General features: G+C 68.3%; 110 protein-coding genes, 2 tRNA genes, 1 other RNA gene and 2 pseudogenes. 47 read left to right on the plus strand and 68 right to left on the minus strand.

Features of this window, described 5'->3' with window-relative positions:
• From LCL61_RS38020 to LCL61_RS38040, 5 genes are all read left to right on the plus strand, one after another.
• On the plus strand, window positions 1-955 hold a 955-nt coding region (locus LCL61_RS38020; RefSeq protein WP_340684211.1), incomplete at its 5' end, for a sugar ABC transporter permease.
• Window positions 952-1,782, plus strand: a complete 831-nt coding sequence (locus LCL61_RS38025; RefSeq protein WP_219145667.1) for a carbohydrate ABC transporter permease — start codon at window positions 952-954, stop codon at window positions 1,780-1,782. The genes LCL61_RS38020 and LCL61_RS38025, both read left to right, overlap by 4 nt.
• Window positions 1,783-1,785: 3 nt before the next feature.
• Window positions 1,786-3,228, plus strand: coding sequence for a glycoside hydrolase family 3 protein (locus LCL61_RS38030; RefSeq protein WP_340684212.1), 1,443 nt, complete (start codon window positions 1,786-1,788; stop codon window positions 3,226-3,228).
• Window positions 3,229-3,441: 213 nt separating this feature from the next.
• A complete protein-coding gene (locus LCL61_RS38035; protein WP_340684213.1) occupies window positions 3,442-5,361 on the plus strand; it encodes a translation factor GTPase family protein in 1,920 nt (639 codons plus the stop codon).
• Between the two features lie 16 nt (window positions 5,362-5,377).
• On the plus strand, window positions 5,378-6,340 hold the full coding sequence (locus LCL61_RS38040) for an LLM class flavin-dependent oxidoreductase (RefSeq protein ID WP_340684214.1): 963 nt from the start codon (window positions 5,378-5,380) through the stop codon (window positions 6,338-6,340).
• A gap of 2 nt (window positions 6,341-6,342) precedes the next feature.
• Here the strand turns inward: LCL61_RS38040 and LCL61_RS38045 are convergent, their stop codons facing one another.
• The 4 genes from LCL61_RS38045 to LCL61_RS38060 form a co-directional block, all read right to left on the minus strand.
• Complete coding sequence (locus LCL61_RS38045) at window positions 6,343-7,227, minus strand: NAD(P)-dependent oxidoreductase (RefSeq protein WP_340684215.1); 885 nt, start codon at window positions 7,225-7,227, stop codon at window positions 6,343-6,345.
• Between the two features lie 101 nt (window positions 7,228-7,328).
• Window positions 7,329-8,066 (minus strand): GNAT family N-acetyltransferase, encoded by a 738-nt coding sequence (locus LCL61_RS38050; RefSeq protein ID WP_340684216.1) that lies wholly within the window; start codon window positions 8,064-8,066, stop codon window positions 7,329-7,331.
• Window positions 8,067-8,120: 54 nt separating this feature from the next.
• Entirely contained in the window at window positions 8,121-9,215 is a 1,095-nt protein-coding gene (locus LCL61_RS38055) for a glycosyltransferase family 4 protein (RefSeq protein WP_340684217.1), read from the minus strand.
• 79 nt (window positions 9,216-9,294) lie between these two features.
• A complete protein-coding gene (locus tag LCL61_RS38060) occupies window positions 9,295-10,083 on the minus strand; it encodes an inositol monophosphatase family protein (protein WP_340684218.1) in 789 nt (262 codons plus the stop codon).
• Between the two features lie 18 nt (window positions 10,084-10,101).
• Here LCL61_RS38060 and LCL61_RS38065 point away from each other — a divergent pair, with 18 nt between their 5' ends.
• Window positions 10,102-10,797 carry a creatininase family protein gene (locus LCL61_RS38065; protein ID WP_340684219.1) on the plus strand — a complete coding sequence of 232 codons (696 nt, stop codon included), beginning with the start codon at window positions 10,102-10,104 and terminating at the stop codon, window positions 10,795-10,797.
• Here LCL61_RS38065 and ribA read toward each other — a convergent pair.
• Genes ribA through LCL61_RS38090 form a run of 5 tightly spaced genes read right to left on the minus strand, consistent with a single transcriptional unit; the run spans window position 10,753 to window position 15,621 of the window.
• A complete protein-coding gene (gene ribA, locus LCL61_RS38070) occupies window positions 10,753-12,345 on the minus strand; it encodes a GTP cyclohydrolase II (protein WP_340684220.1) in 1,593 nt (530 codons plus the stop codon). The genes LCL61_RS38065 and ribA overlap by 45 nt on opposite strands.
• Window positions 12,342-13,160, minus strand: coding sequence for an SAM-dependent methyltransferase (locus tag LCL61_RS38075; protein ID WP_340684221.1), 819 nt, complete (start codon window positions 13,158-13,160; stop codon window positions 12,342-12,344). Before LCL61_RS38075 ends, ribA begins: the two co-directional genes overlap by 4 nt.
• Complete coding sequence (locus LCL61_RS38080) at window positions 13,157-14,224, minus strand: glycosyltransferase family 4 protein (RefSeq protein WP_340684222.1); 1,068 nt, start codon at window positions 14,222-14,224, stop codon at window positions 13,157-13,159. Before LCL61_RS38080 ends, LCL61_RS38075 begins: the two co-directional genes overlap by 4 nt.
• Entirely contained in the window at window positions 14,221-14,619 is a 399-nt protein-coding gene (locus tag LCL61_RS38085; protein ID WP_340684223.1) for a 6-carboxytetrahydropterin synthase, read from the minus strand. Before LCL61_RS38085 ends, LCL61_RS38080 begins: the two co-directional genes overlap by 4 nt.
• 21 nt (window positions 14,620-14,640) lie before the next feature.
• Window positions 14,641-15,621: a dehydrogenase gene (locus LCL61_RS38090; RefSeq protein WP_340684224.1), complete on the minus strand. Its 981-nt coding sequence runs from the start codon at window positions 15,619-15,621 to the stop codon at window positions 14,641-14,643.
• 61 nt (window positions 15,622-15,682) lie between these two features.
• Here LCL61_RS38090 and LCL61_RS38095 point away from each other — a divergent pair, with 61 nt between their 5' ends.
• On the plus strand, window positions 15,683-16,378 hold the full coding sequence (locus LCL61_RS38095; protein ID WP_340684225.1) for a CDP-alcohol phosphatidyltransferase family protein: 696 nt from the start codon (window positions 15,683-15,685) through the stop codon (window positions 16,376-16,378).
• Here LCL61_RS38095 and LCL61_RS38100 read toward each other — a convergent pair whose 3' ends face one another.
• The 5 genes from LCL61_RS38100 to LCL61_RS38120 all read right to left on the minus strand — a co-directional run bounded on the left by LCL61_RS38100 (window position 16,379) and on the right by LCL61_RS38120 (window position 20,491).
• A complete protein-coding gene (locus LCL61_RS38100) occupies window positions 16,379-16,741 on the minus strand; it encodes a tautomerase family protein (RefSeq protein ID WP_340684226.1) in 363 nt (120 codons plus the stop codon). It lies immediately after the preceding gene.
• 1 nt (window position 16,742) lies between these two features.
• Window positions 16,743-17,306 (minus strand): TetR/AcrR family transcriptional regulator, encoded by a 564-nt coding sequence (locus LCL61_RS38105; protein ID WP_340684227.1) that lies wholly within the window; start codon window positions 17,304-17,306, stop codon window positions 16,743-16,745.
• A 162-nt stretch (window positions 17,307-17,468) separates the two neighbouring features.
• Window positions 17,469-18,050 (minus strand): Rv1733c family protein, encoded by a 582-nt coding sequence (locus LCL61_RS38110; protein WP_340684228.1) that lies wholly within the window; start codon window positions 18,048-18,050, stop codon window positions 17,469-17,471.
• A 119-nt stretch (window positions 18,051-18,169) separates the two neighbouring features.
• Window positions 18,170-18,919 carry an EAL domain-containing protein gene (locus LCL61_RS38115; protein ID WP_340688781.1) on the minus strand — a complete coding sequence of 250 codons (750 nt, stop codon included), beginning with the start codon at window positions 18,917-18,919 and terminating at the stop codon, window positions 18,170-18,172.
• Between the two features lie 18 nt (window positions 18,920-18,937).
• Complete coding sequence (locus LCL61_RS38120; RefSeq protein ID WP_340684229.1) at window positions 18,938-20,491, minus strand: diguanylate cyclase domain-containing protein; 1,554 nt, start codon at window positions 20,489-20,491, stop codon at window positions 18,938-18,940.
• 389 nt (window positions 20,492-20,880) lie between these two features.
• On the opposite strand from LCL61_RS38120, the gene LCL61_RS38125 reads away from it, so the two are divergent.
• The 3 genes from LCL61_RS38125 (at window position 20,881) to LCL61_RS38135 (ending at window position 23,489) form a co-directional block, all read left to right on the plus strand.
• Window positions 20,881-22,032: a beta-ketoacyl synthase N-terminal-like domain-containing protein gene (locus LCL61_RS38125; RefSeq protein WP_340684230.1), complete on the plus strand. Its 1,152-nt coding sequence runs from the start codon at window positions 20,881-20,883 to the stop codon at window positions 22,030-22,032.
• A 109-nt stretch (window positions 22,033-22,141) separates the two neighbouring features.
• Window positions 22,142-22,807, plus strand: coding sequence for a DUF998 domain-containing protein (locus LCL61_RS38130; protein WP_340684231.1), 666 nt, complete (start codon window positions 22,142-22,144; stop codon window positions 22,805-22,807).
• Between the two features lie 55 nt (window positions 22,808-22,862).
• Window positions 22,863-23,489 (plus strand): AAA family ATPase, encoded by a 627-nt coding sequence (locus LCL61_RS38135; protein WP_340684232.1) that lies wholly within the window; start codon window positions 22,863-22,865, stop codon window positions 23,487-23,489.
• A gap of 148 nt (window positions 23,490-23,637) precedes the next feature.
• Here the strand turns inward: LCL61_RS38135 and LCL61_RS38140 are convergent, their stop codons facing one another.
• The 5 genes from LCL61_RS38140 to LCL61_RS38160 all read right to left on the minus strand — a co-directional run bounded on the left by LCL61_RS38140 (window position 23,638) and on the right by LCL61_RS38160 (window position 29,486).
• A complete protein-coding gene (locus tag LCL61_RS38140) occupies window positions 23,638-24,792 on the minus strand; it encodes a 4-hydroxybenzoate 3-monooxygenase (RefSeq protein WP_340684233.1) in 1,155 nt (384 codons plus the stop codon).
• A gap of 72 nt (window positions 24,793-24,864) precedes the next feature.
• A complete protein-coding gene (locus LCL61_RS38145) occupies window positions 24,865-25,812 on the minus strand; it encodes an ATP-dependent DNA ligase (protein ID WP_340684234.1) in 948 nt (315 codons plus the stop codon).
• Between the two features lie 71 nt (window positions 25,813-25,883).
• On the minus strand, window positions 25,884-26,399 hold the full coding sequence (locus LCL61_RS38150; protein ID WP_340684235.1) for a lytic polysaccharide monooxygenase auxiliary activity family 9 protein: 516 nt from the start codon (window positions 26,397-26,399) through the stop codon (window positions 25,884-25,886).
• Between the two features lie 211 nt (window positions 26,400-26,610).
• Window positions 26,611-29,223 (minus strand): CHAT domain-containing protein, encoded by a 2,613-nt coding sequence (locus LCL61_RS38155; protein WP_340684236.1) that lies wholly within the window; start codon window positions 29,221-29,223, stop codon window positions 26,611-26,613.
• Between the two features lie 89 nt (window positions 29,224-29,312).
• Window positions 29,313-29,486 (minus strand): hypothetical protein, encoded by a 174-nt coding sequence (locus LCL61_RS38160; RefSeq protein WP_340684237.1) that lies wholly within the window; start codon window positions 29,484-29,486, stop codon window positions 29,313-29,315.
• A gap of 366 nt (window positions 29,487-29,852) precedes the next feature.
• Between LCL61_RS38160 and LCL61_RS38165 the strand changes: the two genes are divergently transcribed.
• Both LCL61_RS38165 and LCL61_RS38170 read left to right on the plus strand, forming a co-directional pair.
• A complete protein-coding gene (locus LCL61_RS38165; RefSeq protein ID WP_340684238.1) occupies window positions 29,853-30,485 on the plus strand; it encodes a hypothetical protein in 633 nt (210 codons plus the stop codon).
• A 10-nt stretch (window positions 30,486-30,495) separates the two neighbouring features.
• On the plus strand, window positions 30,496-30,816 hold the full coding sequence (locus LCL61_RS38170) for a hypothetical protein (protein WP_340684239.1): 321 nt from the start codon (window positions 30,496-30,498) through the stop codon (window positions 30,814-30,816).
• A gap of 58 nt (window positions 30,817-30,874) precedes the next feature.
• Here LCL61_RS38170 and LCL61_RS38175 read toward each other — a convergent pair whose 3' ends face one another.
• Window positions 30,875-31,333 (minus strand): hypothetical protein, encoded by a 459-nt coding sequence (locus LCL61_RS38175; RefSeq protein WP_340684240.1) that lies wholly within the window; start codon window positions 31,331-31,333, stop codon window positions 30,875-30,877.
• A 156-nt stretch (window positions 31,334-31,489) separates the two neighbouring features.
• Between LCL61_RS38175 and LCL61_RS38180 the strand changes: the two genes are divergently transcribed.
• Window positions 31,490-32,386 carry an ABC transporter ATP-binding protein gene (locus LCL61_RS38180; protein ID WP_340684241.1) on the plus strand — a complete coding sequence of 299 codons (897 nt, stop codon included), beginning with the start codon at window positions 31,490-31,492 and terminating at the stop codon, window positions 32,384-32,386.
• Window positions 32,376-33,200, plus strand: coding sequence for an ABC transporter permease (locus tag LCL61_RS38185; protein ID WP_340684242.1), 825 nt, complete (start codon window positions 32,376-32,378; stop codon window positions 33,198-33,200). Before LCL61_RS38180 ends, LCL61_RS38185 begins: the two co-directional genes overlap by 11 nt.
• A gap of 102 nt (window positions 33,201-33,302) precedes the next feature.
• On the opposite strand, the gene LCL61_RS38190 is transcribed toward LCL61_RS38185, so the two are convergent.
• The 3 genes from LCL61_RS38190 to LCL61_RS38200 form a co-directional block, all read right to left on the minus strand.
• Window positions 33,303-34,163 carry an aldo/keto reductase family oxidoreductase gene (locus tag LCL61_RS38190; protein WP_340684243.1) on the minus strand — a complete coding sequence of 287 codons (861 nt, stop codon included), beginning with the start codon at window positions 34,161-34,163 and terminating at the stop codon, window positions 33,303-33,305.
• An 86-nt stretch (window positions 34,164-34,249) separates the two neighbouring features.
• On the minus strand, window positions 34,250-34,927 hold the full coding sequence (locus LCL61_RS38195) for a TetR/AcrR family transcriptional regulator (protein WP_340684244.1): 678 nt from the start codon (window positions 34,925-34,927) through the stop codon (window positions 34,250-34,252).
• A gap of 20 nt (window positions 34,928-34,947) precedes the next feature.
• Window positions 34,948-35,361 carry a PGPGW domain-containing protein gene (locus tag LCL61_RS38200; protein ID WP_340684245.1) on the minus strand — a complete coding sequence of 138 codons (414 nt, stop codon included), beginning with the start codon at window positions 35,359-35,361 and terminating at the stop codon, window positions 34,948-34,950.
• A gap of 139 nt (window positions 35,362-35,500) precedes the next feature.
• Between LCL61_RS38200 and LCL61_RS38205 the strand changes: the two genes are divergently transcribed.
• Window positions 35,501-35,854 carry a YciI family protein gene (locus LCL61_RS38205; protein ID WP_340684246.1) on the plus strand — a complete coding sequence of 118 codons (354 nt, stop codon included), beginning with the start codon at window positions 35,501-35,503 and terminating at the stop codon, window positions 35,852-35,854.
• A gap of 170 nt (window positions 35,855-36,024) precedes the next feature.
• On the opposite strand, the gene LCL61_RS38210 is transcribed toward LCL61_RS38205, so the two are convergent.
• Window positions 36,025-36,606: an FMN reductase gene (locus LCL61_RS38210; protein WP_340684247.1), complete on the minus strand. Its 582-nt coding sequence runs from the start codon at window positions 36,604-36,606 to the stop codon at window positions 36,025-36,027.
• Window positions 36,603-37,679, minus strand: a complete 1,077-nt coding sequence (locus tag LCL61_RS38215; RefSeq protein ID WP_340684248.1) for an LLM class flavin-dependent oxidoreductase — start codon at window positions 37,677-37,679, stop codon at window positions 36,603-36,605. Before LCL61_RS38215 ends, LCL61_RS38210 begins: the two co-directional genes overlap by 4 nt.
• A 135-nt stretch (window positions 37,680-37,814) precedes the next feature.
• Between LCL61_RS38215 and LCL61_RS38220 the strand changes: the two genes are divergently transcribed.
• Complete coding sequence (locus tag LCL61_RS38220; protein ID WP_340684249.1) at window positions 37,815-39,239, plus strand: glycoside hydrolase family 76 protein; 1,425 nt, start codon at window positions 37,815-37,817, stop codon at window positions 39,237-39,239.
• Here the strand turns inward: LCL61_RS38220 and LCL61_RS38225 are convergent.
• Entirely contained in the window at window positions 39,223-40,116 is an 894-nt protein-coding gene (locus tag LCL61_RS38225) for a hypothetical protein (RefSeq protein ID WP_340684250.1), read from the minus strand. The two genes, LCL61_RS38220 and LCL61_RS38225, sit on opposite strands and share 17 nt — an antisense overlap.
• Window positions 40,117-40,393: 277 nt before the next feature.
• Between LCL61_RS38225 and LCL61_RS38230 the strand changes: the two genes are divergently transcribed.
• Both LCL61_RS38230 and LCL61_RS38235 read left to right on the plus strand, forming a co-directional pair.
• Window positions 40,394-42,445: a DNA topoisomerase IV subunit B gene (locus LCL61_RS38230; protein ID WP_340684251.1), complete on the plus strand. Its 2,052-nt coding sequence runs from the start codon at window positions 40,394-40,396 to the stop codon at window positions 42,443-42,445.
• Window positions 42,446-42,474: 29 nt separating this feature from the next.
• The gene (locus LCL61_RS38235; protein ID WP_340684252.1) at window positions 42,475-44,961 is read left to right on the plus strand and encodes a DNA topoisomerase (ATP-hydrolyzing); all 2,487 of its coding nucleotides are present in this window, start codon (window positions 42,475-42,477) and stop codon (window positions 44,959-44,961) included.
• Between the two features lie 219 nt (window positions 44,962-45,180).
• Here LCL61_RS38235 and LCL61_RS38240 read toward each other — a convergent pair whose 3' ends face one another.
• From LCL61_RS38240 to LCL61_RS38260, 5 genes are read right to left on the minus strand one after another with little or no spacing between them, the layout of a single operon-like run.
• On the minus strand, window positions 45,181-46,389 hold the full coding sequence (locus LCL61_RS38240; RefSeq protein ID WP_340684253.1) for an acyl-CoA dehydrogenase family protein: 1,209 nt from the start codon (window positions 46,387-46,389) through the stop codon (window positions 45,181-45,183).
• Window positions 46,386-47,255 carry an SDR family oxidoreductase gene (locus LCL61_RS38245; protein WP_340684254.1) on the minus strand — a complete coding sequence of 290 codons (870 nt, stop codon included), beginning with the start codon at window positions 47,253-47,255 and terminating at the stop codon, window positions 46,386-46,388. Before LCL61_RS38245 ends, LCL61_RS38240 begins: the two co-directional genes overlap by 4 nt.
• Window positions 47,256-47,266: 11 nt before the next feature.
• Window positions 47,267-48,109 (minus strand): MaoC/PaaZ C-terminal domain-containing protein, encoded by an 843-nt coding sequence (locus tag LCL61_RS38250; protein ID WP_340684255.1) that lies wholly within the window; start codon window positions 48,107-48,109, stop codon window positions 47,267-47,269.
• On the minus strand, window positions 48,106-48,537 hold the full coding sequence (locus tag LCL61_RS38255) for a type II toxin-antitoxin system Rv0910 family toxin (RefSeq protein WP_340684256.1): 432 nt from the start codon (window positions 48,535-48,537) through the stop codon (window positions 48,106-48,108). The genes LCL61_RS38250 and LCL61_RS38255 overlap by 4 nt, the downstream gene beginning before the upstream one ends.
• A 20-nt stretch (window positions 48,538-48,557) precedes the next feature.
• Window positions 48,558-49,751 (minus strand): lipid-transfer protein, encoded by a 1,194-nt coding sequence (locus LCL61_RS38260; protein ID WP_340684257.1) that lies wholly within the window; start codon window positions 49,749-49,751, stop codon window positions 48,558-48,560.
• 173 nt (window positions 49,752-49,924) lie between these two features.
• Here LCL61_RS38260 and LCL61_RS38265 point away from each other — a divergent pair, with 173 nt between their 5' ends.
• From LCL61_RS38265 to LCL61_RS38275, 3 genes are all read left to right on the plus strand, one after another.
• Window positions 49,925-50,872 (plus strand): hypothetical protein, encoded by a 948-nt coding sequence (locus LCL61_RS38265; RefSeq protein ID WP_340684258.1) that lies wholly within the window; start codon window positions 49,925-49,927, stop codon window positions 50,870-50,872.
• Window positions 50,873-50,881: 9 nt separating this feature from the next.
• Window positions 50,882-51,589, plus strand: a complete 708-nt coding sequence (locus LCL61_RS38270) for an RraA family protein (RefSeq protein ID WP_340684259.1) — start codon at window positions 50,882-50,884, stop codon at window positions 51,587-51,589.
• Window positions 51,590-51,783: 194 nt separating this feature from the next.
• Window positions 51,784-52,230, plus strand: a complete 447-nt coding sequence (locus LCL61_RS38275; RefSeq protein ID WP_340684260.1) for a DUF1772 domain-containing protein — start codon at window positions 51,784-51,786, stop codon at window positions 52,228-52,230.
• On the opposite strand, the gene LCL61_RS38280 is transcribed toward LCL61_RS38275, so the two are convergent.
• Window positions 52,181-53,002: a ThuA domain-containing protein gene (locus LCL61_RS38280; RefSeq protein WP_340684261.1), complete on the minus strand. Its 822-nt coding sequence runs from the start codon at window positions 53,000-53,002 to the stop codon at window positions 52,181-52,183. The genes LCL61_RS38275 and LCL61_RS38280 overlap by 50 nt on opposite strands.
• A gap of 125 nt (window positions 53,003-53,127) precedes the next feature.
• Between LCL61_RS38280 and LCL61_RS38285 the strand changes: the two genes are divergently transcribed.
• A complete protein-coding gene (locus LCL61_RS38285; RefSeq protein ID WP_340684262.1) occupies window positions 53,128-54,012 on the plus strand; it encodes a LysR family transcriptional regulator in 885 nt (294 codons plus the stop codon).
• Between the two features lie 301 nt (window positions 54,013-54,313).
• On the opposite strand, the gene LCL61_RS38290 is transcribed toward LCL61_RS38285, so the two are convergent.
• A complete protein-coding gene (locus LCL61_RS38290; RefSeq protein WP_340684263.1) occupies window positions 54,314-55,108 on the minus strand; it encodes a DsbA family protein in 795 nt (264 codons plus the stop codon).
• A 2-nt stretch (window positions 55,109-55,110) separates the two neighbouring features.
• Window positions 55,111-55,599 carry a MauE/DoxX family redox-associated membrane protein gene (locus LCL61_RS38295; RefSeq protein ID WP_340688782.1) on the minus strand — a complete coding sequence of 163 codons (489 nt, stop codon included), beginning with the start codon at window positions 55,597-55,599 and terminating at the stop codon, window positions 55,111-55,113.
• A gap of 91 nt (window positions 55,600-55,690) precedes the next feature.
• On the opposite strand from LCL61_RS38295, the gene LCL61_RS38300 reads away from it, so the two are divergent.
• Both LCL61_RS38300 and hrpB read left to right on the plus strand, forming a co-directional pair.
• Window positions 55,691-56,518 carry a glutamate ABC transporter substrate-binding protein gene (locus LCL61_RS38300; RefSeq protein ID WP_340684264.1) on the plus strand — a complete coding sequence of 276 codons (828 nt, stop codon included), beginning with the start codon at window positions 55,691-55,693 and terminating at the stop codon, window positions 56,516-56,518.
• Window positions 56,515-58,908 (plus strand): ATP-dependent helicase HrpB, encoded by a 2,394-nt coding sequence (gene hrpB / locus LCL61_RS38305; protein ID WP_340684265.1) that lies wholly within the window; start codon window positions 56,515-56,517, stop codon window positions 58,906-58,908. The genes LCL61_RS38300 and hrpB overlap by 4 nt, the downstream gene beginning before the upstream one ends.
• Here hrpB and LCL61_RS38310 read toward each other — a convergent pair.
• A complete protein-coding gene (locus LCL61_RS38310; protein ID WP_340684266.1) occupies window positions 58,893-59,681 on the minus strand; it encodes an ion transporter in 789 nt (262 codons plus the stop codon). The two genes, hrpB and LCL61_RS38310, sit on opposite strands and share 16 nt — an antisense overlap.
• Window positions 59,682-59,816: 135 nt before the next feature.
• On the opposite strand from LCL61_RS38310, the gene LCL61_RS38315 reads away from it, so the two are divergent.
• Genes LCL61_RS38315 through LCL61_RS38325 form a run of 3 tightly spaced genes read left to right on the plus strand, consistent with a single transcriptional unit; the run spans window position 59,817 to window position 62,508 of the window.
• Entirely contained in the window at window positions 59,817-60,734 is a 918-nt protein-coding gene (locus LCL61_RS38315) for an ABC transporter ATP-binding protein (protein ID WP_340684267.1), read from the plus strand.
• Window positions 60,731-61,765, plus strand: coding sequence for an acetylhydrolase (locus LCL61_RS38320; RefSeq protein WP_340684268.1), 1,035 nt, complete (start codon window positions 60,731-60,733; stop codon window positions 61,763-61,765). Before LCL61_RS38315 ends, LCL61_RS38320 begins: the two co-directional genes overlap by 4 nt.
• Window positions 61,762-62,508, plus strand: a complete 747-nt coding sequence (locus LCL61_RS38325; RefSeq protein WP_340684269.1) for an ABC transporter permease — start codon at window positions 61,762-61,764, stop codon at window positions 62,506-62,508. Before LCL61_RS38320 ends, LCL61_RS38325 begins: the two co-directional genes overlap by 4 nt.
• 357 nt (window positions 62,509-62,865) lie before the next feature.
• Here the strand turns inward: LCL61_RS38325 and LCL61_RS38330 are convergent, their stop codons facing one another.
• A complete protein-coding gene (locus LCL61_RS38330) occupies window positions 62,866-63,411 on the minus strand; it encodes a TetR/AcrR family transcriptional regulator (protein WP_340684270.1) in 546 nt (181 codons plus the stop codon).
• Between the two features lie 43 nt (window positions 63,412-63,454).
• Here LCL61_RS38330 and LCL61_RS38335 point away from each other — a divergent pair, with 43 nt between their 5' ends.
• Window positions 63,455-64,576 carry an FAD-dependent monooxygenase gene (locus LCL61_RS38335; RefSeq protein ID WP_340684271.1) on the plus strand — a complete coding sequence of 374 codons (1,122 nt, stop codon included), beginning with the start codon at window positions 63,455-63,457 and terminating at the stop codon, window positions 64,574-64,576.
• On the opposite strand, the gene LCL61_RS38340 is transcribed toward LCL61_RS38335, so the two are convergent.
• Together LCL61_RS38340 and LCL61_RS38345 are read right to left on the minus strand one after the other, a co-directional pair.
• Window positions 64,521-65,195, minus strand: coding sequence for a response regulator transcription factor (locus tag LCL61_RS38340; protein ID WP_340684272.1), 675 nt, complete (start codon window positions 65,193-65,195; stop codon window positions 64,521-64,523). The two genes, LCL61_RS38335 and LCL61_RS38340, sit on opposite strands and share 56 nt — an antisense overlap.
• On the minus strand, window positions 65,170-66,792 hold the full coding sequence (locus LCL61_RS38345; protein ID WP_340684273.1) for a sensor histidine kinase: 1,623 nt from the start codon (window positions 66,790-66,792) through the stop codon (window positions 65,170-65,172). Before LCL61_RS38345 ends, LCL61_RS38340 begins: the two co-directional genes overlap by 26 nt.
• A gap of 97 nt (window positions 66,793-66,889) precedes the next feature.
• Here LCL61_RS38345 and LCL61_RS38350 point away from each other — a divergent pair, with 97 nt between their 5' ends.
• Window positions 66,890-67,099, plus strand: coding sequence for a hypothetical protein (locus LCL61_RS38350; RefSeq protein WP_007034335.1), 210 nt, complete (start codon window positions 66,890-66,892; stop codon window positions 67,097-67,099).
• The gene (locus LCL61_RS38355) at window positions 67,096-67,854 is read left to right on the plus strand and encodes a hypothetical protein (protein ID WP_340684274.1); all 759 of its coding nucleotides are present in this window, start codon (window positions 67,096-67,098) and stop codon (window positions 67,852-67,854) included. Before LCL61_RS38350 ends, LCL61_RS38355 begins: the two co-directional genes overlap by 4 nt.
• Window positions 67,855-67,881: 27 nt before the next feature.
• Here the strand turns inward: LCL61_RS38355 and hutI are convergent, their stop codons facing one another.
• From hutI to hutH, 5 genes are read right to left on the minus strand one after another with little or no spacing between them, the layout of a single operon-like run.
• Window positions 67,882-69,048 carry an imidazolonepropionase gene (gene hutI / locus LCL61_RS38360; RefSeq protein ID WP_340684275.1) on the minus strand — a complete coding sequence of 389 codons (1,167 nt, stop codon included), beginning with the start codon at window positions 69,046-69,048 and terminating at the stop codon, window positions 67,882-67,884.
• Window positions 69,036-70,340: a formimidoylglutamate deiminase gene (locus LCL61_RS38365; RefSeq protein WP_340684276.1), complete on the minus strand. Its 1,305-nt coding sequence runs from the start codon at window positions 70,338-70,340 to the stop codon at window positions 69,036-69,038. The genes hutI and LCL61_RS38365 overlap by 13 nt, the downstream gene beginning before the upstream one ends.
• Entirely contained in the window at window positions 70,337-71,533 is a 1,197-nt protein-coding gene (locus tag LCL61_RS38370; protein WP_340684277.1) for an allantoate amidohydrolase, read from the minus strand. The genes LCL61_RS38365 and LCL61_RS38370 overlap by 4 nt, the downstream gene beginning before the upstream one ends.
• Complete coding sequence (hutU, locus tag LCL61_RS38375) at window positions 71,530-73,182, minus strand: urocanate hydratase (protein WP_340684278.1); 1,653 nt, start codon at window positions 73,180-73,182, stop codon at window positions 71,530-71,532. Before hutU ends, LCL61_RS38370 begins: the two co-directional genes overlap by 4 nt.
• Window positions 73,183-73,186: 4 nt before the next feature.
• Window positions 73,187-74,713, minus strand: a complete 1,527-nt coding sequence (gene hutH, locus LCL61_RS38380; protein ID WP_340684279.1) for a histidine ammonia-lyase — start codon at window positions 74,711-74,713, stop codon at window positions 73,187-73,189.
• 267 nt (window positions 74,714-74,980) lie between these two features.
• On the opposite strand from hutH, the gene LCL61_RS38385 reads away from it, so the two are divergent.
• On the plus strand, window positions 74,981-75,766 hold the full coding sequence (locus tag LCL61_RS38385; RefSeq protein WP_340684280.1) for an IclR family transcriptional regulator: 786 nt from the start codon (window positions 74,981-74,983) through the stop codon (window positions 75,764-75,766).
• On the opposite strand, the gene LCL61_RS38390 is transcribed toward LCL61_RS38385, so the two are convergent.
• From LCL61_RS38390 to ssrA, 3 genes are all read right to left on the minus strand, one after another.
• On the minus strand, window positions 75,754-75,969 hold the full coding sequence (locus LCL61_RS38390; RefSeq protein WP_125680489.1) for a hypothetical protein: 216 nt from the start codon (window positions 75,967-75,969) through the stop codon (window positions 75,754-75,756). The genes LCL61_RS38385 and LCL61_RS38390 overlap by 13 nt on opposite strands.
• A 135-nt stretch (window positions 75,970-76,104) precedes the next feature.
• The gene (locus tag LCL61_RS38395) at window positions 76,105-76,842 is read right to left on the minus strand and encodes an alpha/beta hydrolase (protein WP_340684281.1); all 738 of its coding nucleotides are present in this window, start codon (window positions 76,840-76,842) and stop codon (window positions 76,105-76,107) included.
• Window positions 76,843-76,998: 156 nt separating this feature from the next.
• Window positions 76,999-77,371, minus strand: a transfer-messenger RNA (tmRNA) gene (gene ssrA, locus LCL61_RS38400).
• Window positions 77,372-77,526: 155 nt separating this feature from the next.
• Here ssrA and LCL61_RS38405 point away from each other — a divergent pair.
• The 5 genes from LCL61_RS38405 to LCL61_RS38425 all read left to right on the plus strand — a co-directional run bounded on the left by LCL61_RS38405 (window position 77,527) and on the right by LCL61_RS38425 (window position 81,768).
• Entirely contained in the window at window positions 77,527-78,204 is a 678-nt protein-coding gene (locus LCL61_RS38405; protein ID WP_340684282.1) for a sensor domain-containing protein, read from the plus strand.
• Window positions 78,201-79,340, plus strand: a complete 1,140-nt coding sequence (locus LCL61_RS38410) for a sensor histidine kinase (protein ID WP_340684283.1) — start codon at window positions 78,201-78,203, stop codon at window positions 79,338-79,340. The genes LCL61_RS38405 and LCL61_RS38410 overlap by 4 nt, the downstream gene beginning before the upstream one ends.
• A gap of 52 nt (window positions 79,341-79,392) precedes the next feature.
• On the plus strand, window positions 79,393-80,034 hold the full coding sequence (locus tag LCL61_RS38415; protein ID WP_340684284.1) for a response regulator transcription factor: 642 nt from the start codon (window positions 79,393-79,395) through the stop codon (window positions 80,032-80,034).
• 81 nt (window positions 80,035-80,115) lie between these two features.
• Window positions 80,116-80,349 carry a hypothetical protein gene (locus LCL61_RS38420; RefSeq protein ID WP_340684285.1) on the plus strand — a complete coding sequence of 78 codons (234 nt, stop codon included), beginning with the start codon at window positions 80,116-80,118 and terminating at the stop codon, window positions 80,347-80,349.
• Window positions 80,350-80,442: 93 nt separating this feature from the next.
• Entirely contained in the window at window positions 80,443-81,768 is a 1,326-nt protein-coding gene (locus LCL61_RS38425; protein ID WP_340684286.1) for an acyltransferase, read from the plus strand.
• On the opposite strand, the gene LCL61_RS38430 is transcribed toward LCL61_RS38425, so the two are convergent.
• The 8 genes from LCL61_RS38430 to LCL61_RS38465 all read right to left on the minus strand — a co-directional run bounded on the left by LCL61_RS38430 (window position 81,758) and on the right by LCL61_RS38465 (window position 90,382).
• On the minus strand, window positions 81,758-82,654 hold the full coding sequence (locus LCL61_RS38430) for an amidohydrolase family protein (RefSeq protein WP_340684287.1): 897 nt from the start codon (window positions 82,652-82,654) through the stop codon (window positions 81,758-81,760). The genes LCL61_RS38425 and LCL61_RS38430 overlap by 11 nt on opposite strands.
• Window positions 82,651-83,133: an SsrA-binding protein SmpB gene (gene smpB / locus LCL61_RS38435; RefSeq protein WP_340684288.1), complete on the minus strand. Its 483-nt coding sequence runs from the start codon at window positions 83,131-83,133 to the stop codon at window positions 82,651-82,653. Before smpB ends, LCL61_RS38430 begins: the two co-directional genes overlap by 4 nt.
• 51 nt (window positions 83,134-83,184) lie before the next feature.
• The gene (ftsX, locus tag LCL61_RS38440) at window positions 83,185-84,078 is read right to left on the minus strand and encodes a permease-like cell division protein FtsX (RefSeq protein ID WP_340684289.1); all 894 of its coding nucleotides are present in this window, start codon (window positions 84,076-84,078) and stop codon (window positions 83,185-83,187) included.
• A 51-nt stretch (window positions 84,079-84,129) separates the two neighbouring features.
• Window positions 84,130-84,819: a cell division ATP-binding protein FtsE gene (gene ftsE, locus LCL61_RS38445; RefSeq protein WP_005168409.1), complete on the minus strand. Its 690-nt coding sequence runs from the start codon at window positions 84,817-84,819 to the stop codon at window positions 84,130-84,132.
• A gap of 135 nt (window positions 84,820-84,954) precedes the next feature.
• The gene (prfB, locus tag LCL61_RS38450) at window positions 84,955-86,058 is read right to left on the minus strand and encodes a peptide chain release factor 2 (RefSeq protein WP_219145734.1); all 1,104 of its coding nucleotides are present in this window, start codon (window positions 86,056-86,058) and stop codon (window positions 84,955-84,957) included.
• A gap of 66 nt (window positions 86,059-86,124) precedes the next feature.
• Window positions 86,125-86,625, minus strand: coding sequence for a PadR family transcriptional regulator (locus LCL61_RS38455; protein ID WP_034322153.1), 501 nt, complete (start codon window positions 86,623-86,625; stop codon window positions 86,125-86,127).
• 637 nt (window positions 86,626-87,262) lie between these two features.
• A tRNA-Met gene (locus tag LCL61_RS38460) sits at window positions 87,263-87,336 on the minus strand.
• 67 nt (window positions 87,337-87,403) lie between these two features.
• A complete protein-coding gene (locus LCL61_RS38465) occupies window positions 87,404-90,382 on the minus strand; it encodes a UPF0182 family protein (protein WP_340688783.1) in 2,979 nt (992 codons plus the stop codon).
• A gap of 174 nt (window positions 90,383-90,556) precedes the next feature.
• Here LCL61_RS38465 and LCL61_RS38470 point away from each other — a divergent pair, with 174 nt between their 5' ends.
• A complete protein-coding gene (locus LCL61_RS38470) occupies window positions 90,557-91,105 on the plus strand; it encodes a PPA1309 family protein (protein WP_340684290.1) in 549 nt (182 codons plus the stop codon).
• 127 nt (window positions 91,106-91,232) lie between these two features.
• Here the strand turns inward: LCL61_RS38470 and LCL61_RS38475 are convergent, their stop codons facing one another.
• Window positions 91,233-92,237: a YlbL family protein gene (locus tag LCL61_RS38475; protein WP_425342081.1), complete on the minus strand. Its 1,005-nt coding sequence runs from the start codon at window positions 92,235-92,237 to the stop codon at window positions 91,233-91,235.
• A 203-nt stretch (window positions 92,238-92,440) separates the two neighbouring features.
• On the opposite strand from LCL61_RS38475, the gene LCL61_RS38480 reads away from it, so the two are divergent.
• Window positions 92,441-93,790 carry a zinc-dependent metalloprotease gene (locus LCL61_RS38480; protein WP_340684292.1) on the plus strand — a complete coding sequence of 450 codons (1,350 nt, stop codon included), beginning with the start codon at window positions 92,441-92,443 and terminating at the stop codon, window positions 93,788-93,790.
• 6 nt (window positions 93,791-93,796) lie between these two features.
• Here LCL61_RS38480 and LCL61_RS38485 read toward each other — a convergent pair whose 3' ends face one another.
• Window positions 93,797-94,360 carry a M48 family metallopeptidase gene (locus tag LCL61_RS38485; protein WP_016331633.1) on the minus strand — a complete coding sequence of 188 codons (564 nt, stop codon included), beginning with the start codon at window positions 94,358-94,360 and terminating at the stop codon, window positions 93,797-93,799.
• A 163-nt stretch (window positions 94,361-94,523) separates the two neighbouring features.
• On the opposite strand from LCL61_RS38485, the gene LCL61_RS38490 reads away from it, so the two are divergent.
• The 3 genes from LCL61_RS38490 to LCL61_RS38500 all read left to right on the plus strand — a co-directional run bounded on the left by LCL61_RS38490 (window position 94,524) and on the right by LCL61_RS38500 (window position 98,030).
• Window positions 94,524-95,558 carry a hypothetical protein gene (locus LCL61_RS38490; RefSeq protein ID WP_340684293.1) on the plus strand — a complete coding sequence of 345 codons (1,035 nt, stop codon included), beginning with the start codon at window positions 94,524-94,526 and terminating at the stop codon, window positions 95,556-95,558.
• A 77-nt stretch (window positions 95,559-95,635) separates the two neighbouring features.
• Window positions 95,636-96,976 (plus strand): AarF/ABC1/UbiB kinase family protein, encoded by a 1,341-nt coding sequence (locus LCL61_RS38495; RefSeq protein ID WP_340684294.1) that lies wholly within the window; start codon window positions 95,636-95,638, stop codon window positions 96,974-96,976.
• Between the two features lie 142 nt (window positions 96,977-97,118).
• The gene (locus LCL61_RS38500) at window positions 97,119-98,030 is read left to right on the plus strand and encodes a hypothetical protein (RefSeq protein ID WP_340688784.1); all 912 of its coding nucleotides are present in this window, start codon (window positions 97,119-97,121) and stop codon (window positions 98,028-98,030) included.
• A 3-nt stretch (window positions 98,031-98,033) separates the two neighbouring features.
• Here the strand turns inward: LCL61_RS38500 and LCL61_RS38505 are convergent, their stop codons facing one another.
• Both LCL61_RS38505 and LCL61_RS38510 read right to left on the minus strand, forming a co-directional pair.
• On the minus strand, window positions 98,034-98,213 hold the full coding sequence (locus tag LCL61_RS38505) for a hypothetical protein (protein WP_219145742.1): 180 nt from the start codon (window positions 98,211-98,213) through the stop codon (window positions 98,034-98,036).
• A complete protein-coding gene (locus LCL61_RS38510) occupies window positions 98,210-99,079 on the minus strand; it encodes a class I SAM-dependent methyltransferase (RefSeq protein ID WP_340684295.1) in 870 nt (289 codons plus the stop codon). The genes LCL61_RS38505 and LCL61_RS38510 overlap by 4 nt, the downstream gene beginning before the upstream one ends.
• A gap of 432 nt (window positions 99,080-99,511) precedes the next feature.
• On the opposite strand from LCL61_RS38510, the pseudogene LCL61_RS42765 reads away from it, so the two are divergent.
• Both LCL61_RS42765 and LCL61_RS38520 read left to right on the plus strand, forming a co-directional pair.
• Window positions 99,512-99,604 (plus strand): annotated as a pseudogene (locus LCL61_RS42765) (ATP-binding cassette domain-containing protein); the annotation flags it as partial.
• A gap of 58 nt (window positions 99,605-99,662) precedes the next feature.
• The gene (locus LCL61_RS38520; RefSeq protein WP_340684297.1) at window positions 99,663-100,616 is read left to right on the plus strand and encodes a hypothetical protein; all 954 of its coding nucleotides are present in this window, start codon (window positions 99,663-99,665) and stop codon (window positions 100,614-100,616) included.
• A gap of 52 nt (window positions 100,617-100,668) precedes the next feature.
• On the opposite strand, the gene LCL61_RS38525 is transcribed toward LCL61_RS38520, so the two are convergent.
• Window positions 100,669-101,154: an RDD family protein gene (locus LCL61_RS38525; protein WP_340684298.1), complete on the minus strand. Its 486-nt coding sequence runs from the start codon at window positions 101,152-101,154 to the stop codon at window positions 100,669-100,671.
• A gap of 172 nt (window positions 101,155-101,326) precedes the next feature.
• On the opposite strand from LCL61_RS38525, the gene glnA reads away from it, so the two are divergent.
• Complete coding sequence (gene glnA / locus LCL61_RS38530) at window positions 101,327-102,751, plus strand: type I glutamate--ammonia ligase (protein WP_007033879.1); 1,425 nt, start codon at window positions 101,327-101,329, stop codon at window positions 102,749-102,751.
• An 89-nt stretch (window positions 102,752-102,840) separates the two neighbouring features.
• On the opposite strand, the gene LCL61_RS38535 is transcribed toward glnA, so the two are convergent.
• The 5 genes from LCL61_RS38535 to LCL61_RS38555 form a co-directional block, all read right to left on the minus strand.
• Window positions 102,841-103,275, minus strand: coding sequence for an acyl-CoA thioesterase (locus tag LCL61_RS38535; protein WP_340684299.1), 435 nt, complete (start codon window positions 103,273-103,275; stop codon window positions 102,841-102,843).
• Window positions 103,276-103,402: 127 nt separating this feature from the next.
• Window positions 103,403-106,375, minus strand: coding sequence for a bifunctional [glutamine synthetase] adenylyltransferase/[glutamine synthetase]-adenylyl-L-tyrosine phosphorylase (locus LCL61_RS38540; RefSeq protein WP_340684300.1), 2,973 nt, complete (start codon window positions 106,373-106,375; stop codon window positions 103,403-103,405).
• Window positions 106,376-106,480: 105 nt separating this feature from the next.
• Entirely contained in the window at window positions 106,481-107,611 is a 1,131-nt protein-coding gene (locus LCL61_RS38545; protein WP_340684301.1) for an inorganic phosphate transporter, read from the minus strand.
• Window positions 107,612-107,704: 93 nt separating this feature from the next.
• Window positions 107,705-108,460: a type 1 glutamine amidotransferase gene (locus tag LCL61_RS38550; RefSeq protein WP_340684302.1), complete on the minus strand. Its 756-nt coding sequence runs from the start codon at window positions 108,458-108,460 to the stop codon at window positions 107,705-107,707.
• A gap of 84 nt (window positions 108,461-108,544) precedes the next feature.
• Entirely contained in the window at window positions 108,545-108,997 is a 453-nt protein-coding gene (locus LCL61_RS38555; RefSeq protein WP_340684303.1) for a rhodanese-like domain-containing protein, read from the minus strand.
• 107 nt (window positions 108,998-109,104) lie between these two features.
• Between LCL61_RS38555 and LCL61_RS38560 the strand changes: the two genes are divergently transcribed.
• Both LCL61_RS38560 and LCL61_RS38565 read left to right on the plus strand, forming a co-directional pair.
• Window positions 109,105-109,551 carry an Lrp/AsnC family transcriptional regulator gene (locus LCL61_RS38560; RefSeq protein ID WP_340684304.1) on the plus strand — a complete coding sequence of 149 codons (447 nt, stop codon included), beginning with the start codon at window positions 109,105-109,107 and terminating at the stop codon, window positions 109,549-109,551.
• Between the two features lie 99 nt (window positions 109,552-109,650).
• A pseudogene (locus tag LCL61_RS38565) lies at window positions 109,651-109,809 on the plus strand (HD domain-containing protein); the annotation flags it as partial.
• 6 nt (window positions 109,810-109,815) lie between these two features.
• On the opposite strand, the gene LCL61_RS38570 reads toward LCL61_RS38565, so the two are convergent.
• Together LCL61_RS38570 and LCL61_RS38575 are read right to left on the minus strand one after the other, a co-directional pair.
• Window positions 109,816-109,889 (minus strand) — tRNA-Met (locus tag LCL61_RS38570).
• Window positions 109,890-109,972: 83 nt separating this feature from the next.
• Window positions 109,973-110,566 carry a TetR/AcrR family transcriptional regulator C-terminal domain-containing protein gene (locus tag LCL61_RS38575; protein WP_340688785.1) on the minus strand — a complete coding sequence of 198 codons (594 nt, stop codon included), beginning with the start codon at window positions 110,564-110,566 and terminating at the stop codon, window positions 109,973-109,975.
• A gap of 93 nt (window positions 110,567-110,659) precedes the next feature.
• Here LCL61_RS38575 and LCL61_RS38580 point away from each other — a divergent pair, with 93 nt between their 5' ends.
• Window positions 110,660-112,111: an FAD-dependent monooxygenase gene (locus LCL61_RS38580; protein WP_340684305.1), complete on the plus strand. Its 1,452-nt coding sequence runs from the start codon at window positions 110,660-110,662 to the stop codon at window positions 112,109-112,111.
• A 262-nt stretch (window positions 112,112-112,373) separates the two neighbouring features.
• On the opposite strand, the gene LCL61_RS38585 is transcribed toward LCL61_RS38580, so the two are convergent.
• Both LCL61_RS38585 and LCL61_RS38590 read right to left on the minus strand, forming a co-directional pair.
• Entirely contained in the window at window positions 112,374-112,625 is a 252-nt protein-coding gene (locus tag LCL61_RS38585) for a hypothetical protein (RefSeq protein WP_340684306.1), read from the minus strand.
• On the minus strand, window positions 112,622-113,005 hold the full coding sequence (locus LCL61_RS38590; protein ID WP_340684307.1) for a WhiB family transcriptional regulator: 384 nt from the start codon (window positions 113,003-113,005) through the stop codon (window positions 112,622-112,624). Before LCL61_RS38590 ends, LCL61_RS38585 begins: the two co-directional genes overlap by 4 nt.
• Window positions 113,006-113,235 lie beyond the last annotated feature (230 nt).

A 113,235-nucleotide genomic window follows, 5' to 3' on the forward strand; every position in this document is an offset into this window, starting at 1 on the left:
ACCATCGGCGCGCTCGGCATCGCCGCGCATCAAGCCGCCGAAGTCCACCCGGCGCCTCCGTCTCGGCGAACGGACGGCGCCGTACCTGTTGATCCTTCCCGCACTGGTCGCGATCCTCGCCCTGCTGGGGTGGCCGACGCTGCAACTGGTCGGGATCAGTCTCCGCAAGCTCGACCTCCGTGAGCTGGTCTCCGGAGAAATGGTCTGGGTCGGGTTCGAGAACTTCTCCGCGATCCTGTCCGACCCCGAATTCTGGGAGATCACCGTCCGCACGCTGGTGTTCACCGCCGCGGTCGTGATCACCACCCTGCTGCTCGCGCTGTTCATGGCGTTGCTGATGCGGCACCTCAACCCGGTGGTCCGGGTGATCCTTCAAGTCGCGCTGATCCTCGCGTGGGCGACGCCGGTGGTCGCGACCACCACGGTCTTCCAGTGGATCTTCGACCAGCAGTACGGGATCCTGAACAAGACGCTCGCGAAACTCGGCTTCGAGCAGTTCATCGGGCATTCCTGGTTCTCCACCGGCCCGAGCACACTGACCGTCATCGGCCTGCTGGTCGTCTGGCAGGCGGTGCCGTTCGTGGCGTTCACGCTCTACGCCGGGCTTCTCGGCGTCCCGAAGGAGCAGTACGAGGCCGCCGGCATCGACGGCGCGAACGCCTGGCAGGCGTTCTGGGCGGTCAGCTGGCCGGCGATCCGGCCGATCCTGACCATGGTCACGTTCCTGTCGGTCCTGTGGGACTTCAAGGTGTTCGCCCAGGTGTGGGCGATCCGTCAAGGCGGGCCGGACGGCGCCAGCACGACGCTGCCGGTCTACATGTACCTCAAGGGCCTCGCGGGCAACCACTTCGGCCTGGCGGCGACCGCCGCCCTGCTGATGATGCTCGTGCTGATCCTGCTCACCGCCCGGTACGTCCAGCTGCTGGTGCGCACGAAGGAGGCCGACCTGTCATGAGGAAGTCCCTGACCCAGCGGATCGGCCTCGGCACGCTCGGCGTGGTCGTGGCCGTCCTGTTCGTCTTCCCGACGTACTGGATGATCACCTCCTCGCTGAAGACACCGGGCCAGGTCCTGTCCCCGGACTACGACCTGATCCCGCTCTCGGTGACGTTCGACAACTTCGTCTCGGCGCTGACGAAGCCCGGCTTCGCCACGTACCTCACCAACAGCCTGATCGTCACGATCGGCGCGGTGCTGTGCTCGCTCGTCGCGGGTGTGCTGGCCGCGGTCCCCTTGTCCCGTATGCGTTTTCGCGGGCGTAAGGGGTTCCTGCTGCTGGTGCTCGTCGCTCAACTGGCGCCGTTCGAAGCGCTGCTGATCCCGATGTACCTGCTGATGCGCGACGCCGGGCTGCTCAACCAGCTGCCTTCGCTGCTGCTGGTGTACTTCGCGGCGACGCTGCCTTTCACGTGCTGGATGCTCTACGGCTTCGTCAACGGCATCCCGTACGACCTCGAAGAGGCCGCGATGATCGACGGATGCAGCCGGGCGGGCGCCTTCCGCCGGGTGACGCTGCCGTTGCTCGCGCCGGGACTGGTGACCACCTCGGTGTTCAGTTTCATCACCGCGTGGAACGAGTTCCTGTTCGCGTTCGTGTTCATGCGCGACCAGAACAAGCAGACGCTGCCGGTGTGGCTGTCCTCGTTCCGCACGGCGTTCTCCGTGGACTGGGGCGGCATCATGGCGGCGTCGGTCATCTACGCCGTGCCCGCACTGGTGTTCTTCATCATCGTTCAGCGCAAGCTCGTGTCCAACCTGACCGCTGGCGCAGTGAAGGGGTAATCCTTGTCTTCACCGGAAAAGCTCGCCGCATCCGTTCTCGTCCCGGGCTTCGACGGCACGACCGCGCCGGATTGGCTGCGGCGCAAGGTGGCCGACGGTCTCGGCGGCGCGATCCTGTTCGGCCGCAACGTGGTCGACGACGAGCAGGTGGCCGCGCTGAGCGCGCAGCTGCGGGCGGAACGGCCCGGCGTGCTCGTCGGCATCGACGAGGAGGGCGGTGACGTCACCCGGCTCGACGTCGCCACCGGCTCGTTCGTGCCGGGGCCGCTCGCACTCGGCGCCGCGGACGACGTCGAGCTGACGACCTCGGTCGCGGCGGCGCTCGGCGAACGGCTGGCCGCGTGCGGGGTCACGATCAACTTCGCCCCGTGCGCGGATCTGACGCTCGCGGCGGAGGATCCCTCGATCGGGGTCCGCGCGTTCGGTTCGGATCCGGTGAAGGCGTCGCCGCATGTCGCGGCGTACATCACCGGCCTGCAGAAGTACGGCGTGGCCGCGTCGGCCAAGCACTTCCCCGGGCACGGTGCCGCGACCGACGATTCGCACCACGCGCTCCCGGTCTTGCCCAGGACCGAGGCGGAACTGCACGAACTCGAACTCGTCCCGTTCAAGGCGGCGATCGCGGCGGGAGTGCGCGCGGTGATGACCGGGCACCTCGTCGTGCCCGCGTGGGGTGATCTGCCCGCGACGCTCAACCCGAAGGCGCTCACCGACGTCCTGCGCGGCGAACTCGGCTTCACCGGCGCGGTGGTCACCGACGCGCTCGACATGGGTGCCGTCGCCGGCGAACTCGGCAAGACCGAGGGGGTCGGCCGGGCGTCGGTGCGGGCGCTGATCGCCGGTGCCGACGCGCTCTGCCTCGGCGGTGTGTCGTTCGAAGAGGACGAGCTGAACCGGATCGCGGCGGTCATCGCGGCCGCCGTCGAGTCCGGTGAACTGCCGCTGGAGCGGCTGGCCGAGGCGTCGGAGCGGGTCGCGACGCTCGGCACTCCCCCGGTGTCGACGCCGATCTCGCCGGTGGATCATCGGCTCGGCCTGGAGGCGGCGCGCAAGGCGTTGCGGATCCAGGGTTCGCCGAAGCTGGCCGGGCCACCGCTGGTGATCGACATCGAGACCGAGCCGATCGTCGCGGCGGGCCCGATGCCGTGGGGACTCGGCTCGCATCTGACCGAACTCGTGCCCGGCACGCGGGCGCTCAAGGTCGGCGCGGACGGGATCGCGACCGCGATCGAGGCCGTCCACGGCGCCCGCGACCTCGTGATCGTGACGCGCGAGGCGCACCGGCACCCCGAGGTGCGCGAGTTCCTCGGCTGGCTGCGAGAGTCCACTGTGGACTACATCCGGGTCGAGACCGGCGTGCCGGGGCCGGAGACCGACGGCCCGCGGATCGACACGTTCAGCGGGTCCTACGTCAGCCTCCGGGCCGCGGCTGAGTACTTGGCCTGATCCCTCTCGCATTTCGTCCTCTGTCTGCGGTACATGCACACGCAAGTACCGCGTTCAGAGGACGAAACGCGTTCGAGGGTAATTCGGTTGCGGTACCGGATCAGAGGTGTTGTAGTCCTGAGGATCGGTTCCCGGCCTAGGAGATGATCGTCTTGCGAGTGTCCACGTCCTTCCATCAGGTAATTCCCGCCTACCTCGAGGACAAGACCACTCGTGAAGACCCTCAATCTGGGGATTCTGGCGCATGTTGACGCCGGGAAGACGAGCCTGACCGAGCGGCTGTTGCACACCGCCGGGATCATCGGCGAACCGGGCAGCGTCGACGACGGCAGCACGCAGACCGACACACTGGCGCTCGAACGCGCCCGCGGCATCACCATCAAGGCGGCCGTGGTCTCGTTCGCCCTCGGCGACGTCACCGTCAACCTGATCGACACCCCCGGCCACCCCGATTTCATCGCCGAGGTCGAACGCGCGCTCGGCGTGCTCGACGGCGCCGTCCTGGTGCTTTCGGCGGTCGAAGGCGTCCAGGCGCAGACCCGTGTCCTGATGCGGACGCTGCGACGGCTGGGCATCCCGGTGCTGCTGTTCGTGAACAAACTGGACCGCCGAGGAGCCGATCCCGGCAGGGTGTTCCAGGAAATCACCGCGAAACTCACGCCGTCGGCGATCGCGATGGACCCGATGGAACCCGATCGGGTGATCGACCTTCTGGCGACCCTCGACGAGGACTTCCTCACCGAGTACCTCACCGCCCCGGACGCGTTCACGCCGTCGCGGCTCCGCGCCGAACTGACTGCGAAAGTCGCCGAAGGTCTCGCTCATCCGGTCTACTTCGGGTCCGCGATCACCGGCGCCGGGATCGACGCGCTCCGCGACGGTATCGAGAACCTGTTGCCCGCCGAGGAAAGCGACGTCGACGGGCCGCTGTCCGGCACGGTGTTCAAAGTCGAGCGCGCGCCGGGCGGTGAGAAGATCGCCTACGTGCGGCTGTTCTCCGGCAGCGTCGCCGTGCGCGACAAGGTCCCGCTCGGGGACGGCGAAGGCAAGGTCACCGCGATCAGCGTCTTCGACAACGGCTCAGCCGTGCCGTCGGGATCGGTCGACGCCGGGCGGATCGCGAAGCTTTCGGGGCTCGATGTCCGGATCGGAGACATGCTCGGGGCCCGGGCGCGAGTGCGGGAAGCGCTGTTCTCGCCACCCACACTGGAAACCGTCGTCTCGCCGGTGCGCCCGTCCGATCGCGGGCCACTGCACCAGGCGCTCACCCGGCTGACCGAGCAGGACCCCCTGATCGGCCTGCGGCACGACGAGGTCCGCCAGGAGACTTCCGTTTCGCTGTACGGAGAAGTGCAGAAAGAGGTCATACAGGCGACGCTCGCGGACGAGTACGGCCTCGACGTCACGTTCAGTGAGACGACCACGATCTGCGTCGAGCACGTCTCCGGCACCGGGTCGGCCGCCGAACTCATCGGCAAGGCGCCGAATCCCTTTCTGGCGACGGTCGGGCTCCGTGTCGGACCGGGGTCACCCGGAAGCGGGATCTCGTTCCAGCTGGAGGTCGAACTCGGCTCCATGCCGTATTCCTTCGTCAAAGCCGTGGAGGAAACGGTGAAGGAGACACTGCGCGAAGGCCTCCACGGCTGGGAGGTGCTCGATTGCGTGGTGACGATGACGCATTCGGGTTATTACGCCCGGCAAAGCCATGCGCACGGCACCTTCGACAAGAGCATGTCCAGCACCGCGGGCGATTTCCGCGACCTGACGCCGTTGGTGCTGATGGCGGCACTGCGCGAGGCCGGGACGACCGTGCACGAACCGATGCACCGGTTCTTCCTCCAGGCCCCGGCCGACACCCTCGGCCCGGTCACCGCCCTGCTGGCGCAGGCTCGTGCCGTCCCGCGTACGACGGTCACGAAAGCCGGGACAGCGGAGCTGGAAGGCGAGATCCCGGCGGCGAAAACCCATGAGGTGCATCAGTTCCTGCCTTCGGCGGCCCGGGGCGAAGGCACGATGGAGACCGCCTTCCACGGCTACCGGCCTGTCCGGGGTGCCGCGCCGTCACGGTCGAGGACCGACCAAAACCCGTTGAACCGCAAGGAATACCTGCTACGCGTGCTGCGGCGCGTCTGAGGGATCGGAGAACGTCATGGTTTCACGGCTCGGGGTCAGGATCCCGCGCGAGCTGCCCGCCGCCCGGCTGACCGGCCTCGCCCGGCGCGCGGAACAGGAAGGCCTGGACGAGGTCTGGATCGTCGAGGACTGCTTCTACGCGGGCGGGATCGCGACGGCGTCGGCGGTGCTGGCGGCGACCGAGAAGATCACGCTCGGCATCGGCATCATGCCCGCCGTGGCGAGGAACCCGGCCATCGCGGCCATGGAGATCGCGGCGCTGGCGGAGCTGTACCCGGGACGGCTGATCGCCGGGTTCGGGCACGGGGTGCCGAGCTGGATGCGCCAGATCGACGCGTGGCCGAAGTCGGCGCTGGCGGCGTTCGAGGAGACGCTGACGGTCGTCCGGCGGCTGCTGGCGGGCGAGCGCGTCTCCTTCGAGGGCGAGCACGTCCGGCTCGACGAGGTCGAGCTGGAGTTCCCGCCCGCGCTGCCGCCGAAGCTCGTCGCCGGCGTCCGCGGGCCGAAGTCGCTCGCCGCGGCGGGCCGGGTCGCCGACGGGACGCTGCTCGCCGAACCGGCGACCCCGGAGTACGTCCGCGCGACGCGGGACCTCATCGGCGTCGAAGGCCATTCGATCGCCACCTACAACTGGCTGGCCCTCGACGCCGATCCCGAACGGGCCCGCGAGCGCGCCCGGGCCGACGTCGCTTCCGCGATCGGGCCGAACTCGGGGCCGGCGCTGGAACCGCTGGACTTCGGCGCCGAACTGCTGGCCGAGGTCAAGGCCTCCACCGACCGGAAGGACCTGGCGCGGCGGCTGCGGCCCGAGTGGATCGACCGGCTGAGCATCAGCGGGCCGCTCGACCGCTGTGTCGAGCAGATCCGCGCGCTGTACGCGGCCGGGACCGAATCCGTCATCCTGCTCCCCTTGCTCGGCGAGCCGGAGGAGGAGTCCTTCGCCGCGGCGGGCCGGATCGCGTCGGCCCTGCGCGGCTGACCTCACCGCGTTTCGTCCTCTGAATGCGGCCGGGCGTCGAGCGCCCTGATCACGGCGACCATGTCCTCCGCGCCGTAACCGAGCCGCGCGGTCTCGGCGTAGAGGGCGTGGGACGCCTCGATCAGCGGCAACTCGAGTCCCGTCTCCCTCGCCGCGGCCGCGATCAGCTCGACATTGGCCAGGACGTTCGCGATCGAGGCCTGCGGCGCGAAATCCTCCTCGACGAGTTTGGGCGCCTTGACCCGCAGGATCGGGCTGGCCAGCTGGCCCGCGCCGAGGACGTCGGCGAGCAGACGGAGATCGAGTTCGTGGGCCCGGGCGAAGCGCACGGTCTCGGCCAGGCTCGTCACGACCGCGGTCAAATGCACGTTGACCGCCAGCTTCATCAGGAGCCCGTCGGGCACCGGCCCGCAGCGCACCGTTTCCCGGCACATCGGCGCGAACAGCTCCCGGACCTCCTCGATCGTGCCGGGATCCCCCGCGAGCATGGCGACCAGCTCACCCGCCTCCGCCGGGATCCGCGAGCCGGAGACCGGCGCTTCCACGTACTTCGCCCCGGCCGCGAGGAGCTCGGCCTCGAGATCACGGGAGTGGCCCGGCGCCGTCGTTCCCATGTGGACGATCGTGCGGCCGGCCACCCGGCCGCCGAACGCGGGCCCGCCGCGGTCGAGCACGGCGTCGACGGCGTCCGCGTCCTTGAGCATCAGGATCACGACGTCACACCGCGCGAAGAGCTCTGCCACGTCCTCGACCGCCTCCGCCACCCGGCCCGCTTTGCCCGGGGTACGATTCCACACGAGCAACGGGATTCCGGCGCGCGCCAGGTTCAGTGCCATCGGCTCGCCCATACTGCCCAGCCCGGCGAAACCGACTCGCGAGATATCCATGAGCCCACTTTGCGGCACGGCCTTGTCCCGGCGCGGCCGATGAGACGATCCTGCCGGAAGTCGCGAGGAACATGGCGGCCCGCCCCGCCCGGCACCGCGGCTCAGAACGGGTGCTCCATCCACACGTTCGCCTCCACGTACACCCCGCGGTCCCGCTCGACGTTCGCGTGCACCGGCGCGATCCCGCCCGGGATCACGTTGTCGCCGTCGGCGAGTTTGACCCCGGTCCACTCGTGCCAGTCCGCGATCGAGCCCGAGATCGTCACCGCGAACGGGCACACCTTGATCATCCGCGCGCCGAGCCGTTCGTGGGTGCGCAGCCAGCGGTCGGCGAACAGGCCGTCCTCGCGCCGCCGGACGGCGTACTCCTCCATGGGCACATCGGGTTCGTCCTCCTTGCCGATCGGGCGTACGGAGACGATCAGCCGCTTCAGCCCCGTCTCGGCCGCGCGCGCCTTCAGTGCCTTCAGCATCGGCGTGGACAAGCCCGTCCCGCGCATCCGTGGCGCCACGACGACTTCGAGGGCGCACAGGGTGTCCGGCGCGCGGCCGTCCATGAGATCCTGCGCGGCCCACTGGATCGCCTCGTCCCAGCCGTGCGCCGGTAGTTCGCGGCGGTCCGCGGCCGGATAGGTCAGCGGGACCGACAGCGCCCGCGCGATCGGTTCGCCGTCGTCGTCGAGCGCGATCAGGAAGTACCGGGACCAGTGGCGCAGGAACCGTTCCGGCGTGATCATCTTGCCGCTGAACCCGGCGTAGATGAACTCACCGCCGACATCGCCGAGATTCACCGCGGGTTCGAGGAGATCGGGACGGGACGCAAGATCGACGATTCGCATGCCGCCAAGTCAAGCGAGCCGGGGACCGGCCCGATAGCTGCTTCCGGGCGATGATCAAGCAGGCTGACGCGGCGCCGCCTGCAACCGGGAAAGGACGTCGGTGAGCCTGCCCGCGGCGACGTCCCATTCCTCCAGGACGCTGCTCCGCGCGAGCGCCGACGTCCGCAGGGAATGGCGGAGTTCGGCGTCGAGCGACCAGCGCAACAACGCCGCCGCGAGCGCCGAAGGGTTGTTCGGCGGCACCAGCAGGCCGGGGACGCCGCCGCCGGGCGCCGTGCCGAGCGCGTCGTGCGCGCCGGCGGTATCGGTGGCCACCACAGGGATTCCGCGCGCGAGCGCCTCGGCGACGACCAGCCCGGACGTGCCGCCGCGAGCGGGCAGGACGAGCAGATCCGCGCCGTCGTAGACCAGGTCGAGGTCGTCCGGCGGCTGGATGAGACTGATCCGGGAAGCGAGCCCGAGCCGTTCGACCGTCCAGCGCAGTTCGTCGACGTAGGCGGGATCGTGATGGGTCGCGCCGGCGAACACGCATTTGAACGCCAGTTCGTCGATCGTCGAAAGCGCGCGGATGAGCACGTCCTGGCCGTGCCGCGCGGTCATGGGCGCGAGACACAGCAGCCGGGACACGCCGTCTGCCCCGGTGGCGAGCGGGGCCGCGTCCGTGCCGGGTGTCGCGACGTAGACCCGCGTCGGGTCGAGGTCGTGCCGGTCGATCAGCTGGCGCGCGAGCCACGGCCCGGTGGCGACGATCATCCCCGTCAGCCGCAGGGTCTCCCGTTCGCACGCGTCGAGTTCGGCGGCCTGCGCCGGATCGAGCGCGGGATCGTCGGCGAGCGGCCGGTGGACCAGGACGGCCAGCCGCAGCCGCCGCGCGTGCGGGACCACGATCTCCGGCACCCCGCAGGCGACCGTGCCGTCGATCAGGACGATGGTGTCGTCGGGCAGCGCGGCGAGCGAACGGGCCAGCCTCGACCGGGACAGCGGCCCCGGCATCGGCCATTCGCCGGCGATCGGCAGTTCCAGCAGCGGGAGGCCGGTGGCCGGGAGGTTCTGGCACATCCGGCGGTCGTATTCACCGCTGGTGTCCTCGGTGTCCCCCGGCAGGACGAAGACGACCGGTTCGGTCACGCGGACATTCGAGGTGAACACGGTTACCTCCAGATGCGGGGCGCCTTATCTGGAGACACGGATACGAAGCCCGTCCGGTTCATTTCCGGCGTGACGAAGTTCAGCCCGCCGCGCGCGCAATCGCGCCGACGATCTCGTCACGCAGCCCGGCACCGACCGCGATGGTGGCCGCCGAACGCACCGTGTGGTCGCCGCCGTCGGTGTCGACGACCACTCCCCCGGCCTCCCGTACGAGCAGGACACCTGCCATCGTGTCCCACGGCTGGTTGGAGAGGATGACGCTCGCGTCGAGTTTGCCCTCCGCGACCCAGGCCAGGTCGATCGCCGCGGAGCCGAGGAAGCGGACCCGCTGCACGCGGCCGCCGAGTTCGGCGAGCAGCGCCATCCGGACGCGGTTCTTGGCCTCCGCGCCCTCGCCGACCGCGAAGTCGCCGATACTCACGATCGCGTCCGACAGCTTCGTCGCTTTCGAGGCTTCAAGACGCTCTTCGCCCGCGTACGCGCCTTGCCCTTCGGCGGCGGTGTAGGTGACGTCGAGGAACGGCAGGGAGATCGCGGCGACAGTGCTCTTGAGACCGTCGACGAGCCCGAGCGAAACGCCGCACAGCGGGATGCCGCGCGCGAAGTTCGCCGTGCCGTCGACCGGGTCGAGCGCCCACCAGAGGTCCTTGTCGCCCTGATGGCCGCGTTCCTCGCCGAGGATGCCGATCTCCGGCGTCTCGCGGGCGAGGAATTCGCGGACGGCGTCCTCGACGGCGAGGTCGACGTCGGTCACCATATCGCGATCGCCTTTGGCGGCAACGGAAAACGACGTCATCGAGCGGATGATCCCGGTCGCCTTGGCGACGGCCTCGCGGGCCACGGACAACAATGCGGCGTGGTCGGTCATATGGGTACCGTAGCCGGAATGGACCTGTTCCCGACGGCCACGACGGCCGACGAGCGCATCCGCGGCGCCGAGGTCGCGGTGCTGCCCGTCGGCAGTTTCGAACAGCACGGAGCGCACCTCCCGCTCGCCACCGACGCCCTGATCGCGACGACGATCGCCGGCGCCCTCGCCGCGGCGTACCCGGTGCTGAGGCTCCCGCCGATCACGATCGGTTGCTCACACGAACACGCGGACTGGACGGGCACGGTCAGTATTTCGGCCGCGACCCTGTACGCCGTGGTGAACGACGTCGCGGCCTCCCTGCGCCGTTCCGGCGTACCGAAACTGGTGCTGGTGAACGCGCACGGCGGCAACTACGTCCTGTCCAACGTGGTCCAGGAGTCGACGTCGCCGATGGCGCTCTTCCCCGGCGTCGAGGGCTGGCAGGCGGCGCACGACGCGGCCGGGCTGGAGACGTCGCTGGACAGCGACATGCACGCCGGGGAACTGGAGACCTCCCTTCTGCTGCACGCGCACCCATCGCTGGTCCGGCCCGGTTTCACCGAGGCGGATCACCTCGCCGACGACAGGCGGCACCTGCTGACGGTGGGCCTGCGCCCGTATTCGGATTCCGGGGTGGTCGGGCGGCCTTCGCGGGCGACGGCGGAGAAGGGACGGCTGGTGCTGGAGTCACTGGTGGAGAACTTCAGGGACACCCTGGCCGCGCTCAGCTGACTCGATCATGTCCAGATGCGGCAGGAAGTGGTGCATCCGCTCCTGTTTCGTCCGCAGGTACCGCAGGTTCTCGTCGTTCGGCGTGACCAGCAGCGGCACCCGCTCGCTGATCCGCACCCCGTGCTGTTTCAGCTGGTCGACCTTCTCCGGGTTGTTGGACAGCAGCCGCACCGACCGCACCCCGAGGTCGTTCAGGATCTCCGCCGCGGCACGGTAGTCGCGCGCGTCCACCGGCAGCCCCAGCGCGATGTTCGCCTCGACGGTGTCAAGACCTTCGTCCTGCAGCCGCATCGCCTTCAGCTTCGCGAGCAGGCCGATTCCGCGTCCTTCGTGGCCGTGGGCGTACACGAGGATTCCGGCCCCCTCGTCGACGATCGCTTGCAGCGCGGCGGCCAGCTGATCGCCGCATTCGCAGTGCATCGAGCTGAAGACGTCTCCGGTGAGACATTCCGAATGGACCCGCGCCAGCGCGCCGAAGGTCGCGACGTCGCCGTGCACCAGCGCCATCTGTTCGGTGCCGTCTGCGTCCAGGTACCCATACGCGCGGAAGACGCCGTATCGGGTGGGCAGTCTGGTCTCCACGACCCTCTCGACGGTCATCGGGTTTCTCCTGTCTGTTCGGTGACTCCTGACAGAACGCACGAGCAGGACGCCCGCACCGGGAAGGCTGGAGAAGAGCGCGAGCACGCCGTAGACGACGGCCACGGTGACGCCCTGCGCCGAACCGAGCCCCGCCGCGCCGAACAGCAGCGCGCAAACCCCTTCGCGCGGGCCCCAGCCGCCGATGTTCAGCGGCAGGCCCATCGCGAGCAGGGCGAGGATCATCAACGGCAGCAGGTCGCCGACCGGCGCGGTGATCCCGGCCACGCGCGCGGCGACGACGAACAGCGCGAGATGCCCGGCCAGGGTGGCGGCCGAAAGCAGGCTCACACCGGGCCAGGTCTCCTTGGCCAGCAGACCGAGCCGGACGTCGGCGAGGCTGACGGCGAACCCGCGGCGCCATTTCGATCCACTGTGGATCCACCGCTTTCCGGCCGTCATCCCGGTGACGATCAGTGTGAGGGCCAGTGCGACCACCACTATCCCGGCGCCCGTGACGACTCCATCGATGGGCGAAGGCACCACGGAAGGCGCGCTCAGCACGACGGCGACCGAAGCGCCGACGACCGCGATCTGCCCGGCGGTGCGCTCCAGCACCACCGCGCGGACGCCGCGCGGGACGTCACCGGCTTCGCGGCCGTGCCGCACGGCCCGGTTGACGTCGCCGAGGACGCCCGCGGGCAGGACACCGTTGAGGAACAACGCGCGGTAGTACTCGCCGACCGCGCTCGGCAGCGACAACCGCAGACTGAGCCGCCGCGCGACCAGGCACCAGCGCCAGGCACTGAAAACCGTGGTGGCGAAACCGATCCCGAGCGCGGCGGCGATCCCGACGGCGTCGACCTCGCGCAGCCCGGCCAGGAACGCACCCGTGCCCAGTTGCCAGACGAGCGCTCCGAGGATGCCGAGCGCGCCGAGCATCCGAAGCCACGGCCAGCACCGGTTCACGCGGGCACCATCAGGAGGTCTTCGTGCTGGATCACCGCGTTTAGCTCGCCCGCCGCGCACTGCGCGAGCCGCCACCGCAGGTAGGCGTCCCCGTCCGGCGCCAGCTCCGGCCGCTGCTCGCAGGCGGCGCCGACCCAGCCGGTGAGCCATTCCGCGGTCAGCGCGGCCTGGTCGGCCCCGAGCCGCCACGGGCTGGGAGCGCGCCGCACGGTGGCGCCGAGCCGTTCGAAGACGCCGAACGCGACGTCCACCGCGTCCGGTCCGAGCAGCCACCGGCCGTCGGTCACCCGGCGTTGGTGCGCGTTGAAGGCGTCGGAGATCTCGATGTCGAACTTGTCCTTGGGCGACAGCACCACCCGGCCCGAAACGCTCAACGTGAACAGGACCGCGCAGCCCGCTTCGACGCAGGCCTCCGCCAGCCGGGACATCTCATCGGCGGTGAGCAGGTCGAGCAGCGCCGACGCCGCCACGAGCGAGGTCCCGGCGAGGTCCTCCGCACGTAACTCGGTGATGTCACGCTGTTCGGTGACGACGGTGACCTCGCTTCCGTCCAAAGCGTGTTCCGGACGGCTGGTACGCGACAGCGCGTGGGTGAGCAGGTCGGCGTCGCGGTCGTGCAGGATCCAGCGCTGGCGGCCGGGCAGCCGCACCGCCAGCCAGCGGCCGAGCGAACCGGTGCCACAACCCAGATCCCGGATGACGACCTCGTCCCGCCCGCGCAGGAACGCGCGCACCGGTTCGATCAGCTCGGTCGCGCGGGCGGCGGCGTCGGCGTCCTCACGCAACTGGAGCCAGCTGGGGGCGTACTTGGTCATGCCGCCGTCCTTTCGCGCAGCAGAACGGCGGCGACACCGCGGGCCGTCTCGTCCCACTCCGTCAGCGTCTCGCGGCGAAGGCGGGCGGAGGCGCGAAGGCGATCACGCAGTTCAGGTTCGGTGAGCCAGCGGCGAAGGGCCGTGGCCAGCGCGTTGACGTCCTCACCGGGGACAAGCATGCCGGGCACGCTGCCGTCGGATGCCTGGCCGAGGGTGCCCGGCAGCGCGTCGACGGCGGTCGTCAGCACGGGAACGCCATGTGCGAGCGCCTCGGTGACGACCATCCCGTAGGTCTCCGCGCGCGACGGCAGCACGAGAAGGTCTGCGGCCGCGTACGTCGCTTCGAGTGCTTCGCCGGATCGCGGGCCGGCGAGGGTGAACCGATCGCCGAGCGTGTGTCGCCGCAGGCGTTCGACGTAGCGGGTCTCGCGAGGAATGGCGCCGACGCACTCACAGGTCCACGGGAACTCTTTGAGCGACTTCAACGCGTCCGCGAGCAGGCCCTGTCCCTTGCGCGGCGTCACGTTGGCGACGCAGACCAGCCGCGTCCCGTCAAGACTCCCGAAAGCGACTTCGGCCTTGTCCACCCCGGGCGGCACCACGTGCACGCGATGCGGGGCGAGGTCGTGGTGCTCGATCAGCCGTCGCGCGGCCCAAGCGCTGGTCACGACCACGGCCTCTACCGCGGTGAGCGTCTCCCGCTCCAGCCGGTCCAGCTCGGCGGCGAGCGAAGGCGACAGTCCCGTCTCGTCGGCCAGCGGGAGATGCACCAGCACCGCGATCGACAGCCGCCGCGCGGACGGCCCGATCACCTCCGGCACCCCGCAAGCGACCAGCCCGTCGAGCAGGACGGCCGAACCGTCGGGCAGTGCGGCGAGTTTGCGCGCCAGCGCCGTGCGCGCCTCGGTGCCGGGCCGCGGCCAGTTCCCGCGCACGGCGATCTCGTGGACCTCCACGCCCATCGCGGCGAGGCCGTCGCACAGCCGCCGGTCGTAGACGTTGCCGCCGCTGGGCGCGCCCACGTCGTCGATGTCGTTGGGCAGGACGACGTGGAGGCCGGTCACAGCGCACGCTCGTAACTCGCCCAGGCGACGTGGGATTCGTGCAGCGAGACGGTGAGCCCCTCGAGTCCGCGTGCCCCCTCGCCGAGCGCTCCGGTGTGGACCCGGTCGGCGAGCCTGTCCGCGATGACCTTGGCGAGGAACTCGGTCGAGGTGTTGATCCCGGCGAACTCGGGCACGTCGTCGAGGTTGCGGTAGTTCAGGTCGGCGAGCACCGCTTTGAACTCTTCGGTCGCCTTGCCGATGTCGACGACGATGTTGTCGGCGTCCAGTTCGGACCGGCGGAACGTCGCGTCCACCAGGAAGGTCGCCCCGTGCAGCCGCTGCGCGGGGCCGAAGACCTCGCCTCGGAAGCTGTGGGCGACCATGACGTGGTCGCGGACGGTGATACTGAACAACGGACCTCCCGGATCGAGCCCTTAACGCGTGTCCTCCATCTGATAGGTCACACGGAGGCAGAGCGTTCCTGGTTCATTCGCGGCCAGACGCGGCAAGACGTCCGGTAGTTGATGGAACAGACAGTGCCCGCTGACCAGCACTTCGAATCCTGGATCGGCCAGAAGGCGCAAGGCGAGCGCCAAGCGGTCGGCGTAGCTCCGGTTCAGCCGCCGGGACGGCGAGACCATGCCGACCTGGCTGCTGCGGATCGTCAGCCGCCGCGAATGGAAGTTCTCGCCGAGCGGGACACTGACGCGGCGGTCGCCGTACCAGCTCAGCTCGATGACCTCGCCCTCCGGCGCGAGCAGCTCCAGTGATCGCGCGAGCCCCGCCTCGCTCGCGCTGGCGTGCACGACGAGGTCGCAGTCACCCAGCGCGTCCTCCGGTGTCGAGAAGTCGACACCGAGCGCCTTCGCGATCTTCGCGCGCTCCGGGTCGACGTCGATCAGCTGGACCCTCGTCGCCGGGAAACCGGCCAGCAGTTTCGCGACACTGCTTCCCACCATCCCGGCGCCGACCACGGCGATCCGGTCGCCGAGTTTCGGCGACGCGTCCCAGACGGCGTTGACCGCGGTCTCGATCGTTCCCGCGAGGATCGCGCGCTCCGGCGGCACCCCGGGCGGCACCGCCGTGACGGCCGACGCCGGGACGACGTAACGCGTCTGGTGCGGGTAGAGGCAGAAGACGACCTGCCCGACCAGGTCTTCCGGACCACGTTCGACCACGCCGACATTGAGGTATCCGTACTTCACGGGACCCGGGAAGTCGCCCTCCTGGAACGGCGCGCGCATGGCCGCGCGTTGACTCGGCGGGACCTCGCCGCGGAAGACGAGCGTCTCGGTGCCCCGGCTCACGCCCGTGTACAGGGTGCGGACCAGCACTTCGCCGTCGCCGACCGGAGGGAGCGAGACCGGCCTGAGCTCACCGTCACCGGAACCACTGAACCAGAAGGCGCGTTCCATCGTGTCCCCTCATGTCGGACCCTGGAAGCCGGGGTCACCGCCACCATAACGAGGAGGCCTCGTGATCAACCCCGGAGTTTTCCTGGGGGTCCTCGTCCAGCTGGCGCTGCTGGGGACGCTGGACGCCGTCGCCGGGCTGGGCCCGCTGGGCTGGCTCGCCGGCGCGGCCTACGGCCTCGCCGTGGGCGGATTCCTGACCTACGGCCTGAACCGAAGCACCGCGCGCTCCCTAGGCCCCGCCGACGCCGTCACGCTCGGCCGGTCCGGGTTGGTCGGCTGCGTGACCGCGCTCGTCGTCGACACCGCGGGTCGGGAGATCGTCGCGATGGTCGTCCTCGCGTCGGTCGCGCTCGTCCTGGACGCCGTCGACGGCCAGGTCGCGCGCCGCACCGGGACGGCATCCCCGCTCGGCGCGCGGTTCGACATGGAGGTCGACGCGTATCTGATCCTGATCCTGAGCGTGGTCGTCGCGCAGTCGATCGGCCCGTGGGTGCTCACGATCGGCGCGATGCGCTACGTGTTCGTCGCCGCGAGCAGGCTTTGGCCGTGGCTGAACGCGCCGCTTCCGCCGAGCATGGCGCGTAAGACGGTCGCGGCGGTTCAGGGCATTGCGCTGGTCGTGGTGGCCTCGGCGATCCTGCCGCTCTGGATGGGCTTCGTGATCACCCTGGGCGCGCTGGCGCTGCTGACGTGGTCGTTCGGGCGCGACACGTGGTGGCTGCTGGAGCAGCACGCCTTCACCGCCGCGCCGGCCTGATCACGCGTACTGTGCTTCGCCGTTCCCGATCGACCAGTTGACCGGATCGGTCTCGGTGATCATCACGAGCACGTTCCGCGGCTCGGTCCCCGAATACTCCTCGGCGAGCTCCGCGATCCGCCGGTACAGCGACTTCTTCTGCTCGTCGGTGCGCCCCTGCCGCATGGTGATCGTGATGAACACGACCCCCTCGTCGCGGTGGATCCCCAGGTAGTCGTCGTATTTCAGAGTGCTCTGGCCGTTCAGGACCTGGAAGCGGTCGTCGGCCGGGATACCGAGCGTCTCGACCATCGCGTCGTGGACGGCGTTGCCGAGGGCTTCGAGCTTGTCGGTCCCGATGGCGTCGATACGGACGAAGGGCATGTCAGGTCTCCTTGGTGGCGAGCAGGCCGAGGGCGCCGTCGACGGCTTTCGCGAACACTTCCGGGGAGCCTGCGGCGCGGGCGAGGATGTAGCCGCCCTGCAGCACCGCGACCAGCGCGGTCGCCGTGGCGAGCGGATCGAGTTCGGCGTCGAGTTCACCGGCCGTGCGGCCCTCGCCGAGCAACTCGGCGAGGCGACCGGTGAGCCAGCCGAAGAACTCTTCGACCGGCTTGCGCAGATCCGCGTCGGCCATCACGTCGGGATCCTGGGCGAGCCTGCCGACCGGGCAGCCCTTGAGCACGTCGCGCTCACGGCGCAGGTAGACGGTGACACGCTCGACGACCGAGCCGGGCGCGGAGAACTCGGCCTCCGCCCTGGCACGCAGATCGTCGGCGCTGCGGGCGAGCGCGGCGAGCGCGAGTTCGGACTTGCCCTGGAAGTGGTGGTACATGCTGCCCTGGCCGGCGCCGGAGCGTTCCTGGATCGCCTTCGGGCTGGTGCCGACGTAGCCGCGCTCCCACAGGAGCTCACGAGTGCTCTCGATGAGCCTTTCCCTCTTGTCCACGACCAGACCGTACATACTAGTAGGTACAGTGAGCAAGCCGGAGGCGGGCGAGCAAGGGACCTTTGCTACCACTTTCGCGCTTATCCGCTCGGCTCAGCCGAGGAAACTCGACCTTCACACCCAAGTCCAAGCCGCAACCAGTCGATTAAACGCGCCACATCCTCAGGACCGCGAGTCCTGCCCGAACCGTTCCCACTCCCGGTCCCAGGCCGCCCACCGCGCCCGGTTCAGCAGGCGCCGCGCGACCAGATACCCCGCGGCCAGCAGCGCCACCGCGGCCAGCCACACCCCCACCCCGACGCCGATCCCCGTACTGGTCGCGTCCATCGGCAGCACCGGCGGCTCGACCATGGCACCGGCCTCGTCGAGCCACACCGTCACCGCGTCCCCCGCCGAAGCGCCGAGGTCGGCGGCGACTGGCGCCTCCCGGAATCCCCCATCCGGCAACGCCCACCGCGCCGGCACCGAAGCCGTCTCCGCGGAAGGCGTCCCGTCGACGCCGATACGCGCCGGCGGCGCGTCCTCGAGCAGGAAAGCGGTCGTCGAGTGACGCGAAGCCGTCTCAAGAGCCGAGCGCGCCATCATGGTCGCGTAGGTCTCCGAACCGGCCGCCGCGGCCAGCGGTACACCGAGCAGCGCCGCCACGAGGCCGCCGACGAGGATCGCCGCCTCGATCCGGTCGGGGATCCGGGCCAGCGGGTTCCGGCCGAGATGGATCCGGCGCCACAGGAACACGAGCCACACGACGGCCTCCTTCACCGGCCCCCACCGACAAGACTGCGCCGGAAAGAACCGGGGCGACAGGAGGCTTTGGTCCCGTCAGCGGCTCTCACCCAGGACCACGTACGCGGCGGCCGCCCGGTTCATCGCACGACGTGTTCGTACGCGCACCTCAGGTCCTCGACCCGGCCCGGCGGCGCGACCAGCGGCCCTTTCGCCCAATCGCAGCCGAGTTCGTGCAAGACCTGCAGCTGTCGCGCGGTTTCGACCCCTTCGGCGACCACCACGAGGTCGACGGCGTGCGCCATCGCCATGATCCCGGCGACGATCGGCTCGGCGTCGCTCGACCTGCCGAGATCGGCCACGAACGACCGGTCGATCTCGATCACGTTCAGATCGAGCCGGCACAGCTGGGCGAGCGAGGAATACCCGGCACCGAACCGTTCCGCGGTCACCCGCACCCCGGTCTTCCGCAGCGCGTCGACCGCGTCGGCCGCGTCCTTCAGCGCCGTCTCGTCGACGTCGAAGCTCAGGTCCCGCGGCCCCAGCCCCGCTGCTTCCAGGGTTGTCTGGACCACTTGCAGCAACGTGGGATCGCCCAGTTGGCGGGCCGAAAGACTCACATTCACATTACAGTGCACACCATGATCGGCACGCCATCGAGAGATCTCGCGGGCGGCCTTGGCGAGGACCTCCGCCCCGATGACCGTCAAAAGATCGCCGTCGTCGGCGATCTCGGCCAATTCCGCCGGATCGATCGGTCCGCGCTCCGGGTGAGCCCAACAGGACTTCGCCTTCACCGCGACCATGTCACCGGTCCGCAAATCGACGACGGGCTGATAAACGGTCTCGACCAGGCCTTCGGCGACGGCGTTGCGCAGATCCTGTTCCAGCGCGAAACGGTCTTGGACTCATTTCCGCATGATCGGCGCATAGAACGCATATCGCCCCGGCCCGAATGTCTTGGCCTGATACATCGCCAAATCGGCGTCTTCCAGCAATTCGTCGGCACTGCGCCGATCACCAGGTTTGGCGATCACTATTCCAATACTCGTATTTATATGCAGTTCGCGGCCGTGCACGGTGAGCGATTCGGCGAGCCGCCGCTGGAGGTGGTCGGCCAGCGCCCGCACCTCGGCGGCTTCGGTATAACCGGTGGTGATGACCAGGAACTCGTCCCCGCCGAGCCGTCCGACAAGGTCCGAAGGCCCGGCGGCGGCCCGCAGCCGGTCGCCGATGATGCGCAGCACCTGGTCGCCGACGGTATGACCGAGCGAATCATTGATGATCTTGAACTTGTCGAGGTCGATGAACATCACGGTGGTCGTATGCGCCGGATCGGCGTTCGTGCGGCGCAGGTGGTTCAGCGCGAGCGTGCGGTTCGCGAGCCTGGTCAGCGGATCATGGGTGGCCTCGTAGGCCAGCCGTTCGCTGATCGCCCGCCGCTCGGTGATGTCGGCGAAGGACGTCAGCACGGAGGGCACGCTCTGCCCCGGCGCCATCAGCGGACCGGAGGTCAGCGAAAGCCATCGGTGCGCGCCGTCCCGCCGCCGCACCTGCACGACCCGCCCGGTCTCGACCTTCCCGGAACGCCGCACCCGCGCGGACGGCAGATCGTCGACGGGTACCGGGACGCCGTGTTCGTCGTGCAGCCGCAACGTCCGGCTCTCCAGGCCGACCAGGGAACCCGGCGGCACCCCGGCGATGCGGTGCGCCGCGGAGTTCGCCAGTTCGATCCGGCCGCCGGGGCCGACCAGCAGCACCCCTTCGTCGAGGGTCTCGACTACGGTGGCGAATTCGGCCTCGGCCCGGCGCTGCGCGGTCTCGTCGGCGCACAGCAGCACGTAACCGTCGAACATCTCGGCCGCGGAGACCCGCACCGCCAGCGCCGTGCCGTCGGCGCTGTAATGCGTGGCCTGCACGACACCGCCCGACGCGACGACCTGCCGCGGGCTCATCGGCGCGCCGACGACCTCGGCCACCGGAACCCCGATGACCTGGTCGAGATCATGGCCGTAAACGGCCTCGGCCGCCGGATTCCAGCTCGTCACCAGCCCGTCGGGAGAGGTCGCGATGATCGCGTCGCTCGCGTGGCCGACCAGCGCGGCCTGGAACCGCAGACCGGCCTCGGCCGCCTTCTGCGTGGTCAGGTCGCGCATGATCACCTGGTACGCGGGCTTGCCCTCCCATGTCGTGAGCACCGCCTGCGATTCGACGGTGACACGCCTGCCCTGCAGGGTCCGCAGCGTCATCTCCGTCGGCTCGCTGAACGAGCCGGGCGAGACCAGCGAGCCGATCCGCGCCAGCAGTGCGTCCTGCGAGCCGACGTCGACCAGATCGGTGATGTGCATCCCGATGATCTCGGTCGACACCTTCGCGCCCACGAACCGCATCGTGGCCGAGTTCACAAAGACGACTTTGCCCCGCTGATGGACACAGATCCCGTAAGGGCTCGCCTCCACCATCGTGAGATATTGCGTCCCCAATGCGCCACCATCGGAATTTTGCTCCAAAAGGCGGTACCCCTGACCGAGAAAGGTGAGCGCGGGTTCGCCACGCTGATCCCTCTCGGTGGACAACTCGGTCAGCAGACGGACGAGCGACGCGTGCCGGTCGGTTTTTCCCACCGTGCGGGTCGCGGTGCCGTTCGCTGGCGAGGAATCCTGATCCGAGGGCCGGTGGGTGTCGGAAGTCCCACCGTCGAGATCGTCAGGATCCATCTGATCCAAACCCCCTACTCGACTGATGTAGCTTCCGATTAGATCACTAAAACGACGTAGCCGTCCTCCCCGGACAGCTGATCGGTGCGGCTATTCCACCCCAGCGTTGACTGAATGTAGTTGAAGGGAAACACGTGCGGAGCAAAACAGACATCTGCGGCATCGGCGCCGTAACCGCCTACGGCTGGGGGCGCGAATCGCTGTGGGAAGGCCTGGCGAGCGGCGTCCCCTGTGCCCAATTCGCCGACGGCTTCGGGGAAACCCCGGATCAGCCGGGTTGGGTCGCCCACGTCCCCCAGGGCGGACGGGACAGGGACGGCAGCCTGCACGCGCGCGCCCTGCTCGCCGCGGCGCGGGAAGCGATCGAAGACGCCGGAGCGCGAGGCTGGACGCCAGGGCGCCGGGTCGGCGTCATCTCCGGCGGCGTCCGCGAGGACCTGCGCACCTGGGACCGGCTCACCGAGATGGGCGAGCAGCTCATGTACCGGCGTGAATTCATCGGCATGATGCCCTCGACCCCGATCGCCACCCTCATGGCGGAGTTCGGTTTCCACGGCCCTTCCATGGCCACGTCCGCGATGTGCGCGACCGGCAGCGCCGCGGTGCTCACCGCGAAGATGTGGCTGGACGCCGGCATGGCCGACGACGTGGTCGTGGTCACCACGGATCTGTCCGCGACCAGGCCGATGGTGCGCAACTTCGTGCACTGCGGGGTGGCGGTCACCGACGTGCCCCCGCTCGAGGCGTGCCGTCCTTTCCAAGAGGGCACAAGGGGTTTCACCTTCTCCGAGGCCGCGGTCGCGGTGGTGCTGACCCAGCGGAAGACCGAGTCGTACGCGACGCTCCGAGGCGGCGCCATGACCCACGAGGCGCACAACGCGATGGCTCTCGACCCCGATCCGACGAACGCGGTCGCGGCGGTGACCGGGGCGCTGGAGAACGCGAACGCCGCGCCGTCCGACGTCCGTTACCTGAACGCGCACGGGACGGGCACGAAACTCTGCCACCGCACGGAATCCCAGATCCTCGAAGCGGTCTTCCCCAAGGAGACCGAGATCTACTCGATCAAACCGCTGACCGGGCACAGCCAGTCGGGCAGCGCGCTGACCGAGATCGCGGCGATCTGCCTCGCGGCGGAGCGGGACCTGGTCCCGGCGCCGAAACCGGTGGCTGAAGGGCATTCGCAGCTGATGGATGGGCCGTCCCGCCCGGAAAGCGGGCTCACCGTCAAGACGTCGATCGGGATGGGCGGTTACGTCGCGGCTGTCGTACTGGAGACCGCCTAGCGAGCAATTCGATAACACACGGTCTCAACGTCGTCACGAACCGTCATTTCCGGTGCTCAGGTGGTCAATACTTCCCAGTAGCGACAACGCACCGAGCACGGAGGCGACCATGAGCCCGCGAACGGCGACCGACAACCTCGTCCACAACTACCTGTTCTTGCGGCGTGCCGTAGGTTTCCTCGGGATCGGGCTGCCCTTCGTGCTGGTCTTCGGGAAAATGGTCGTCGACGGCGGCGGCCTGCTCAACTCGATCAGCGGGTACTACTACTCGGGAATGCGGGACGTCTGGGTCGGTGTCATGTGCGCCATCGGCGTCTTCCTGTTGTCCTATCGGGGTTACGGCCGGGTCGACGACATCGCCGGCAACATCGCGGCCGTGGCCGCCGTCGGGGTGGCGCTCTTCCCCACGACACCGGCGAACGGCGACCGCACGGACGAGATCGTCGGTTTGCTGCACCTCGGCTTCGCCGCGGTCTTCTTCCTCACCTTGGCGTTCTTCTGCATCGTGCTGTTCACCAAGTCGGACAAGGAGATCCCGGATGCCCGCAAACCCGCGCGGAACCAGCTGTACGTCGCGTCCGGCGTGATCATGCTGGTGTGTCTGGCGTTGATCGTGCTGTGCGGGCTGGTCTTCGACGACCTGACGAAGGATCTCTACCCGGCGCTGTGGCTGGAGTCGGTCGCGATCCTCGCGTTCGGTGTCGCGTGGCTCACCAAGGGCGGGACGCTGCTGCCGGACAAGCCGGTGACGGCGGGGACCCGGGTGACCGCCTGACCTGCGCCGGTGAAGGTAAAGGAACCTTTGCCGTCGGCCGGGTCGTTGAGGCCTTATGACCGATCGCATAGCACTCCGCCTCGGCCGCCGCGACCTGCTGGTGGTCGCGGGGATTCCCGGGGCCGGCAAGACCACCCTGCTGTCCCGGGCGGCGACCGGAGCCCTACCGGTGCTCGACTCCGATCAGGTCCGCGCGCGGCTGCGCGAACGGCTGCCGTCCGCGCTGCCGTACCGGTTCTACCGGCCGGTGGTCCACCTGTGGCATCGCGCGCGGGTCGTCCGGTTCGCACTGGCCGACGGGGGACCGCTCATCGTGCACGAGCCCTCGACCCGCGCGACGACCCGCGGGCTGCTGGCCCTGCTCGGCCTGGTGAGCCGCCGCCCGGTCCGGTTGCTGTGGCTTGACGTCACCCCGGAGGACGCCCGCGCGGGCCAAGTCGCGCGCGGGCGCGTCATCCGGCGGCACTCGTTCGCCCGCCACGTCAAGAGGGCCGAGAAGGTGCGCCGGGCCCTACGCGACGGCTGGGTGCCGTCAGGCTGGCACGGCGCGCGGATGGTGACCCGCGAGGCCACCGGGGCGCTGCGCTTCGTCACCGAGGAGGAGCCGGGGAGAGACCGCTCAGGCGACGTCCGGCTCCTTCGCGTCGAGCGGCCCGCGGCACCCGCCGTCCGCGCCGGCTAGCGGTTCCGGCTCGGGGTTCGTCCGCGGGCACGGGACGGTTCGGGTGCGGGTTCTTCGGCGTCCAGCGGATGCGTATCGGCATCGTCGTTCGTCCTTTCCACTCCGCGAAGCCCTCTGCACCGGGATACGGACGCGACGAGCGATCGGTTCAGATCCCCACGTAGTTCTCGGCGAAGAAGTCTTGGTGCGCGCGGGAAACCCGCAGGCTCTCCAGCCGCGCGTCCCGCAAAGCTCGCTGGAAGACGGCCTCGTCGTCGTATCCGGCGGGGCCGTGCAGAAGGTTGATCATCCAGAGGGAGAACTCCTGCGCGCGCCAGATCCGCGGCAGGCAATCGGCGGAATAGCGCTCGAGTGCCGCCGTGTCGCTCTCGGTGTGGGCCTTGATCAACGCGTGCGCGAGGATCTCGGCCTCCATCAACGCCAGATTCGCGCCCTTGGCCGCGGCGGGGCTGATCAAGCTCGCCGCGTCCCCCGCGAGGAACAGGTTCCCCCGCTGGATCGTGTCCATCACCCGCGACGCCATGTCCACGATCCGGCGCTCGATGATGGCGCCGCGTTTGAGCTCGCCGTAGCGGTCGGCCCGCATCCGCAGGTGCAGTTCGTCCCAGATCCGGTCGTCTCCCCAGTTCTCCGGGTCCTCGCCACGCGGTACTTCGAGGTAATAGCGCGTCACCGTCGACGTCCTGGCCATATGCCCGGCGAATCCGCGTTCGTGGATCGCGTAGCCGATCGCGGACATACTCGGCGGCGCCTCGGCGAGGATCGCGAGCCACGAGATGTCGTGGTCACGCCGGAAGACCCGGGCGGGCACGGATCTCAGCGAGATCCCGCGCCTGCCGTCGCAACCGGCGATGTACTTGGCACGCAAGAGAAGATCGTCGGCGATCACCGTCGCGTCCATCCCCGACACCGAGGTGACCTCGGTGTCGAACCTGATCTCCCCGCCGCGGGCGAGGAATTCCGCGATCAGATCGGTGACCAGGAACTGCTGCGGATAGACGGTGTGCACCTCGCCGTTCCCGAGTTCGCCGTACTTGAGCTCGAATTCGGCCTGATCATGACGAAAGGCGCAGGTGTCGTGCCTCAGGCCTTTCTCGAACAGCCCCTCGGCGAGCCCGTTCTCGGTGAGCACACGGACGCTGTTCGCGGCGAGAAACCCCGCCCTGGCCCGGTTTTCGACATGGTCACGGCTCCGGCGCTCGAGGATCATGCAGTCGATTCCGGCGGCGCGTAACAGGTTTCCCAGCACGAGCCCCGCCGGACCTGCCCCCACGATCACCACGTCGGCATCGATCTTTCCCACGAAAGCCCCCAGTACCTTCGCCCGCCCCCAGTGCGGTCCAAGGTACACAAAACGCCGTGGCGTCGTGGGCGTTCAGTCCTCCTGGGCGCGCGCCCTCGCCCTGCGTTTCCCTTCGTGCATCGCCACGACGCGGGCGATCGGGATCGTGTGCCCTTGCTCGACGAGGTCGGCGGGCAGTGTCTGCGGCTCCGGCATCGCCTCGGCCCACGGATCTTCGTCCCCCAGGAGACCCGGCGCCGTGTGGACGGTGAAATCGGCGGGGACCACGTTTTCGAGCTCGTCCCAGGCCACCGGGAACGACACCGTCAGCCCCGGCCGCAACCGGGGGCTGTACGCCGCCGCGACCGTGTTCCCGCCCGCCCGGGTCGAATCGAGGAACACCTTCCCTTCGCGGTCTTCCACGATGTACGCGGTCGTCGCGACCGCCGGGTCGACCTGCTCCGCGCGGGCGGCGAGGGCGCGGGTCGCGGCCGCGACGTCTTCGAAACCTTGTCCCGGCGTCAGCGGGACGAAGATGTGCACGCCCTTGGAACCACTGGTCTTCACCGCTCCGGCGAGCCCGGAGTCGGCGAGGGCCTGCCGCACCAGCATCGCGGCCTTCACGACGTGGGCGAAATCGTCTCCGGCGGGCGGATCGAGGTCCAGCACCAGATGGGTCGGACCCGCGTCGGCGTCCACGGTCATCAGGGTCGGGTGGTATTCGACGGCGCGCTGGTTCGCGAACCACAGCAGCGTCCGGCGGTCGTCGCAGAGCGCGTACGACACCTGTCGTTTCGACCTCTCGGCCCACATTCCGTGCCGTTTGACCCAGCCGGGCGTGTATTTGGGCAGGTTCTTCTGCATGAACGGGTCCTGGCCGCGAAGGATGCGGATGACCGAAAGCGGCCTGTTCTCCAGAACCGGGAGAATGCGGCCCGCGACGGCGTCCAGATAATCCACCAGGTCGCGTTTGGTCGCGCCCTCGAACAACGGCTGGTCGAGGTTGGTCAGCTTGACGCCGTCACGCTCCTCATCGCTCATGAGGTGAGCGTGGCACATAAAATCTCGTGAGTGGTAGTGACGGCGTCACTACCACTCACGAGAGCCGGCACCTAGCCGATGTTGGCGTCGATGCAGGCGTAGAAGGCGTTCGCCGTGTCGTAGACGTTCCAGCGGGCGAGGATCTTGTGCCGCCCGCTCTGCTGCAGGTTCACGCTGTGGGTGACCGTGGCACCCGGCTGCGCGCCACCGTCGTTGAAGCTGGCGACCTTGGCGCCGTCGACGAAGTATTCCCAAGTGCTGGTGCGGTGGCGAGCCGTCAGCGTCCACCGGAACGTGGTGGTACGGCCGAGGGAATGCACCTTCCAGCCCTTGCTGTCGTCGTTGAGGTCCGCGAAACGCCCGACACCGCCGTTACAGCTCATGAGACCCTTGGGGCCCTCGACACTTTGCGGCTCCCATTTGATGGAGCCACAGGAAACCGTGTTCTGCGCGCACTGCGCCTGCCTGCTCGCAGGCGAGGAAACGTAACCGTGCGCGTTGGCGGTGCCCGCCGGGATCGCGACCAGAGCCGCCGGCACCATCGCCGCACCTGCCGCCAGGGTCAAAAGCCGTCGTTTGAAGCTCATGCCTACCCCTTTCCCATCTCTACACCCACCGCGGACTCGAGATTCCTGGGTCACAGCGAGCGAAATACCAATGAAGGTCGGGACACATCCGCCGAAGCGCCGAGCAGGCGAATGTGGTCTAGACCATAATTGGTTCAGACGACTCGGTCAAGAGTAACCAACCGGGCACTTGGAGTCGTGAAGATCGAACAGGGGTTGTCAAGCCGGACGTTCAGCCCGCACCCAAACAGACGAACGGTCGCCGGAACGGATCAACGGCGATGGTGTCCGCCAAGGCCGTCGCCGGTCCGGCCCCTTCGGCGAGTCCGCGGTGGTAATCGTCCATCGCGGCCGCCGCGGCCTCGTCACCGACTCGGCTCAACGGCGCGATCACCGTCCGCGAACCGCTCGCGAGCAACGCGCTGGCGAAACCGAGAACCTCGTCGCCGGGCCGGATCCGGTTCAGCGCCAGTTCACAGGCCGCGAAGACGACTTGCGCCGGAGGCTGCGCGAGCCCGGCCATCTCGTGCGCGAAAAGCGCGCCGTCGGCCAGTTCCAGCCGGGAGAACAAGGCGTTCTCGGGTTCGTGCGCGCCGTGCGCGGCGATGTGCGCGAGCTTCGCGCCGTCCAGCGCACGCAAGACGGAGGACACGGTCGCGTCGGCCCCGGCCAGCGTATGCGCGGACCGGTAGTGCGGGGCGAGTTTGTCCAGCTCACCCCTGGTCCCGACGAGGCCGGGCCCGCGGACGAGGACGACCTTCCGCGCGCGGGGCATCGCCGAGCGCTCCGCGCCCAGCCACGCCGTCGCCGAGGGAGCCACGACGATCGGCCGTGACCGCAGCGCCGGCAGCACTCCCCAAGGAACGGCGAACAACGGGCCGGTCGGCACGACGACCAGACCGCGGTCCCCGAGCAGCGCTTCGAGCGGCCGGATCAGCTGGCTGTCCAGCCGTTCGGCCTGTTTGCGCGCCGAAGCGAGCACCGACCGGACCAGCGGCGCCGGCAACCGATCCGGCGCGAGGGCGTCGAGATCGACGTTCAGCATCCGCGCGGACTCCGCCGCCCGCTCGGCCGAACCGAGCCGCACCAGTTCGCACCGTCCGCCGACGACCACCATCGCCACCAGGTCGTCCCCCGACGACGCGAAACTCACCAGCGCGCGTTCGCCCAGCTCGCCGGCCACCTCGGCGAGCCGCGCGACCGGCCGCGGCCTGCCCCAGCGGCCCGTATGCCACCCGAGCCGATGCGCCTCGCGCAACCGCTCGGCGTGCTTGGAACGCAACGCCGCCGTCGGATGCCCGTCGTGCTGTGCCTGGTGGATCGCCTGATCGAGCCCCCGGACCTCACCGACCCGCTCGGCGAGCTCCGGATCGGCCGCGACAACAGGTTCGTACCGGTAACTTTGCGCGCGGGTCCGCTCCGTCCAGCCGAACAACCGGGCCGCGTCGGCGCGCTCCAGCACGATCTTGACGGCCAGATCCGCCAGCTCCCTGCCGTGCAGCGCCGTCCCGGACACCAGCTCGATGCCGCCCATCCGATCACGGACGCGGTCGAGTTCGGTGAGCCCGGCCCGGATCTCGGCCAGCGCCCTGCTCTTGTCGCCCTCGGCCACCGCGAGTTCCGCACGGCAAAGCCTGCGCAACATCCGATAATCGACGGAGGTCAGCCGCCCCGGCCGCGGAATCCGTTCGAGCAACTCGGCCGCACGCTTGCGTTTTCCCTTGCGCAGCTCGACCCGGACTGCCAGCATCCGCGCCAGCGCCGCCTGATCGGCGAGCCGCGGCATCGGCATCGCGTTCGCCGCGCGCAGCGCGCGAGACGTCAAGGCCGGCGGGATCACGTTGGTGCGCAAGGCTTCCTGCACGTCGGCACGGAGGCCGACGATGGTCGCGTTGGCGACGCAGGTCTGGCAGCCCCACCGCAGCATCCTGCGGCGTGCGGACGCGGCGTACGAACGGGCGAGTTCGAGATCATCGCTCATCAGCGCCGCCGACGCGCGATACAGCTCCACGTCGGCGAGATCACGGGTGATACTGGTCTGCTCGTGCATCACCAACAGCACATCGTCGAGGTGCCCCGCGGCCTCTTCGGCCAGTCCCGCGGCGAGCAGCGCCTTTCCTTGCTCGAGACGCAGGAGCGGATGGATCTCGACGTCGAGCGCCCGGTAGATCTTTTCACTTTCTCCGTAGAGCCGAAGTGCGACGGGGACGTTCCCGATCCTCAGTTCGAGCGAACCGAGAGGTCGCCGCGCATCCGCCGCCTGCTGCCGCAGTTCGTACTTCTCCGCGATGTCCATCGCCCTAGCAAGGTCCTCGCGAGCCCGGCCCACATCGCCCAACCGCGTATACGCGAGCCCGCGGGTGATCATCGTGCCCAGGAACGGGCCGAGCAGGGGGACCGGGTCGGGCGTCGAAGCGAGCACGAATTCCTTGTGCTCGATCGAGGCGTCGAAGTAGGCGATACCTTCTTCGTTTCTGCCCACCGCCATGAGCATGAGCCCGTAATTGTGATCGATGGCGCCGCTCAGTTCCGCACGCAGTTTCGGGTCGCCGATCCCGTCGAGCAGTGACCGCACCTCGTCGAGTTCGACGAGACCGGCGGCGACCTCGCCCCCGGTCTCCGTGCCGAGCGCGACGAGCGAATTCGTGAGCCGGATACGAGCGGACGACCATTCCCACCGGGTGGGTTCATCGTCCGGATCGACCGAGTCGAGCACCGACATGCCACGGTGGAGGAGCTTCAAGCCCTCACGCGGCCGCCCCGAGCAGACCGCGTCGACCCCCGCCCGCTGCAGGGCACGTGCCTTGTCGATGGCCTCGGCCACCCCGAGTTCTGTTACGACCACTGATCTATGACAGCACAGCCGGTAGCCGAAAGACCGCCGCTCGTCAGGGAATGCCCCAACGAGCGGCCGAAGTCTTCCGGCTCATCCGGTCAAGGCGCCGGAGGCGGGGTCTGGATGCAGCCGCCCGAGCATTCCAGCAGCTTGTCGCGGTAATGCTCACAGTCCGGACTGTGCTCGTGCTGCGGCAGGTCGGGCTTGGGCTGAGCCGGGTCGACCGGCTCCTCCTCGCCGATGGGGTCCTTGACGTCCGTAGGCGTCGACATTTGACGATCTCCTCCCCTGATGATCTTTCTTTGTCGTACCAGGCAGCCTCGATTACGACGGCCCCCCTCTGTCGCAGGCCCTCTTCCTGCGAACGGGGCAATAGTGCCACAACGGAGCAATGATCGGGAGCGATTACCTACACTGAGTCATCGTCGGCACCCAAAAGGGGGACGCCTGGTTAGCAAGCCTCACGATCTCCGCCGAATGGCCGCGCCACCCCACGCGAAGACGGGAATCGAGATCATCCCACTGCGCCATCCGGCCTAAGATCCAAACTTCTTGTGTCACAAGGGTTTCCGGCCGGGATGCCGGGGAACTCACAACCTGTCGGGGGTTCACCGGCGAAATATCCGGAGGAGATAACGATGCCCACGTGGTTGGTCATCATCATCGTCATCGCCGCGATCCTTGTGGTGGGCGCGGCCGCTTGGTTCATCGTCGCGGAGCAGCGCAGGCGGCGATTGCGAGAGACATTCGGTCCCGAATACGACCGGGCGGTCGAGGAACACGAAAACCCGAGGGAAGCCGAACGTGAGCTTTCGTCGCGGGTGAAACGACATTCGGATCTCGACATCCGGCCGCTGCCGGAGACCACAAAGGACCGGTACGCCCAGGAATGGGCGCTGATCCAGGAACAGTTCGTCGACCGTCCGTCCGGCGCCGTCGTCGAAGCGGACCGGGTGCTGGTCTCCTTGATGGCCGAGCGCGGATACCCGACCGAGGGGTACGACCAGCAGGTCGCGGATCTGTCCGTCCGGCACGCGAACGCGTTGCGGCACTACCGCGCCGGACACGACACGCTGGTGCGCCAGCGGGAATCCGAAATGTCCACAGAGGACATGCGCGAAGCGATGAAGCACTACCGCGAAGTGTTCGAAGATCTGTTGACCGATGCCGGCGAAGGAGCGGAAACCCATGGAAAGCAGGCCCCCGGAAACCGAGGGAACGGAACGCGTCGCGGGGACGACGGATCGGCCCGGCGAGGAACCGACCGCTGACGGGCAGACCTTGAGCACCGAGGACTTGGTGGCCGCCGATTCCGAGCGCACCGAAGAAGACGAAGCGCAGGCATTGTTCGCCGACGCCGATGTCGACAGCTTCCGCGAAAGCTGGCAAGGCATCCAAACGGCCTTTGTGGACGATCCGCGGCGGGCGGTCAAGGAGGCCGACGAACTCGTCGCGGTCGTGATCCAGAACCTGGCCACGACGTTCGCGGACCACAAGAAGGAACTGGAATCCGCGTGGAGTCAGGGCGAACCGGCGACCGAAGACCTCCGGATCGCGCTGCGCCGCTACCGGTCGTTCTTCAACCAGTTGCTGAGCGCGTAGGCCAAAGCGTCGTGAGTGGTAAGGACGGTTAGAACCGTCCTTACCACTCATGAGCCTTTCAGGCACCGGTGGTCGATCCGGGCCGCACGATCATCAGCACCGTCACCACGGCCCAGAGCAGATTGAACATCCCGGTGTACATCGCCACCCGCCCGGCGGTGACCGGCGCCGACGGCGGCTCCGCGTCCAGCGCGGCGAGGATCGCGTTCTGCCCCGGCAGGACCAGCAACGCCAGCACGCCGGCGGCCGCGGCGGTGAGCACGATCGACACGATCACCCACAGGTCACCGAACACCCGCATGCTGCCCGCCGTCGCCAGTCCGAAGAACGGCACCGCGAGACCGAAGATCGCGTAGACACGGCAGATCCGGTTGAGCGCGCGAAGCACGGACAGTCCGGAACCCGGCTCGGCGAAGGCCTTGCGCGCGGCGGCGGGGAACATGCTCGCCGCGACGGTGACCGGACCGACCGCGATGACGGCGGCGAGCACATGGAGAATCAAAAGGACTTTCGACACGCCACCGAGCCTATGATCGTCATCCGGGCCTCCGGTACCGGTGTTTTCGACAGATGTCGCAGGATTCCGGCCATCGGGCTACGTCCGGCGACGTACGCGGAGTGCCGCCTGTGAACGGATGTGGCGACGGCCTCACCCGGGACACCATTCGTCACCATGAACCTTCCCGTGGACACAGACGAACTCACGAAACGGTACGGCGAGCAACTCGCCGTCGACCGGATGAAGCTGACCGTGCTGCCCGGCGAGATCTACGGCTTCCTCGGCCCGAACGGCGCGGGCAAGACGACGACTTTGCGGATGCTGCTGGGGCTCGTCCGGCCGACTTCCGGCAGCGTCCGGCTGTTCGGCAGGCCACCCGGCGATCTCGACGGCGTCGGCGCGCTGATCGAATCACCGGGGTTCTACCCGTATCTGTCCGGTTCGGACAATCTCAAGGTGCTGGCCCGGTACAGCGGAACGGATCCGCTCCGCGTCGGCGAGGTGCTCGCGATGGTCGACCTCGCCGATCGCGGCAAGGACCGGTACTCGACCTACTCGCTCGGCATGAAGCAGCGGCTCGGTGTCGCCGCGGCGCTGCTGAAGAATCCGCGGTTGCTGATCCTCGACGAGCCGACCAACGGGCTCGACCCGGCCGGCATGGCCGACATGCGGGTGCTGATCCGCAGGCTCGGCGCGGAGGGCTGCACCGTGCTGCTGTCGAGCCACCTACTGGGCGAGGTCCAGCAGATCTGCGACCGGGTCGGCGTCGTCTCGCACGGGCGGCTGGTCGCGGAGAACACGGTGGCCGAACTGCGCGGCGGCACGGTACTGCACATCGAGGCCGATGACATCGTGCGCGCCGCGGACCTGGTGCGGCACTGGATCGGCGCGGAGAACGTGCGCGCGAGCGGGACCGGTCTCGACCTGACGGTCGACCCGGAACGCGCGTCGTGGCTGAACCGCGAACTCGTCACGGAAGGGATCCCGGTCCGCGAACTGCACGTCCGCGAACGGGATCTGGAACAGGTCTTCTTCGAGCTCACCGGAGAGGTGGCGGATCATGTGGGGTAGCTGTACCGCCGAGCTGGCGAAACTCGTCCGGCGTCCGGCGAACTGGTTCATGCTGGGGATCGCGGTCGCGCTCGGCCTGACCTTCACCTACCTGCTGCCGCTCGCGGGCGCGGCGGGTTCGTCGAGCGGGGCGCCCGGGGCGGACCGCGGGCTGGTCGCGACGCTTCCGGCGAATCTGGTCGGCAACTCGATCGGCGGGCTGCCGGTGTTCCTCGGGGCGATCCTGCTCGTGCTCGGGGTGCTGGCCGTCGGCACCGAGTACGGCTGGAGCACGTGGAAGACCGTGCTGACACAAGGACCTTCGCGACTGACCGTCTACAGTGGAAAATTGTTCGCGCTGGCCGTCGCGTCACTGACCGTCGTACTGACGAGCTTCGCGACCGGCGCGGTCACGAGCGCGCTCATCGCGTCTTCGGAGGGCGAGCCGATGAACTGGCCGTCGTTCGGCTCGCTGTTGACGGGGATCGGTGCCGGCTGGCTGATCGCGATGACCTGGGCGGCACTCGGCGCGGCTCTCGCCATCGCGATGCGCGGGGTGGCGCTGCCGATCGGGCTCGGCCTGGTGTGGCTGCTGGTGATCCAGAACCTGCTGTTCGGTGTCGCGGCCCCGCTGGTGGACTGGGTCGGCACGCTCCAGCTGGCGTTGCCGGGAGCCAACGCCGGTTCGCTGGCCGCGTCGCTGGGAGCTTCGGGCGCGACGCCGGGGATCGGGGAACTCGTCGATGTCTCCCAGGCGACGCTGATCGTGGCAGGCTATCTGGTGGTCTTCGCCGGTCTGGGTGGCTGGCTGCTGCGGCGCCGGGATGTCCTCTGAAGGTCCGTGAAGGCCTCCTTCCCTACCTTGAGCGTAGGGAAGGAGGCCTTCACGGANGGCCTCCTTCCCTACCTTGAGCGTAGGGAAGGAGGCCTTCACGGATCACTGGGCCAGGACGTCGAGATCCGCCAGGACATCCGCGGGCAACTCGAGTTCCGCGGCGGCGACGTTCTCCCGCAAGTGCGCCGGCGAGGACGTACCCGGGATCAGCAGGATGTTCGGCGACCGCTGGAGCAGCCACGCGAGCGCGACCTGCATCGGCGTCGCGTCGACCCGGCGGGCGCAGTCGTCGAGGACGCCGGACTGGAGCGGCGTGAACCCGCCGAGCGGGAAGTACGGCACGAACGGGATGTTGATGGCCGCGAGGGCGTCGAGGAGGCCGTCGTTGGCGCGGTTCGCGACGTTGTACTCGTTCTGCACGCAGACGACCGGCGCGATGGCGCGGGCTTCCTTGACCTGTTCCGCCGAGACGTGGCTCAGGCCGAGGTGCCGGATCAGGCCCTGCTGCTGAAGCTCGGCGAGCACCTCGAACGGCTCCGTGATCGAGACCGGGATCGGGAAGACGCCGTGCTCCCCCGCGAGCCGCAGGTTGACCACGTCGAGGACGTCGAGGCCGAGGTTGCGCAGGTTGTCGTGGACCGCGGAGGTCAGCTCCTCGCGTGAGAGCGCCGACGGCCAGCCCTTGTCCGGAGACCGCTTCGCGCCGACCTTCGTGACGATGTGCAGCTCGTCCGGGTACGGATGCAGGGCCTCGCGGATCAGCTCGTTGGTCGTGTGCGGGCCGTAGAAGTCGCTCGTGTCGATGTGGGTCACCCCTAGCTCGACAGCCTCGCGGAGGACGGCGATCGCGGCGTCGCGGTCGCTCGGCGGCCCCCAGATGCCGGGGCCGGACAGCCGCATGGCGCCGTAGCCCATCCGGCTCACGGTGAGATCGCCGAGGGTGAGGGTGCCGCCTGGGCTCATGATCGCTCCTTGTGCAAGTGGGTTCGGCTCACCTTATGCAGGCTCGCCCGTCCTGGCGCGTGCGGGAAGGGAGCAAGGGACCTTTGCTACCACTCAGGGCTCTGACCTGCACGAACGAGCAGACCCGCCAGCTGGTTCGCCAGCCCTTCGGTCAGCCCGTCGACGAACATCGCGTGGCCGGCGGGCGCCCCGCGTTCGGCCAGGACCGTCGCCACGGCCTCGCCCGGGTTCGCGTAGGGCCACAGTCCCGCGACGAGGATGAAGACGGCCTTCGCGAAGTACCCGGCCGCTTCGGCGTCCAGCGTCACTCGAGCGCGGACGATCCCGGCGAGCCGTTCGGTCCGTTCACCGGCCCGCGTCTTGAACGTCCGGGCGGTCTCCACGGAGATGTTGCGTTCCAGTACCGCGGCCATCGTGCTGATCAGCTCGCACAGCAGGCGCTGCCGCGAGATCGACGTCGCGATGACGGTCGCGACTCGCTCGTAGCCGGGGCCGTCGAGGGCGCTCAGCTCGCCTTCGAGTTCGTCGAGCCACGAGACCCAGACGGAGTCCAGGACCTCCAGGAAGATCGCCTCCCGGCTGTCGAAGTACCGCAGCACGTTCGACTTCGCCAGGCCCACCCGATCGCTCAGTTCCCGCAGGCTGATCCGGGAGACGGGCCGCTCGGCCAGGAGTTCGCGCGCCACGCCGAGGATCGCCGCGCGCCGGGCCTCGACCTGTTCCGGCCGCCGTGCGCGCTGGAAGTCGGGTGCCACGCGGCGCACGGTACCAGACCACCCGGCTGTTATTCGGCGTTCGCGGCCCTCCTGGCCTGCACCCGCTTGTAGCTCCAGATCAGCAGGGCGAACAGGATGAGCCCGGACAGGATCAGGCTCGACCCGGTGCTCCAGCCCCCGAGCGGCAGCCCCGGCACGAGCCCCCACACGATCCCCGCGGCCAGCAGGCCCAGCCCGGCCAGGACCGAACCCGCGATGCGCAGCGGCGACGAAACACTGTCCTCGGCCGCCTTCATCGCCCTGTCGCGGATCGGATCGACGTACTTCTCCACCACGGGGAACTCCGAGGCCAGCACGAGCAGACCCGCGAGCACGAGCAGCAAGCCCGGCCCGGGCAGCACGAGCAGCGCGATGCCGACCAGCAGGAGAACGCCGCCCGCTATCAGGATCAAGACCTGCTTCACGGGTTTTCCGATGCCCACCGTCTTCTCCTCGCCGTCGTCCCTTTCGTCGATTGTGCCGGTCGCGCCGCGAACGCGCTGGTCCGAATCGTCCGCGACCTGTCTGTATCGGACGAGCCCGTTCGTCGGGGATGGTGAACAGGCTCAGACAGGAGGACCGATGCGCTACATGTTGCTGATCTGCGGAAGCCCGTACCCCGGCGCGGACGACAGTGAAGACCCACTGGACGAAAAGACGCAGGCGTGGGTCGACGAGATGACCGCTCGCGGGGTCCGGCTGTCCGGCAGCAGGCTCCGGTCGGCGGCCACCGCGACCACCGTGCGCCACCGCGACGGCGAACTGCTCGTCTCGGACGGGCCGTTCGCGGAGACGAAGGAACAGATCCTCGGCTACGACCTGATCGAGTGCGCCGATCTCGACGAGGCGATCGAGATCGTGTCGAAGCATCCGGTCGCGAAGTTCGCGACCATCGAGATCCGGCCGCTCTGGCCGACCCCTGAACGCGTCTCGTGACGTGGTCGGTGGGTGCGAGTGTCACCGCGAGTAAGAGGTGTGTGGATTTCTGGTCATCCAATGCCCCAAAATCCACACAGTCGGCATCCTGAAAGCGCCTCGTGAGTGGCAAGGACGGCCCTGCCATCCTTGCCACTCACGAGAGCACACGAGCAGCAAAGGTCCCTTGCTCACCCACCGGCCAGCAGCTGCTCGAACGGCACGAACCCGCTGTCCGGAGCCGCCGCCGTCCCCTCCGACGACAGCCGCGCGGCGAACTCCCGCCCCGCCCGCGAAGCCCGCGTGTCGAGGTCACCCGGAGACGCCCAGTCCGACGAAGCCGCGTACACCGCCGTCGCGACAGGCTCGGCGCGAAGGTAGGCGAAGAGCGGACGCAGCGCGAAGTCGAGCACCAGCGAGTGCCGTTCGGTTCCTCCGGTGGCCCCGATCAGCACCGGTTTCCCGTCGAGCGCCTTCTGGTCCAGCACATCGAAGAACGACTTGAACAGCCCGCTGTACGACGCGGTGAACACGGGCGTCACGGCGATCAAACCGTCTGCGGCGGTCACCTTGTCGATGGCCGCGCGCAGGGCCGGGGAAGGGAATCCGGTCAGCATGTTCTTCGTGACTTCGACGGCCAGGTCGCGGAGTTCGATCACTTCGATCTTCGCGTCCGGCAGCACCGACCGAGTCGACAAAGCGAGCTTGTCCGCGAGCAGCCGCGTCGAGGACGGCTGGCTCAAACCCGCGGTCACGACAGCGATCGTCGTCATACCGTCACCTCCGAACGAAGCGAAGCGTGAGTAGGAGCCTCGGGCACGTGCGCCGGACGAAGCGAGTCGAGTTCCTTGCGCAGCACCGGAATCACGTGCTCGCCCAGCAGGTCGAGCTGTTCCAGCACGGTCTTCAGCGGCAGTCCGGCGTGGTCCATCAGGAACAGCTGACGCTGGTAGTCGCCGAAGTGCTCGCGGAAGGTCAGCGTCTTGTCGATCACCTCTTGCGGGCTCCCGACGGTCAGCGGCGTCTGCTCGGTGAACTCCTCCAGCGACGGGCCGTGCCCGTACACCGGCGCGTTGTCGAAATACGGCCGGAACTCCCGCACCGCGTCCTGCGACTTCGGCCGCAGGAACACCTGGCCGCCGAGTCCGACGATGGCCTGGTCCGCCTTGCCGTGCCCGTAGTGCTCGTACCGCTCGCGGTAGAGGTTGATCAGCGCCTGGAAGTGCTCCTTCGGCCAGAAGATGTGGTTCGCGAAGAACCCGTCGCCGTAGTAGGCGGCCTGTTCCGCGATCTCCGGGCTGCGGATCGAACCGTGCCACACGAACGGCGGGACACCGTCGAGCGGGCGCGGCGTCGAGGTGAACTCCTGCAGCGGCGTCCGGAACTTGCCGGACCAGCTGACCACGTCCTCGCGCCACAACCGGTGCAGCAGATGGTAGTTCTCGATGGCCAGCGGAATGCCCTGGCGGATGTCCTGTCCGAACCACGGGTACACCGGGCCGGTGTTGCCGCGCCCCATCATCAGGTCGACGCGGCCGTCGGCGAGATGCTGCAGCATCGCGAAGTCCTCGGCGATCTTCACCGGGTCGTTCGTGGTGATCAGCGTGGTCGAGGTGGAAAGGATGATCTTCGACGTCTGCGCGGCGATGTAGCCGAGCATCGTCGTAGGCGAAGAAGGCACGAAGGGCGGGTTGTGGTGCTCGCCGGTCGCGAAGACGTCGAGGCCGACTTCTTCGGCCTTGAGCGCGATCCGCACCATCGCCTTGATCCGCTCGTACTCGCTGGGCGCCTCCCCGGTGGTCGGGTCGGTCGTCACATCGCCCACCGTGAAGATTCCGAACTGCATGACCTGCTCCCTGGGCCGGGGTTACGTTGCTTGAGCGTTCAACCTCACGCGCGCAAGAAGTATTCCAGACCATCGGCGCGAGCTGAAAGGGTGACTTGATCGGCCGGGAAAGTGACCGCCCCCACACTCGAATCCATGTGGCTCACCTCCCTGCTTGTGACAACGTTGACATTCACCCTCACGCCGGCCACCACCACTCCCGAACCCAGCGTCGCCGCGACGATCTGCGCCAAGTACTGCGACAGCCGCGACCCCGCCTTGGCCGGCGGCGAAAGAAGACCCGGCACGGCGTCCGTCTGGGGCCGGGCCATCACGCTGCACCTCTCGGACGGCGACAACATGGGCTGGGGCAGCATCGCCAACGGCGACCCCGGCGACGAGGTCTGGCTCGACCGTTCCTTCGACGGCGGCCGCACCTGGGCGGGCGACAGCCGGATCGGCGACACGAAGATCCCGTCCGGTCAACGCGGCTGGCGAACCCTGATGTTCAACGCCGACGACCCCGCCACCCACCGTTTCGGCGCCCTGCGCGCCTGCGGGAAGGCGAGCAACCGGCCGGAAATCGCCTGCACGCCGTGGTTCCGCACCACGGTCGCCGCGAACGACCGCACCGAAGCCGCCGCCACCGCCCTCATGCAGTTCTACGACAACGGCACCGGGCTCTGGCAGACCACGGGCTGGTGGAACTCGGCGAACGCGCTCACCGCGATCCTCGACTACAGCATCAAAAGCGGTTCGCAGAACTACCGCTACGCCATCGCCAACACCTTCGACCGCAACCGTGGCGACAACTTCACGAACGAATACATCGACGACACCGGCTGGTGGGCGCTCGCCTGGATCCGCGCCTACGACCTGACCAAGGACCGCCGCTACCTCGACACCGCCGTCATCGCGGCGGACTACATGTACTCCTACCGCGACGGGACCTGCGGCGGCGGGCTCTGGTGGTCGACGGCGAAGACGTACAAGAACGCCGTCACCAACGAGCTGTACGTCAAGGTGGCCGCGTCACTGCACAACCGGCTCCCCGGCGACACGCTCCAGCTCGCGCGGGCACGCGAGGTCTGGGACTGGTTCCGCGCGAGCGGCATGATCAACGGGAGCGGTCTGGTCAACGACGGCCTGAACTCCTCCTGCGCCAACAACGGGCAGGCCGTCTGGAGTTACAACCAGGGCATCGTCCTCGGCGCGCTCGTCGAACTGAACCGCGCGACCGGTGACGCCGCCCTGCTCACCACGGCCCGGAGACTCGCGGACGCCTCCACCACGACGGCGCTGCTTCACTCGAACGGGATCCTGCGAGACCCGTGCGAGTCCGGCGACTGCGGCGCCGACGGGCCGTCCTTCAAGGGCGCGTACGCCAGAGGGCTCGGCGAGCTGGACCGGGCGCTGGCAGGCAGGCCCTACCGCGCCTACCTGACGCGCCAGGCGAACTCGACGATCGCGAACAACCGCACGTCGCTCGATCAGCATGGCCTCCGCTGGGCCGGGCCGGTCGACAAGATCGACGCCGCCCGTCAGCACAGCGCGCTGGAGGTCCTCACGGCAGCTCTTTGAGCACCGGGTCCGGGACGTGCAGCCAGGCGCGGACCTCGGTCTCCTTCTCGTGCACGAGCACCTGCCGGTAGCTCATCGTGTCGAGACCGGGGCCGCCCTGGTCCTGGACGTCCTCGTGGAACCGGTCGGAGACGAGCACCACCACGGGCGACTCGTCCGGCGCTTCGGCGAGCGCGTCCCGCAGCACCCGCGAATCGAGCAGCCGGGCGAGCAGCACCTTCGGCCGTCCCGTCACGCCGTACTCGTCGAGCGCGATCTCGCCGGCGTGGATCGCCACCCGCACGCGGATCCGCAGGCCGGGCTCGGTGACGACGTTGTACCTGGCGAGTTCCGCGGTCAGCCGGGAAACCAGCGGATACACCAGGCGGAACTTCGGGAAATGCGGCGGGACCACGACGATCATGCCGTCGCCGGTGTCGCGTTTCAGGCAGGCGTCCCAAGCGATCCCGCTGGCCTCGAAGGCGTCGGCGAGCAGGCCGAAGAGCATCCGCCGGACCTGGACGAAGACCTCGCTGCTGCGCCCGACCTGGCCGAATCCGGCGATGTCGATCGAGAACAGCCCGCAGTGCATGCCGGACTCGACCCACGCCGTCGGCGGCGGGTAAAGGATCTTCTTCCGCAACAGCGCGAGGTGGACACAGGCCACGGTGACCAAGAGGATGGTGCCGAAGAGCCAGGCGAACGAGAGCATCGCCTCCGACTCGCCTTCCGCCGCCGCCCGTTCGAGCAGGAGCAGCATCGCGACGGCGACGCCGCCGTAGCCCAGCACGAACAGCCAGAGAGCGGCTCGCCGCAGGCGGATCGCGGCGTGCGCGACCGGTAACAGCGCGAGCATGCCGAACGACCCGACGACCACCACGAAATACCAGAGACTCACGACGCGTTGTGCGGTCGAGACGCGTGTGGGACCGGTTCCGACGGCCACCTTCTTCCCCCCGTCACCCTGTGACACCGGGAACGATAACGCCTCACCCAAGCCCGGAGAAAGCCGCTTTCCCAGCCGGGACCCGGCCATCGGGACAACGTGATCCGCCACACCCGGGGCTCGGGAGGACGAAGCTGTCGGAGGGGACGGATATCCTCCAGTACGGTGTCGCGTTGAACACCACCTCCACGAGCTAGTTCGCGAGCCACGACTCCAGGAGAAGTACCCAGTGACTGCTGAGACCCTGTACGGGGCCGACGACCTGACGCATCTCGAGGGTCTGGAAGCGGTCCGCAAGCGCCCCGGCATGTACATCGGCTCCACCGACAGCCGCGGCATCAACCACCTGTTCTCCGAGGTCGTGGACAACTCGACCGACGAGGGCGTGGCGGGTCACGCCACGAAGATCGTGGTCACCCTGCACGCCGACGGCAGCGTCCAGGTCGATGACGACGGCCGCGGCATCCCCACCGGCACGCACGCCAAATCCGGTTTGTCCGGTGTCGAACTGGTGCTGACCAGGCTGCACGCGGGCGGCAAGTTCGGCGGCTCGGGCTACAAGACCTCCGGTGGTCTGCACGGTGTCGGCGCCTCGGCGGTGAACGCGCTGTCGCACCGCTTCGACGTCACGGTGAAGCAGAGCGGCAAGGTCCACCAGATGTCGTTCGCGCACGGCGTCCCCGGCGTGTTCGACGGGCCCGGCCCGAAGGCCAAGTTCACCCGCAAGTCCGGGCTGAACATCACCGGCAAGATGAAGCGCGGCGAGCGCTCCGGCACGTCGATCCGGTACTGGTACGACTCGCGCTACTTCGAGAGCGGCGCCGCGCTCGACGTCGAGGGCGTCCGCGCGAAGATGCGCAACACCGCGTTCCTGGTCCCCGGCGTCACGTACGTACTGCGCACCGCCGTCGACGACTCGATCAGCGAAGAGACCTTCCACTTCCCCAACGGCCTCGCCGACATGGTCGACTTCCTCGCCCCGTCCGACGAGAAACCCGTCTGTGGCACGCTGATCATCAACGGCGAGGGCACGTACAAGGAGAACGCGGCCGACGCCAGCGGTGTCATGCAGTCCAATGTGGTGCGTCACGCGGAGGTCGAGGTCGCGCTGCGCTGGGGCACCGGCTACGAGCGCACGGTGGAGTGCTTCACCAACACCATCCGCAACGTGCACGGCGGCACGCACCGCCGCGGTTTCGACCGCGCGGTGCTGAAAGCCTTGCAGGACGCCATTTCCAAAACCCGCGGGCTGCTCAAGCCCAAGGAGGAGATGCCGACCGTCGAAGACGTCCTCGAAGGGATGACGGCGGTCGTCCATGTCCGGCTGCCCGAGCCGCAGTTCACCTCGCAGACCAAGGACGAGCTGTCCACCGCCGGCATCACCCGCGTCATCCAGGGCATCGTCGACAAGCACATCCGCGCCTGGACCGAAGAGCGCAAGACCAAGTCCGAGGCGAAGATCGTGCTGCAGAAGGTGGTAGACGCGGCACGCGTCCGGCTCACCCAGAAGCAGCAGAAGGACGCCGCCCGGCGCAAGACCGCGCTCGAAGGCGCGGCCATGCCGCCGAAACTGGTCGACTGCCGCACCACCGGCGTTTCCCGCAGTGAGCTGTTCCTCGTCGAGGGTGACAGCGCGCTCGGTTCGGCGCGGATGGCGCGCGTGTCGGAGTACCAGGCACTGCTTCCCTTGCGCGGCAAGATCCTCAACGTCCAGAAGGCGTCGCTCGGCGACACCTTGAAGAACGCCGAGATCGCCTCGATCGTGCAGGTGCTCGGCGCGGGCAGCGGTCGCACGTTCGACCTGTCGACCATGCGCTACGGCCGGGTGATCCTGATGGCCGACGCGGACGTCGATGGTTCGCATATCCGCACGCTGCTGATCACGCTGTTCGCCAAGTACATGCGGCCGGTGATCGAGGACGGCAGGCTGTACGCCGCGATGCCGCCGCTGCACAAACTGGTCACCAAGGGCCGCAACCCGGAGTCCCACTTCACCTTCACCCAGAAGGAGATGGAGACCAAGTACGCGGAGCTGGAGCGGGCGGGCAAGCAGATCGTCACGCCGGTTCAGCGGTTCAAGGGTCTCGGCGAGATGGACGCCGAGGAACTGTGGGACACCACGATGAACCCGGCCACCCGCGCGGTCCGCCGGATCACCATCGACGACGCCGAAGCCGCGGAGAACGCGCTCGAACTGTTGATGGGCGAGAAGGTCGAGCCGCGCCGCAACTGGCTGGTCGCCTCCTCCGACCGGGTCGACCGCGAAGCCATCGACGCCTGATTTCGCTGCTATTCAAGGAGCTTTGAGCAATGGCACGCCGTAAGGGCCCCACCACGAAGGTCGACCCGAGCGCGTTCGACCGCCCCGGCGCGAACGTCTTCGACAACTCGCTGAAGACGGAGATCGAGGACTCGTACCTGGAGTACGCGTACTCGGTCATCCACTCGCGGGCGCTCCCGGACGCGCGGGACGGGCTGAAGCCGGTGCACCGCCGGATCATGTACTCGATGAACGAGAACGGTTACCGGCCGACCCACGCGTACGTGAAGTCGGCCCGCGTGATCGGCGACGTGATGGGCCGGTACCACCCGCACGGCGACACCGCGATCTACGACGCCATGGTGCGGCTCGCGCAGGACTTCTCGCTCAACGTCCCACTGGTCGACGGGCACGGCAACTTCGGCTCCCCCGACGACGGCCCTGCCGCCTCGCGGTACACCGAGGCGCGGCTCTCACCGGAGGCGATGCTGCTGGTCGGCGAACTCGGCGAGGACACCGTCGACTTCCGGCCGAACTACGACGGCTCGCTCGAAGAGCCGTCGGTGCTGCCGGCGGCTTTCCCGAATCTGCTGGTCAACGGCACTTCCGGGATCGCGGTCGGAATGGCGACCAACATGATCCCGCACAACCTGACCGAGGTCATCGGCGCGGCGCGGTGGCTGATCAACCACCCGAACGCCACCCTCGACAAGCTGATGGAGTTCGTCCCGGGCCCCGATCTGCCGACCGGCGGATCACTGCTGGGACTCGACGAAGTCCGCCGCGCGTACGAGACCGGCCGTGGTGTGGTGCGCATGCGCGCCAGCGCCGAGACCGGCCCGTTGGAGGGCAGCCGCGGCCGCCAGGCGATCACCGTCACCGAACTGCCGTACGGCGTCGGCCCGGAGAAGGTGATCGAGAAGATCACCGACGAGGTCAACAAGTCCAAGCGGCTCACCGGCATCGCCGACGTCAAGGACCTCACCGACCGCGAGAACGGCACGCGGCTGGTCATCGAATGCAAGGTCGGTGTGAACCCGCAGGCGCTGCTGGCGGATCTGTACCGGCTGACGCCGCTGGAGCAGTCGTTCGGCATCAACAACCTGGTGCTGGTGGACGGGCAGCCGCAGACGCTGGGGCTCAAGGCGCTGCTGGAGGTCTTCCTCAGCCACCGCTACGAGGTCGTCACCCGCCGCACGCGGTACCGGCGCCGCAAGCGCGAAGAGCGTCTGCACCTGGTCGACGGTCTGCTGATCGCCCTGCTCAACATCGACAAGGTGATCAAGCTGATCCGCGAGAGCGAGAACGCCGCGGCCGCGAAGGACGGCCTGATGAAGCGGTTCAAGCTCTCGGAGATCCAGGCGACCTACATCCTGGACACCCCGCTGCGGCGGCTCACGAAGTACGACCGGATCGAGCTCGAAGCCGAGCAGGACAAACTGCGCGAGGAGATCGCCGAACTGTCGAAGATCCTCGACGACGAGTCGGTGCTGAAGAAGGTCGTGTCGGCCGAGCTGGCCAAGATCGCCAAGGATCACCCCACCGAACGCCGCACCGCGCTGATCGACGGTGACCTCAAGGAGGTCCTCGCCGCGTCGAAACCGTCGGGGCCCCTGGAGGTCGCCGACGATCCGTGCCAGGTGATCCTGTCGGCCACCGGACTGGTCGCGCGGACGGCGGCGGAATCGGAGGAGGCGTCGGAAGTGCGGCGCCGCAACGGCCGCGTCAAACACGACTCGGTGTCCGCGGTGGTCCATTCGACCGCGCGCGGTCAGGTGCTGCTGGTGACCAACCGCGGCCGCGCGTTCAAGACCGACGTGCTGCCGCTGCCGGTGCTGCCCGAGCAGGCGGGCACCGTCTCCCTGCGCGGCGGGATGGCCGCGAAGGAACTGGTGCCGCTGGAAAAGGGCGAGCGCGTCATCGGGCTGGCCCCGCTCGGCGAGCAGGCGGCCGGCTCCCCAGGGCTCGCGCTCGGCACGAAGCACGGTGTCGTGAAGGTGTGCGCGCCGGAGTGGCCGGTCCGCTCCGACGAGTTCGACGTGATCAGCCTGAAGGACGGCGACGAGGTCGTCGGCGCCACTTGGCTCACCGACGGCAACGAGACGCTGGCGTTCCTGTCGTCCGAAGCGTCATTGCTGCGCTACCCGGCTTCGCTCGTGCGGCCGCAAGGTCTCAAGGGCGGCGGCATGGCCGGGATCACCGTGCGAGGTGAAGCGGAAGTGGTCTTCTTCGGCGCGATCCGCACCGACGACGCCGAACACGGCGAGCCGATGGTCGTCACCGCGACCGGCGCGAGCGTGAAGGTGACCCCGTTCAGCGAGTACCCGGCCAAGGGCCGGGCGACCGGCGGTGTCCGGGCGCAGCGGTTCCTCAAGGGCGAGACGCGGCTGGTCGTCGGCTGGATCGGCCCGCGTCCCGCCGGCGCCTCGCGCACCGGTGACCCGGTGGAGTTGCCGGAGGTCGACGTCCGGCGCGATGGCTCCGGCCACGCACACCCTGGCCCCGAGGTCGTCGGCCACCTGATCGAACGAGACTGACCCCGTCCCACGCGTACTCCAACCCGGATCACGCGTGCTGGAACGCGAGACACGCGTGCTTGGAGCCGGAACACACCGCGTGTTCCGGCTCCAGTCACGCGAGTTCCGCCCCCAAACACGCGTGTCGTCCGTCCAATCACGCGTGTCGTCCGTCCAATCACGCGTGTCGTCCGGTCGGGCAGCCGCCTCCCGCGCGGTAGCAAAGGTCCCTTGCTCTCCTCAGCGGCCCAGCAGGCCCTTCGCGATGTGTGTCACCTGGATTTCGTTGCTGCCCGCGTAGATCATCAGCGACTTCGCGTCCCGCGCGAGCTGCTCCACCCGGTACTCCGCCATGTACCCGTTCCCGCCGAACAGCTGCACGGCCTCCATCGCCACCTCTGTGGCCGCCTCCGACGAGTACAGCTTCATCGCCGAAGCCTCGGCCAGCGTCGGCATCTTGCCCGCGCGCAGGGTCTCGATCAGCTGGAAGACCATGTTCTGCACGTTGATCCGCGCGACCTCCATCTTCGCCAGCTTGAGCTGGATCAGCTGGAACCGCCCGATCTCCTGGCCCCACAGCTTCCGGTTCTTCGCGTAGTCCACGCACAACCGGTGACATTCGTTGATGATCCCGAGCGCCAGCGCCGCGACGCCGATCCGCTCGACGGCGAACCCGGACTTCACCTCGGCCTTGCTGTCACCGTCGCGGCCGGTCTCGGACTCGCCGAGCAGCCGGTCCGGCCCGAGCCGGACGTCGCTGAAAAACAGCTCGCCGGTCGGCGACGACATCATGCCCATCTTCTTGAACGGCTTGCCCTGCGTGAGCCCGGGCATCCCCTTGTCCAGCACGAACGTCAGCACCTTGCGGTCCCGCACGTCCGAGCCGTCGTCGAGCTTCGCGTACACGATGATCGTGTCGGCGTAAGGCCCGTTGGTGATGAACGTCTTCTGTCCATTCAGGACGTACTCGTCACCGTCGCGCCGCACCGACGTCTTCATCCCGCCGAAAGCGTCCGAGCCCGAGTCGGGTTCGGTGATCGCCCACGCGCCGACCTTCTCGAACGTCGCCAGCCCGGGCAGCCAGCGCTCCTTCTGCGCTTGCGTGCCCTTGGTGAGGATCGTCTGCGCGGTCAGCCCGATGCTCACGCCGAGCGACGCGACGATGCCGAGGCTGACCCCGGCCAGTTCACTCACCGCGATGAGCGCCATCGCCTCCTGTCCGCCGAACGCCAAGCCGCCGCCACCCGAGCCGCGTTCCTTCGACAGCAGTTTCGACACCGATTCCCGCGCGAGCGCGTCGATGCCGAAGGACGCGAACATCTTCCGGATGATGTCGTACGGCGGCAGCTCCCCGCTTTCCAGCGCGTCGAGGTGCGGCCGGATCTCCTTGTCGACGAACTCCCGGATGGCGTCCCTGATCAGCAGTTCGGTCTCGGACCACTCGATCACGGCAGCCTCGCGGCGATGTCGTCGATCTCCCAGGCGGCCTCGGTTTCGATCACCTTGACGTCGTGCCAGCCCGCGAGTTCGGAGATCGCGCCGCCCTGCACCGCGAACACCTTGCCGGTGATCGGGCATTTCTCGGTCGCGAGGTAGGCCACCAGCGGCGAGATGTTGGCCGGGGAGAACGCGTCGAACTCGCCTTCCTCGACCTCCTGGGCGAAGATCGCGCCCATGCCCGGCGTCGCCAGGGTGAGCCGCGTGCGCGCGATCGGCGCGATCGCGTTGACCCGCACGCCGTAGCGTTCCAGTTCCTCGGCGGCGACCAGCGTCAGCGCGGCGATCCCCGCCTTCGCCGCGCCGTAGTTCGCCTGCCCTGCGTTCGGCAACGTGGTCCCGGACGCCGAGGCGGTGTTGATCACCGAACCCGCCACCGGTTCGCCGGCCTTGCTCGCGCTCTTCCAGTACGCGGCAGCGTGCCGCAGCACCGCTGCGTGTCCCTTCAGATGCACCGCGATCACGGAATCCCATTGGGACTCTTCCAGTCCCGCGATGAACGCGTCGCGCAGAATGCCCGCGTTGTTCACGACGACGTCCAGCCTGCCGAACTCGCTCACCGCCTGCGCGACCAGTTCCTCGGCGCCCGCCCAGTCGGCGACGTTGGCCGTGTTCGCCACGGCCTTCCCGCCCGCCGCGCGGATCTCGTCGACGACTTCCTGTGCGGGCCCGGTGTCACTGCCGCTGCCGTCGTTCGCGCCGCCGAGGTCGTTGACGACGACGCTCGCGCCCTCCCGCGCGAACAGCAGCGCGTGCTCGCGGCCGATCCCGCGTCCGGCGCCGGTGATGACGGCGACCCGCCCGTCGAGTGCTCCCATGGCTTTTGCTCCTACTCCGCGAATTCCGCGAGGCCGTCCTTGATCACGACGGTTTCGCCGACGGTGGTTTCGAACGCGTAGCTCCCGGCACCCGCACTCCAGATGGACGTCGTCAGGTCCTGCCCGGGCAGCACCGGTTTGGCGAATCGGACGGCGAACCGCTTCAGTCTGTCCACATCGGACCCGGCGACCTCGGTCAGCAGCGCCCACGAGGTGAACGCCATGGTGCACAAGCCGTGCGCGATGATCCCCGGCAGTCCGGAATCCTTCGCGACCTCTTCGTCGAGATGGATGGGCATGGGATCGCCGGCGGCGGGCGCGTATCGGTACGTCTGGTCGTCGTCGACGTGCTGGCTGACCTTCGCCACCGGCGCCCGCGAACGCAGGCCTTCGTCGAACTTGTGCTCCGGCCCGAGTTCACCCCGTGTCTCGCCGGTGTCGAACCCGCGCACGAACAGGGTCACGTACTGCTCGTTGACCAGGTCGCCGTCCTCGGTCCGGCATTCGAGGTGGATGGTGCCGCGCGTGCCGTTCTTCAGTCCTTCGTAGCCGGTCATCCGTGCTCGCGACACGAGCTTGTCGCCGGGCCGGATCGGCCGCTGGAACCGGAATTCCTGTTCCCCGTGCACGATCCGGCCGAACAAACCGACCGGGACGACCTCGAGCGCGGGCTCCATCAGCGACTCGAACACCGGCACGATCGCGAACACGGGGCTCGCGACGTCCCCGGTGAGATGCGCCGGGATCGGGTCGTTGGTGGCCTTCGCGTACTCGATCAGCCGCTCACGGGTCACCTCGAACCGGGACTCAGCGGTCCACTTGCCGAGCCCGCCGGGGTCGAATCGCTCGGTCACGCGACCAGCGCCTTGAGGTTCTCCAGGGAGGCGTCGAGGTTCTTCTTGCCGTCCTTCTCGACGGCCTTGCCGAGCGCGCCGACGATCATCTGGCCGGCGAACTCCGCGTCGATGCTGGCGAGTGAGCCCTCTCCGGAAGCCTCCACCGACAGCTCGAACTTGACCTTCACCCCGGCCATCCCGGTCCCGGAGATCGCCAGCTTCGACGGCGCCTCGAACTCGTCGACGGTCCAGGTGATCGTGTTCGGCATCCCGAGCATCGTGACGACCTCGGAGGCCTGCGCTCCCTTGGAGAATTCGGCCGGGACCTCGCCCTTCCACTTGGTGTGGATGGTCAGCCACTTCTCGAAGTTGTTGGGATTGGAGAACTCCGCCCACACCTTGTCGGGAGCGGCGGGGAGTTCGACGGAGGCACTGATCTTGCCCATGGTTCTTCCTTTCGATGGGATCAGCGCTCGGCGCGCTGGTAGGCGGTGACGACGGCGGCGCCGCCGAGTCCGATGTTGTGCTGCAGCGCGGCCTGGACGCCGTCGACCTGGCGTTTGTCCGCGGTTCCGCGCAGCTGCCAGGTGAGTTCGGCGCATTGCGCGAGGCCGGTGGCGCCGAGCGGGTGTCCCTTGGAGATCAGCCCGCCGGACGGGTTGACGACCCACTTGCCGCCGTAGGTGGTGTCCCCGGAGTCGACGAGCTTCCCGGCCTCCCCTTCGGCGCAGAGTCCGAGCGCCTCGTAGAGCAGGAGTTCGTTGGCGGAGAAGCAGTCGTGCAGTTCGATGACCTGGAAGTCCTCCGCGCCGAGCCCGGCCTGGTCGTACACCTGGCGCGCGGCCTGGACGTTCATGTCGTAGCCGATGATGTTCTTCGCGGTGCCGTCGAAGGTGCTGGCGAAGTCGGTGGTCATCGCCTGCCCGACGATCTCAACGGCCTGCCCCGCCAGCCCGTGCGAGTCCACAAAGGACTCGCTGGCGAGGATCGCCGCGCCGGACCCATCCGAGGTCGGCGAGCACTGGAGTTTGGTGAGCGGGTCATAGATCATCCGCGAGTCCAGGATGTCCTGCAGCGAATAGCTTTCCTGGAACTGCGCGTACGGGTTGTTCACCGAATGCCGGTGGTTCTTCTCGCCGATCTTGGCGAAGTGCTCGGCGGTGGTGCCGTAGGTCTTCATATGCTCGCGACCCGCCGCGCCGAACATCCACGGCGCGGGCGGGAAGAGCACCTCGGAGATCTCCGCGAGCGCCTGGATGTGCCTGCCCATCGGCTGTTCGCGGTCGTCGTAGGTCGAGCCGAGTGATCCAGGCTGCATCTTCTCGAAACCCAGCGCGAGCGCGCAGTCCGCGCGGCCGCCCCGGATCGCCTCCGCGGCGAGGTACAGGGCGGTCGACCCGGTCGAGCAGTTGTTGTTGACGTTGACGACCGGGATCCCGGTCATGCCCAGTTCGTAGACTGCCCGCTGCCCCGAGGTCGACTCGCCGTAGACGTAGCCGACGTAGGCCTGCCGCACCTCGTCGAAGGAGATCCCGGCGTCTTCGAGCGCCTTGGTCCCGGACTCCTTGGCCATCTGCGGGTAATCCCAGTCTTCGCGACGTCCGGGCTTCTCGAACTTCGTCATGCCCACGCCGACGACGTAAACCTTGTTGGCCACCACGACGCTCCTTGTCGTTGCTGTTGGAACTGAAGATACAGACAGGACTGTATTTATCAACCCCTTACATACAGGTCTGCATGGATGTTACTTGGTTCCCGTTGAGTGTCAGGTGACGCAGACAAGCGGCTCGCACCCCGGTTAAACAGGGCGGACACGACTCACAGGGGGTTTCGATGAAACGTACGAGCTTGGTCCTGGCAGCCACTGTCGCCTCGGGATTGCTGTCGGCGGGCACCGCGTCGGCGACAGACTGGACGATGAGCTACCTGCCGGTGCCCTTCGGCACTGTCCAGGTAGTGGCCACCGACGGGGCCGGAAGCTACGCGGGACACTCCGAAAGCGGCTTGCTCACCTGGTCGGGAGGGACCGTTCAGAACCACGGCCTCCCGGCGGGCTACGACACGATCGTGACCGTGGACGAGAACGCGTCGGGGTCGATTCTCACGAACAGCTACGCGATTTCGACCCGGACCTATCGTTCGTTCGTCTTCGAGAACGGTGGCTTCCAGCTTCTGGAGAAGGTGCCGAACTACGCCCAGACGCGGGTTACCGGCATGAACGACCGCGGCGATGTCGTCGGCTTCGTGCACAACGACCCGCGATTCGGTTCCTGGGCGGCGATCTGGCCCGCCGACGACCGCGCGCACCCGGTACTGCTGGACAGCCCGCCATTGCTCGGCCCGGTGGACATCGACCACGACGGCACGATCCTGATGCAGGAACACTCCGGCGGCGCCTGGCTTTGGAAGGACGGCGTGGCCCGGCAACTCGTCCTCCCGGAGGGTGTCCGCGAAGCACGCGCCCTCGCGATCCGGGACGGCAAGGTGCTGGCCAGTGTCCAAGGAGGCGACCGGCTTTGGACGGCCTACGACACCTCCGTTCCGGTGCCGGACTCCATGACAGCGGTCTCGCTCAACAGGTCGGGAGTCGTCACAGGTTGTTTGAGGACACCGGACTTCTCCACGGTTCCCGCGGTGTGGTCGCCGGGCGGCGCGGTCGAGACGCTTCCCGCGCCTTCCCCCGGCTGCGGCGCCCTCGTGGGCGAGAACGGCGAGGTCATGGGCTCCGTGCGGGATGACAGCAGCCCGAACCACAAACCCGTGGTGTGGCGCCGTGGCTAAAGTCGGGATATGGATCCCGAGGAGCTTCGGCAGCGGTTCTCCCTGCTGACCACCGCGCATCTGACCGACGGCTGCGTCCGCGCCGGCGTCCCGGTCCGGTGCGCGCCCGCCGGTACGCACGCGGTCGTGCCCGGCGGCCGCGTGGCCGGGCGGGTCACCCCCGCCCGGCACGTCGGCAGTGTCGACGTCTTCCTGGAGGCGTACGAAACCGCGAACCCCGGCGACGTACTCGTCGTCGACAACGGCGGCAGGCTCGACGAGAGCTGCGTCGGGGACCTCGCGGTGCTCGAAGCCGAGGCCGCCGGGCTGAGCGGCGTGGTCATCTGGGGGCTGCACCGCGACACCGCCGACATCAAGAAGATCGGGCTGCCGGTGTTCAGCCTCGGCTCGATCCCGACCGGACCGCTCTCGGTCTCGGCCCGCCCGGACGACGCGCTCGCGTCGGCCGTCGTCGGCGAGTGGACGGTGACGCGGGAAGATCTTGTGTTCGGCGACGAAGACGGCGTCCTGTTCGTCCCGGCAGACCGGGCGGACGAGGTACTGGACCGCGCCGAGGGCATCCGCGACACCGAGCGGCTCCAGGCCGACCGGATCCGCGCCGGAGAGTCCCTTCGCGGGCAAGTGCGCTTCGCCGACTTCCTCGCGGAGCGCGCGAAGTCGCCTTCGCTGACGTTCCGGCAGCACCTGCGGGCGGTGGGCGGCGCCATCGAGGAGTAGCAAGGGACCTTTGCTACCGCCTGACTCCGGGCGCGCCGCGAAGGCCGTCCGTGAAGGCCTCCTTGCCTACCCTGAAGGTAGTGAAGGGGCCCTTCACGGACTTTGGGTCCCTCAAGGAGGCCTTCACGACACCCGCGGGAGAGCAAGGGACCTTTGCTACCACCTGCGGGCCGCCGCTGTGGCAGTCTGGGTCCATGCAGGTCAAGACCGGCCGCTGGGCCCGGATCGCCACGGTCGGCCAGGCCCACTGGTTCTTCGGCAACCTCTACGAAGCCGTCGTCGACATCCCCCGCCTCACCGGCGAACGATCCCCCGGGCTCCTCACGCCGGGCAGCCCCGCGCGCTACTTCATCCCGGCGGCGCCGGCGACGATCGCGTCGACGGCGCTCGCGCTCACCGGCAGCTGGCACGAAGGCGGCGACCGGCGCGCGATCGCCATCGCAGCGGCGGGCACGGCCGCCGCCACCGGCATCACGGTCCAGCTCGTCCGATCGGTCAACCTGCCACTACTGAAGGAACAGCCGGACCTGGTACGCCGCGAGGAACTCGCCAGGAAATGGCATCGGGCGAACCTGGCCCGCCTGGCCCTGCTCATTCTCGTGCGGTTTGCCTTCCGCCGAGCCACAGCAGACCGTCGATGACGAAGCGGTTCTGCACCTCACTGCCGAAGGTCGACGAAAGCGGCTGGTTCGTCTCGTAGTTCATCTTGTCGTGGCCGAAGTTGGCGTACAGCATCTTGTACTTGGCGTTGGTCCAGAGGATCGGGTAGTACCCGCTGTACCAGGACTGGTTCGGATCGGTCCCGAGCGGAAAGCTCACCGGATCCACCGACGCGAGGATTCGGATGTCCGGGTTCTTGCGCAGGTCCCTGTTCCAGGCGTACCACTCGCTCACCGACGAGGTGAAGGTCGCGGGCAGCCGTGTGGTCGACGGATGCGGCCGGTTCTCCACCTTCAGCGTCGCCGTCGTCGGCCCCCAGGTGTTGGACTTGAACGCGCCAGTGCCGAGGAACCCGTTGTGGTACCAGTCCCAAGTGGACGGATTCGTGGTGAACGCCGCCACGTGGAAGCCGAAGAACGCCCCACCCGCGTTCATGTAACGCTCGAAGCCCGCACGCTGCGCCGAGGTCTGCGGCAGATCATCGAGGAACAGCACGACCTGGTACTGCGAGGGCTGAAGCGAGTTCAGCCGGTTCCAGTCGTTGGTCGCGGTGTAGCCGAAGTTGTGCTGTGAAGCGGTTTTCGGGAACCACTGGTTGGCTTCCTTGACGAAGCTGATATGCGCCGCGTCGTAGGTGCCGTTGTAGAAGGCCAGCACGTTGAACGCGGGTGCCGCCTGTGCCTTCACCGGCGCCAACGCCAGTGCGAGGCACGAAACGAACAGCAGAGCGAGTTGGACCGCGAATTTCCTCATACCTCACCACCCATGCCGAAAGTGCGTAAGTTCACATCTTGAATTAATACATGACAAAGCGCTAGACCTGCGGAAAAGCCGGTTCCCGCTGATCGGAACCGGCCCGGACCGATAACCTGGAGATTATGGAACTGCGGGACATCGAGATCTTCCTGACGCTGGCCGACGAACTGCATTTCGGCCGCACCGCGGAACGCCTGCACGTCTCGCAGGCACGGGTGAGCCAGACGATCAAGCAGGTGGAGCGCCGGATCGGCGCGCCGCTCTTCGCCCGCACCAGCAGGCGGGTCCGGCTCACGCCGATCGGCGAACGGCTGCGGGACGACCTCGGCCCCGCCTACCGCGCGCTGCACGAAGGCATCGACCGCGCGATCGCTGCCGGACACGGGATCGGCGGCGTGCTGCGGCTGGGTTTCGAAGCGCCCGGCGTCGCCGACCTGATCGAAGATCTCCTGGACTTTTTCCGGCAGCGCTACCCGGACACGGAACTCCTCATCCGCGAAGCCGATTTCGCCGATCCGATGGCGATGCTGCGCTCGGGTGAGATCGACGTGCTGGTGACCCTGCTTCCGGCCGACGAACCCGATCTCACGACCGGACCGGTCGTGTACACCGAACCGATGGTGCTGGCGGTGTCGTCGAAACACCCTTTCGCGCGACGGAAGTCCGTGTCCCTGGACGACCTCGCCCGCGACACCGTCCTTCGCGCGGCGCATCCGCCGGAGCCGTACTGGGTCGAGGAACCACGCCAGTGGTTGACGCCGGCCGGACACCCTGTGACGCGGGGCAAGCCCTTCGCGACCTTTCAGGAACTACTCGCCGCGATCGCCACCGGCGCCGGCATCTGCCCGCTCGCCGCACACGCGCGGGAGTACTTCAGCCACCCGCGAATCCGCTTCGTGCCCTTCGCAGGCTCTCCCGACGTCGAGTGGGGCCTCGTCTGGCCGCGCTCAGCGGAGACGGCCCGCGTACACGCCTTCGCGACTGTCGCCTCCGCTTCGCGCCCCTGACCAGCGAAAAGGGAGCAAGGGACCTTTGCTACCGCCCGGGGGTGTGTGGAAATAGAGACGTTGAGTGTCCCTATTTCCACACACCCAGCACTCTGCGTAGCGATGCTGACCGACCGTGTGGGATTCGGGACGTCAGGTGTCCTGAAACCCACACGCTCACCTGCGGAAAGAGAGCAAGGGACCTTTGCTACCACCCGGCCGCCCCCACCGGCCCCGAACAGCGTGAAGGCCCTCTTCCCTCGGCTCAGNAACGCCCTCTTCCCTCGGCTCAGCCGAGGGAAGAGGGCCTTCACGGGACAAGCTAGCTGACGACCTTCTGCACCCAGTCCTGCTCCAGCTTCACGACCTGCCCGTTCGCCGTGACGGTCGGCGTGCCGAAACCGGGGCCGTTGCCGAAGTCCTGCTGCAGCGACGGATCCGTGGAGATCTTCTTGTACGCGTCCTGGATCTCCTGCTCGTACGCGCCACTGTTGACCTTGAGCACGAAGGTCGGGTCGGTGATACCGACGTCCTGGCCGAGCTTGATCAGCTGCGCCTTGTCGAACCCGCGTCCGCCTTCCTCCGGCTGGTCCTTGAACAGCGCGTCGTGGAAGGCGAGGAACTTGCCCGCGTCGGCCGCCGCGAGGGAGGCGTTGGCGGAGTCCAGCGAGTAGCCCGGCGGGTCGGAACGCTGGTTCAGCATCGGCAGCATGTGGTACCGGACCTGCAGGGTCCCGTTGTTCACCTGCTCTTCGATCTGGCCCTTGAACGACTCTTCGAACTGCTTGCAGACCGGGCAGAGGAAGTCGGCGTAGATGTCGATGGTCTTCTTCGCCTCGGGCTTGCCGACGACCACGGCCGCCCCCTCGCGCTTCTCGACGACACCGGGCGCCGACGTGGTCGGCTGCGCCCCGATCACCTTGCCCGCGGTGCTGTCCTTGCTGGACGTCGTCCAGATCACGCCACCGATCACCAGCGCGGCGAGCACGACCACCGCGACGGTGATCGCGACGACCTTCTTCTTGTCGCCGCCCGCGACGCCCCTGGCCTGTGCCACCGAGCGCGACGCCGTCTGCTGCTGCTTGCGTTTCCGAGCGTTGCGCTCAGCTCCACCCACGATTATTCGTTCCCTTCAGCGATACCCACATAGTCGTCGTCGGCGGGGGCGCGAGAGTTCCCGAGCCAGCCGTCCACGGACAGCCAGGTCCGCGGCCGCACGATCAGCCAGACACCCAGTAGCGCGAACCCGAGGTCCCTGGCGATCTCCTGCGGATACCTCGTCTGATCCGCGGCGATCTGACCGCCACCACCGAAGCAGCCACAGTCGATGCTCAGTCCGCGCGCCCAGGATTGGGCGATCGCGGCGATGAGCACCGCGAGCAGCAGCACCGACAGCACCGACACCCACCGGGTCACGAACCCGGCGAGCAGGAACAGGCCGAGCGCCAGTTCGACGAGCGGCATCCCGATCGCGACCGGGCGGACGAGCCCGTCCGGCAGGACGTCGAAAGCCTGGACCGCGATGTAGGTCTGCCCCGGATCGCTGATCTTCAGCCATCCGGAGACCAACCAGACGGCGGCCAGTCCGAGCCGGGCGAGTGTGCCCACGGCGTCGAGTACGACTTGGGGCGGTCTGCGCACGGGCCTAGGCTAACCGCCGACCCTGAGAACAACGTGAGGCGGCGGACGGAGGCACCCGATGAGGGGACGCGCCCTGCTGGTGACCGGGTTGATGCTGGTCACAGTGGCGGCCTGCGACACAGAGGCCGGTCCGTCGGATTCTCTCGTCGCGCGCGCGGTCGCGACCAACAAGCTCACCATCGGCATCCGCTTCGACCAGCCGGGACTTTCCCGGAGGACGATTGACGGCCGGTACGTCGGCTTCGACGTCGACGTCGCGAAGTACGTCGCGAGCGAATTGGGTGTCGACGAGGATCACATCACCTGGCACGACAGCAGGCCGTCGTCGCGCGAGACGGACATCACCTCGGGGATCACGGATCTGATGGTGGCGACCTACTCCATCACCGAAAAACGCAAACAGGTGGTCGCGTTCGCCGGGCCCTATTTCGACACGGGCCAGGATCTCCTCGTCCGCCTCCGGTCGACCGACATCACCGGCCCCGAGAACCTCAACGGCCGCAAGCTGTGCGCCGTGGGCGGCACCACCTCCGCCGAACAGGTGCGCGACAAGTTCGCGCAGGCCGTCCAGCTCGTCGAATACCCGCGCTACCAGGACTGCGTCACGGCACTCCTCGCCGGACAGGTGGACGCGGTGACCACCGACGACGTCATCCTCGCCGGTTACGTGGCGCAGAACCCGGAGCTGCTGCGAGTCGTCGGCAAGCCGTTCTCGAAGGAGAAGTACGGTGTCGGCCTGCGCAAGGAAGACACCGAGGGGCGGGCTGCGGTGGCCAAGGCGATCCAGAAGATGATCTCGTCCGGCGAATGGCTCGAATCGCTGAACCGCAACATCGGCCCGTCCGGCTACCGGATCCCGCCTCCGCCACAGGTCACCGAGAAGTGACCCTTCCCGATCTGCCGGTTCGCGCGGTCCTGCCCGAACTCGAAGCCGCGCTCGACGCCCATGGCACCGCCGTACTCGTCGCGCCCCCGGGAACCGGCAAGACCACGTTGGTGCCGCTCGCGCTGGACAACGGCGAAGGCCGGGTGATCGTCGCCGAACCGAGGCGGCTGGCGGCGCGGGCCGCGGCGGCGCGCATGGCGTCTCTGCTGGGCGAACGGGTCGGTGAGACGGTCGGCTATTCGGTCCGCGGTGACCGGAAGGTGTCTTCTTCGACGCGGATCGAAGTGGTGACGTCGGGCCTGCTGGTCCGGCGAGTGCAGGGCGATCCCGAACTGAGCGGGGTGTCGACCGTCCTGCTCGACGAATGCCACGAACGCCATCTCGACGCGGACCTGTTGCTCGCGCTACTCCTGGACGTGCGCGCAGGGCTGCGGGATGACCTGCGCCTGCTCGCGACGTCCGCCACCGTGGCCTCCGGACGGCTGGCCGCGCTGCTCGGTGACGCGCCGGTGATCACCGCGCACGCGAGGACCTATCCGGTCGACGTCTCGTATTCCCCGCCCGCGCGCGGCGAGCGGATCGAGGCGACCGTGGCCCGAGTGATCCACAAAGCACTGTCCGAAGGGGACGGTGACGTCCTCGCGTTCCTGCCCGGCGCGGGAGAGATCGCCAGGGTGAGCGGCCTGCTCAGCAGCCTCGACGCCGACGTGCTGCCCCTGCACGGGCGGCTGTCGGCGGCGCACCAGGATGACGCGCTGCGCCCCCGCGCCCGCCGCCGGGTGGTGCTCTCGACGTCGGTCGCCGAGTCCAGTTTGACCGTGCCGGGGGTACGCGCGGTGGTGGACTGCGGCCTGTCCCGCGTGCCCCGTGTCGATCACCGGCGTGGCCTGCCAGGGCTGGCGACGGTACGCGTGTCGGCCGCGGTCGCGGAACAACGCGCCGGCCGGGCCGGACGTGAGGCACCGGGCCGCGCGTACCGATGCTGGGCGGCGCACGAACAGGGGTCCCTGCCCGCGTATCCCGAACCCGAGATCCGGACGGCCGAGCTGGCGCGGTTCGCACTGGAGCTCGCGTGCTGGTCCACCCCGGACGGTTCCGGCCTCGCCTGGTGGGATCCGCCCGGTGAGGGTGCGCTGGCCGCCGGGCGCGCGTTGCTGACCACGCTCGGGGCAACAGCGGAAGACGGCACGGTGACCGAACGCGGCCGGAAAATGGCCGGTCTGGGCCTGCATCCGCGGCTGGCGAGGGCGTTGCTGGACGGCGCGGCGCGGACCAACGCGCGTTCGGCGGCCGAGGTCGTCGCGCTGCTGGACAGCGGCGGCACGCTGACCGACCTCGAAGCCGAGCTGCGGCGAGTACGCAGCGACGAGCGCTGGAAGCGTGACGTGCGAAGGCTTTCCCAGCTGGTGCCCGACGGCGGCGACGCCTCCGATCCGGCACTGGTCGTGGCGCTGGCGCATCCCGAGCGGCTCGCGCGCCGGCGTTCTGCGGGGACACCGGTGTATCTGATGGCCGGTGGAACTGCGGCCGAACTGCCGCGCGGCAGCGGACTGGCCGACGTCGAATGGCTGGCGGTGGCCGAAGCGACCCGGGATCCCGGCCGTGCGCAAGGAATCATCCGGCTGGCCGCGCCCGCTGACGAAGACCTCGCCGTGCGCGCCGCGCCGAATCTGATGTCCACAGTGGACGAAGTGCAATGGTCCTCGGGCGACGTAGTGGCGCGGTCGGTGCGGCGGCTCGGCGCGATCACGCTGTCGGAGAAACCGTTGCGCTCGCCCTCGCCGGACGCGATCCGCGCCGCGCTGCTGGACGGGCTGCGCACCGAAGGGCTCGGCCTGCTGCGATGGTCGGAAGACGGGAAGAGGCTGCGCGAGCGGCTGGCCTTTCTGCATCGCGTGCGGGGAGCGCCTTGGCCCGCGGTCTCCGATACGGAGCTTCTGTCCACTTTGGATAGCTGGCTGGATCTCGGCTCGGCCCGTCGCCGGTCCGATCTCGCCGCGCTGGACGCCGGCGCGGCCCTACGCGGACTGTTGCCCTGGCCGGAGGCGTCGCGTTTGGACGAACTGGCGCCGGACCGGCTGGAGGTACCGTCGGGTTCGCGGATCAGGGTCGATTACTCGGGTGAACAGCCCGTGCTCGCCGTCAAACTGCAGGAGACCTTCGGCTGGCTCGCGACGCCGGAACTGGCGGGCGTTCCCGTCGTTCTGCACCTGCTCTCCCCCGCCGGACGGCCCGCGGCGGTCACCGCGGATCTGGAATCGTTCTGGCGCAACGGCTACGCGGCCGTGCGCGCCGATCTCCGCGGGCGCTACCCGAAGCATCCCTGGCCGGAGGACCCGCTGAACGCCGCCCCTACCCGGCGCACCTCACGAGGTCAGTCCATCAGCTGATGCTGAGGCCGGGTCGGCAGCTGCGCCGCCAGCTCCTCGTCGTCCTCACGCTCGTTCAACCCCAGCTGCACAGCGGTGCGGATCTGCTCCCGGTTCTCCCGCACCACATGCGCGAAGAACTCGTCGATCCGCGGATCGGTCAGCACTTCGAGGATCACGCGCATCGCGGTGTCGATCACCGAACGCACCACCTCGTCATGGAACGGCAGCTTCGAAAGCCGTCCGGCCTGCGGATCGTTCTTGAGCTTCTCCGCGATGATCCCCCGCAGCAGCGACTGGTTGTCACTGAGTGAGCGCGCGAGGTTCTGCGGATAGTTTCCGGTTTCCAGCACTTTGACGACCTCGTCGAGTACCGCGATCGTGATCGGTTTCTTGATCGCCAGCACGATCGGCCGGGAAAGCCGTTCGACCAGCCGCTGCGTGAACCGCTCCCCGAACGCGCGGTCCGCGGTGCGCGCGAGCCGGACCAGGACCACGATGATCCGCAACAGCCGGAACCCGCGCAGCGCCGGATGCGCGATGGGGATCATGCCGATGATCTCGTACCAGTTGCGCAGCGGGAACCACTTCTCCCAGCGGTGGCGCCGCCACCGCCACAGGAATTCCAGCGCGAAAATTCCGCACACCGTCGTGTCGATGACGAAGACGCGGTGCGCCGTCTCCTCCGAATGCGGGAAGAACGTCACATAGGCGAGCAGCCCGACGGAGAACACGGCGAGGACGAGCATCACCAGGTCGAGCGGATTCACGCGCCGTTGTTCGCGGGTGGTCATGGCGCCGATTCTGCCTTTCCGCGGTGACTCGTGCCGAGCGGCACCTGACGAAAGTAAGGGATGGCCGATGACTTCGGGGCGATGTCCGCGGGTGGCCCCGCATCGGAGGATTCGGGGACACGAAGGAGGGCGCGGATGATCACGCTTCGAGGACTCACGAAGCGCTATGGCGAGAAGACGGTGGTCGACGGGCTGACGTTCGCCGTCGAACCGGGCAAGGTGACCGGTTTCCTCGGTCCCAACGGCGCGGGCAAGTCGACGACCATGCGGATGACGCTCGGCCTCGACGCGCCGAGCGCGGGCGAGGTCCGTATCGATGGCAAGAGGTACGAGGACCTGCGATTCCCGCTGCGCGAGGTCGGCGCACTGCTGGAGGCCAAGGCGCTGCATCCGGGCCGGAGCGCGGGCAAGCACCTCCTGGCGATGGCGCGCAGCAACGGGATCCCGGCGAGCCGGGTGGACGAAGTGCTCGCGACGGTGGGCCTCACCGACGTCGCGGGCAAACGCGCCGGGACGTTCTCGCTCGGTATGGGGCAGCGTCTCGGGATCGCCGGTGCCCTGCTGGGCGACCCGGGCGTGCTGATGTTCGACGAGCCGGTGAACGGCCTCGACCCCGACGGCGTCCGCTGGGTGCGGCAGCTGATGCGATCGCTCGCGGAGGAGGGCCGCACGGTTTTCGTGTCAAGCCATCTGATGAGCGAGATGCAGCTGACCGCGGACCGGCTGGTCGTCATCGGCAAGGGGAAATTGCTCGCCGACGCGCCGGTCGACGAGTTCATCGCGGGCAATTCGCGGACGTCGGTCGCGGTGCGGGTGCCCGCTCCCGCTGATTTGCGTGTCCTCGAGCAGCGTCTTCGCGCGCTCGGCGCGACCACGGAATCCGATCAGGACGAACTGCTCGTGCACGACCTGCCCGTCCATCTCGTCGGCGACGCGGTGCACGAGCTTGGGATCCGGGTGCACGGGCTGACCGAACGGACCGCGTCACTGGAACAGGCGTACATGGAACTGACCGCGTCGTCGGTCGAATACGGAACGGGAGTCGCGGCATGAAGTCGCTCATGGTCCTGGTGGCGGTGATCGCCGGCCTGCTGGGGGTGCCGGCGGCCGCATCGGCGGCGCCGGAACTGTCGCTGCCCGCGCCGGGCGGCCCGCTCCCGATCGGGCTGCGCACGCTGCACCTCACCGATCAGCGACGAGCCGACCCCTGGGTGCCGGAGAAGCGGCGCGAACTGATGGTCAACGTCTGGTACCCGGCCGTCCCGATCGGACGCGCGCCGCTGTACATGACCGAGGCCGAGTCCGCGGCGACGGTCGCCGGGCGGAACCTCGACCTGCCGCCGGACGCTCTGAGCAAGGTGCGGGTCCACTCGCGGGAGAACGCGCCTTCCCTGCCAGGACGGCGTCCGCTGGTGGTGCTTTCGCCGGGCGCGGGCAACAACCGGATCACCCTGACCTCGGTGGCCGAACACCTTGCCGCGCAAGGCTTCGTGGTCGCCGGGATCGACCACGCCTACGAAGCCTGGGCGACGGAGTTCCCCGACGGGCTGCGCCAGTGTGTCGCTTGTGGACTCCCCGGTGAGCCGTGGCCCGCCGCGATCGCGAACCGGGCCGTGGACACCACGTTCGTCGTCGACACGCTGCTGAAGGACCGGCGCTGGTCGATCGACGCGACGAAGATCGGGATGGCCGGTCACTCCGCCGGGGGTTCGGCGACCGCCGCCGCGATGGTCGCCGACCGGCGGATCAAGGCGGGCGTGAACATCGACGGCCCGTTCTTCGGCGGCGTCTCCCTCGACCGGCCGTTCCTGCTGCTGACCAGCCCGACCGGCGAGAAGTACTACCGGGCGTCCTGGGACGAGACCTGGCCGCGGCTCATCGGGCCGAAGAAGCAGGACCTGGTCGAGAACAGTGGCCATTCGTCAGTGACCGACGCCGCGATCCTGATCGACCAGTTGGGACTGCGCCCACACCTCCCGCCGTCCGAGATCGAGAACCAGTACGGCTCGATCGACTCACGGAAGGCGCTGGAGTTCTTCCGTAACGAGCTGACCGGCTTCTTCAAGCAGTGGAGCGCACGATGAACACGATCTCTTCGGAATGGACCAAGTTCTGGTCGGTCCGGTCCACCTGGTGGTGCCTGATCAGCGGGCTCGCCCTGATGCTCGCCTACTCGGCGGCTCTCGGTTTCGCGCTGCAGGACGGCAGCGATCGTCCGATGGCCCCACACGCCGTGGTGACCGGAGCGGCGTTCTATCTCACGCAGTTCGCCGTGGTCGCGCTGGCGACGCTGTTCATCACGAGCGAATACGCCAGCGGCAGCATCCGCTCGACCCTGCAGTGGGTCCCGGTGCGGAACCGGGTCCTCGCGGCGAAATCGGCCGTCCTGCTGCCGGTGCTGTTCGGCTACGGCGTGCTGAACACCCTCGCCGGCGTGGCGGTCTCGGCGCCGCTGATCCCCGCGCCCGGCTCCTCGGTGGGCGAGGTCCTCGCGACCGCGGCGGGTATGGGCGGCTACTTCGCGCTGCTGGGGCTGCTCTGCCTCGGCCTCGGGACGGCGCTGCGCTCGACGGCGGGGACGATCGTGACAGTGTTCGTGCTGCTGGTGATGATCCCGATGTTCGCCGGCTCGCTGGGCTGGGAAGACCTCGTGAACTACTTCCCGGGCTTCGCGGGTGTCAACGCGATGGTCACGCCAGGGCAGCCGAACCCGATCTTCGGCGGCGTCGCGCCCTACGCGCCCTGGGTCGGCGTCGCGCTCTGTGCGGCTTGGGCCGCTGCTGGTCTGGTCACCGGTTCCACGGTGCTCAGGCGGCGGGACGCCTGACGGGGAGCAAGGGACCTTTGCTACCGCTTGGGTGCCCGGGCACGTCGCGAAAGCCACTTTCAGGAGTGGCTTTCGGGACATCCCGTTCCGGAGCCCGCGGGTCGACGCGCTTGTCTCGACATTGAGAGAAGCGGGAGCAAAGGTCCCTTGCTTCCCTGCACAGCGGAACGCCCGAGGTGACCGTGTGGATTCTGGGACGTCAGATGTCCCAAAACCCACACAGTCACTACGCGACGTACAGGGTGTGTGGAAATAGAGACACTCAACGTCTCTATTTCCACACACCCCGGGCGGCAGCAAAGGTCCCCTGCTCTCTTTCCGCAGGTCAGAGCCTCAGGCGGTAGCAAAGGTCCCCTGCTATCCCGCCACCCCGAGCCCCGCCAACACCTCCCGCGCCCCCCGCGTCAACTCCTCCAACCCGGGCGGCCGCAACGACCCCGTCCCGGCCAGCGCGTCGAAGACCGTCCCTTCCAGCCACGCCACGAGCACCCGCGCGTGCCGCTCCGGCTCCGCCGATCCGCACGCGGCGAGCACCTCCGCGCACCGCCGCCGGATGACGAGCCCGCCCCGGTCGTAGGCCTCCCGCAGCTCCGGCCGCCGCGTCGCCTCCAGCGCGAACTCGTACCGCGCGAGCATCCGCGTCCGCCCGTTCGTGATCGCCGCGTGGGCGAACCCCGCCACGTACTCGGCCAGCTGCCCGGGTGGCGGGTCGAGGGTGACCTCGTCGAGTTCGATCATCCGCGAGATCGCCAGCTCCAGCAGCGCCGCCCGCGTCCGCGCGTAGTACGAGGTCGAACCCGGCGGCAGCCCGGCGAACCGGTCGACGGCGCGATGCGTCAGCCCCCGCATCCCCTCGGCCGCGATGACCTCGATGGCCGCGTCCCCGATCGTCGCCTTTCGCACTCTACAAGTGTAGTAGTACTCTACAACTGTAGAGGAGGTCGACATGCGCAAAGCGATCGTGATCGGCGGGGGAATCGGCGGGCTGAGCGCCGCCATCGGACTGCACGGCATCGGCTGGGAGGTCACCGTCCTCGAACAGGCGCCGGAGCTCACCGCTGTCGGCGCGGGCATCTCCCTGTGGCCGAACGCCCTGCGGTCACTCGAAACGCTGGGCGTCCGCCTCGCCGGACAACAGGAACAATCCTCCGGCGGTCTCCACGACCGCGACGGCCGCCGCATCACCCGGTGGGACGCCGAGGCGTTCCGCCGTCGCCATGGGCGCCCGCTCGCCGCCATCCACCGCGCGGATCTCATCGGCGCGCTCCGCGACGCCCTCCCCGACGGCTGCGTCCGCACCGGCGTCGAGGTCACGAACCTCGACGATCTCGACGCCGACGTCATCATCGCCGCGGACGGAATCCACAGCACGGCCCGCAAACAACTCTGGCCACGGCATCCCGAACCGGTCTACAGCGGCAGCACGGCCTACCGCGCGGTGACCACCCTCCCTCACCCGACGGAACTCAGCACGAGCTGGGACGACGGAGCCGAGATCGGGGTCATCCCGCTGCACGACGGCCGCGTCTACTGGTGGGCGAGCTACGTCGCCGAAGCGGGCGTCCGTCACGAGGACCCGAAGTCGTATCTGCGAAACCGCTTCGACGGCTGGCACGAACCGATTCCCGAGCTCATCGAGTCGACCGCGCCCGAGACGCTGCTCCACCACGATCTCTACCTGCTCGGCACTCCCCTGCCCACCTACGTCAAAGGTCGTGTCGCGCTTCTCGGAGACGCGGCCCACGCCATGCCGCCGTTCCTCGGCCAAGGCGGCTGCCAGGCGATCGAAGACGCCGTCGTTCTCGCCGCGGCGCTCAGCACCACCGAAGACGTCGACGCGGCACTGAAGAGTTACGACGAGCAGCGCCGCCCGCGCAGCCAATCGGTGGTCAAAGCCTCGGTCCAGGCCGGAAGAATCGGCCCGCAGCTGCGCAATCCGCTCGCCGTGGCCGTCCGCAACGGCGTGTTCCGGCTACTCCCCGGCGCGCTCACCGCCCGCATCGGCGCCGGCGTCAGCGGCTGGACGCCTCCGGTCCCCCGCCGACCAGCCCCGCCTCGTACGCGGTGATCGCGGCCTGCACCCGGTTCCGCGCGCCGAGCCGGTTGAGGATGGTGCTGACGTAGGCCTTCACCGTGCCCTCGACCACGAACAGCTTCGCGGCGATGTCCGCATTGGACAGTCCGGAACCGAGCAACGCCAGCACTTCCTGCTCACGCGGGGTCAGTTTGCCGATCAGCGCCTTCGCCTCTTCGGCGCGGGAGACCTGGTTGCCGGAGAAGCGGGCGATGACCCGCTGCGCGACCTTCGGCGAAAGGAACGCCGCGCCACCCGCGACCGCGTGGATCCCGCCGAGCAGTTCACGGGGATCGCCGGATTTCAGCAGGAAGCCGCTCGCGCCGAGACCGAGCGCGCGTTCGATGTAGGCGTCCTCGCCGAACGTGGTCAGCATGATCACGCCCACCTCGGGCAGCAACCGGCGGATCTCTTCGGCCGCCTTGAGCCCGTCCATGACCGGCATCCGGATGTCGAGGAGCACGACGTCCGGCCTGGTCGCGCGGGCCTGCTCGACGGCGGCGCGCCCGTCCTCTGCTTCCGCGACCACCTCGATTCCGGCGTCCGCGGCCAGGATCGCCGACACCCCGGCGCGGATCATCGCCTCGTCATCGGCCAGCACGACCCGGATCATCCGGGTTCCCCCTTTGCTCGTCTTCACTGATCACGTTCTTCGCCACGAGTTTCCCGTCGGCGAAGCACAGCCGGTAGGCCTCGTAGTTCAAGTTGAACACGCTGCGCTCGGTGCCGTAGTACTCGCATGCCGCCCCAGCGGGCACCGGCGGCTCCACCGCACGTGGCCGAGTGATCCGCTGACCATCAGGGAGGAGGGAGGCGATCTCCGCGCGCGTCTGGCCGATCCGGATGCGGTCGTAGTCGCCGACGGCGAGTTCCGAGCGGTACCACTGGACGAGGAACACGGCCCCGCTGATCCCGACCACCACGCCGAAAAGCCCGATCGGCACGACGATCGCCTGGATCAGGCTGCGCCGGACGTCGCGGCGGGCCCGTTCCAGTTCCCTCGCCGACGTCGACTGCCCCACCTCGGCGTCCATCGCCGCCTGGCTCTCCGGCGATTCCTCCGAAGGCGCCGCGTCGTGCGGCAAGGTCGCGCTGACCTCGAATCCGCCGTCGCGGGGGCCCGCCCGCAAGGTCCCGCCGACCAGCCGGACCCGTTCGCGCAGGCCGATCAGCCCGCGTTTGCCCGACGTCCGGCCCGGGAGCGGGCCCGCGGGCGGCGCGGCGTTGGTGACCACGACGTCCGTCCGCCCCTCGGATCGCACGACCCGGACCGTGACCGCGGCACCCGGCGCGTGTTTCACCACGTTCGTGACCGATTCCTGGACCACGCGATACGCGGCGCGGTCGACCATCGGCGGCTCACCGTCGACCGGTTCGTCCACAGAGGACTTGATCAGCACGCCCGAAGCCCTCGCCCGGCCGAGCAGTTCGTCGATGCTCTCGTGCACCGGCTCGGTCGGCGCGTCGTCCTCGCGCAGGACGCCGATGATCTCGCGCAGCCGCTCGGTCGCCGTCGCGGCGCTCTGCCGCAACTCGCCCGCGGCCTGCCGCTGCGGTTCGTCGAGTCCGCCCGCGACCTCCAGCGCCGCCGCGCGCACGGCGATCAGGCTCAGCTCGTGGCCCAGCGAATCGTGCATGTCGCTGGCGATCCGGGTGCGCTCACGCAGCCGCGCGCGGTCGGCGACGAGCCGCTGGCGGCTCTCCATCTCCTCGGCGCGCCGCCAGCCGTCGCGCGCCATGTCCTCGCGCTGCCGGACGTACCTGCCCAGCAGCCAGGGCGTCACCCCCGCGAAGACCAGGACACCGAGCAACGCACCCCAGGACGCGAAGCCGTCCTTACTCCACAGCAGCGCGACGGGCACCGCCAGCACCGAAACAGCGGCGAAAAGGCGCAGCATCGGTTTCGCGACCGGGTGCCGATAGCCGGCGAGGTAACCCACAGCGACGAGGACGAACCCCTCCCAGATCGGCACCCGGCCACCGAAACTGCCCAGCACGATGAAGCTCGCGACCATGGCGATGGCGAGTGAGACCAGCGGGTACCGGCGCGCCACCGCGATCGCGGCCGTGGTCGCGACGAGTCCGAAGAGCAGTTCCCAGTGCTTCGTGCTGGACCCGGCGTCGATGACCACCCAACCGCAGAGCCCGAGCCACAGCGCGACGTCCATCAACAGCCGCCGCCCGCGCCGCACGGGCTCCTCTCCGTCCATCACAGACCTGGACGCTACAAGCCGTGACGAGCGGTCCGCCATGGACGAAAGTAAAGGTCCCCTGCTTCCCGCGTCCGATGAGGCATGATGATCGACCATGGCCGAGCGCACACTCACCGGTCAGCTAGGCGGTCCTGTCCCGGCAGGCATCGAAGCGCTGGCCGACAACGAGAAGCAGGACCTCTCCGACGCGCTGCGCGACGCGCGCCACCGCCAGGCCAAGGCATTGGCCGAAGCGGGCGAAGAGGGCCTGAAGTACGTACCCGCGCTGCTGCGCGGCACCGTTCGCAAGGTGGTGGGCCTGTGACCACCGAAAACTTCGCCGCGCAGGCGGAGATCCTCAAACTCGCCCGCGTCCTCGGCACCACCCCGGAGCGGCTCTCGTACCTGGAGAAAGTGGACCCCGCCGAACTCCAGGCGTTCCGCGAACAGGTGACGGACACGCTGTTCGACGCCAACCTCGCCGCCCTCGAGCGGATGGCGATGGCGAGCAAACTCGTCCCGAGCCCGATCCTCGCGAAGATCGCCGAGAAGGTCTTCGGCCCGCTTCTGTGCGCGCGGATCGCCGGGCTGGTGGACGTCTCCCGGGGCGTCGACGTCGCGAAGCGGCTGAAGCCGCCCTTCCTGGCCGACGTCGCGGCCGAGCTGGACCCGCGCCGTGCGAGCGCGATCATCGCCAGGATCCCGCTCGACACCGTCGTCGCGGTCGCCGTCGAACTGGTGCGCCGCGAGGACTGGATCACCGTCGGCCGGTTCGTCGGCCACCTTCCCGATCCGACGGTGCGCCGGGCCCTGGCCGTCATCGGCGACGACGCGCTGATCCGGATCGCGTTCGTCCTCGACGACAAGAGCCGGATCGATCACGTCCTCGGACTGCTCCCCGAAGCCCGGTTCCGCGGCCTCCTCCAGGTCGCGGCCGCCGACGAGGACCTGTGGGCTCCGGTGCTCGACCTGCTCACGCACCTGAGCGAGAAGCGGGTCGAGCAGTGGTCGCACCTGCTCGGCGAACTCCCGCCCGCCTTGCGTGAGCGCGTCCGGGAGACCCTCGACCAGACCTCCTGACCACTGCGGGGGAGCAAGGGACCTTTGCTACCACTTTGAGACGAAATCGCTGGTCAGACGCCTACCGCGCCACCACACGCCGGCCGTAAGCGGCACCCCTGGCCGGTAGGCGAGGTGCGTCGTGGAAGGCGCCTCCAGCACGTGAAGATCGGCGCGCGCCCCCGGCCGCACGAAACCCACGTCGTCACGCCGCAACGCGCGAGCGCCACCCGCCGTCGCCGACCACACCGCCTCGTCGATCGTCATCCGCATCTGCAGCACCGCGGTCGTGACGCAGAACGCCATCGACGTCGTGTACGAGCTGCCCGGGTTCGCGTTGCTGGCCAGCGCCACCGTCGCCCCCGCGTCGAGAAGGCGCCGCGCCGGCGCCAGCGGCTGCCGGGTCGACAGGTCACACGCCGGCAGCAAGGTCGCCACGGTGTCCGAAGCAGCGAGAGCCTCGACGTCCGCTTCGCTCAGGTACGTGCAGTGGTCGACGCTCGCCGCCCCCAGCTCGACGGCGAGCCGCACACCCGGGCCCTCCCCCAGCTGGTTCCCGTGCAGCCGGAGCCCGAGCCCGCGTTCCCGCGCCGCCTTCAGCACCCGCCCGGACTGCGCCTCGTCGAACGCGCCGGTCTCGCAGAACACGTCCGCCCACCGCACGAGCGGCGCGACGGCGTCGAGCATGTCGCCGCATACCAAGTCCACATAGGACTCCGCGTCCGCGCCCTGCGGCACCAGATGCGCGCCGAGGAACGTGACCTCGTCGGCCACCTCGGCGGCGATCCGCGCCGAACGCGCCTCGTCTTCGACGTTGAGCCCGTATCCGGTCTTCGTTTCCAGACAAGTCGTGCCCTGCCTCGCCGCTTCGTCGACGTGTCGCCGCAGATTCGCCGCCAGCTGCTCGTCGGACGCAGACCGCGTCGCGTCGACGGTGACCGCGATCCCTCCGGCGCTGTACGCCTTCCCGGCCATCCGCGCCTCGAACTCGGCGGTCCGGTCCCCGGCGAAGACCAGGTGCGTGTGACTGTCCACCCAGCCGGGCAGCACCGCGCGGCCTTCGACGTCGACCCGCTCGTCCGCGTCGGGCGCGTCCGCGGCCGCGCCGACCCAGGCGATCGTTTCGCCCTCGACGACGACGGCCGCGCCGTGGAGCTTGCCCAGTTCGGCGTCGTTCGTGGTGAGTTCGCCGATTCCCGTGATCAGGACTGCCACAATGCCTCGATCTCCTTGGCCAAGACCGTTTCCGGCCGGTCGATCAGCTGATGCGCGCCGTCGCGGACGATCTCGCGCCCCGCGACGACGACGTCCCGGACGTCCGCGCCGGCGGCGGCGAAGACCACCCCGGACGGCTCGATCCCCGCGGTGCGCACCGAACCGAGGCCGACCGTCACCAGGTCCGCGCCCGCGCCCGGAGCCAGCGCGCCGACCTCGTCCCAGCCGACCGCGCCGTGATCCGTCGCCGCCGCGAGCAGTTCCTCCGCGGTGAACCGGCCGCGTTTCTCGCTGGCGAGCCGCTCGTTCAGTTCCAGCGCCCTGGTCTCCTCGAACGCGTCGACGACCGCGTTGCTGTCGCTGCCGAGCGACAGCCGCACCCCCGCGTCCAGCAGCGTCCGCGCGGGGCCGATGCCGTCACCGAGATCCCGTTCGGTCGTCGGGCAGAAGCAGGCACGGCTACCGGCCTCGCCGAGCCACTGGATATCGCCCGGCGTCAGGTGCGTCGCGTGCACCGCCGTGAGCCGCTCGCTGAGCACGCCGTTGTCCCAGAGCAGCCCCGTCGGAGTCCAGTGATAGGCCGCCATGCACTGCTCGTTCTCGGCCCGCTGCTCCGAAAGATGGATGTGCAGCGGCCGATCCGCGGGTGTCCCGTTGTCCACTTCGGACAGTTGATCTTCGGGGACGGCACGCACGGAATGGATCGCGCCGCCAACCCGGAACGTCTCATCCTCCCGCAATTCGCCGGCTCGTTGCGCCCACTTCGAGGCTGTCCCGTCGGAGAACCGCTGCTGCACCTCGTCGGGTTCCACCCCGATACCGCCCGCGAGGTAGCACGTGTCGAGCAACGTCAGCCGGATTCCGGCGTCCCTGGCGGCCTGCCGCAGCGCCTCACCCATCGCGTTCGGCTCTACGTAAGGCTTTCCACCCGGCGCGTGGTGCAGGTAGTGGAACTCGCCGACGCTTGTGTACCCGGCCAGCACCATCTCCGCGTAAACGCCGCGCGCCAGGCGGTAGTACGAATCCGGGTCGAGCCGTGACGCGAGCGAGTACATCCGCTCGCGCCACGTCCAGAAGGTTCCGCGATCGTGGTGCGTCCGGCCGCGCAGCGCACGGTGGAACGCGTGCGAATGCCCGTTGGCGAACCCCGGCAAAGTGAGTCCATTGAGGACAGTTCCTTCGCGAGGCGCTTTCGCCGTCACCGAAGTGATCTCGCCGCCGTCGATCTCGATCCGGACGGCATCGGCGATCCCGTCCGGCAGCCAGGCACGTTCACACCAATATGTCGTCATGTCGACAGTTTCTCCAGGACGTCCGCGAGCGCGCGAGCCCCGTGGTCGACGTCCTCCGCCTCGGAGAACTCCTCCGGCGAATGGCTGATGCCGGTGGGGTTGCGCACGTAGAGCATCCCGGACGGGACGAACCCGGCGAGGATCGCCGCGTCGTGCCCGGCGCCGGTCGGCAGTTCCGGCGGCCCGCCCAGCCAGGTGCCCAGGTCACGGCGCAACGCGTCGTCGAAGATCACGTCGTCCGAGTACGACTCCCTGCTGACCTCGACGCGGCAGCCTTCCTGCCCTGCCGCGTCTTCGGCCAGCTTCGCGATCTCGGCGACCAGCTCGGGCGTGTCCGCACCCGGCACCCGCGCGTCCAGCCACAAGTCCACAGTGGACGCGATGACGTTGGTCCCGCCGGGAGTGGGCACGAGCCTGCCGACGGTCGCCCTCGCGTCGGCGGTGGCCTTCGCCAGTTTCCGCACGGCGAGCACGGTCTCGGCCGCCGGGATCATCGGGTCGCGACGATCGCCGATCAGCGTCGCGCCGGCGTGGTTTCCCTGTCCCTGGAAGGAGAATCGCCATCGGCCGTGCGCGATCACCGTATTGCCGACGGCGACCGGCGAGCCGAGGTCGATCAGCCCGCGTCCCTGCTCCACGTGCAGTTCCAGGAACCGCCCGATCAGCCCGAGCCGCTCGGGGTCCCGGCCGACCCGCTCGGGATCGAGGCCGGATTTCGCCGCCGCTTCGGCGAACGTGACACCGTCCGGGTCGCGCAGGCTCCGCGCCTTGTCCGCGTCGATGGTCCCGGTCAGCAGCCGCGAACCGAGGCACGGCACGCCGAATCGACCACCTTCCTCCTCGGCGAAGACCACGACGGCGAACGGCTTCGCCGGACGAAATCCTTTGGCCTGCAAGATCTCCACCGCGTCGAGCGCGCTCGCGACGCCGAGCGGGCCGTCGAACGCGCCGCCGCCGGGCACCGAGTCGAGATGGCTCCCGGTGACGACCGCGTCCGGGCCTGGTGTTCCCCACCAGGCCCAGATGTTGCCGTTGCGGTCGGTCTCGACACCCAGGCCCAGCCGCCCGGCGCGCTCGACGAACCACGCGCGCAGCTCGGTTTCGGCCGCGTCGAAGGCGTGGCGGGAGTAGCCGCCCCGCTTCGGGTCGCGGCCGACGTCCGAAATCTCCTCCAGCAGCGAGGACGCGGTCACTCGGCGTCCCGCATCGGCACGCGCACGCCGCGCTCGTCGGCGACTTCGGCGGCGCGGTCGTACCCGGCGTCGACGTGCCGGATGACGCCCATGCCCGGGTCGTTGGTGAGCACACGTTCGAGTTTCTGCGCGGCCAGCTGGGTTCCGTCGGCCACACTGACCTGGCCCGCGTGGATGGACCGGCCCATACCGACGCCGCCGCCGTGGTGGATCGACACCCAGCTGGCGCCCGACGAGGTGTTGACCAGCGCGTTCAGCAGCGGCCAGTCGGCGATCGCGTCGGAACCGTCGGCCATGCCCTCGGTCTCGCGGTACGGCGAGGCGACGCTGCCCGAGTCGAGGTGATCGCGGCCGATGACGACCGGCGCCTTCAGCTCACCGCTGGCGACCATCTCGTTGAACCGCAGGCCCGCGAGGTGCCGCTCGCCGTAGCCGAGCCAGCAGATCCGCGACGGAAGGCCCTGGAACGCGACGCGTTCACCGGCCAGCCGGATCCAGCGCGCGAGGGATTCGTTCTCCGGGAACAGTTCCAGCATCGCGCGGTCGGTCGCCGCGATGTCCTCGGGGTCACCGGACAGGGCCGCCCAGCGGAACGGGCCGTTGCCCTCGCAGAACAGCGGGCGGATGTAGGCGGGCACGAACCCCGGGAAGTCGAAGGCCCGTTCGCAGCCGCCGAGTTTCGCCTCGCCGCGCAGGGAGTTGCCGTAGTCGAAGACCTCGGCGCCCTTGTCGAGGAAGCCGAGCATCGCCTCGACGTGCTCTGCCATCGATTCACGGGCGCGCTCGGTGAACTCGTCGGGCTTCTTGTCCGCGTAGTCCTGCCACTCGTCGACGCCGACGCCCTTGGGCAGATAGGAAAGCGGGTCGTGCGCGGAGGTCTGGTCGGTGACGATGTCGACCTCGACGCCGCGGCGAAGCAGTTCGGGCAGCACCTCGGCGGCGTTGCCGACCACGCCGACGGACAGCGCGCGCTTCTCCTTCTTCGCGGCCTCCACCCGGCGGATCGCGTCGTCGAGGTCGTCGGCGACCTCGTCGAGGTAGCGGGTCTCGACACGGCGGTGGGCGCGCTGCGGGTCGCATTCGATGACGAGGGCGACACCGTCGTTCATCGTGACGGCCAGCGGCTGCGCGCCACCCATGCCGCCGAGACCGGCGGTGACGGTGAGCGTGCCCTTGAGGCTGCCGCCGAAGCGCTTCTTCGCGACGGCGGCGAAAGTCTCGTACGTGCCTTGCAGGATTCCCTGCGTGCCGATGTAGATCCAAGACCCCGCGGTCATCTGGCCGTACATGGTCAGGCCCTGCGCCTCCAGGCGGCGGAACTCGGGCCACGTCGCCCAGTCGCCGACGAGGTTGGAGTTCGCGATGAGCACGCGCGGCGCCCATTCGTGCGTGCGGAACACGCCGACCGGCTTGCCGGACTGGACGAGCAGCGTCTCGTCCGGCTCCAAACCGGTCAGTTCGCGGGTGATCGCGTCGAAGCTGGCCCAGTTGCGGGCGGCCTTGCCGGTGCCGCCGTAGACGACCAGGTCCTCCGGGCGCTCGGCGACCTCGGGGTCGAGGTTGTTGTGGAACATCCGCAGCGCGGCTTCGGTCTGCCAGTTCTTCGCGGTGAGCGTGGTGCCTCGGGCGGCACGGACCGTGCGGGTCATGGGCTCAGACCTCCAGTTGGGCCGCGGCGAGGACGGCACCCGACGCGACGAGTTCTTCGGCGGCGGCGATCTCCGGCGCCAGATGACGGTCGGGGCCGGGGCCCTCGACCTTGGTGCGGACGAGATCCCGGACCCGGCCGGTGACCGGCGACGGGACCAGGGGCGCGCGCATGTCGAGTGCGCGCGCGGCGGTGAGCAGTTCGATGGCGAGGACGGTGTTGAGGCCTTCGACCGCCTTGCGCAGCTTGCGCGCGGCGGACCAGCCCATGGAGACGTGGTCCTCCTGCATGGCGCTGCTCGGGATCGAATCGACCGACGCCGGCACCGCGAGCCGCTTGAGCTCGCTGACCACGGCCGCCTGCGTGTACTGGGCGATCATGTGGCCGGAATCGACGCCGGGATCAAAGGCGAGAAACGGCGGCAGGCCGTGCGAGCGGGCCTTGTCGAGCATGCGGTCCGTGCGGCGCTCGGAGATGCTGGCGACGTCCGCGAGCGGGATGGCGAGGAAGTCGAGCACGTACGCGACCGGGGCGCCGTGGAAGTTGCCGTTCGACTCGACGCGGCCGTCGGACAGCACGACCGGGTTGTCGACCGCGGAGTGAAGCTCACGCTCGGCGACGAGTTCGGCGTGCGTGAGGCTGTCGCGGGCTCCGCCGTGCACCTGGGGCGCGCAGCGGAGGGAGTACGCGTCCTGGACGCGGTTGCAATCCGGGCCGCGGTGGCTCTCGACGATCTTCGAGTCCTGAAGCGCCGTCCACATCCGCTGGGCACTCAGCGCCTGGCCCGGGTGCGGGCGCAGCGCCTGGAGGTCGGCCGCGAAGGCGCGATCGGTGCCGAGGAGCGCTTCGACGCTCATCGCCGCAGTGATGTCGGCGGTGTCGAGAAGCTTGCGAAGGTCGGCCGCGGCCAGCAGGAGCATGCCGAGCATGCCGTCGGTCCCGTTCGTGAGGGCGAGGCCCTCCTTCTCCGCGAGAACGACGGGCTCGATGCCAGCGTGCTTCAGCGCTACGCCCGCCTGGACGACTTCGCCGTTGTACTCGACTTCGCCCTCTCCCATCAGCGCGAGCGCGACAGCGGCGAGAGGCGCGAGGTCACCGGAGCAGCCGAGGGAGCCGTACTCGTGAACGAGCGGGGTGATCCCGGCGTTGAGCAGGGCCGCAAGCGCTTGCGCGGTCTGCGGCCGGATGCCGGTGTACCCGCTGGCGAGAGTGCGGAGGCGCAGCAGCATCAGCGCGCGCACGACCTCGGTCTCCACGACCGGGCCCGCGCCCGCCGCGTGCGACCGGATCAGCGACCGCTGAAGCGCGGTGCGGCTCTCAAGCGGAATGTGCCTGGTCGCGAGCGCCCCGAAGCCCGTCGAAACGCCGTACGTCGGCGTCTCGGCGTGCGCGAGGTTGTCGATGTGCTGCCGCGTCGCGGCGAGGTTCTTCTCGGCCGCTTCGCTGACCGCGACGGGCGAGTGGTCACGGGCGACCGCGACGACCTGTTCGGGCCGAAGCGGTTCGGAGCCCAGAAGTACGGTTTCCGGCATAGCCCCATTGGACAACGCCATGCCCGCTGGTGGGAGGCGCCAACCGGTGGTTGTGTCTGGTATCCAAGACACGCACGGTGGGAGCAAGGGACCTTTGCTACCGCGGCAGCGGAAGGTGTGTGGAAATAGAGACGTTGAGTGTCCCTATTTCCACACACCCCGTACTCCGCGTAGCGATGCGTACCGACCNCGATCTCTTGTCTCAACATTGAGGCAAGCGGCAGCAAAGGTCCCTTGCTCCCCGCCGAAGCGGAACAGGAGGTCGACATGGGTGAGAGCAGCGAGGTCCCGGCTCTGCGACGCGGCCTCGGCATCCTTCGCGCCCTCGCCGCGCGGCCGGGTCCGGTGTCGGCGGCCGCGATCGCGCGCGAACTCGGCCTTCCGCGTTCGACGACGTATCACCTGCTCGCCGAGCTGGAGGCCGCCGGTTTCGTGACGCACTTGCCCGCCGAGCGCCGGTACGGACTCGGCATCGCCGCGTTCGAGCTCGGCTCGGCCTACCTGCGGCACGACCCGCTGGAGCGGCTCGCGCTCCCGCTGCTGCGCAAACTCGCCGACCGCGTCGGCCACACCGCGCATCTGGGCGTGCTTCACGGCAACGAGTCGCTCTACCTGGTCAAAGAGCGTCCCGCCCGCCCGGAAACCCTGGTGACCGAAGTCGGCGTCCGGCTGCCTGGCCAGCTCACGGCTTCGGGCAGGGCGATGCTGCGGCATCTGCCGTCGCCGCACGTCCGCGCGCTCTTCCCGAACGCGGCGGCGTTCGTCCTGCGCACCGGCCGCGGCCCGCGCACCCTCGCCGAACTGCGCCGGACGCTGAACGCGGAGGGCAGGCTCGGCTGGGCGGTCGAAGACGGACACGTCACCGAAGGATTCGCCTCGGTGGCCTGCCCGGTCTTCGACCACGGCGGCCGGCCGATGGCCGCGATCAGCGTGACCCTCCGCCACCTCTGCCCGGGAGCCGAGGGGTGCGAGGAGACTTGGCCGGACCTCGCCGAAGAGGTCCGTCTGACCGCGGCCGAACTGACCACCCGGATCGGGGGTCAGATGCGCTGAGCGTGCTTCTTCTGGACTCCCTCGAGCCCGAGCATCGCCAGCAGTTCAGCACAGTCGAGGGCATCCGAAGCGTGCCCTGCGACGGTTCGTGCGGCTCTGCCGTTCTGCAGCGTGAGGCGGACTTCTTCCTCCGCTCGCACACCGGCCATCCGGCTCTGGTCTTCAGCGGGGTCGGGACGACTGGAATGCCTAGCCCAGGTCATCTGCCACCTTCTTCCGGCCCTCCGGCGACACGGGGTCGTTTCGAAAGAGGGCCATGGTCGGACACTCAGCATGACATCCCACTCCACGACAGTTCCCGGCGCGGGTGAATTGAGACGAAAAAGATCTAGATTTCGCTACTCTGCGTGATTCAGGAAAGACTCGAGCCGGGTATTGAACGGCGCACCCGCGTCCGGCACCAAATGCCCCATCCCTCGCACGATCTCGCGGCGCGCACCGGTCCCGTCCGCGATCGCGTCGGCGATGATCTCGTACTCCGGCCGGTGGTCGCCGGTGATCACGAGCATCGGGAAATCCGCGGAGGCCAGCGCGTCGAGCGGCAGCTCCGCGTCTCCCGGCGGCCGCATCCCGACCAGCGCGCGGGCGCCACGCCGCAGGGTCTGCGGCACCGGATCGGGAATCGGCAACGGCACACCGGCTAGCGGGAAGAACGCCTTGAATACTTCGCGAGGATCGTCGAGCGGCCCTTCGAGAAATCTCCGCAGTTCGGCGTCCCACGCGTCGACGACCTCGTCACCTCGGACGATTCCGGCCGCGGGCGGTTCGACCACGGTGAGCGTCCGGACCATCTCCGGCCGCCGCACGGCGGCGAGCATGGCGACGATCGCGCCGTAGGACAGCCCGACCAGATGCGCGGGCTCGTCGAGCACCTGCTCCGCGATCAACTCGGCGTCGACTTCGAAATCCTGTACGCCGTCCGGCGATTTGCCGTGCCCGGGACGGTCCGGCGCGAGCAACGTCCACCGCTCGGTCAACGGGCGCTGAGCCCGCCACGCCTCCCGGCCGCCGAGCAGCACGCCGTGCACGAGAACGACACGCGGACCGGATCCCCAACGATGCACATGAAGCCGCATTTCCCGAGCCTATGGGGTTCTCAGGAGTAGAGCCCGCCCCATCGGGCACACTCCGCGAGGATCACTTGGTGTCGGCGGACGCAACCCGCACTGCCGAGCCGACCGACACGCAAAGAAGCGGCCCCACCCCTCAGGGGCAGGGCCGCTTCGGCGAAACGGTGGAGGTGCCGGGAATTGAACCCGGGTCCTCTGGCGCATCACCAGGGCTTCTCCGTGCGCAGTCCGCTATGTCTCTACTTGGCCCCTTCAGTCACGCGAACAAGCTGAAGTGACGGGCCCAGCCACTGTTTGTTTCCCGACCACACCCCGTAGCCGGGTGTAGCGGTAAGCCTCCTAGCTGATGCCGGTGACCGGGTCGGAGGCGACCCCGGACCGACAGAGTTGCTCTACTGCTTAGGCAGCAAGAGCGAACTCGCGCTGGCTCTTAGGCTCGGCGCTTATTGGTTTGCGATGACGCTTACGGTGGTCTCTCGCCTGCACCGGCACGCTTCTCCTGATTCAACGTCCAAAGTCGAAACCGTTCACCCCCTTGGTGGGACACAACCTGCACATCATAACTCGATCGGCAACCGGGTTATTCCCGCAGGTGGGGCTAGCCCCACCTGGGAGATGCCCGTGAGCACCATGTCGGCGAGCGCGCGCGAGCGCGATGCTGGTCTCCTCGATCCAGAGAGGAGCACGACCATGAGTTCGCTGGCGGCCGAGCGGGAGCTGAGCAGGTCCGATCCGTCGTTCGGCGGCTCGCTGGTCTACCTGCTGATGAACCTGCCGATGGGCGTTCTGGCCTTCGCGCTCCTGATGTCCTTCATCTCGGCGGGCATCGGCACGGCGGTCGTCTGGATCGGGCTGCCGATCCTCGCGCTGGTGATCCTGTCGGTCCGCGGCGCGGCCCGTATGGAACGCGCCAGGGTGTACGCGCTGCTCGACCACTACATCGACCTGCCGTATCTCCCGCTGCCCGTCGCCGGTCAGTCCGTGCGCTGGAAGGCCCGGCTGAAGGACGGCTCGACCTGGCGCGACCTCGCCTACTTCTTCTTGCTCTTCCCGCTCGGCATCATCGAGTTCGTCCTGGTCACCGTGTTCTGGTCGACCAGCCTCGGCCTCGCAGGCCTGCCGATCTACTACCGCTTCCTGCCCGGAGGCGAGTACCGCTTTCCGACCTGGGAGAACGCGTGGTTCACCGTCGATTCGACGGTCTCGGCGCTGCCTTGGGCGGCGCTCGGAGTGCTCTGCATCGCTCTCTCGGTAGCGTTGACGAAGGCGCTGGCCGGTATGCATGCCCGGCTGGCGACGGCGTTGCTCGGGCCGACCCACGCCCAGCATCGCCGTCTGGAGGATTCATGGGGCGAGGTTCACGGATGACGATCGACCAGCAGGTATCGCAGGTGGGGATTCCGCGACCGCGGCCCTTGAGATCGATCGTCTACATGATCGTCAGCTTCGTGTTCCGGCTCCTCCAGTTCGTTCTCATCGTCGTCGGCCTGGCGGTCGGCATCGCGACGGCGGTGGTGTGGATCGGTTTCCCGATTCTCATGGCCACGACCAACTTCATCCGCTGGTCCGCCGACCGCGAGCGAGGCTGGGCGCGCACGATGCTCGAGACTCCGCTGGAGCCGGTCGAACGCCTGCCGGTCGAGGGGCTTTCGCTGGTCAAGCGCTGGCTGACCCGTCTGACCGACGCGACGACGTGGCGCGACCTCGCCTACCTGATGGCGGCCTTCCCGTTGGCGTGCCTGGAGCTTCCGATCGCGATCGCGTCGATCGTCCTGCTGCCGATGGCGATCTGGGTGACCCCGTGGGTCGCGTGGCTCCACGGAAACCTGGCGTTCTCGCTGCTCGGCCCGAACCGCACCCAGCGGTTGGAGGAGAAGGCCGAGCGGTTGCAGGCGTCGCGGGCTCGCGGGGTCGACGCCGCCGAGGCCGAGCGTCGCCGCATCGAGCGAGACCTGCACGACGGCGCCCAGCAGCGCCTGGTCGCCGTCGCGATGAGCCTCGGCCGCGCGAAGTCGAAGTTCGACCAGGATCCGGACGCGGTACGCGAACTGATCGACGAGGCGCACCTCGACGCCAAGCTCGCGGTGTCGGAACTGCGCGATCTCGCCCGTGGGATCTACCCGGCCGTGCTCGGCGACCGCGGTCTCGACGCCGCCTTGTCCGCGCAGGCCGCGAAATCGCCGATCCACGTCGACGTCGAAGTGGACGTGGAACCGCGGCCGCCCGCCGCCGTCGAGACGACGGCCTACTTCATCGTCGGCGAGACGCTGACGAATATCGCGAAGCACTCGGGAGCGACCGAAGCGGGTGTGAAGGTGTGGCGCACCGAGTCGATGGTCATCGTCGAGATCACCGACAACGGGCACGGTGGCGCCGAAGTCCGGCCGGGTGGCGGCCTCGCCGGGCTCGCCGACCGGGCGGCCACGATCGACGGCGTGATCACCGTCGTCAGCCCGCCCGGTGGTCCGACGGTGATTCGCGCGGACCTGCCGTGCCAATGGTGACCCGCTCGTGAGTGAATAGGCTCTGCCATTCACTCACGACGCTGGGGGCAGCATGCGGGTTGTCATCGCCGAAGACGCGGTTCTGTTGCGCGCGGGGGTGATCCGCCTCCTCGCCGACGAGAACATCGAGACCGTCGCGGCCGTGGACAACGGTGACGACCTGCTGGGCGCGGTCAAGGAACACCGGCCGGACCTCGCGATCGTCGACGTGCGGATGCCGCCCACCTTCACCGACGAAGGCCTGCGTGCGGCGCTGGGCGCCCGCGAGGTCATTCCGGGCCTGCCCGTTCTCGTGCTCTCCCAGTACGTCGAGGAGAGCTACGCGGTCGAGCTCCTGTCCGGCGGCGCGGGCGGAGTCGGTTACCTGCTCAAGGAACGTGTCGCCGACGTCGGGGACTTCCTCGACGCGGTCAAGCGTGTCGCCGGCGGTGGCACGGCCATCGACCCGGACGTCATCGCGCAGCTGATGGCCCGTGGCCGCAAGAACCCGCTCGACTCGCTCACCGCCCGCGAGTCCGAGGTGCTGGGCCTGATGGCGCAGGGCCTGTCGAACACCGCGATCGCGAACTCCCTCGTCGTTTCGCACGGCGCGGTCGAGAAGCACATCGGCAACATTTTCGCGAAGCTCGGCCTCGAAGCGAGTTCGGTGGAACACCGCCGGGTCCGCGCGGTGCTCACTTACTTAGGACGCTGAAGTAGCTCTTGGTGGCGACGCCGTCACTCACCTAACATGGGCAGACTGTAGGTGGGTGACGCGCCGAACCGAGGAGGACCCATGACCGACAGGCCCTCCCACAGCGCCCGTTTCTTCGGCGGTCCTCTCGACGGTCGCGTCCAGGAACTCGGTGACACCGAGCCGGTCGCGGGCACCGTCCTCAAACACGTCCATCTGCACGACGGGCCGAAGATCGAGACCCGCTACGAACTCGGCCTCGCCGAGGACGACTGCTGGGAATTCCGGCTGTGCTCCGCTCCGCTCCCGGAGCCCGAGACCGACGGCGTGGGGTAGGGAAAACTCCACCTCCCGAGGGCGAAAACAAGAAGAGCGATACGGCGGCCCGCACCGCTGTTTTCGCGGCCCCGAAGCACCAGGCTCTTTTCCATGCACACGAGCCAGAAGCAGGGCCGGGACAGGTTCCTGGACATCGTCCGAGCGGTCGCGATCCTCGCGGTCGTCGTCCAGCACTGGGGTATGCCGGTGCTCTCGTACGCCGACGGCCACCTCTCCACCGGGAACGCCCTCGCGACGCCCGGTTGGTGGGTCATCACCTGGCTCAGCCAGGTCATGCCGCTCGTCTTCTTCGCCGGCGGCGCGGCGAACCTGATCTCGTTGAACCGCGCGGAAAGTTCCCGTTCCTGGCTCGCGGCCCGCCTCAAGCGCCTGATGATCCCGGTGCTGCCACTGGTGGCCGTCTGGCTGTTCGTCCCGGACATCCTGCGCGGGATGGGCATTCCGGAGCAGCCGCTGCAGGTCGGCGGAGCGATCGCCGCGCAGCTGCTGTGGTTCCTGGCCGTGTACGTGCTCACCGTGCTGCTCACCCCGCTGCTGGCCGCCGCGCACCGGCGCTGGGGCCTCAAGGTCCCGCTCGTGATGCTCGCCGCCGCCGTCCTCGTCGACGTCGCCCGCTTCAACGACCTCGGCCTGATCGGTTTCGCGAACGCGATCTTCGTCTGGATGGCCGTGCACCAGCTCGGTTTCCACTACACGCGAGGCCGTCTCGGTTCGCTGAGCCGCAACGCCGCGCTGCGCATGGCGGGCGCCGGCTTCGGCATCACCGCGCTGATGGTCGCCTTCGGCCCGTACCCCGCCAGCATGATCGGCATGCCGGGCGCCCCGGTGTCGAACATGAGCCCGCCGACCGTGCTGCTGGCCTTCCTCGCGATCGGCCAGATCGGGCTCCTGCTGGCCTTCAAACCGCAGCTGAACGCCATGGCCACCCGGCCGGGTCTCGACGCCGCGCTGAAGTGGATCGGCCCGCGGTTCATGAGCGTCTACCTGTGGCACATGCCGGCGCTGATCGTCGTCTCCGGTGTCGCGGTCTACGGCCTTGGCTACGAAACCCCCGAACCGGGTTCCGTGCTGTGGCTGACGATGCTCCCGGCCTGGCTCGGCGCCTGCGGGCTGGTGCTCTTCGGTCTGCTACGGATGTTCGCTCGCTTCGAAACTCAGGGTTCCGGCCCCGCGTCGACCGCCCACACACCTCAGCTGGTGGTGGCCGGGCTGGCGATCGCGGGCGGCCTGCTCGGGCTGGCCGCGCACGGTTTCGCCCCGCTGTGCGACGGCCTCGCCCAGGGTCCGGCGCCGTGGGTGGCGCTGGCGACAGGCGGATTCCTCCTGGCGGGCAAGCAGATCCAGGTTTCGGAGCTGGGGACGCGGTTGCTCGGCCGCGCCGTCTCGGTCACCGAGGTGGCCCAGCTCAAACGCTGAGCAGTTTCGCGGGGGTGTCGTGCAGCACCGCCCGCAGGAACGGCTCACCCAGGCGATCGTCGGCGGCCCAGCCGGCGATCGCCTGCAGCTGTGTGGCGTACGAGTACGGGATGTTGGGGAAGTCGGTGCCGAGTACGACGCGGTCGGGGAATTCGGCCAGCAGGTCCGTCCAGTCCGGCGGGAGCGGGTTGCCGCGCGAGGTGAACTCCACCCCGACCATCGTGGTGTCGAGGTACACGCGCGGATATCTCCTGGCCAGCTCGAACGCGAAGTCGATCTCCGGCATGCCGGCGTGCGCGAGCACCAGTGTCAGACCGGGATGCCGGACCAGGATCTCCTCGAACAGCCGTAGCCCGGTGTAGGCGCCCTTCAACGGACCGTGTCCACAGTGGACGACCACCGGGACACCCGCGTCCGCCAGCGCGCCCCAGACGCCGTCCAGCAGCTCGTCACGCGGATCGTAGGCACCGACCTGGACGTGTGCCTTGAAACAGCGGGCGCCCGCGCGCAACGCACCGTCCACAACGGACAGCGCGGACGGCTCCGGGTAGAAAGTGCCGGTCGGCACCGCCTCGGGGACGCGTTCCGCGAACTCCAGCGCCCACGACGTCAGCCATTCGGCCATTCCCGGCTTGTGCGGATAGACCAGCGGCGCGAACCTGCGCACACCGAACGAGCGCAGGGTTTCGATCCGCTCGTCTTCCGCCGTGCGGTAGTGCACCGGCCAGGCCAGGCCGTAGTGCGCTTCGGCCTGGTCGAAGTAGGCCCACACCTTGTCCATGACCTGCTTCGGCAGGAAGTGCAGATGAAGGTCCACGAGCCCGTCGATGCCGAGCGCCGAGATCCAGCCGGGGATCTCGGCGTCCGAAGCGGGCCCGTGGATCAATCGTTGTACCGGCCCTTGAGCGCCCGGCCCATGGCCCGGCTGATGGTGCGCTGCGCGTCGCGCTTGGCGATGTCCTGACGCTTGTCGTAGGACTTCTTGCCCTTCGCCAGCGCGATCTCGACCTTGACCTTGCCGTCCTTGAAGTACATCGACAGCGGGACGAGCGAAAGGCCGCTCTCCTTGGTCTTGCCGATGAGCTTCTCGATCTCCTGGCGGTGCAGCAGCAGTTTCCGGGTGCGCCGCGGCGTGTGGTTCGTCCACGTGCCCTGCACGTACTCCGGGATGTGCACGTTGCGCAGCCAGACCTCGCCGTCGTCCACCGTGGCGAACGCGTCGGCCAGCGATGCCCGTCCTTCACGCAGGCTCTTCACCTCGGTACCGACGAGCACGAGACCGGCTTCGTAGGTGTCGAGGATGGAGTAATCGTGGCGAGCCTTGCGGTTCGACACGATCACCTTGTGTCCACGTTCCTTGGGCATAACGGCGACTCTACGTGAGTTTCTGTGTTCGGGCAGGTGGTTATCGGCCGGCTAGTGGCGCACGTACAGGCGCAGCGTCACGTAGCCGGTGATCGCCGAAATGACGATCGAGACGGCGAGCAGGATCGGCGCCACCGGGAACAGCAACTCGAGCATGCCGACCGCGGGGAACACGTCTCCCGTGAGCACCAAGTCGAGCAACAGCACCTTGGTGAGCACGAGGAAGACGATGCCGATGATCGCACCGACCAGGCCGGCGACCACCGCCTCCAGGAGGAACGGCAGCTGCGTGTACCACCGGGTCGCGCCGACCAGCCGCATGATGCCGACTTCGGTGCGCCGGGTGAACGCCGACACCTGGATCGTGTTGGCGATCAGCAGCAGCGCGGCGATGGCCATGATCAGCGCGGCGCCGAAGGCCAGGTTCCGCACACCGTTGAGCGCGTTGAACACGCGGTCCAGTGCCTTCTGCTGGTCGTCGACCTTGCTGACGCCCGGTTTGCCGGTGTACTCCTGGATGATCGCCTGGCTGCGCTCGGGGTTCTTCAGCTTGACGTGGAGCGACGCGGGCAGCGCCTCCGGCCCGGTCAGCGCGAGCAGTTCCGGCTGGCTCTCGAACATCTTCTTGAACCGCTCGTAGGACTGCTCGCGGTTCTCGAAGACGACCGACTCGACACCTTCGTTGCCCTGAAGCTCCTGCCGCAGCGACTGGCAGGCGGACTGCGAGCAGTTCGGGTCACCCGCGCTGATGTCGTTGACCAGATAGACCGAAACCTCGACGTCGGCGAGGAAGTTGGCCTTCATCTTGTCGATCGTGCCGACGGCCAGCAGACCGAAGCCGAGCATGGCGAGGGAGACCGCGGTGGTGAGGATCATCGCGATGGTCATCGTGACGTTCCGGCGCAAGCCGGTGACTACCTCGCTGAAGACGAAACTGGCGCGCATCGGGGTTGATGTCCCTTGGAAGTCGTGGGTTACGGAGGAGGGCGGGGCCGGTCAGCGGCCGATGCCGTAGACGCCTCGGGCGTCGTCACGGATGACCTTGCCGAGCTGGAGCTCGACGACCCTTCGCCGCATCGAGTCCACGATCGAATGGTCGTGGGTGGCCATCAGCACCGTCGTGCCGGTGCGGTTGATCCGCTCCAGCAGCAACATGATGTCCTGGCTGGTGTCGGGGTCCAGGTTCCCGGTCGGCTCGTCGGCGAGCAGCACGAGCGGGCGGTTCACGAAGGCGCGGGCGATCGCGACGCGCTGCTGCTCACCACCGGAGAGTTCGTTGGGGAGACGGTCGGCCTTGCCGTCGAGGCCGACGAGTTCGAGCACCTCGGGCACGACCTTGCGGATCGTGGGGCGCGGCTTGCCGATGACTTCGAGCGCGAAGGCGACGTTCTCGGCGACGGTCTTGTTCGACAGCAGACGGAAGTCCTGGAAGACGCAGCCGATGGTCTGCCGCAGCCGCGGCACCCGGCGACGGGCGAGCTTGGCGACGTCGAAGTTGGAGACCATGACGCGACCCTTGCTCGGCACCTCTTCGCGCAGCAGGAGACGCAGGAAGGTCGACTTCCCGGATCCCGAGGGACCGATCAGGAAGACGAACTCGCCTTTGTCGATCTCGACCGACACCCTTTCGAGGGCGGGACGGGTCGAGGTCTTGTAGACCTTGGAAACCTCTTCGAGCCGGATCACGGTTCGGCATACTACCCATGCCCATCGTTAAGCCCGGGTAGCCCGGTCCCGGCGGCCAAGCGAGCAAGGGACCTTTGCTCTCACTCTCTTCCGGAAAGTGACAGCAAAGGTCCCTTGCTCTCTCACGCAGGGTTGTTACGCGGCTCCGGACTGCTTGCGCCAGCGGATGCCGGCCTCCAGGAAACCGTCGATCTCGCCGTCGAGCACGGACGACGGGTTGCCGACCTCGAACTCGGTCCGCAGGTCCTTGACCATCTGGTACGGGTGCAGCACGTAGGAGCGCATCTGGTTGCCCCAGCTGGAGCCGCCGTCCTTGAGCGCGTCCATCTCGGCGCGCTCCTCCTCCTTCTTCCGCTGCAGCAGGCGCGCCTGGAGGACCTTCATCGCGGCCGCCTTGTTCTGCAGCTGCGACTTCTCGTTCTGGCACGAAACGACCACGCCGGTCGGGATATGCGTGATCCGCACCGCCGAGTCCGTCGTGTTCACGCTCTGGCCACCGGGGCCGGACGAGCGGTACACGTCGACGCGGATGTCCTTCTCGGGGATGTCGACGTGGTCGACCTCCTCGACCTCGGGCATCACCTCGACGTGCGCGAAGGAGGTCTGGCGACGGCTCTGGTTGTCGAACGGCGAGATGCGCACCAGCCGGTGCGTGCCCTGCTCGACCGAGAGCGTGCCGTAGACGTAGGGCGCGGTCACCTTGAAGGTGGCGGACTTGATGCCCGCTTCCTCGGCGTAGGAGATGTCGTAGACGTCCGTCGGGTAGTTGTGGCGCTCGGCCCACCGCAGGTACATCCGGAGCAGCATCTCGGCCCAGTCGGCCGCGTCGACGCCGCCCGCTTCGGACCGGATGGTGACCACGGCGTTGCGCGGGTCGTATTCACCCGACAGCAGGGTGCGGACCTCGAGCCCGTCGATGTCCTTGGTGAGCGCCGTGAGCTCGGACTCGGACTCGGCCACGCTGGCGGAGTCGCCCTCGGCCTCGGCCAGTTCATAGAGAACGCCCAGATCGTCGAGCCGCTGCCGCAGCTCGGAAATGCGTCGCAGCTCACTCTGCCGGTGGGACAACTGGCTGGTGACCTTCTGCGCCGCTTCGGGGTCGTCCCAGAGGTTCGGGCTGGATGCCTGTTCCTCCAGCTCGGCCACCTGGGCACGCAGCGCATCCAGGTCCATCACCGACTCGATCTGCGTCAGCTTGCCGGCCAGGTCCTTCAGTGCCGCATCGAACTCATCACTCACGTCGGCCAAGGTTACGGCAAAACCCACGACCGGTTGCGGGGAACCGGTCGTGGGCACCTGTCCGGGTCAGGACTGGGGGATGGAATCGAGCAGTTTCAGTGCGGCTTTCGCCTGCGCCTGGGCGAACTCGGCGACGGCCTTGGCGTACGGGCCGTCAGCGGCCTTCGTGGCGGCCTTGGCCTCGTCGAGCTGCTGGGTGTAGCTCGCACGAGCCGACTCGAGCAGGGCCGAGCGCTGCTTGACCGTCAGCGAACCGGCGTGCACGAGACGCAGGATCAGCGGGCTGCGGAGGTGGTCAGGACCGGCTTCGGAGGTCAGCCACGTCTTGAACGCCTTCTTGCCCGCCGCGGTGATGAGGTACTGCTGGCTCGACCGCGGGCCCTGCTTGCCGAGGCGGACGAGGCCCTCCTTCGACAAGGCGGGGAGCTCCCGGTACACCTGGCTGCGGGTCACGCTGAAGAAGGCGCCGAAACGCTCACCCGCCCCCGCGACCAGTTGCCCGCCCGTGGCGGGACCGTCGTGGAGAAGACCGAGCAGTGCGGCGGCTGTTGCATTCAATTCGGACACGTCCTCTACGGTCCCACTTTTCGGAACCTGTGTCCACTGTGGTCAACACATCTGTCCATTGTGGCTAGTGATATGCGCTCATTCGGCCCAACGCACTACGCCTGTCCACAATGGACCGGACACGCTGCGCAACCGGCCTCCGCCACGGACAGCGGCACCCGCCCCCGCCCCGACCAACGACGGAAGTGATCGCCCGGGAGGGCGCGCTCGATACGAAACAGGGAAAAAAGAGGCGCGGGTCTGCGATTTCCGCAGACCAAGAGGCCGTAAAGCACCGCGAACAGCATCAGNTGGTCATCAGCCGCGGCGAGGAGAAGACGAAGATCGAGGTCGACGCGGGGGAGGAGCCAGGCCCCGCCATCGAGGACGCGGACGCGCCCGAGTGCGCTTCGGCGGCACTGGGCGGCCTGATCGCCGATCGCCGTGAAGCCCTCACCTCATGCCCGGCGGACGCGCTTTCCAGTGAGGACAGCGGTTCTCTCGTCAAACTCGTCGAATTCCTCGCCGGACGCAAGCCGTCCGCGCTCACCCTCGTCGAGGACACCTCGCCGCGCAGCGTGGCCGCCGCGAAGCTGGTCCGCGAGACCGCCGCGCGTTTCGGTCTGCGCAATCCGCAGACACGGGCCTCCTCCCTCTGTAGCGGGGACAGGATTTGAACCTGCGACCTCTGGGTTATGAGCCCAGCGAGCTACCGAGCTGCTCCACCCCGCGTCGTGACACCTACCTTACGCCTACGTTTCGAGCAGGCGCAAAGCAGGTGCCCTTTAGGTAAGCGACGTCACCCTCCAGGCTGGCCGGAGGTCGGGGGCGCACCGGACGCCGGCGGGTTCGCCTTGGCCGACTCGTAGGCCTTGGAGGCCGCTTCGAGCGCGGCCAAGGCGGCACCCTGGTCGGCGTAGTTCCCGGATTGCTGGGCGGCGCGGAACTTGACCCAGGCGTCGTGCATGTCGCCGGCGGCCTTGTCCAGCGCCGGGTTATCGCCGGCGGGCGGCTGCGGCGTCGTCGTCCCCGGCGGCGGAGGCGTCGTGGGTCCGGGAGTGCCGCCGGTCTGCGGCGGTGTGACCCCGGAGCCCGTGCCCGCGCCGAAGACCTGGTCGAGCGCTTCGTTCAGCGTCGGCGCGAACCCGATCTTGGTGCCGTAGGAGACCAGGACACGGGCCAGCTGCGGATAGCTCAGCTGGTTCCGTTGCCGGATGTAGACCGGTTCCACGTAGAGGAAGCCGTTGGCGACGGGCAGCGTGATCAGGTTTCCGTAGGTGACCGTGACGTTCGGGTTGTTGAACAGCGTCCGGTCCTGTGCGACCCGTGGGTCACTTTGGAATCTGTTCTGGACCTGGACGGGACCGTCCACCTGTGTCGATCCGCTGGCACCTGTCGGCAGTCTCAGGACGCGCATCTTCCCGTAGTCCTCGGGATCTGAGGACACCGACATCCAGGCCGCGAGGTACTGCCGTTGGAGACCGGTCAGCGAACTGGTGAGCTGGAATCGAGACTTGGTGTCGCCCGGCGCGGTGGCCAGGACGTAGTAGCCGGGCTGGTTGGCGATCCCGGAGGCGGACGCGTTCACGCCGCCTTCCTGCGTCGGGTCCTGCGGAACGCTCCAGAAGGCCTGCTGAGCGTAGAACTCCGCGGGGTTGTTCACGTGGTACTTCGACAGGAGCTCCCGCTGCACCTTGAAGAGGTCTTCGGGGTAGCGGAAGTGCGACCGCAGGTCCGGCGAAATCTCACTGCTCGGCTTGACCAGGCCCGGGAAGACCTGCTTCCAGGCGTTGAGCACCGGCTCGTTGTCCTCGACCCCGTACAGGGTCACGGTGCCGTCGAACGCGTCGACGGTGGCCTTGACCGAGTTGCGGATGTAGTTGATCGAGGAGTTCGCCTGGCGGGTGGTGCCGCTGAGCGAGTCGTTGGTCGCCTGGCCGAGCTGGGTCTGCTGGGCGTACGGGAAGTTGTTCATCGTCGTGTAGCCGTCGACGATCCACTTGATCTTGCCGTCGACGACCGCCGGGTACGGGTCACCGTCGAGGGTCAGCCACGGCGCGATCTTGGCGACCCGATCCCGCGGTTCGCGGTTGAACATGATCTTGGATCCGTCGCCGATGGCATCGGAGAAGAGGATGTTGCGCTCTCCGTACTCGGCGGCGAAAACGAGGCGGTTGAACCAGTTGTCGATCGGCACGCCGCCGGAACCCTTGTAGATGTAGGCACGGTCGACGGCGGTGTCGTACTCGCCCGGCGCCTGCCCCGCCTTTCCGCCGACGATCGCGTACGCGGCGTCGGTCGCGAGCTCGCCGTAGTAGATACGGGGCTCGTCCACCTTGATGCCCGGCTTGTTCGGGTCGGTCGACCCGGCGCCCGCCGGGTTCTGGGTGTCGCTGGTGGTGGCGATCGGGTAACCGCCGTCGGAGTTGGCGTCCTTCAGCGCACGGTCGATCGTGTTAGCCGGCGCCGCGACGAAACCGTTTCCGTGTGTGTAGACGAGGTGCTTGTTGATCCAGTTCGTCTGGTTGCCGGTGAGACCTTCGGTCTTGATCTCCTTGGCCGCGACGATGTAGTCCTGCGTGACCCCGTTGAGGGTGTAACGGTCGATGTCCAGCTTGGACGGGAAGCCGTAGAAGTTCTCACGACCGACGCGCTGGGTGAACGTGTCGCTGAGGACGTTCGGGTCGAGGAGCCGGATGTTCGGGACGGTCCCCTTGTCCGCCTTGATCTCCGCGGAGGTCGCCTCGGACTTGCCGGTGTAGTCCTTGTACTCGACGTTGGTCAGGCCGAACGCCTGGCGGGTCGCGTCCATGTTGCGCTGGATCGACGCGGATTCCTTCTCGTTCGCGTTGGGACGCACCGAGAACTGGTCGAGCACCGCGGGCCACGCGACGCCGACGAGCACGTTCGACAGGATCAGCAGCACCAGCGCGATCGCGGGCAGCTGCAGGTTGCGGAGGAACGCGCCGGCGAAGAACGCGACGGCGCAGATCACCGAGATGCACAGAAGGATCAGCTTCGCGGGCAAGACCGCGTTCAGGTCGGTGTAGGTCGCACCGACGAACAGCGGTGCCCCGCGGTCCGAGAGCAACAGGTTGTAACGGTCGAAGAAGTACTCGACCGCCTTCAACAGCACGAAGATGCCGATGGTGATGGCGAGCTGGGCGCGGGTCGGACCGGCGAGCTGACCGCCCTTACCCGCGAGCCGGATGCCGCCGAAGATGTAGTGCGAGATCAGCGCGCCGAAGAACGCGATGACGACCGAGATGAACAGCCAGCCCAGGAGCCAGTTGTAGAACGGCAGGTCGAAGGCGTAGAAACCGACGTCGTTGCCGAACTCGGGATCGGTCTGTCCGAACCGCGTGCCGTTCAGGAACAGCTGCACGACCTGCCAGTCGCTCTGCGCGGACGCGCCGGCGATGAGCCCGGTGAGCACCGGGATGCCAATGCCGAACAGGCGGATCCGGCCGACGATCGCCGACCGGTAGCGCGCGAGCGGGTCGTCGTTGCCGGAAATCGGCACGAAGACGGGCCTGGACCGGTACGCGATCATCAGGCTGACCGCGAGCGACCCTCCCACCAGCAGCCCTACGGCGAAGAACAAGACCACACGGGTGATCAACACCGTGCTGAACACCGTGCGGGCGCCGACCTCGCCGAACCACAACCAGTCGACGTAGGTGTCCAGCAGTCTCGCGCCCAGCAGCAGCGCCAGAATGACGACGGCGGCGATGATGAGCAGTATCCGGCTGCGCCGGGACAGCTTCGGCAGGCTCACGGGGGGCCGAGTGGCCACTGCACACGCTCCTGGTTTGGTGAACTTTTCGCGGGGGCGCGCGTACCGCGTGCGGCCCCTGATGCTCTAACTCTACGGATGCCGTCGGAAGTTCCCGGAACCCGCCCAAACCGGACTCGGAAGGCCACTGTCCCGGTCGCCTGGAACGATGTGCCAATGGCACCGAGTGAGCAGCAGGGCGTGGCCGGCCTGGCCCGCGAAGTCGAGGAGTTCGTCGCTTCGGGAGGCTGGGACCAGCCCCCGCAGTTGTTCGCGCTGGTCCCGACCGCGGCGCTGCTGGACGAACAACCCGAACTGGCCGGGCAGCTCGACCCGTCGGCCCCGCTGACGCCCGTCGCGCAGGAGGCTCTGCCCGACGGTGACCTGGGTGAAGCGCTGGCGCAGATCGCGTGGCCCGATCTGGTGCTGGGCTGCGCGCTCGCGCAGGAGATCATCGTGCTGCCGCCGGACGCCGAAGCCGAGCTTCCCGTCGTGCCCGAGACCGATGCCGAACGCCTGCGTCAAGCGGCCGCCGACCACCCCCGCCGGACCGAAGCCCGCCTCGTCGCGGCTGTGCTGCGGGATGGTGCCGGAGCGTGCGTCATGCGGCTTCGCGGTGCCGGGCAGCCCTCCGGACCCGGTGACGTCCCTGTTGACGAGATCATCGAGAACCCGGAGCTGGCGCCCAACCTGCTCGAAGCACTGAAAGCCACCCTGCTGCCCTGACCTGCGGAAAGAGAGCAAGGGACCTTTGCTACCAGCTGCCGCGGGTACGCGGCCGATAGCAAAGGTCCCTTGCTCTCTTCAGCCAGAACCGCGAGGTGGTAGCAAAGGTCCCTTGCTCCCCCGGCGGTCAGCAGGAGGCGGTCGGCCTACCCGCCTTGAGGTTCTCGAGCTGCGCGATCGCCTCGTCCAGCGTGGACACCTTGATCAGGTTCAGGCCCTCGGGCGCGGCGGTCTTCGCCTCGGCGCAGTTGTGCGCGGGCACGAGGAAGTCGGTGGCGCCGGCCTCGCGAGCGCCGACCACCTTGAACGAGATGCCGCCGATCGCGCCGACGACGCCCTTCTCGGAGATCTCGCCCGTCCCGGCGATATGCCTGCCACCGGCGAGGTCGCCGGGCTCCATCTTGTCGACGATCGCGAGCGCGAACATCAGGCCCGCCGACGGGCCACCGACATCCTGCAGCGAGATCTTCACGTCGAAGGGAACGTCGGCACGGTCCACCGCGGTCAGGCCCATGAAGCCTTCCGGCCCATCGGGCCGCTGCGCGAGCGTGAGCGGCACGGTGCGTTCGGCCTGACCGTCGGATTTGAAGGTGATCTGGACGGTCTGCCCGGGCTTCGTCCCGTTCAGGGCGGCCCGCACTTCGGTCGCCTCCGTGACCGTCTTCCCGTTGACCACCAGAAGCCGGTCGCCGGGGGCGAGCACCTTGTCCGCGGGACTGCCGGAGACGATCGTCTTCGCGAGCACCTTCACCGGGAACTTGCGGCGCAGCGCGGCGACCTGGGCAGCGGTCTGCGAGTCCTGCAACTGCTGGATGTTCTCCTGCCGGACCTGCTCGTTGGTTTCGCCCGGCTTGAAATATTCCTCGCGCGGCGCCAGCGCGTACCGGCCGCTGGCCCAGAGCCCGAGCGCGTTGAACAGCGTGATGCCGCCATCACGCAGGGAGACCGTCGTCATCCGCAGCTCACCGGAGGTCTGGAAAACCTCGTGCCCGTTGACCTGGATCACGGACTGGCCGGCCGCGTCCTTGCCGAGGGTGTCGTAGGTCGGCCCGGGGCTGATCGCCACATACGGCACCGGGATGAAGAACCCGACCAGCGCGAAGGCGACGAACAGCGCACCGCTGACCAGCAGCGTCCAGCCGCGCCGGGTCAGCCGCCGTTCGGAGCGGTCCTGGTCACCCGCGGAGCCCGCACGGCTCCGCGCTCCTGTGGTCTCCTCCGAGGGCTCTGTCACGCGTGACAGCGTACGGTGACGGTGTTCGCTTCTCGGTGAAGGCCACGCTCATCACTCCACTTGACGAGCTGTGAATCCCGGGACCCGCGTACGGTGGTGCCATGAGCAAACCCCCGTTCGGCTTCGGACCGCCCGATCCCGACAAACGAGGCGAGAACGAGCCGTCGGATTCCGGCGGCCAGCCCTCCGGCGCCGAGGCCTTCAATCAGCTCGGTCAGATGCTCAGCCAGCTGGGCCAGATGCTCAGCCAGGCCGGCAGCTCGACCGGGCCGGTCAACTATGACCTGGCGAAACAGATCGCGTTGCAGAACCTCAGCAGCAGCGGAAGCGCCGACGTCAAACTCGGCTTTTCGTCATCCAGTGGTGGCGACTCGAGCACGGCCGTCCGCGACGCCGCCCACCTGGCGGAGCTGTGGCTGGACGCCGCGACGATCCTGCCCGCAGGGGCCACGACGACCGTCGCTTGGTCCGCGCGTACCTGGGTCGAGAAGACCCTGCCCACCTGGCAGCGCCTCTGCGACCCCGTCGCCCAGCAGGTCTCGGGCGCGTGGGTACAGGCCCTGCCCGAGGAGGCCAAGCAGGCCGCCGGCCCGCTGCTCTCGATGATGGGGCAGATGGGCGGGATGGCCTTTGGCTCCCAGCTCGGTAACGCTCTCGCTCAGTTGGCTTCCGAAGTGCTCACCTCCACCGAGGTCGGTCTCCCGCTCGGCCCCGCGGCCACCTCCGCGCTGCTGCCGGCGAACATCGAGAAGTTCACCGAGGGCCTGGAGCTGCCGACCAGTGAGGTGCTGGTCTTCATCGCCGCGCGCGAGGCCGCCCACCAGCGGCTGTTCGCCCACGTCCCTTGGCTGCGGCAGCGACTTCTGGCCACCGTCGAGGAGTTCGCGAGCGGCATCTCCGTCGACACGTCGGCGCTGGAGCAGCTCGCCGGCCAGATCGACCCGTCGAACCCCGCCAGCATCGAAGAGGCCATGTCCTCCGGCCTGCTCGAGCCGCAGACCTCGCCCGAGCAGAAGGCGGCGCTGAACCGCCTGGAAACCCTGCTCGCGCTGGTCGAAGGCTGGGTCGACGTCGTGGTCGCCGAGGCCATCGGCGACCGGCTTCCGGGCGCGGACGCGCTCCGGGAGACACTGCGCCGCCGCCGGGCCACGGGTGGCCCCGCCGAGCAGACCTTCGCCACCTTGGTCGGGCTTGAGCTCCGGCCAAGGCGGATGCGGGCGGCCTCCTCGCTGTGGAAGCTCGTCGGCGACCAGCACGGCATCGAGAAGCGGGACGGCCTCTGGTCCCACCCCGACCTGATGCCGACCGCCAACGACCTCGACGAGCCGCTCGACTTCTCCGAACGCCTCGGCGATGGCGAGTCGACGCTCGAAGGCATCGACCCGATCGCCGAGATCGAACGGACCGAGCGCGAGAAGAACAAGCCCAAGGGCGACGAAGAAGAGAACTGAGGCACGTCAGTCCTCCGCCGCGATGCCCCATCCGGCGGCGGAGGACAGACCCTCCAGGTAGCCGATGGCGCGTTCGGTCTTGGGATAACGGCGAACGAGCTCCCAGAATGCCGCGTTGTGCCCTGGTTCCTTCAAGTGCGCGAGTTCGTGCACGAGGACGTAGTCCAGCACCCATCCCGGCACCCGGCGCAGACGATCACTGACCCTGATCGTCGCGTCGACCGGTGTGCAGGACGCCCACCTCGTCCTCATCGGCGGGACCCAGCGAACGCTCGCGGGTATCGCCTTCCCGTCCAGATACTTCGCCGAGAGCACGGCGCAGCGTGCCAGCAGCGCCTCGTCCGACGCCTTCGGCGGCGCGGCCTGCCGCGGGCCTTTGCGCAACAGCTTGCGCTGCATCTCGGCAACCCAGTGCTTCTCCTCCGCCCGGGTCATCCGGGCAGGGATCAGCACGACGAGGGTGTCCTCGTCCCAGTACGCGGTGACGGTCCGGTGGCGGCGTTGGCTACGCCGTACCTCGACCTTGTGTTCGGGAGTGTCCGACGGATTCGTCGTGTCCCGGCCCCTCAATGAGGGCGTCCGTGCTTCGACCACTCGACCACGGTAAGGCCAGTCACCGACAACTCCGAGAGCCGAAAGGTCACAGCCTCCAGTTGTCCACAACGGGGCCAACCTGTGGATAACTCGCGTTCTTCCGAGCGGACGGACCGCGAATGGGTGCGATCCTGCGATCATGAACCTTCGCGAACCGGACCTGCGATCGATCATCCTGCCCGCCTTCCCCACCCTGCTTCCGGGGCTGGATGTGCTGGAACGGGGAAACGGCGAGATCCAGATCGGCCTCGACCCCGCACACGCCGTGGTGATCGCCGGCGTCGCCACCGAGGTGGCCGAAGCTCTCCGCGGGCTGGACGGGAAACAGGCCGCGGACGACATCGTGCTCGCGCAGAGCGAACACGACGAACAGCTGCGTGAGCTGATGACGGACCTCACGGCCCGAGGTCTCGTGACCGATGCGGGCCAGTCCGAACGGCATCCGAGACCGAGACCGGAGACCGGGCTCTGGTCGCTTCGCGCTCGCCACCATCAGGCGGCCATGACGGCCCGCCGCAAGCGCACCGCGGTGGCGATCCACGGCGACGGCAGGCTCGCGGTGGCCATCGCCGTCCTGCTCGCCAACGGCGGAGTCGGGCATATCGACGTCCGGGCTTCGGGCACGGTTCTCGAAGGTGACCTGGGCTCGGGCTACACCGAAGCCGAAATCGGGATGCCACGCCGGGACGCGATGGCTCAGGTCGTGCACCGCACCAGGGCGAGCACCGTGACAACGCGGCTCTACTCGGACCGACGGCCGGAACTCGTCTTGCTCACCGACGCCGTGGTACCTGCCCCCGAAGTGGTCGACGAACTCGTCCGCGACGGGGTCAACCACCTGCCGGTGCGCGTCCGGGACGGGGTCGGCATCGTGGGACCTTTGGTGGTGCCCGGCCGCAGCAGCTGCCTGCGCTGCGCCGACCTGCACCGGGCCGGCCGCGACGATTCCTGGCCGAGGGTGGCGAGCCAGCTCGTCGGCCGTGTGCAGCGAGCGGATCTCGGGTCCGTTCAGGCCTGCGCCGCGCTCGCCGCCGCACAGGCGCTCAGGCTTCTGTCCCCGAGCGATCAGGCGCCGCCCGCTTGGAACGCCACGCTGGAGATCGACTTCTTCGACGGCAAGATCCGGCATCGCGACTGGCCGCCGCACACCGCATGCGGATGCGGCGCTCGTTGATACGGCAAGCGACGTAGCCCACACGCACTCCCTCAACAGGCTGCGCGGGCGCGGTGAATCAAGGCAGAATCGCGAAGGTGACCGACTCCCGCAACGCCGAGGACCGTGAAGCCGCCATCCCCCGCAACGGGGCCGCGCGAACGGCGAAGCTGGCCAGTATCCCGCTCGGCATAGCGGGGCGGGCGGTCGGCGGCTGGGGCAGGCGGCTGACCGGGCAAAGCGCCGAAGAGGTCAACGCGACTCTGTCCGCCAAGGCGGCGGAGCAGCTCTTCGAGGTCCTCGGCACGCTCAAGGGCGGCGCGATGAAGTTCGGCCAGGCGCTGAGTGTCTTCGAGGCCGCGGTGCCGGACGAGATGGCGAAGCCCTATCGCGAGGCCCTCACGAAGCTTCAGGCCGCCGCACCGCCCATGCCCGCCCGGCAGACCCATCGGGTCCTCGCCGAGCAGCTGGGACGCACCTGGCAGCAGCGGTTCGCGGCCTTCGACGACGAGCCTGCCGCTTCCGCGAGCATCGGCCAGGTCCACCGCGCGAACTGGCACGACGGCCGCGAAGTCGCCGTCAAAGTGCAATATCCCGGAGCTGACGACGCCTTGCGGAGCGATCTCCGGCAGCTCCAGCGTTTCAGCAGATTGTTCCAGGCGTTCGTGCCGGGGACCGAAGTGAAGCCGCTCCTGGCGGAACTCGCCGAGCGGATGAACGAAGAGCTCGACTACCAGGCCGAAGCACAGAACCAGCGTGCTTTCGTCAAAGCGTTCGAAGGCGTCCCCGGGTTCCTGATCCCCCGCGTGGTCGCCAGTGCGCCGAAGGTCGTCGTCACCGAGTGGGCCACCGGCACCCCGCTGTCGAAGATCATCGCCGGCGGTGACAAGGAGACACGAGACCGCGCCGGCCGCCTGCTCACCGAGTTCCACTATTCGTCGCCGGAACGGGCCCGGCTCCTGCATTCGGACCCGCATCCCGGCAACTTCATGCTGACCGCCGACGGCAGGCTGTGCGTCATCGACTTCGGCGGGGTGTCCCGGCTCCCCGAAGGAATCCCGCAGCACCTCGGCGAGATGACCAGGCTGGCGCTCGACGGTGAGTCCGCGAAGCTCATGCAGCTGCTCAGGGAATCCGGCTTCATCCGGGGCGACGCGGATCTCCGGGCCGACGATGTGCTCGCCTACCTGGCGCCGTTCACCGAGCCGCTGGCGGGCGACACGTTCCACTTCACCCGCCGTTGGATGCAGCGGCAGGCGGGCAGGGTCGGCGACACCCGCGGCCGGGATTTCCGGATCGGCCGCTCCCTCAACCTGCCGCCCGAGTACCTGATGATCCACCGGGTGACCGCCGGATCGACCGGCATCCTCTGTCAGCTCGACGCCGAGATCCCCGCCCGCGCGATCGTCGAACGGTGGCAGCCGGGCTTCGCGGCCTGAGAAGTTATCCACAGGGGACTTTGCGACTGAGCCGAAAACGGGGTTGCTCGGGCGAGTTGTCCACAAGTTCGCGGAAGTGGTTCCACCCGGTCGGCCCAGCGGCCATCCTCGATTCATGACCACTACACGAAGCGCCCGACTCATGGCGCTCAGTAACACCAGCGAATCCGGCATCGTCACCAGCCGCGAGCTGCGGAAGGCGGGCGTCACCGCGCGCTACGCCGCGAAGCTCTGCGGCCCGGGCGGCCCGTGGCGAAGGCTGATGCCGGGCGTGATCCTGTTGCGCGACTCCGCGCCCACCCGGCTTCAGCTGCTGCAAGCCGCTGTCGCGCGGTTCGGGCCGGAGGTCGTGGTGACAGGTGCCGACGCGCTACGCGCACGAGGTGTCGGCTGCCCGCTGACACGGGAGGTCCATCTCCTTGTCCCCGACTATCGGCGCATGCCAGCGGAGCCCGGCATGCTGCCGCGAAGAACCACCCGGATGCCGCCGCCGACCATGATCGACGGCGTCCCGTTCGCCCCACCTGCCCGGGCGGCACTCGATCTCGCCCGGCTGGAGCTCGATCCCACGCGAATCGACGAGCTGATCTCGCTGCCGCTGTATTGGGGGCTGTGCACGCTCGACGAACTCAGCGAGGAGCTCGATTCCGGTAACCGGCGAGGCTCGGCCGCGGTCCGCGCTGCTCTGCGACGTGTCGATCCCGAAGAGACGTACGCGCACGGGCTGGCGAAGAAGGTCCTCAGCGGCTGCCCGCTGCCCTCGCCTTCGTGGAACACGACACTCTGCGACAGGCGGGGACGCCCTATCGGCACCGCCGACGCCTGGTGGGACGACATCGGCATGGCGTGGCAATTCCGGACACCGAAACAAGGCGCCGCGAATTTCCACCCTCTGGCGCTGACCGCGACCGGGACCGTATTGGTCCGCTGCACGATCGACCAGCTGAAGAAGGTTCCGCTGGAAGTCGCGTCGGAGCTCGTCAGGGCGTTCGCCGAAGCGACGCGGACGCCGAGGCCGAAGGTCCGTACGATCGGCCGGATCGACGCCGCCTAAGGCTCACCAATACTCGTCCGGCAGCTTTCCTTCGATGTCGCGGGTGTGACGGCGAGCGCAAGCGGGGCACATCCAACGCACGACGTTCTTCTCGCGAGTGGAAACCCAGGCGAGTGTCTGCGCGGGCTCCTCGTCGCCACCGCGGATCCGGCCGCACAACGAGCAAGTGGCCTGGTCGCTCACGATCGCCATCCACAATGGACGGTCTTCGCCCCCTGAAGGAACAGGTCCGGGCGAGCGCCCAGGAAGGCCTGGTTCTCCGGATCCACCAGCGCGGCCGCGGTCTCGTGGTCGTCATCGCCGAGGCGATCGCCCGCGACCTCGTTCAGCCAGGTCACCCGCTCGATGACGAACTCGCGCAGCAGTTCCGGGCCGGGCGCCGGGTGGTGAATGAGCACCCCGAAGGAATCGACGTCGACGAGCCCGGCTCGCTGCAGCGCGATGTTCCAGCCGTAGGGCATGGAAACGGAGCCGGGAATTCCTGCCCGCATCTCGGCGAACCACTCGCCGCGTGCGGCGAGGAGCCTCTCCTCGAGCCCCGGGCGGCCGATGCCGAGATCCCAGGGGAGGCAGTTGAAGTCCAGGCCGCCCTCGGAGATGGCGACCAGCCCGCCGGGTCGGGCGAGCCGGGCGAGGGTGTCGATGGCCGCCTGCTGGTCGGGCAGGTGGTGGACTACTCGGGAAGCCCAGACGAGATCGGCGGCAGGGAGCTTGGCGGGCAATCCTTCGTCGGCCACGTCGGCGTGGATCGTCTCGACGACGGCCCTCTTCCCCGCAGCCGCGCTGACGACTCGGTGCGCTTCGGCGAGCAGATGCTCGGTCGCATCGACCAGCACGATCTTGGCGCCGACAGCGGCGAGCTCCTCGGCGAAAAGCACACTCATCCCGCCCGCGCCGCAGCCGACATCGAGGATGGTCAACCCGTCCGGCATGCCCTCCAGCAGCCGTCGAGCCGCCGCTCGCATCGGCTCGGCATCGAGTGCCTCCGCCATGCGAAGCGAGCGAAGCCGATCAGACCAGTCGATGTCGTCATGTGTGTGTACGGCCATTCCCCCAGTGAACACCACGCTGAGCCGCACCACTTCCCAAAAGGGAGCGCGACGGTTCGCTGACCGGGCGGTACCGCCGGTTCCGCAGCCGTGAAGAGGTCACGATGCTGGCCTTCGACACCGTGCCCGGCAGCCCGGAGACGTTCACCGTCCCGGAAGGCGACCCACAACCCGCGCTGGACAAGATCAAGCGGTACGCCGAGGGCCTCGACGCGAACGGCGGTACNCGCCGCGGGCAAGTACCGGAACCTGCACACCGACCGGCTGGAAGGCGCCGTCGAGGCGCTGAGGGCCGCCGAGGAACTGGTGCGGGAGGACGCCGAGATCCGCGTCGAACTGCCGGAAACGACGGTCCCGCGGGGAACGGACGTGCTCCGGATCGACGCCGTGCCTCAGTTCGGACCGGCGGTGGACCTGCACGTCATGGGCCCCGAGCGGATCGCGCTCGTCGGCCCGAACGGTTCGGGGAAGACCACCCTGCTGCGGACGATCGCCGGCGAGCTCCCGCCGAAGTCGGGCGAGGTGGGGCTGTCTGATTCGTTTCCGGGCAAAAACTGTCGGTGGGTGGTCGCATGATCACTGTGTGGACAGAACCTCGAGCGCCCGGCAGAGGGTGCTGGCAGCGATGTTCCCGGACGGCGTGGCCGCCCGGGCGAAACTTGTCGCCCTCGGGCACTCCCATTCCTCGATCTCGCGCCGTTGCCGCGAAGGCGGCCCGTGGCGCCGTCCGATACCCGGCGTCATCCTTCTGACCAGTGCCACACCGACCAAGCACCAGCTCTTGAGGGTCGCACTGACTCACGCGGGCCCGGAGGCGATGCTCACCGGAGTGCAGGCCGCCAGGCTGTACGGGGTCCGAAGACTCCCGCCAGAAAGACGGGCGCACACCCTGATCCCCCACCGGAGCAAGGTCGCCACCTGGGGATTCGCCGTCGTAGAACGAACGATCCACCTGCCGGAACCAGTGGAGATCGACGGACTGCCTGTCGCTCCTCTAGCCCGGGCTCTCATCGACGCCGCTCGACGTATGGACGAGCTCAGGTCGGTGCGGGCGATGATCCACGACGCGGTCCACCGTGGCCTCTGCACTCCAGAGGAACTTCGAGACGAGCTGGCTCAGGCCAGCACGATCGGCTCGGCGCTCCCTCGAATAGTCGTCAACGCCCTCCAGGACGGTGTCGACTCCGCCGTCGAGCAGTGGCTGGAGTCTGTGGTCGAGCGCAGCGACCTGCCCAAACCCGTGCGGAAAGCAGAGCTACGGACTCCGGACGGAGTGGTTGTCGGGATCGCCGATGCCTGGTGGCCGCAGGTCGGCGTCGCGCTGCAAGTCCGCTACGACGAAGTCTCTCTCGAACCGGACAAGAGATCCGAGATGCCGACCCTGGTCGCTCCAGGCCTCATCGTCGTCCAGGTGAGCCCGGCACAGCTACGTGACGAGCCGCTGGTGGTGATCCACGACCTGCGAGCAGCCCATCGCCGCGCCCGACAACGACCGCCTCCAGATCTCGGGAGCGTGCCTGCGGCGCCGGCCGCCTGACCGCTGCCGCTTCCTCCGGCGAGAGCAAAGGTCCCTTGCTCTCCACCTGTGGTCATCGCATGCGGATTACGACGGTTCCGGTCAGCCGGTCGAGCCAGCTTCGCCCGTCGATGTTGCGGATCGCGGCTGGAATGATCACAAAGGTCAGTGCCCCTCGCACTACTGCACGCCACACCCCGACCATTTGCGCGCCGTCGAGCCTGGCGACGCGGATTCCGACCACTGCCATACCGGGAGTGAACCCGAAGAAGGCGGCGGGAATGACCGTGATCGCTGCCCAGACGCCGACCGACCAGAGGTTGAAGGTCTGCATGACGGCCGGATCCTGAAGGCTGGGAGTCACGAAGAGGGTGGTGACCAGCGAGGCGAGAACAAGGTCGATGAGCAGCCCGAGAAGGCGTGCGCCGCCGCCCGCTACCGAGCCGACACCCGACTGGGGCAAGCCGAGTCGCTCACCACGCCAACGCTGCGTACCCTCGCCACCGGCCGTCGTCTCATCGCCGGCTCCGGGCAGCCATTCTCCGGTCCATCTCGCCACCCATCCAGGGTATGCCGGTGGCGCCGGCCACATTCGCCCTGGTCGACTACCCGATATCGCCGCCCCGTTAACACCGGCGAAACATACGGGTGACGGTCGGGCAACACCGCGCTCTTAGCGTGAGCCGAAGAGAGTACTGCCGCCGGCAACGAACGAGAAGGAGTCACCGAGGGTGCCCACTACTCCAGACGACATTCAGCGCCTAATCGCCGACGAGAACGTAGAGGTCGTCGACGTCAGGTTCTGCGACCTGCCCGGCGTTATGCAGCACTTCACCGTTCCGGCGAAGGCGTTCAACGAGGAAGCCTACGAAGAAGGCCTGGCCTTCGACGGCTCCTCGGTGCGTGGTTTCCAGTCGATCCACGAATCCGACATGCTGCTCCTCCCGGACCCCGAGACGGCTCGTATCGACCCGTTCCGCAAGGCGAAGACGCTCTCGCTGAACTTCTTCGTGCACGACCCGTTCACCCGCGAGGCGTACAGCCGCGACCCGCGCAACATCGCGCGCAAGGCCGAGCAGTACATCTCCGAGTACGGCGTCGCGGACAACGTGTTCTTCGGCCCCGAGGCCGAGTTCTACATCTTCGACTCGATCCGGTTCGACTCGGCCGAGCACGCCTCTTTCCACGAGATCGACTCCGTCGAGGGCTGGTGGAACACCGGTGCCGACGTGCCGGGCGGCAACCAGGGTTACAAGACGAAGTTCAAGGGCGGCTACTTCCCCGTCCCGCCGGTCGACCACTTCGCCGACCTGCGCGACGAGATCGTCCGTAACCTGCAGGGCTCCGGTTTCGAGATCGAGCGCGCGCACCACGAGGTGGGCACCGCCGGCCAGACCGAGATCAACTACAAGTTCAACACGCTGCTGCACGCTGCGGACGACCTGCAGCTGTTCAAGTACATCGTGAAGAACACCGTGTTCGCCGCCGGCAAGACCGCGACCTTCATGCCGAAGCCGCTCGCCGGCGACAACGGCTCGGGCATGCACTGCCACCAGTCGCTGTGGAAGGACGGCACGCCGCTGTTCCACGACGAGTCGGGATACGCGGGTCTGTCCGACACGGCCCGCCACTACATCGGTGGTCTGCTCAAGCACGCGCCGAGCCTGCTGGCCTTCACCAACCCGACCGTCAACTCGTACCACCGGCTCGTGCCGGGCTTCGAGGCCCCCGTCAGCCTGGTGTACTCGCAGCGGAACCGGTCGGCTTGTGTCCGTATCCCCATCACGGGCAACAACCCGAAGGCCAAGCGCGCCGAGTTCCGGTGCCCGGACTCGTCCGGCAACCCGTACCTCGCTTTCTCGGCGATGATGATGGCCGGTCTCGACGGCATCAAGAACAAGATCGAGCCGCCGGAGCCCATCGACAAGGACCTCTACGAGCTTCCGCCGGAGGAGGCCCAGAACGTCAAACTCGTCCCGGGCGACCTTGGCGCGGTTCTCGACACGCTGGAAGCCGACCACGACTACCTGCTCGAGGGCGGCGTGTTCACTCCCGATGTGATCGAAACGTGGATCTCCTACAAGCGTGAGAACGAGATCGACCCGCTGCGGCTGCGTCCGCACCCGTACGAGTTCTCGCTGTACTACGACGTGTGATCGTGCGGTAGGAAACACCAAGAGCACGCCGGTGGTGAGGTGCGGAAGCGCCCTCACCACCGGCGTTTCTTATGGACCAGGTAGTACGGCTACTCCGAAGTGGAAAGAACCTTCAGGTCGACGCCCGCTCGCTCGATGCGGCCACGCGGGTCGTCCACCAGTTTGCGTCGCTCGAGATCCATCAACCCCAGCGTGCACGTGATCTCCGCCGAGAGGGTGCCGTCGACCTTGTAGATGTTCGAGTCCATGTGGAAGGTCTTGCCGGTGCCGAACTTGGCATCGCAGGTCACGTCGACGACATCGCCTGCCCGAAGCTCGCGTCGGAAGACGATGTGGGATTCGAGCAGCACGAAAGCAAGATTCGCCTCACGCATACCCGTGTTGAGGCCGCCTGCGAGTTCCATCAGCTCAAGTCTGGAGACCTCGCCGTACGAGTGGTACACGGCATGGTTGAGATGGCCGAGGGTGTCCAGCTCGTAATGACGCACCTTGATCCGGGTGCGAAAGGGCTCGCGCACAGTCACCGGTCCACTGTAAGGGCCACCCAGCATCCGCGACGCCGAGTGTGAGCAAGGGACCTTTGCTGCCGTCTCCCCAACCCGGGCAAGCGACAGCAAAGGCCCCTTGCTCCCTAACCACAGGTCAGAGCGGTCAGCCTTGGTAGAAAAGGGCCTCCACGACCGCATGGGCACGGCGCGTCGTCCGCCGGTAGGCATCGAGGAACTCGCCTGGATCGTCATCGGCCGAGTAGCCGAGCACTCGTGCGACCGCGGCGAGATCGCGACCGGAGCTGGGGATTTCGTCGACCGCCTTACCGCGGACCAGCATCCCGGCGTTACGGACACGCGTCGCCAGCAACCAGGCCTCGGTCAGGGACTCGATCTCGGCGAGCTCGGCGAGTCCCGCCTCTGCCGCGGCCTTCAGGGCCTCGATCGTCGACGTGGTCCGAAGCCCTTCGACTTCGTGTCCATGACGCAGCTGCATGAGCTGCACCGTCCACTCCACGTCGGCGAGCCCTCCACGGCCAAGTTTCGTGTGCCGGGTCGGGTCGGCGCCCTTGGGCATCCGTTCCGTTTCCACGCGCGCTTTGATCCGCCTGATCTCCCGCACGCGGACCGAGTCGAGACCTGCCGGCGGGTAGCGGATGGGGTCGATCATCTCGATGAACCGCGCGCCGAGGTCGTCGTCACCGGCGATGAACCGAGCCCGGAGCAGCGCCTGCGATTCCCAGACCTCGGCCCACCGCCCGTAGTAGCTGCGGTAGGACTCGAGTGTTCGCACCAACGGGCCGCTCCGCCCCTCCGGACGGAGATCGGCGTCGACGATCAGTGCCGGGTCGGCACTGGGGGCACCGAGGGTCTTGCGGACCGTCTCGGCGACGGAGGAAGCGAACTTCGCTGCTTCGGAGTCCGACACGCCCTCTGCGGGCTCGCACACGAAGAGAACGTCCGCGTCCGATCCGTAGCCGAGTTCGGCCCCGCCCAACCGTCCCATTCCGATGACGGCGATCTTCGCGGGGGTCTGGCCGAGCTCGGCCTGGCGCTGGCGAAAAGCAGCAGCCAGGGCACCTTGAAGCACGGCGACCCACACACTGGACAGCGCCTCGCAGACGGCTGGGACATCGAGCAGCCCCAACAAATCCGCCGACGCGATCCGGAGCATCTCGTGCCGACGCAACGATCTCGCGGCCGCGACAGCGGCATTCAAGCCCGGCTGACGCCGCACGGCAGCTCGCAGTGAAGTGGCTACCTCCGCCGAAGTACGGCCGGCCAGCCGCGCTGGATCGCCGAGCAACTGCAGTACTTCCGGCGCTCTGGCCAGCAGGTCGGGCACCAGACGTGATGTGCCGAGCAGGAATGCGAGCCGCTCGACGACGGCACCCTCGTCCCGAAGAACCCTGAGGTACCAGGGCGTTTCTTCGAGTGCTTCCGAGACCTTCCGATAGGACAGGAGGCCACGGTCAGGGTCTGGAGTGTCGGCGAGAAGGTCCAACAAGACCGGCAGCAGAGCTTGCTGGATGGCCGCCCGGCGGGACATTCCCGCAGTCAGTGCCTTGATGTGCTGCAGGGCCCCATCCGGCGCGGCGTAGCCGAGGGCGGCAAGGCGGCTCTCCGCCTGTTTTGTGGTCAGCCGTAGCGCTTCGGTCGGCACGTTCGCGACCGATTGCAACAGGGGCCGATAGAAGAGTTTCTCGTGAAGACGCCGGATGTTCTGCAGGTGGCGGCGGAACTCCGCCACCAACACGTCCCCTTCACCTCTGCCCCGGGCCGGGCGCACACCGCTCGCTCTCGCGACCGTTCGCAGCTCGCTGACGTCCGAAGTGGCAGGGAACAAGTGCGTACGCCGTAGTCGGCGAAGCTGGAGCCGGTGCTCGATGGTCCGGAGGAACTCGTAAGACGAAGCGAGCTCCGCGGCGTCCTTCCGGCCAACGTATCCGCCGTCCCCCAAGGCAGCGAGTGCGTCCATCGTGGACGGGGAACGCAGCTCAGCGTCGATCCGGCCGTGGACCAGTTGCAGCAACTGCACGGCGAACTCGACGTCGCGAAGGCCACCGCGCCCCAGCTTGAGCTCCCGTTCAGCGTGCGCGGACGGCACATGGCCTTCGACGCGGCGCCGCATCTTCTGCACCTCGGGAACGAAATTCTCCCGATCGGCCGCTGCCCACACCTTCGGTGCGACCATCTCCGCGTACTGACGCCCGAGCTCGGCATCGCCTGCGACCGGCCGCGCTTTGAGCAAGGCCTGAAACTCCCAGGTCTTGGCCCACTTCTGATAGTAGGCGGCATGGCCGTCGAGGGTTCTGACCAAGGCGCCCGCCTTGCCCTCCGGGCGCAACGCCGCATCGACCTCGAAACATGCCTTGCCGACCACACGCATCATCGTGCTGGCCAGCCGCGTGGAGACGGAAAGATCTCCATCTCCGACGAAGATGACATCCACGTCGCTTACATAGTTCAGCTCTCGACCGCCGCATTTGCCCATCGCGATCACGGACAGGTGGCCTTCGGCGGCGGCACCCACCTCGGCCTCCGCGACCATCAGCCCGACGGTCAGCGCGGCCTCGGCCAGCATCGTGAGCTGGGCCCCGATCTCGACATAGGGTGGCTGGCGGAGGCCGGGTTCGACGAGATGCCCGAGGTCGGCCGCAGCTATTCCGAGCAGCAGTTCGCGGTAGCCAATGCGAAGAGCCTGCTCCGACTCGAGCCCTGTGAGCAGCTCTCCGTCTGGTCGCAAGGGGTCGAGGAGACTGCTCACGTACTGATCCGGGGCAATGTTCTTCTCACCCTGGAGGGTTTTCCAGCAGTCGGTGTTCGCGACCAGGAAGTCCGCGAGCGCGCTCGAAGTGCCCAGAACACCGAGCAACCGGCCGCGGAAGATTCGGTTGGTGCGGAGCGCCTGGTCGAGCTCATGCCAGGTACCGGGGTCGGCTTCCCTGATCCGGTCCAGCCCGCTCAGCGCGAGATCGGGATCCGCTGCACGGGAAAGTGCCGACATCACGTCGGCGGCGGAGCCGTCCGGGCCGGACTCGGTCCACCAACCGGCAGCACGCAGCTGCCCGTCGGCACGGGGGTCGGTGAAGCCGTATCTCGCCACGGAAGCGGTCGGCCTGGCGCGCTCAACCATCGGCTTCCACCGTAGTCGCCCTGCCGCCCGAGACCAGACGGACGCGCAAGGAAGCAAGGGACCTTTGCTACCGCGTCGAGGCAGTAGCAAAGGTCCCTTGCTCTCCTAGGCGGCGATCCTGCCGACTTCCTGTTCAGGAACGGTCGGGGCGGGGGTGGCGAAGCTGCCCGCGTTGACGGGGCTCCGCCGTGAAAGGAGATAGATCCCGATGCCGATCGCCAGGCCCGCGACACCAACAGCGATCGTGCCCACCGTGCCCGTCGAAGTCACGAGGCCGGCCGCGGCACCGACGATGGCAGCGGCGGGAAGTGTGAACAGCCAGGCGGTCACCATGCGGCCGGCTGTGCGCCAGCGAACCGGTGATTCGTTCCTGCCCACCCCGGAACCGACGATGCCGCCGGAGCAGACGTGGGTCGTCGAAAGCGGAAAGCCGAAATTCGTCGAGGCGAGAATGACAGCCGCCGAGCTGGTCTGCGCAGCGAAGCCCTGCGGGCCATCGATGTCCGTCAGGCCTTTACCCAGCGTGAAGGTGATTCGCCAGCCACCCAGGTACGTGCCGAGCGCGAGCGCCAGCGCCGCGCTGACGATCACCCAAAGCGGCGGCCCGGCCCCGGCGGGGAGGGTTCCGGCGGTGATCATCGTCAGCGTGATGACGCCCATCGTCTTCTGCGCGTCGTTCGTGCCGTGGGCGAGCGAGACCAGCGAGGCCGAAATGATCTGGCCGACCCGGAAGCCAGCCGTACGGCCCCTGCGAACGAAGATCCGGTAGACGAAGTACGTCACGATCATCGCGACGAGGCCGGCCAAGACCGGCGAGAGTGCCGCTGGGACCAGCACCTTCTCGATGATCTTTCCGAAATGGACGGAGTCCGTCCCGGCCGATACCCACGTGGCACCGATCAGCCCGCCGAAGAGCGCGTGGGACGAGCTGGACGGCAGTCCGACGAACCACGTGATCAGGTTCCACACGATCGCCCCGACCAGGCCGCCGAACACGATCGCCGGTCCGATCTTGGAGTCGTCGACGAGTCCATTAGAGATGGTCTTGGCCACCTCGACCGACAGGAACGCTCCGACCAGGTTCAGGACCGCGGAGATCGTCACCGCGACCTTGGGACGCAACGCCCCGGTGGCGATCGACGTTGCCATCGAGTTGGCCGTGTCGTGGAACCCGTTCGTGAAATCGAAAATTAGGGCCGTGACGACGACGAGCACGACCAAGACTGAGGGCTCCACCCCGACCTCCGAACCCTTCGAAATTCCCTTCGCAAGGTACCTGACGGCAAGACCCGAGTGTTAATAACCCATACGTATTTGAGACATAAGTCGTTAAGCCATCGGCAATGTACGTTGACGGTCCGCAGCCGGTGCGAGGTCACCGGACACCAGACGGACGAAGCGATGGGCGAACGGCTGCCAGGTTTCGGTGATGTCGGCATGCACCCGAGCGAGGTTTTCCGGGGTCAGTGCGTCCGGCCGGGTGAGTTCTGCCATTTCCGGCGACTGCCGCGCCCAGTCGAGGACCACATCCGGCGTCGTCTCGATGTGGAACTGGACACCATAGGCACAACGGTCGAATCGGAAGGCCTGGTAGGCGTACCGCGGCGAGGAGGCGAGGAGCTCGGCGCCTGCGGGCAGCCGGGTGATCGCGTCGTTGTGAAACTGCAGGACGTCCTGCATGAGCGGTAGGTCCGCGAAGAGCGGGTCGGTCCAGGCAGCGTCCTTCTTGGACACAAGGCCGGGGCCGACCTCAGGCCCTTGATCACCTGTGCCGACGCTGCCGCCCAACGCCACCGCCAGGAGCTGACCACCGAGGCAAATCGCGAGCGTCGGGACACGCGCACCCGCGGCCTTCGAAAGAAGCTTCCGCACGTCCGCCAGCCACGGATGATCGCCATCATCGTTGGCGCCCATCCCACCGCCGAGGCATACGACGCCCGCATGCCCAGCAAGATCGGAGGGGATCGCCTGATCGGGCAGCAACCGGATGTCGAGTTCGGCTCCCGCCTCGGTGAGCCAGTCACCGAGGGGGCCGATCGGGTCTGATGCATCCGGCTGGATGACGAGCAACTTGGGAGCGGTCACGTCTCCAGCCTACGACCGCCGGGAGAGCAGGGGACCTTTGCTACCACTCGAGGCGGCGGTAGCAAAGGTCCCCTGCTTCTTTGGTCAGCAGGCGCAGCGGGGAGTGGGCGTCGAGGTGATAGCGGGTATCGAGGCGTCCCGGTCGACGGGATAGCCGGCCGCTTGCCAGGCGGTGATGCCGCCGGACAGGCGCTTGACCTTGAAGCCGAGTTCCGCGAGCTTCAGTGCTCCCTTGGTCGCGGCGTTGCAGTGGATGCTTTCGCAGTAGCAGACGTAGACGAGTTCACGGTCCAGCCCGCGGACCGACTCGGGTGTCATCTTCCGGTACGGGAGGTTGATCGCGCCTGGGATGCGAGCCGACGCGAAGGCTTCAGGGGCTCGGGTCTCGACGACCACGTACCCCTGCCGAGCACCAGAGGTGAGGTCTCGGGCCAGATCATCCGGGTCGACTTCGAGAGCGAGCTCGGCACGCAGGAGCGCGGCCGCGGTCGCGCTGGCCAAGGCCGGAGACATGAGTACGCGGGGTTCGGTCGTCATGTCTCAATCCTGCTGACCTGTGATCAACCACGACATCGGAAGATCCAGGTGTTGCTGACGGTTAGCCTGGAGTTTCCCGGTGGGCACGACGATCAACCTGGAGTTCTGTGAACCTCGACGATCTAGACTGGCAGCTACTCGAACTGCTCCAGTCCGACGGCCGGTTGACCTTCTCGGAACTCGGTCGGCGAGTGTCGCTGTCCGCGCCCGCGGTGACCGAGCGGGTTCGTCGGCTCGAGGAGAAGGGGATCATCACCGGATACTCGGCCAACGTCGACGTGGCGAAGCTCGGGTTACCGATCGAGGCGATGGTCCGGGCGAAGGTGCGGAGTTTGGACACGGCGCGCTTCCGCGAAACCATCCTCCCGCTTCCCCAGATCCTCGACGCCGATCACGTCACGGGTGACGAGTGTTGGCTGGTGCGAGTCGTCTGCCGGAACACCGCGGAGTTGGAGGCGCTCGTAGAGCGGATGCAGCGCTATGGGGAGACGACGACTTCGCTGGTCTTCTCGTCGCCTGTGCGCCGGCGCGCGGTTGGTCGGCCCAGCTGCTGACGGCGCCGCAGGGAGCAAGGGACCTTTGCTACCACGTGGCGAGGGCGGACATGAAAAGGGTCCAGGCCCCGGGAGAACTCGTGGTTCTCGACCGGGGNCAGCCTCAAGGTCGCGCAGGTCGCGCGCGCCATCGCCGAGCGGATCAACGCGAGCAGCGATTCCGCCGAACTCGCCGCGAAACTGGGCGGCTGTGATCCGGACGTCGCCGAGGCCGCCTCGCTCGCGCACGATCTGGGACATCCGCCGTTCGGCCTCCTCCCTCTGTAGCGGGGACAGGATTTGAACCTGCGACCTCTGGGTTATGAGCCCAGCGAGCTACCGAGCTGCTCCACCCCGCGTCGTTGTGTCAATAGATTACATGGGGGCGAAACCGACTTTCAGGCGGGTACCCCTAACTTCCCGAAGCGCCTTTGACCAGCCGTTATGGCAAGACTTTGTCATCCAGCCAGCCGAAGACGCCGTTGAGCACCATGGTCAGCCCGTCGGCGAACCTGCCCTCGATGTCCTCATCGAACACCCAGGCCGTGGGTGTGACGTCATAGCGCGGGTCCCGCTCGCCCGGAACCGGGTAAACGGCCTGCTCTTCGATGGTGAAACCGACTACGTAGCTGTAGACGGTGAACAACGCTCGTCCGGCCAGGTACGGTTCGAGCCCCGCGTCGACACGCCCTTGAAACGGATTGTCACCGAGAAGGCTGTCGTCGGTCATGAAAGTCCCTGCGAACACCTTCGCCCCGTCACGGTAAGCGAGCATCATCCGGCGCAAAGCCCGTGACGCCAGCTCGAGAGTCTCGCGCTCCCCCGTCCCTTCGGGAACGCGGCCCGGCATCGCGTCCGCGTACATCCGCGTCGCCATCTCGTCGAGCAGCTCCTGCTTGTTCTTCACGTGCCAGTACAGCGCGGGCGCCTTGACGCCGAGTTCCTGCGCGATCAGGCGGAGCGTCAGCCCGTTGAGCCCGACGTCATTGAGCAGCCGAAGCCCGGCACGGACGATGTCCTGCCTGGTCAGACCCACTTTCATCCCTCATTCCAGCGGAAGCGCCTTGACAATTTAACGATGTTAAGGGCACGCTGGCCGCAGGTCAATTTAACATCGTTAAGGAGTGGCATGGACAACCTGGGGACGGACGTGATCGTGGCCGGAGCGGGGCCGGCCGGGCTGATGCTGGCCCACGAACTCGCGCTCACCGGCGTCGATGTCGTGGTCCTGGAACGACATCACGAGCGCACAGGACTGTCGAAGGCACTGAACCTGCAGCCGCGGACCGCGGAAATGCTGGAGCTGCGCGGACTTCTGGACGGCGCCGAGGAGCGTTCGTTCGCGACGGTGCAGGACGGGCATTTCGCGATGATCCCCATCGGCTACGACGGCTGGGGCACTCGATTCCCTTTCCAGCTGGGGATTCCGCAGGCACAGGTCGAGGCGTACCTGGAGGAACGGCTTGCCGCACAAGGAACAAAGGTGAGCAGGGGCACCGAAGTAATCGATTTCGTGCAGGACAAGGACTTTGTCTCTGTTCGGTACCGAACAGACAGTGGCGAGAACCGGCTGCACGCGAAGTTCCTCGTCGGCTGCGACGGCGCTCGAAGCGTTGTACGCAAAGGACTCGACGTGGACTTCCCCGGTGTGGACGGTGAAGGTTTCGGGGTGGTCGCGGACGTCCTGTTCGACAAAATCCCCGCCGGTGCGCAAAAACAGTGGCGAACGATGCGGAACGTCGGCGAGCCGACCGGTGCGACCACGTTCAAAGGCCTGATTCCGCTGGGAGAACCGGGCCTCTACCGCTTCATGTACGGCGACAGGGCCTCGCGACCCAAGGACATCCGGTCCGCCATCTCCCACGACGAAGTCCGGCAGGCCCTGCTCGACTCGTACGGTGAGACGGCGACGGTGTCGGAAATCCGCTGGGCGTCACAGTTCTCCGACGCGGCACGGCAGGCGGAGCACTACCGCGTCGGGCGGGTACTGCTGGCGGGCGATGCCGCGCACATCCATTTCCCGGCAGGGGGCCAGGGGCTGAACCTGGGCGTGCAGGACGCCATGAACCTGGGCTGGAAGCTCGCCGCGACAGTACGCGGATGGGCCGGTGACGACCTGCTCGACACCTACGAGGCCGAGCGGCACCCTGTCGGCGCGCAAGTGCTGCACAACGTCGCCGCTCAGCTGGGGCTGACTCCGCGGTCTCACGAGTCGCGCGCCCTTCGCGACCTTTTCGCCGACCTGACCTCGCTGCCCGAGGTGAGCCGGTATCTGTCGGGCATGGTTTCCGGCCTCGGGATCCGCTACACGACGCACGGGACGTCGCATCCCGCGCTCGGCTCACGGCTCACCGACCAGGACGTCGCCACGGAGGCCGGCCCGCTGCGTCCCAGCACGCTCTTCCGCGACGGCGGCTTCGTGCTCCTGACGACCACTCAGGCCCACGTCGATGCCGCCCGGGCCCACGCCCAGTCGCCACGTCTGACCACCCAGCTGGTCACAGCGCTGCCGTGGCCGTCCGTGGAAGCCGTCCTGTACCGGCCCGATGGCTACGCTTGCTGGGTCGCCCCCACGCGGTAGCAAAGGTCCCCCGCTCCCCGCCGGCGGTAGCAAAGGTCCCCCGCTCCCCGCCGGCGGTAGCAAAGGTCCCCCGCTCCCCGCCGGCGGTAGCAAAGGTCCCCCGCTCCCCGCCGGCGGTAGCAAAGGTCCCTTGCTCTACCCGGCACCTAGGGCACCCACTCGACCGACGCCCGGGGTCCAGGGGGCGGAGCCTCCCTGGCGGGGGTCCNCCGATCTGCACTTGAAGATCACGGACACTCAGCAAGCCGCTCCCCCTGAGTGGTCAGGCCTGAAAGCGCTCAGCTCGCCGGGTCGCCCAGCGGGCGACCTTGGTCCACCTGCGTGCGGCGCGTGGGCCGCTCCGAGCCCGCTGCGCGCGGACTCCCTCCTCGAGGTCTCGTATTCGGGCCCTGGACAGTTCTTCATAAAGCAACATTTCGTTGGTCTCCTCGACCTTGATCTCGTTCAATTCGGTCGGCGCGTGAGTTCCCGTCCGCGCCTCGTAATCCCTGGTGGTGATGAGTTCGACGGTCATGCCGCTGCGCTCCGCTCGACCTTGCGCGCGACGGGGCGAGCCTCGGCGGCGGGCTCGACGACCGCGTTCTTCCGGGGGCGGCCACGGGGCCGCTTCCGCGCGACGACAACGCCGCGCTCGAAGATTTCGCCACCCCAGACACCCCACGGCTCACGCCGCGAAAGGGCGCCCGCGAGGCAGGCGGAACGGACCGGGCAGTCCACGCAGAACGCCTTCGCCCGCTCGAGCTCTGCCGGCGATTCGGCGAACCACAGGTCCGCGTCGCCCGAGCGGCAGGGAAGCATCGACTCGGGCGAGTCGATGGCGTCGAGCAGGTCGACGACGCCGGCGTCGGCGAAGGACAGGGCCTCCCCCGGCGCGAAAGCTATGGCCGATGACATAAGTGCACTCCTCTGTGCCGTAACGGATTTCGTACTCACGGTGGAACTGGACAACGCTGAACCCCAATTAGGTTGTGCAGCCAACTTGTCTGTGCAGCAAAAAACACGAAGGCCGCGGATCCGGTAACCCGCCCAGCGCGGCCAGGTCGACGTCCAGCCGGTAGTGCTCGGCGGGCATCCCGTGCGCTCGGGTGCCTCCGGCGGACCCCAGATCAGCGGTTCCGCGGCCT

The organism is Amycolatopsis coloradensis (assembly GCF_037997115.1).
GTDB lineage: Bacteria > Actinomycetota > Actinomycetes > Mycobacteriales > Pseudonocardiaceae > Amycolatopsis > Amycolatopsis coloradensis_A.

Coding starts and splice junctions, on each gene's coding strand:
- LCL61_RS38025 (WP_219145667.1), top strand. CDS start 952: ATGAGGAAGTCCCTGACCCAGCGGATCGGCCTCGGCACGCTCGGCGTG.
- LCL61_RS38040 (WP_340684214.1), top strand. CDS start 5,378: ATGGTTTCACGGCTCGGGGTCAGGATCCCGCGCGAGCTGCCCGCCGCC.
- LCL61_RS38045 (WP_340684215.1), bottom strand. CDS start 7,227: ATGGATATCTCGCGAGTCGGTTTCGCCGGGCTGGGCAGTATGGGCGAG.
- LCL61_RS38050 (WP_340684216.1), bottom strand. CDS start 8,066: ATGCGAATCGTCGATCTTGCGTCCCGTCCCGATCTCCTCGAACCCGCG.
- LCL61_RS38060 (WP_340684218.1), bottom strand. CDS start 10,083: ATGACCGACCACGCCGCATTGTTGTCCGTGGCCCGCGAGGCCGTCGCC.
- LCL61_RS38065 (WP_340684219.1), top strand. CDS start 10,102: ATGGACCTGTTCCCGACGGCCACGACGGCCGACGAGCGCATCCGCGGC.
- LCL61_RS38075 (WP_340684221.1), bottom strand. CDS start 13,160: ATGACCAAGTACGCCCCCAGCTGGCTCCAGTTGCGTGAGGACGCCGAC.
- LCL61_RS38090 (WP_340684224.1), bottom strand. CDS start 15,621: ATGGAACGCGCCTTCTGGTTCAGTGGTTCCGGTGACGGTGAGCTCAGG.
- LCL61_RS38100 (WP_340684226.1), bottom strand. CDS start 16,741: ATGCCCTTCGTCCGTATCGACGCCATCGGGACCGACAAGCTCGAAGCC.
- LCL61_RS38120 (WP_340684229.1), bottom strand. CDS start 20,491: ATGGTGGAGGCGAGCCCTTACGGGATCTGTGTCCATCAGCGGGGCAAA.
- LCL61_RS38130 (WP_340684231.1), top strand. CDS start 22,142: ATGAGCCCGCGAACGGCGACCGACAACCTCGTCCACAACTACCTGTTC.
- LCL61_RS38135 (WP_340684232.1), top strand. CDS start 22,863: ATGACCGATCGCATAGCACTCCGCCTCGGCCGCCGCGACCTGCTGGTG.
- LCL61_RS38145 (WP_340684234.1), bottom strand. CDS start 25,812: ATGAGCGATGAGGAGCGTGACGGCGTCAAGCTGACCAACCTCGACCAG.
- LCL61_RS38150 (WP_340684235.1), bottom strand. CDS start 26,399: ATGAGCTTCAAACGACGGCTTTTGACCCTGGCGGCAGGTGCGGCGATG.
- LCL61_RS38160 (WP_340684237.1), bottom strand. CDS start 29,486: ATGTCGACGCCTACGGACGTCAAGGACCCCATCGGCGAGGAGGAGCCG.
- LCL61_RS38165 (WP_340684238.1), top strand. CDS start 29,853: ATGCCCACGTGGTTGGTCATCATCATCGTCATCGCCGCGATCCTTGTG.
- LCL61_RS38180 (WP_340684241.1), top strand. CDS start 31,490: ATGAACCTTCCCGTGGACACAGACGAACTCACGAAACGGTACGGCGAG.
- LCL61_RS38185 (WP_340684242.1), top strand. CDS start 32,376: ATGTGGGGTAGCTGTACCGCCGAGCTGGCGAAACTCGTCCGGCGTCCG.
- LCL61_RS38190 (WP_340684243.1), bottom strand. CDS start 34,163: ATGAGCCCAGGCGGCACCCTCACCCTCGGCGATCTCACCGTGAGCCGG.
- LCL61_RS38205 (WP_340684246.1), top strand. CDS start 35,501: ATGCGCTACATGTTGCTGATCTGCGGAAGCCCGTACCCCGGCGCGGAC.
- LCL61_RS38210 (WP_340684247.1), bottom strand. CDS start 36,606: ATGACGACGATCGCTGTCGTGACCGCGGGTTTGAGCCAGCCGTCCTCG.
- LCL61_RS38215 (WP_340684248.1), bottom strand. CDS start 37,679: ATGCAGTTCGGAATCTTCACGGTGGGCGATGTGACGACCGACCCGACC.
- LCL61_RS38220 (WP_340684249.1), top strand. CDS start 37,815: ATGTGGCTCACCTCCCTGCTTGTGACAACGTTGACATTCACCCTCACG.
- LCL61_RS38235 (WP_340684252.1), top strand. CDS start 42,475: ATGGCACGCCGTAAGGGCCCCACCACGAAGGTCGACCCGAGCGCGTTC.
- LCL61_RS38245 (WP_340684254.1), bottom strand. CDS start 47,255: ATGGGAGCACTCGACGGGCGGGTCGCCGTCATCACCGGCGCCGGACGC.
- LCL61_RS38255 (WP_340684256.1), bottom strand. CDS start 48,537: ATGGGCAAGATCAGTGCCTCCGTCGAACTCCCCGCCGCTCCCGACAAG.
- LCL61_RS38265 (WP_340684258.1), top strand. CDS start 49,925: ATGAAACGTACGAGCTTGGTCCTGGCAGCCACTGTCGCCTCGGGATTG.
- LCL61_RS38270 (WP_340684259.1), top strand. CDS start 50,882: ATGGATCCCGAGGAGCTTCGGCAGCGGTTCTCCCTGCTGACCACCGCG.
- LCL61_RS38275 (WP_340684260.1), top strand. CDS start 51,784: ATGCAGGTCAAGACCGGCCGCTGGGCCCGGATCGCCACGGTCGGCCAG.
- LCL61_RS38280 (WP_340684261.1), bottom strand. CDS start 53,002: ATGAGGAAATTCGCGGTCCAACTCGCTCTGCTGTTCGTTTCGTGCCTC.
- LCL61_RS38285 (WP_340684262.1), top strand. CDS start 53,128: ATGGAACTGCGGGACATCGAGATCTTCCTGACGCTGGCCGACGAACTG.
- LCL61_RS38300 (WP_340684264.1), top strand. CDS start 55,691: ATGAGGGGACGCGCCCTGCTGGTGACCGGGTTGATGCTGGTCACAGTG.
- LCL61_RS38310 (WP_340684266.1), bottom strand. CDS start 59,681: ATGACCACCCGCGAACAACGGCGCGTGAATCCGCTCGACCTGGTGATG.
- LCL61_RS38315 (WP_340684267.1), top strand. CDS start 59,817: ATGATCACGCTTCGAGGACTCACGAAGCGCTATGGCGAGAAGACGGTG.
- LCL61_RS38320 (WP_340684268.1), top strand. CDS start 60,731: ATGAAGTCGCTCATGGTCCTGGTGGCGGTGATCGCCGGCCTGCTGGGG.
- LCL61_RS38325 (WP_340684269.1), top strand. CDS start 61,762: ATGAACACGATCTCTTCGGAATGGACCAAGTTCTGGTCGGTCCGGTCC.
- LCL61_RS38335 (WP_340684271.1), top strand. CDS start 63,455: ATGCGCAAAGCGATCGTGATCGGCGGGGGAATCGGCGGGCTGAGCGCC.
- LCL61_RS38340 (WP_340684272.1), bottom strand. CDS start 65,195: ATGATCCGGGTCGTGCTGGCCGATGACGAGGCGATGATCCGCGCCGGG.
- LCL61_RS38345 (WP_340684273.1), bottom strand. CDS start 66,792: ATGGACGGAGAGGAGCCCGTGCGGCGCGGGCGGCGGCTGTTGATGGAC.
- LCL61_RS38350 (WP_007034335.1), top strand. CDS start 66,890: ATGGCCGAGCGCACACTCACCGGTCAGCTAGGCGGTCCTGTCCCGGCA.
- LCL61_RS38365 (WP_340684276.1), bottom strand. CDS start 70,340: ATGACGACATATTGGTGTGAACGTGCCTGGCTGCCGGACGGGATCGCC.
- hutU (WP_340684278.1), bottom strand. CDS start 73,182: ATGACCCGCACGGTCCGTGCCGCCCGAGGCACCACGCTCACCGCGAAG.
- hutH (WP_340684279.1), bottom strand. CDS start 74,713: ATGCCGGAAACCGTACTTCTGGGCTCCGAACCGCTTCGGCCCGAACAG.
- LCL61_RS38385 (WP_340684280.1), top strand. CDS start 74,981: ATGGGTGAGAGCAGCGAGGTCCCGGCTCTGCGACGCGGCCTCGGCATC.
- LCL61_RS38390 (WP_125680489.1), bottom strand. CDS start 75,969: ATGACCTGGGCTAGGCATTCCAGTCGTCCCGACCCCGCTGAAGACCAG.
- LCL61_RS38395 (WP_340684281.1), bottom strand. CDS start 76,842: ATGCGGCTTCATGTGCATCGTTGGGGATCCGGTCCGCGTGTCGTTCTC.
- LCL61_RS38405 (WP_340684282.1), top strand. CDS start 77,527: ATGAGTTCGCTGGCGGCCGAGCGGGAGCTGAGCAGGTCCGATCCGTCG.
- LCL61_RS38410 (WP_340684283.1), top strand. CDS start 78,201: ATGACGATCGACCAGCAGGTATCGCAGGTGGGGATTCCGCGACCGCGG.
- LCL61_RS38415 (WP_340684284.1), top strand. CDS start 79,393: ATGCGGGTTGTCATCGCCGAAGACGCGGTTCTGTTGCGCGCGGGGGTG.
- LCL61_RS38420 (WP_340684285.1), top strand. CDS start 80,116: ATGACCGACAGGCCCTCCCACAGCGCCCGTTTCTTCGGCGGTCCTCTC.
- LCL61_RS38425 (WP_340684286.1), top strand. CDS start 80,443: ATGCACACGAGCCAGAAGCAGGGCCGGGACAGGTTCCTGGACATCGTC.
- smpB (WP_340684288.1), bottom strand. CDS start 83,133: ATGCCCAAGGAACGTGGACACAAGGTGATCGTGTCGAACCGCAAGGCT.
- ftsX (WP_340684289.1), bottom strand. CDS start 84,078: ATGCGCGCCAGTTTCGTCTTCAGCGAGGTAGTCACCGGCTTGCGCCGG.
- LCL61_RS38470 (WP_340684290.1), top strand. CDS start 90,557: ATGGCACCGAGTGAGCAGCAGGGCGTGGCCGGCCTGGCCCGCGAAGTC.
- LCL61_RS38480 (WP_340684292.1), top strand. CDS start 92,441: ATGAGCAAACCCCCGTTCGGCTTCGGACCGCCCGATCCCGACAAACGA.
- LCL61_RS38490 (WP_340684293.1), top strand. CDS start 94,524: ATGAACCTTCGCGAACCGGACCTGCGATCGATCATCCTGCCCGCCTTC.
- LCL61_RS38500 (WP_340688784.1), top strand. CDS start 97,119: ATGGCGCTCAGTAACACCAGCGAATCCGGCATCGTCACCAGCCGCGAG.
- LCL61_RS38510 (WP_340684295.1), bottom strand. CDS start 99,079: ATGGCCGTACACACACATGACGACATCGACTGGTCTGATCGGCTTCGC.
- LCL61_RS38540 (WP_340684300.1), bottom strand. CDS start 106,375: ATGGTTGAGCGCGCCAGGCCGACCGCTTCCGTGGCGAGATACGGCTTC.
- LCL61_RS38555 (WP_340684303.1), bottom strand. CDS start 108,997: ATGACGACCGAACCCCGCGTACTCATGTCTCCGGCCTTGGCCAGCGCG.
- LCL61_RS38580 (WP_340684305.1), top strand. CDS start 110,660: ATGGACAACCTGGGGACGGACGTGATCGTGGCCGGAGCGGGGCCGGCC.
- LCL61_RS38585 (WP_340684306.1), bottom strand. CDS start 112,625: ATGACCGTCGAACTCATCACCACCAGGGATTACGAGGCGCGGACGGGA.
- LCL61_RS38590 (WP_340684307.1), bottom strand. CDS start 113,005: ATGTCATCGGCCATAGCTTTCGCGCCGGGGGAGGCCCTGTCCTTCGCC.